General features: G+C 53.8%; 123 protein-coding genes and 1 pseudogene. 92 read left to right on the top strand and 32 right to left on the bottom strand.

Annotation, left to right across the window (positions count from 1 at the left end; all coding sequences use genetic code 11):
* Positions 1–260: 260 nt before the first annotated feature.
* Together GEAM_RS17130 and greB are read right to left on the bottom strand one after the other, a co-directional pair.
* A complete protein-coding gene (locus GEAM_RS17130; protein ID WP_034793849.1) occupies positions 261–2,606 on the bottom strand; it encodes a Tex family protein in 2,346 nt (781 codons plus the stop codon).
* A 113-nt stretch (positions 2,607–2,719) separates the two neighbouring features.
* On the bottom strand, positions 2,720–3,208 hold the full coding sequence (gene greB, locus GEAM_RS17125; RefSeq protein ID WP_034793848.1) for a transcription elongation factor GreB: 489 nt from the start codon (positions 3,206–3,208) through the stop codon (positions 2,720–2,722).
* Positions 3,209–3,492: 284 nt separating this feature from the next.
* On the opposite strand from greB, the gene ompR reads away from it, so the two are divergent.
* Together ompR and envZ are read left to right on the top strand one after the other, a co-directional pair.
* On the top strand, positions 3,493–4,212 hold the full coding sequence (gene ompR, locus GEAM_RS17120) for an osmolarity response regulator transcription factor OmpR (protein ID WP_009635740.1): 720 nt from the start codon (positions 3,493–3,495) through the stop codon (positions 4,210–4,212).
* Positions 4,209–5,570: a two-component system sensor histidine kinase EnvZ gene (gene envZ, locus GEAM_RS17115; RefSeq protein WP_034793847.1), complete on the top strand. Its 1,362-nt coding sequence runs from the start codon at positions 4,209–4,211 to the stop codon at positions 5,568–5,570. The genes ompR and envZ overlap by 4 nt, the downstream gene beginning before the upstream one ends.
* Positions 5,571–6,221: 651 nt before the next feature.
* Here the strand turns inward: envZ and pckA are convergent.
* The 5 genes from pckA to GEAM_RS17090 form a co-directional block, all read right to left on the bottom strand.
* Positions 6,222–7,841 (bottom strand): phosphoenolpyruvate carboxykinase (ATP), encoded by a 1,620-nt coding sequence (gene pckA / locus GEAM_RS17110; RefSeq protein ID WP_034793846.1) that lies wholly within the window; start codon positions 7,839–7,841, stop codon positions 6,222–6,224.
* A gap of 246 nt (positions 7,842–8,087) precedes the next feature.
* On the bottom strand, positions 8,088–8,969 hold the full coding sequence (gene hslO / locus GEAM_RS17105; RefSeq protein ID WP_034793845.1) for an Hsp33 family molecular chaperone HslO: 882 nt from the start codon (positions 8,967–8,969) through the stop codon (positions 8,088–8,090).
* 30 nt (positions 8,970–8,999) lie between these two features.
* Positions 9,000–9,404, bottom strand: coding sequence for a ribosome-associated heat shock protein Hsp15 (hslR, locus tag GEAM_RS17100; RefSeq protein ID WP_034793844.1), 405 nt, complete (start codon positions 9,402–9,404; stop codon positions 9,000–9,002).
* Positions 9,405–9,428: 24 nt separating this feature from the next.
* Positions 9,429–10,118 carry a GMP/IMP nucleotidase gene (gene yrfG / locus GEAM_RS17095; protein WP_034793842.1) on the bottom strand — a complete coding sequence of 230 codons (690 nt, stop codon included), beginning with the start codon at positions 10,116–10,118 and terminating at the stop codon, positions 9,429–9,431.
* 157 nt (positions 10,119–10,275) lie between these two features.
* Positions 10,276–12,423 carry an IgaA/UmoB family intracellular growth attenuator gene (locus tag GEAM_RS17090; RefSeq protein ID WP_072009919.1) on the bottom strand — a complete coding sequence of 716 codons (2,148 nt, stop codon included), beginning with the start codon at positions 12,421–12,423 and terminating at the stop codon, positions 10,276–10,278.
* Between the two features lie 474 nt (positions 12,424–12,897).
* Between GEAM_RS17090 and nudE the strand changes: the two genes are divergently transcribed.
* Positions 12,898–13,455: an ADP compounds hydrolase NudE gene (nudE, locus tag GEAM_RS17085; protein WP_034793839.1), complete on the top strand. Its 558-nt coding sequence runs from the start codon at positions 12,898–12,900 to the stop codon at positions 13,453–13,455.
* 100 nt (positions 13,456–13,555) lie between these two features.
* On the opposite strand, the gene mrcA is transcribed toward nudE, so the two are convergent.
* Complete coding sequence (gene mrcA / locus GEAM_RS17080) at positions 13,556–16,111, bottom strand: peptidoglycan glycosyltransferase/peptidoglycan DD-transpeptidase MrcA (RefSeq protein WP_034793836.1); 2,556 nt, start codon at positions 16,109–16,111, stop codon at positions 13,556–13,558.
* Positions 16,112–16,232: 121 nt separating this feature from the next.
* On the opposite strand from mrcA, the gene pilM reads away from it, so the two are divergent.
* The 11 genes and pseudogenes from pilM (at position 16,233) to trpS (ending at position 26,367) form a co-directional block, all read left to right on the top strand.
* A complete protein-coding gene (gene pilM / locus GEAM_RS17075; RefSeq protein ID WP_034793833.1) occupies positions 16,233–17,081 on the top strand; it encodes a pilus assembly protein PilM in 849 nt (282 codons plus the stop codon).
* Positions 17,081–17,626 (top strand): PilN domain-containing protein, encoded by a 546-nt coding sequence (locus tag GEAM_RS17070; protein WP_034793830.1) that lies wholly within the window; start codon positions 17,081–17,083, stop codon positions 17,624–17,626. Before pilM ends, GEAM_RS17070 begins: the two co-directional genes overlap by 1 nt.
* A gap of 15 nt (positions 17,627–17,641) precedes the next feature.
* A complete protein-coding gene (locus GEAM_RS17065) occupies positions 17,642–18,511 on the top strand; it encodes a hypothetical protein (RefSeq protein WP_034793828.1) in 870 nt (289 codons plus the stop codon).
* 37 nt (positions 18,512–18,548) lie between these two features.
* Positions 18,549–19,820: a DNA uptake porin HofQ gene (gene hofQ, locus GEAM_RS17060; protein WP_034793825.1), complete on the top strand. Its 1,272-nt coding sequence runs from the start codon at positions 18,549–18,551 to the stop codon at positions 19,818–19,820.
* A gap of 344 nt (positions 19,821–20,164) precedes the next feature.
* Entirely contained in the window at positions 20,165–20,686 is a 522-nt protein-coding gene (gene aroK, locus GEAM_RS17055; protein WP_034793822.1) for a shikimate kinase AroK, read from the top strand.
* Positions 20,687–20,743: 57 nt separating this feature from the next.
* On the top strand, positions 20,744–21,826 hold the full coding sequence (gene aroB, locus GEAM_RS17050; RefSeq protein ID WP_034793819.1) for a 3-dehydroquinate synthase: 1,083 nt from the start codon (positions 20,744–20,746) through the stop codon (positions 21,824–21,826).
* A 141-nt stretch (positions 21,827–21,967) separates the two neighbouring features.
* A complete protein-coding gene (locus tag GEAM_RS17045) occupies positions 21,968–23,008 on the top strand; it encodes an SPOR domain-containing protein (RefSeq protein WP_034793816.1) in 1,041 nt (346 codons plus the stop codon).
* 80 nt (positions 23,009–23,088) lie between these two features.
* Positions 23,089–23,901, top strand: coding sequence for an adenine-specific DNA-methyltransferase (gene dam, locus GEAM_RS17040; protein WP_034793813.1), 813 nt, complete (start codon positions 23,089–23,091; stop codon positions 23,899–23,901).
* Positions 23,902–23,962: 61 nt separating this feature from the next.
* Positions 23,963–24,652, top strand: coding sequence for a ribulose-phosphate 3-epimerase (gene rpe, locus GEAM_RS17035; RefSeq protein ID WP_034793810.1), 690 nt, complete (start codon positions 23,963–23,965; stop codon positions 24,650–24,652).
* Positions 24,645–25,357: pseudogene (locus GEAM_RS17030) on the top strand (phosphoglycolate phosphatase). Before rpe ends, GEAM_RS17030 begins: the two are co-directional and overlap by 8 nt.
* A 2-nt stretch (positions 25,358–25,359) precedes the next feature.
* Positions 25,360–26,367 (top strand): tryptophan--tRNA ligase, encoded by a 1,008-nt coding sequence (gene trpS / locus GEAM_RS17025; RefSeq protein ID WP_034793805.1) that lies wholly within the window; start codon positions 25,360–25,362, stop codon positions 26,365–26,367.
* 82 nt (positions 26,368–26,449) lie between these two features.
* On the opposite strand, the gene cysG is transcribed toward trpS, so the two are convergent.
* Genes cysG through nirB form a run of 3 tightly spaced genes read right to left on the bottom strand, consistent with a single transcriptional unit; the run spans position 26,450 to position 30,722 of the window.
* Entirely contained in the window at positions 26,450–27,832 is a 1,383-nt protein-coding gene (cysG, locus tag GEAM_RS17020) for a siroheme synthase CysG (RefSeq protein ID WP_034793804.1), read from the bottom strand.
* 14 nt (positions 27,833–27,846) lie between these two features.
* Positions 27,847–28,173 (bottom strand): nitrite reductase small subunit NirD, encoded by a 327-nt coding sequence (gene nirD / locus GEAM_RS17015; RefSeq protein ID WP_034793802.1) that lies wholly within the window; start codon positions 28,171–28,173, stop codon positions 27,847–27,849.
* The gene (gene nirB / locus GEAM_RS17010; RefSeq protein ID WP_034793800.1) at positions 28,170–30,722 is read right to left on the bottom strand and encodes a nitrite reductase large subunit NirB; all 2,553 of its coding nucleotides are present in this window, start codon (positions 30,720–30,722) and stop codon (positions 28,170–28,172) included. The genes nirD and nirB overlap by 4 nt, the downstream gene beginning before the upstream one ends.
* 278 nt (positions 30,723–31,000) lie before the next feature.
* Here nirB and GEAM_RS17005 point away from each other — a divergent pair, with 278 nt between their 5' ends.
* Positions 31,001–32,284 carry a cytosine deaminase gene (locus GEAM_RS17005; RefSeq protein ID WP_034793798.1) on the top strand — a complete coding sequence of 428 codons (1,284 nt, stop codon included), beginning with the start codon at positions 31,001–31,003 and terminating at the stop codon, positions 32,282–32,284.
* Here the strand turns inward: GEAM_RS17005 and GEAM_RS17000 are convergent.
* The 3 genes from GEAM_RS17000 to GEAM_RS16990 are packed head-to-tail and all read right to left on the bottom strand — an operon-like array spanning position 32,281 to position 34,947.
* Positions 32,281–33,291, bottom strand: a complete 1,011-nt coding sequence (locus GEAM_RS17000; RefSeq protein WP_034793793.1) for a LacI family DNA-binding transcriptional regulator — start codon at positions 33,289–33,291, stop codon at positions 32,281–32,283. The genes GEAM_RS17005 and GEAM_RS17000 overlap by 4 nt on opposite strands.
* A gap of 38 nt (positions 33,292–33,329) precedes the next feature.
* Positions 33,330–34,637: a 6-phospho-beta-glucosidase gene (locus GEAM_RS16995; protein WP_034793792.1), complete on the bottom strand. Its 1,308-nt coding sequence runs from the start codon at positions 34,635–34,637 to the stop codon at positions 33,330–33,332.
* Positions 34,624–34,947 carry a PTS sugar transporter subunit IIB gene (locus GEAM_RS16990; RefSeq protein ID WP_034793790.1) on the bottom strand — a complete coding sequence of 108 codons (324 nt, stop codon included), beginning with the start codon at positions 34,945–34,947 and terminating at the stop codon, positions 34,624–34,626. Before GEAM_RS16990 ends, GEAM_RS16995 begins: the two co-directional genes overlap by 14 nt.
* Before the next feature lie 333 nt (positions 34,948–35,280).
* On the opposite strand from GEAM_RS16990, the gene ppiA reads away from it, so the two are divergent.
* The 10 genes from ppiA (at position 35,281) to argD (ending at position 45,327) form a co-directional block, all read left to right on the top strand.
* Positions 35,281–35,850 carry a peptidylprolyl isomerase A gene (gene ppiA / locus GEAM_RS16985; RefSeq protein WP_034793783.1) on the top strand — a complete coding sequence of 190 codons (570 nt, stop codon included), beginning with the start codon at positions 35,281–35,283 and terminating at the stop codon, positions 35,848–35,850.
* 141 nt (positions 35,851–35,991) lie between these two features.
* A complete protein-coding gene (locus GEAM_RS16980) occupies positions 35,992–37,515 on the top strand; it encodes a helicase HerA-like domain-containing protein (protein WP_034793781.1) in 1,524 nt (507 codons plus the stop codon).
* Between the two features lie 134 nt (positions 37,516–37,649).
* Positions 37,650–37,820 (top strand): YhfG family protein, encoded by a 171-nt coding sequence (locus GEAM_RS22840; RefSeq protein ID WP_072009918.1) that lies wholly within the window; start codon positions 37,650–37,652, stop codon positions 37,818–37,820.
* Entirely contained in the window at positions 37,810–38,415 is a 606-nt protein-coding gene (locus tag GEAM_RS16975; RefSeq protein WP_034793779.1) for a putative adenosine monophosphate-protein transferase Fic, read from the top strand. The genes GEAM_RS22840 and GEAM_RS16975 overlap by 11 nt, the downstream gene beginning before the upstream one ends.
* Positions 38,416–38,748: 333 nt before the next feature.
* The gene (locus GEAM_RS23170; protein WP_128124388.1) at positions 38,749–38,982 is read left to right on the top strand and encodes a hypothetical protein; all 234 of its coding nucleotides are present in this window, start codon (positions 38,749–38,751) and stop codon (positions 38,980–38,982) included.
* Between the two features lie 402 nt (positions 38,983–39,384).
* On the top strand, positions 39,385–39,618 hold the full coding sequence (locus tag GEAM_RS16970; protein WP_034793778.1) for a hypothetical protein: 234 nt from the start codon (positions 39,385–39,387) through the stop codon (positions 39,616–39,618).
* A 160-nt stretch (positions 39,619–39,778) separates the two neighbouring features.
* Positions 39,779–41,074 (top strand): HlyD family secretion protein, encoded by a 1,296-nt coding sequence (locus tag GEAM_RS16965; RefSeq protein WP_034793776.1) that lies wholly within the window; start codon positions 39,779–39,781, stop codon positions 41,072–41,074.
* On the top strand, positions 41,064–43,181 hold the full coding sequence (locus GEAM_RS16960) for a peptidase domain-containing ABC transporter (protein ID WP_034793774.1): 2,118 nt from the start codon (positions 41,064–41,066) through the stop codon (positions 43,179–43,181). Before GEAM_RS16965 ends, GEAM_RS16960 begins: the two co-directional genes overlap by 11 nt.
* Before the next feature lie 175 nt (positions 43,182–43,356).
* Entirely contained in the window at positions 43,357–43,932 is a 576-nt protein-coding gene (locus tag GEAM_RS16955) for an aminodeoxychorismate synthase component II (RefSeq protein ID WP_034793773.1), read from the top strand.
* Between the two features lie 177 nt (positions 43,933–44,109).
* A complete protein-coding gene (argD, locus tag GEAM_RS16950; RefSeq protein ID WP_034793772.1) occupies positions 44,110–45,327 on the top strand; it encodes a bifunctional acetylornithine/succinyldiaminopimelate transaminase in 1,218 nt (405 codons plus the stop codon).
* Between the two features lie 634 nt (positions 45,328–45,961).
* Here the strand turns inward: argD and GEAM_RS16945 are convergent.
* On the bottom strand, positions 45,962–48,040 hold the full coding sequence (locus GEAM_RS16945) for a YccS/YhfK family putative transporter (RefSeq protein WP_034794117.1): 2,079 nt from the start codon (positions 48,038–48,040) through the stop codon (positions 45,962–45,964).
* Between the two features lie 97 nt (positions 48,041–48,137).
* On the bottom strand, positions 48,138–48,770 hold the full coding sequence (gene crp / locus GEAM_RS16940) for a cAMP-activated global transcriptional regulator CRP (protein WP_034793770.1): 633 nt from the start codon (positions 48,768–48,770) through the stop codon (positions 48,138–48,140).
* 364 nt (positions 48,771–49,134) lie between these two features.
* On the opposite strand from crp, the gene GEAM_RS16935 reads away from it, so the two are divergent.
* A complete protein-coding gene (locus GEAM_RS16935; RefSeq protein ID WP_034793766.1) occupies positions 49,135–49,542 on the top strand; it encodes an OsmC family protein in 408 nt (135 codons plus the stop codon).
* A gap of 3 nt (positions 49,543–49,545) precedes the next feature.
* Here the strand turns inward: GEAM_RS16935 and GEAM_RS16930 are convergent, their stop codons facing one another.
* Entirely contained in the window at positions 49,546–50,451 is a 906-nt protein-coding gene (locus GEAM_RS16930) for a LysR substrate-binding domain-containing protein (protein WP_034793763.1), read from the bottom strand.
* Between the two features lie 192 nt (positions 50,452–50,643).
* Here GEAM_RS16930 and GEAM_RS16925 point away from each other — a divergent pair, with 192 nt between their 5' ends.
* Both GEAM_RS16925 and GEAM_RS16920 read left to right on the top strand, forming a co-directional pair.
* Positions 50,644–51,840, top strand: a complete 1,197-nt coding sequence (locus tag GEAM_RS16925; RefSeq protein WP_034793760.1) for an MFS transporter — start codon at positions 50,644–50,646, stop codon at positions 51,838–51,840.
* Positions 51,841–51,861: 21 nt separating this feature from the next.
* Entirely contained in the window at positions 51,862–53,049 is a 1,188-nt protein-coding gene (locus GEAM_RS16920) for an amidohydrolase (protein WP_324254572.1), read from the top strand.
* Positions 53,050–53,055: 6 nt separating this feature from the next.
* Here GEAM_RS16920 and GEAM_RS16915 read toward each other — a convergent pair whose 3' ends face one another.
* Positions 53,056–53,925, bottom strand: a complete 870-nt coding sequence (locus GEAM_RS16915) for a phosphoribulokinase (protein WP_034793756.1) — start codon at positions 53,923–53,925, stop codon at positions 53,056–53,058.
* A 292-nt stretch (positions 53,926–54,217) separates the two neighbouring features.
* On the opposite strand from GEAM_RS16915, the gene GEAM_RS16910 reads away from it, so the two are divergent.
* A complete protein-coding gene (locus GEAM_RS16910; protein ID WP_034793754.1) occupies positions 54,218–55,036 on the top strand; it encodes a creatininase family protein in 819 nt (272 codons plus the stop codon).
* Between the two features lie 27 nt (positions 55,037–55,063).
* Here the strand turns inward: GEAM_RS16910 and GEAM_RS16905 are convergent, their stop codons facing one another.
* The gene (locus GEAM_RS16905) at positions 55,064–55,963 is read right to left on the bottom strand and encodes a LysR family transcriptional regulator (RefSeq protein WP_034793752.1); all 900 of its coding nucleotides are present in this window, start codon (positions 55,961–55,963) and stop codon (positions 55,064–55,066) included.
* Positions 55,964–56,083: 120 nt separating this feature from the next.
* Between GEAM_RS16905 and GEAM_RS16900 the strand changes: the two genes are divergently transcribed.
* From GEAM_RS16900 to GEAM_RS16870, 7 genes are read left to right on the top strand one after another with little or no spacing between them, the layout of a single operon-like run.
* Positions 56,084–57,106 (top strand): BMP family protein, encoded by a 1,023-nt coding sequence (locus GEAM_RS16900; RefSeq protein ID WP_034793750.1) that lies wholly within the window; start codon positions 56,084–56,086, stop codon positions 57,104–57,106.
* A 17-nt stretch (positions 57,107–57,123) separates the two neighbouring features.
* Positions 57,124–58,692, top strand: coding sequence for an ABC transporter ATP-binding protein (locus GEAM_RS16895; protein WP_034793748.1), 1,569 nt, complete (start codon positions 57,124–57,126; stop codon positions 58,690–58,692).
* Positions 58,689–59,807: an ABC transporter permease gene (locus tag GEAM_RS16890; protein WP_034793746.1), complete on the top strand. Its 1,119-nt coding sequence runs from the start codon at positions 58,689–58,691 to the stop codon at positions 59,805–59,807. Before GEAM_RS16895 ends, GEAM_RS16890 begins: the two co-directional genes overlap by 4 nt.
* Positions 59,804–60,742, top strand: coding sequence for an ABC transporter permease (locus GEAM_RS16885; RefSeq protein ID WP_034793744.1), 939 nt, complete (start codon positions 59,804–59,806; stop codon positions 60,740–60,742). The genes GEAM_RS16890 and GEAM_RS16885 overlap by 4 nt, the downstream gene beginning before the upstream one ends.
* A gap of 5 nt (positions 60,743–60,747) precedes the next feature.
* Positions 60,748–61,191, top strand: coding sequence for a cupin domain-containing protein (locus tag GEAM_RS16880; RefSeq protein ID WP_172468433.1), 444 nt, complete (start codon positions 60,748–60,750; stop codon positions 61,189–61,191).
* Positions 61,188–61,970, top strand: a complete 783-nt coding sequence (locus GEAM_RS16875; RefSeq protein WP_034793741.1) for a cysteine hydrolase family protein — start codon at positions 61,188–61,190, stop codon at positions 61,968–61,970. Before GEAM_RS16880 ends, GEAM_RS16875 begins: the two co-directional genes overlap by 4 nt.
* Before the next feature lie 15 nt (positions 61,971–61,985).
* Positions 61,986–63,377, top strand: a complete 1,392-nt coding sequence (locus GEAM_RS16870; protein WP_034793739.1) for an amidohydrolase family protein — start codon at positions 61,986–61,988, stop codon at positions 63,375–63,377.
* Between the two features lie 5 nt (positions 63,378–63,382).
* Here the strand turns inward: GEAM_RS16870 and GEAM_RS16865 are convergent, their stop codons facing one another.
* A complete protein-coding gene (locus GEAM_RS16865) occupies positions 63,383–63,631 on the bottom strand; it encodes a YheU family protein (protein ID WP_034793736.1) in 249 nt (82 codons plus the stop codon).
* Positions 63,632–63,648: 17 nt separating this feature from the next.
* Positions 63,649–64,656, bottom strand: coding sequence for a hydrolase (locus tag GEAM_RS16860; RefSeq protein WP_034793733.1), 1,008 nt, complete (start codon positions 64,654–64,656; stop codon positions 63,649–63,651).
* Between the two features lie 101 nt (positions 64,657–64,757).
* Between GEAM_RS16860 and GEAM_RS16855 the strand changes: the two genes are divergently transcribed.
* Positions 64,758–65,360, top strand: a complete 603-nt coding sequence (locus tag GEAM_RS16855; protein ID WP_034793729.1) for a LysE family translocator — start codon at positions 64,758–64,760, stop codon at positions 65,358–65,360.
* A gap of 51 nt (positions 65,361–65,411) precedes the next feature.
* On the opposite strand, the gene GEAM_RS16850 is transcribed toward GEAM_RS16855, so the two are convergent.
* Positions 65,412–66,650: a 5-bromo-4-chloroindolyl phosphate hydrolysis family protein gene (locus GEAM_RS16850; protein WP_034793727.1), complete on the bottom strand. Its 1,239-nt coding sequence runs from the start codon at positions 66,648–66,650 to the stop codon at positions 65,412–65,414.
* Between the two features lie 2 nt (positions 66,651–66,652).
* On the bottom strand, positions 66,653–67,813 hold the full coding sequence (locus GEAM_RS16845; protein ID WP_034793725.1) for a toxic anion resistance protein: 1,161 nt from the start codon (positions 67,811–67,813) through the stop codon (positions 66,653–66,655).
* Between the two features lie 271 nt (positions 67,814–68,084).
* On the opposite strand from GEAM_RS16845, the gene tauA reads away from it, so the two are divergent.
* Genes tauA through tauD form a run of 4 tightly spaced genes read left to right on the top strand, consistent with a single transcriptional unit; the run spans position 68,085 to position 71,545 of the window.
* Positions 68,085–69,086, top strand: coding sequence for a taurine ABC transporter substrate-binding protein (gene tauA / locus GEAM_RS16840; protein WP_034793724.1), 1,002 nt, complete (start codon positions 68,085–68,087; stop codon positions 69,084–69,086).
* A gap of 10 nt (positions 69,087–69,096) precedes the next feature.
* Positions 69,097–69,864, top strand: coding sequence for a taurine ABC transporter ATP-binding subunit (gene tauB / locus GEAM_RS16835; protein ID WP_034793723.1), 768 nt, complete (start codon positions 69,097–69,099; stop codon positions 69,862–69,864).
* Entirely contained in the window at positions 69,861–70,700 is an 840-nt protein-coding gene (tauC, locus tag GEAM_RS16830) for a taurine ABC transporter permease TauC (RefSeq protein WP_034793722.1), read from the top strand. Before tauB ends, tauC begins: the two co-directional genes overlap by 4 nt.
* Positions 70,697–71,545 carry a taurine dioxygenase gene (gene tauD / locus GEAM_RS16825; protein WP_034793720.1) on the top strand — a complete coding sequence of 283 codons (849 nt, stop codon included), beginning with the start codon at positions 70,697–70,699 and terminating at the stop codon, positions 71,543–71,545. The genes tauC and tauD overlap by 4 nt, the downstream gene beginning before the upstream one ends.
* Before the next feature lie 167 nt (positions 71,546–71,712).
* Here the strand turns inward: tauD and GEAM_RS16820 are convergent, their stop codons facing one another.
* Positions 71,713–73,632, bottom strand: a complete 1,920-nt coding sequence (locus GEAM_RS16820) for an ABC transporter ATP-binding protein (RefSeq protein WP_034793717.1) — start codon at positions 73,630–73,632, stop codon at positions 71,713–71,715.
* A 131-nt stretch (positions 73,633–73,763) separates the two neighbouring features.
* Here GEAM_RS16820 and kefG point away from each other — a divergent pair, with 131 nt between their 5' ends.
* From kefG to slyD, 4 genes are all read left to right on the top strand, one after another.
* On the top strand, positions 73,764–74,318 hold the full coding sequence (gene kefG / locus GEAM_RS16815) for a glutathione-regulated potassium-efflux system ancillary protein KefG (protein ID WP_034793715.1): 555 nt from the start codon (positions 73,764–73,766) through the stop codon (positions 74,316–74,318).
* Positions 74,318–76,126 carry a glutathione-regulated potassium-efflux system protein KefB gene (kefB, locus tag GEAM_RS16810; RefSeq protein ID WP_034793713.1) on the top strand — a complete coding sequence of 603 codons (1,809 nt, stop codon included), beginning with the start codon at positions 74,318–74,320 and terminating at the stop codon, positions 76,124–76,126. The genes kefG and kefB overlap by 1 nt, the downstream gene beginning before the upstream one ends.
* A 113-nt stretch (positions 76,127–76,239) precedes the next feature.
* Entirely contained in the window at positions 76,240–76,443 is a 204-nt protein-coding gene (locus tag GEAM_RS16805; protein WP_034793711.1) for a YheV family putative zinc ribbon protein, read from the top strand.
* Positions 76,444–76,562: 119 nt separating this feature from the next.
* Positions 76,563–77,168: a peptidylprolyl isomerase gene (gene slyD, locus GEAM_RS16800; RefSeq protein ID WP_034793709.1), complete on the top strand. Its 606-nt coding sequence runs from the start codon at positions 76,563–76,565 to the stop codon at positions 77,166–77,168.
* A 74-nt stretch (positions 77,169–77,242) separates the two neighbouring features.
* Here slyD and GEAM_RS16795 read toward each other — a convergent pair whose 3' ends face one another.
* Positions 77,243–77,461, bottom strand: a complete 219-nt coding sequence (locus GEAM_RS16795; RefSeq protein WP_034793707.1) for a protein SlyX — start codon at positions 77,459–77,461, stop codon at positions 77,243–77,245.
* 244 nt (positions 77,462–77,705) lie between these two features.
* Between GEAM_RS16795 and fkpA the strand changes: the two genes are divergently transcribed.
* The 11 genes from fkpA to bfr all read left to right on the top strand — a co-directional run bounded on the left by fkpA (position 77,706) and on the right by bfr (position 86,067).
* Positions 77,706–78,563 (top strand): FKBP-type peptidyl-prolyl cis-trans isomerase, encoded by an 858-nt coding sequence (gene fkpA / locus GEAM_RS16790; protein ID WP_034793706.1) that lies wholly within the window; start codon positions 77,706–77,708, stop codon positions 78,561–78,563.
* 275 nt (positions 78,564–78,838) lie between these two features.
* Entirely contained in the window at positions 78,839–79,561 is a 723-nt protein-coding gene (locus GEAM_RS16785; protein ID WP_034793705.1) for a helix-turn-helix transcriptional regulator, read from the top strand.
* 2 nt (positions 79,562–79,563) lie between these two features.
* Positions 79,564–79,950 (top strand): sulfurtransferase complex subunit TusD, encoded by a 387-nt coding sequence (tusD, locus tag GEAM_RS16780; RefSeq protein WP_072009924.1) that lies wholly within the window; start codon positions 79,564–79,566, stop codon positions 79,948–79,950.
* 20 nt (positions 79,951–79,970) lie between these two features.
* Positions 79,971–80,330 carry a sulfurtransferase complex subunit TusC gene (gene tusC / locus GEAM_RS16775; protein ID WP_034793703.1) on the top strand — a complete coding sequence of 120 codons (360 nt, stop codon included), beginning with the start codon at positions 79,971–79,973 and terminating at the stop codon, positions 80,328–80,330.
* Between the two features lie 13 nt (positions 80,331–80,343).
* Positions 80,344–80,631 carry a sulfurtransferase complex subunit TusB gene (gene tusB / locus GEAM_RS16770; RefSeq protein ID WP_034793701.1) on the top strand — a complete coding sequence of 96 codons (288 nt, stop codon included), beginning with the start codon at positions 80,344–80,346 and terminating at the stop codon, positions 80,629–80,631.
* 143 nt (positions 80,632–80,774) lie between these two features.
* Entirely contained in the window at positions 80,775–81,149 is a 375-nt protein-coding gene (gene rpsL / locus GEAM_RS16765) for a 30S ribosomal protein S12 (RefSeq protein WP_013573668.1), read from the top strand.
* A 96-nt stretch (positions 81,150–81,245) separates the two neighbouring features.
* Entirely contained in the window at positions 81,246–81,716 is a 471-nt protein-coding gene (rpsG, locus tag GEAM_RS16760; protein WP_005969574.1) for a 30S ribosomal protein S7, read from the top strand.
* Positions 81,717–81,812: 96 nt separating this feature from the next.
* Complete coding sequence (fusA, locus tag GEAM_RS16755; protein WP_034793696.1) at positions 81,813–83,927, top strand: elongation factor G; 2,115 nt, start codon at positions 81,813–81,815, stop codon at positions 83,925–83,927.
* Between the two features lie 71 nt (positions 83,928–83,998).
* Entirely contained in the window at positions 83,999–85,183 is a 1,185-nt protein-coding gene (gene tuf / locus GEAM_RS16750) for an elongation factor Tu (protein WP_034793695.1), read from the top strand.
* Positions 85,184–85,305: 122 nt separating this feature from the next.
* On the top strand, positions 85,306–85,500 hold the full coding sequence (bfd, locus tag GEAM_RS22835) for a bacterioferritin-associated ferredoxin (protein WP_072009917.1): 195 nt from the start codon (positions 85,306–85,308) through the stop codon (positions 85,498–85,500).
* Positions 85,501–85,584: 84 nt separating this feature from the next.
* The gene (gene bfr, locus GEAM_RS16745) at positions 85,585–86,067 is read left to right on the top strand and encodes a bacterioferritin (protein ID WP_034793694.1); all 483 of its coding nucleotides are present in this window, start codon (positions 85,585–85,587) and stop codon (positions 86,065–86,067) included.
* A 9-nt stretch (positions 86,068–86,076) separates the two neighbouring features.
* Here bfr and GEAM_RS16740 read toward each other — a convergent pair whose 3' ends face one another.
* Positions 86,077–86,907 (bottom strand): prepilin peptidase, encoded by an 831-nt coding sequence (locus GEAM_RS16740; protein WP_034793693.1) that lies wholly within the window; start codon positions 86,905–86,907, stop codon positions 86,077–86,079.
* A gap of 394 nt (positions 86,908–87,301) precedes the next feature.
* Between GEAM_RS16740 and rpsJ the strand changes: the two genes are divergently transcribed.
* From rpsJ to GEAM_RS16585, 31 genes are all read left to right on the top strand, one after another.
* The gene (rpsJ, locus tag GEAM_RS16735; RefSeq protein ID WP_009639175.1) at positions 87,302–87,613 is read left to right on the top strand and encodes a 30S ribosomal protein S10; all 312 of its coding nucleotides are present in this window, start codon (positions 87,302–87,304) and stop codon (positions 87,611–87,613) included.
* 33 nt (positions 87,614–87,646) lie between these two features.
* Positions 87,647–88,276 carry a 50S ribosomal protein L3 gene (gene rplC / locus GEAM_RS16730; protein WP_013573687.1) on the top strand — a complete coding sequence of 210 codons (630 nt, stop codon included), beginning with the start codon at positions 87,647–87,649 and terminating at the stop codon, positions 88,274–88,276.
* A 16-nt stretch (positions 88,277–88,292) separates the two neighbouring features.
* A complete protein-coding gene (gene rplD / locus GEAM_RS16725) occupies positions 88,293–88,898 on the top strand; it encodes a 50S ribosomal protein L4 (RefSeq protein WP_034793692.1) in 606 nt (201 codons plus the stop codon).
* Positions 88,895–89,197, top strand: coding sequence for a 50S ribosomal protein L23 (rplW, locus tag GEAM_RS16720; protein ID WP_034793691.1), 303 nt, complete (start codon positions 88,895–88,897; stop codon positions 89,195–89,197). Before rplD ends, rplW begins: the two co-directional genes overlap by 4 nt.
* Positions 89,198–89,215: 18 nt before the next feature.
* A complete protein-coding gene (gene rplB, locus GEAM_RS16715; protein WP_034793690.1) occupies positions 89,216–90,040 on the top strand; it encodes a 50S ribosomal protein L2 in 825 nt (274 codons plus the stop codon).
* A gap of 14 nt (positions 90,041–90,054) precedes the next feature.
* Positions 90,055–90,333, top strand: a complete 279-nt coding sequence (gene rpsS, locus GEAM_RS16710; protein ID WP_004929772.1) for a 30S ribosomal protein S19 — start codon at positions 90,055–90,057, stop codon at positions 90,331–90,333.
* Between the two features lie 14 nt (positions 90,334–90,347).
* On the top strand, positions 90,348–90,680 hold the full coding sequence (rplV, locus tag GEAM_RS16705) for a 50S ribosomal protein L22 (protein ID WP_004391423.1): 333 nt from the start codon (positions 90,348–90,350) through the stop codon (positions 90,678–90,680).
* Positions 90,681–90,697: 17 nt separating this feature from the next.
* Complete coding sequence (gene rpsC / locus GEAM_RS16700; RefSeq protein ID WP_004929766.1) at positions 90,698–91,396, top strand: 30S ribosomal protein S3; 699 nt, start codon at positions 90,698–90,700, stop codon at positions 91,394–91,396.
* Positions 91,397–91,408: 12 nt separating this feature from the next.
* The gene (gene rplP, locus GEAM_RS16695) at positions 91,409–91,819 is read left to right on the top strand and encodes a 50S ribosomal protein L16 (RefSeq protein WP_009639183.1); all 411 of its coding nucleotides are present in this window, start codon (positions 91,409–91,411) and stop codon (positions 91,817–91,819) included.
* The gene (rpmC, locus tag GEAM_RS16690; RefSeq protein WP_013573692.1) at positions 91,819–92,010 is read left to right on the top strand and encodes a 50S ribosomal protein L29; all 192 of its coding nucleotides are present in this window, start codon (positions 91,819–91,821) and stop codon (positions 92,008–92,010) included. Before rplP ends, rpmC begins: the two co-directional genes overlap by 1 nt.
* The gene (gene rpsQ / locus GEAM_RS16685) at positions 92,010–92,264 is read left to right on the top strand and encodes a 30S ribosomal protein S17 (RefSeq protein ID WP_009639185.1); all 255 of its coding nucleotides are present in this window, start codon (positions 92,010–92,012) and stop codon (positions 92,262–92,264) included. The genes rpmC and rpsQ overlap by 1 nt, the downstream gene beginning before the upstream one ends.
* A gap of 169 nt (positions 92,265–92,433) precedes the next feature.
* Entirely contained in the window at positions 92,434–92,805 is a 372-nt protein-coding gene (rplN, locus tag GEAM_RS16680) for a 50S ribosomal protein L14 (RefSeq protein ID WP_008457164.1), read from the top strand.
* A 10-nt stretch (positions 92,806–92,815) separates the two neighbouring features.
* Positions 92,816–93,130 (top strand): 50S ribosomal protein L24, encoded by a 315-nt coding sequence (gene rplX / locus GEAM_RS16675; RefSeq protein WP_034793679.1) that lies wholly within the window; start codon positions 92,816–92,818, stop codon positions 93,128–93,130.
* Positions 93,131–93,144: 14 nt separating this feature from the next.
* Positions 93,145–93,684: a 50S ribosomal protein L5 gene (gene rplE / locus GEAM_RS16670; RefSeq protein WP_034793676.1), complete on the top strand. Its 540-nt coding sequence runs from the start codon at positions 93,145–93,147 to the stop codon at positions 93,682–93,684.
* Positions 93,685–93,697: 13 nt separating this feature from the next.
* A complete protein-coding gene (gene rpsN / locus GEAM_RS16665) occupies positions 93,698–94,003 on the top strand; it encodes a 30S ribosomal protein S14 (RefSeq protein WP_013573696.1) in 306 nt (101 codons plus the stop codon).
* Positions 94,004–94,036: 33 nt separating this feature from the next.
* Complete coding sequence (rpsH, locus tag GEAM_RS16660; RefSeq protein WP_013573697.1) at positions 94,037–94,429, top strand: 30S ribosomal protein S8; 393 nt, start codon at positions 94,037–94,039, stop codon at positions 94,427–94,429.
* A gap of 13 nt (positions 94,430–94,442) precedes the next feature.
* Positions 94,443–94,976 (top strand): 50S ribosomal protein L6, encoded by a 534-nt coding sequence (rplF, locus tag GEAM_RS16655; RefSeq protein ID WP_034793673.1) that lies wholly within the window; start codon positions 94,443–94,445, stop codon positions 94,974–94,976.
* Between the two features lie 9 nt (positions 94,977–94,985).
* Positions 94,986–95,339 (top strand): 50S ribosomal protein L18, encoded by a 354-nt coding sequence (rplR, locus tag GEAM_RS16650; RefSeq protein WP_034793671.1) that lies wholly within the window; start codon positions 94,986–94,988, stop codon positions 95,337–95,339.
* A gap of 14 nt (positions 95,340–95,353) precedes the next feature.
* A complete protein-coding gene (gene rpsE, locus GEAM_RS16645) occupies positions 95,354–95,854 on the top strand; it encodes a 30S ribosomal protein S5 (RefSeq protein ID WP_013573700.1) in 501 nt (166 codons plus the stop codon).
* Between the two features lie 6 nt (positions 95,855–95,860).
* Positions 95,861–96,040 carry a 50S ribosomal protein L30 gene (gene rpmD / locus GEAM_RS16640; RefSeq protein ID WP_013573701.1) on the top strand — a complete coding sequence of 60 codons (180 nt, stop codon included), beginning with the start codon at positions 95,861–95,863 and terminating at the stop codon, positions 96,038–96,040.
* Positions 96,041–96,043: 3 nt separating this feature from the next.
* Positions 96,044–96,478: a 50S ribosomal protein L15 gene (gene rplO, locus GEAM_RS16635; RefSeq protein ID WP_034793669.1), complete on the top strand. Its 435-nt coding sequence runs from the start codon at positions 96,044–96,046 to the stop codon at positions 96,476–96,478.
* Positions 96,479–96,485: 7 nt separating this feature from the next.
* Positions 96,486–97,817 (top strand): preprotein translocase subunit SecY, encoded by a 1,332-nt coding sequence (gene secY, locus GEAM_RS16630; protein ID WP_034793668.1) that lies wholly within the window; start codon positions 96,486–96,488, stop codon positions 97,815–97,817.
* A gap of 33 nt (positions 97,818–97,850) precedes the next feature.
* On the top strand, positions 97,851–97,967 hold the full coding sequence (gene rpmJ, locus GEAM_RS16625; RefSeq protein ID WP_012768118.1) for a 50S ribosomal protein L36: 117 nt from the start codon (positions 97,851–97,853) through the stop codon (positions 97,965–97,967).
* Between the two features lie 148 nt (positions 97,968–98,115).
* Entirely contained in the window at positions 98,116–98,472 is a 357-nt protein-coding gene (gene rpsM / locus GEAM_RS16620; protein ID WP_034793665.1) for a 30S ribosomal protein S13, read from the top strand.
* Positions 98,473–98,489: 17 nt separating this feature from the next.
* Positions 98,490–98,879 (top strand): 30S ribosomal protein S11, encoded by a 390-nt coding sequence (gene rpsK, locus GEAM_RS16615; RefSeq protein ID WP_004929731.1) that lies wholly within the window; start codon positions 98,490–98,492, stop codon positions 98,877–98,879.
* A gap of 30 nt (positions 98,880–98,909) precedes the next feature.
* A complete protein-coding gene (gene rpsD, locus GEAM_RS16610) occupies positions 98,910–99,530 on the top strand; it encodes a 30S ribosomal protein S4 (RefSeq protein WP_034793662.1) in 621 nt (206 codons plus the stop codon).
* 25 nt (positions 99,531–99,555) lie between these two features.
* Positions 99,556–100,545 (top strand): DNA-directed RNA polymerase subunit alpha, encoded by a 990-nt coding sequence (locus GEAM_RS16605; protein WP_002919219.1) that lies wholly within the window; start codon positions 99,556–99,558, stop codon positions 100,543–100,545.
* Positions 100,546–100,585: 40 nt separating this feature from the next.
* The gene (gene rplQ / locus GEAM_RS16600) at positions 100,586–100,975 is read left to right on the top strand and encodes a 50S ribosomal protein L17 (protein WP_034793661.1); all 390 of its coding nucleotides are present in this window, start codon (positions 100,586–100,588) and stop codon (positions 100,973–100,975) included.
* A 181-nt stretch (positions 100,976–101,156) separates the two neighbouring features.
* On the top strand, positions 101,157–101,525 hold the full coding sequence (locus GEAM_RS16595; RefSeq protein ID WP_034793660.1) for a DnaJ family domain-containing protein: 369 nt from the start codon (positions 101,157–101,159) through the stop codon (positions 101,523–101,525).
* Position 101,526: 1 nt separating this feature from the next.
* Positions 101,527–101,943: a Zn(2+)-responsive transcriptional regulator gene (gene zntR, locus GEAM_RS16590; RefSeq protein WP_034793659.1), complete on the top strand. Its 417-nt coding sequence runs from the start codon at positions 101,527–101,529 to the stop codon at positions 101,941–101,943.
* A 54-nt stretch (positions 101,944–101,997) separates the two neighbouring features.
* Positions 101,998–102,198: an alternative ribosome-rescue factor A gene (locus GEAM_RS16585; RefSeq protein ID WP_034793658.1), complete on the top strand. Its 201-nt coding sequence runs from the start codon at positions 101,998–102,000 to the stop codon at positions 102,196–102,198.
* Positions 102,199–102,249: 51 nt separating this feature from the next.
* On the opposite strand, the gene mscL is transcribed toward GEAM_RS16585, so the two are convergent.
* The 5 genes from mscL to def form a co-directional block, all read right to left on the bottom strand.
* Positions 102,250–102,666, bottom strand: coding sequence for a large-conductance mechanosensitive channel protein MscL (gene mscL / locus GEAM_RS16580; RefSeq protein ID WP_034793655.1), 417 nt, complete (start codon positions 102,664–102,666; stop codon positions 102,250–102,252).
* Positions 102,667–102,792: 126 nt separating this feature from the next.
* On the bottom strand, positions 102,793–104,169 hold the full coding sequence (trkA, locus tag GEAM_RS16575; protein ID WP_034793653.1) for a Trk system potassium transporter TrkA: 1,377 nt from the start codon (positions 104,167–104,169) through the stop codon (positions 102,793–102,795).
* 24 nt (positions 104,170–104,193) lie between these two features.
* Complete coding sequence (gene rsmB, locus GEAM_RS16570; RefSeq protein WP_034793650.1) at positions 104,194–105,489, bottom strand: 16S rRNA (cytosine(967)-C(5))-methyltransferase RsmB; 1,296 nt, start codon at positions 105,487–105,489, stop codon at positions 104,194–104,196.
* Between the two features lie 74 nt (positions 105,490–105,563).
* Positions 105,564–106,499, bottom strand: a complete 936-nt coding sequence (gene fmt, locus GEAM_RS16565; protein WP_034793648.1) for a methionyl-tRNA formyltransferase — start codon at positions 106,497–106,499, stop codon at positions 105,564–105,566.
* Between the two features lie 25 nt (positions 106,500–106,524).
* The gene (gene def / locus GEAM_RS16560) at positions 106,525–107,037 is read right to left on the bottom strand and encodes a peptide deformylase (RefSeq protein ID WP_034793647.1); all 513 of its coding nucleotides are present in this window, start codon (positions 107,035–107,037) and stop codon (positions 106,525–106,527) included.
* A 130-nt stretch (positions 107,038–107,167) separates the two neighbouring features.
* Between def and dprA the strand changes: the two genes are divergently transcribed.
* From dprA to aroE, 5 genes are read left to right on the top strand one after another with little or no spacing between them, the layout of a single operon-like run.
* The gene (dprA, locus tag GEAM_RS16555; protein WP_034794113.1) at positions 107,168–108,337 is read left to right on the top strand and encodes a DNA-protecting protein DprA; all 1,170 of its coding nucleotides are present in this window, start codon (positions 107,168–107,170) and stop codon (positions 108,335–108,337) included.
* Entirely contained in the window at positions 108,309–108,782 is a 474-nt protein-coding gene (locus GEAM_RS16550; protein ID WP_034793645.1) for a DUF494 family protein, read from the top strand. Before dprA ends, GEAM_RS16550 begins: the two co-directional genes overlap by 29 nt.
* 23 nt (positions 108,783–108,805) lie before the next feature.
* On the top strand, positions 108,806–109,366 hold the full coding sequence (locus tag GEAM_RS22830) for a DNA topoisomerase family protein (RefSeq protein ID WP_072009916.1): 561 nt from the start codon (positions 108,806–108,808) through the stop codon (positions 109,364–109,366).
* Complete coding sequence (gene tsaC, locus GEAM_RS16540; protein WP_034793641.1) at positions 109,359–109,928, top strand: L-threonylcarbamoyladenylate synthase type 1 TsaC; 570 nt, start codon at positions 109,359–109,361, stop codon at positions 109,926–109,928. Before GEAM_RS22830 ends, tsaC begins: the two co-directional genes overlap by 8 nt.
* A gap of 11 nt (positions 109,929–109,939) precedes the next feature.
* Complete coding sequence (aroE, locus tag GEAM_RS16535) at positions 109,940–110,758, top strand: shikimate dehydrogenase (protein ID WP_034793639.1); 819 nt, start codon at positions 109,940–109,942, stop codon at positions 110,756–110,758.
* 60 nt (positions 110,759–110,818) lie between these two features.
* Here the strand turns inward: aroE and GEAM_RS16530 are convergent, their stop codons facing one another.
* Complete coding sequence (locus GEAM_RS16530; RefSeq protein ID WP_034793636.1) at positions 110,819–111,385, bottom strand: gamma carbonic anhydrase family protein; 567 nt, start codon at positions 111,383–111,385, stop codon at positions 110,819–110,821.
* Positions 111,386–111,607 lie beyond the last annotated feature (222 nt).

Below are 111,607 nucleotides of genomic sequence, written 5' to 3'. Positions count from 1 at the left end.
TCTCGCCAATCAAATGACTTAAGAAGTAAAAATGCGAATAGTTATCATAATTAGTACGCGCCAAGAGAGTTAAAAAAGGGATATTCCCTAAAAGACTCCCTTCGCGATGGGGCTATCCTATGCCTGTGCTGGAGCGGATTTATTGATTTAACTCAGTGATTACGTGATTAGTAATCATTCAATAAGTAGGGGTATTGGCGGGAGTAATAAAAAAGCCGCTGAAATTCAGCGGCTTTGAGCAAGGGCGGGAATTGTCGCTTTTAGTGCTTTTTACCAAAGGCGGCGGCGAGAGCATCGCCCATCGCGCTGTTGCCCGCAGGTGTAGAAGCCGCGCGTCCGGCCGGTTTGTTCGCTGGACCGCGCTTTTGTGCGTCGCGGCCATTGCCAGCGGCAGGTGCCGCTGAACCGCCACCGCGACGGGCCGAGGTTTCGCCCGGCTGCTCGTCCAGACGCATGGTCAGCGCGATGCGCTTACGCTGCAAGTCCACTTCCATCACTTTCACTTTGACGATATCGCCCGCTTTGACCACGGTGTGCGGGTCATCGACAAACTTATTTGCCAGTGAAGAGATGTGTACCAGACCGTCCTGATGGACGCCGATATCCACGAATGCGCCGAAGTTGGTCACATTAGTCACTGAGCCTTCCAGCACCATGCCCGGCAGCAGGTCATTCATGGTTTCAACGCCGTCAGCAAAGGTCGCGGTTTTGAACTCAGGACGCGGATCGTGCCCCGGTTTTTCCAGCTCTTTGATGATGTCGGTCACCGTAGGCACGCCGAACTGCTCGTCGGTGAACTCGCTGGCTTTCAGGCCGCGCAGGGCGTTGGAGTCGCCCATCAGCTCTTTCAGCGCCAGATTGGTCGCCGCCAGAATGCGCTGCACCACCGGGTAGGTTTCCGGGTGAACGGTTGAGGCATCCAGCGGGTTGTCGCCGTGGTTAATACGCAGGAAGCCTGCACACTGTTCAAAGGCTTTCGGCCCCAGACGGCTCACTTTCAGCAGCTGTTCACGGTTGCGGAACTGGCCGTTTTCGTCGCGCCAGCTAACAATATTCTGCGCCATCATGCGCGTCAGGCCCGCAACGCGAGTCAACAACGGCACTGAGGCAGTATTGAGGTCAACGCCCACGGCGTTCACGCAGTCTTCCACCACCGCATCCAGCTTTTTCGCCAACTGGGTCTGGCTGACGTCATGCTGATACTGGCCGACACCGATGGATTTCGGATCGATTTTCACCAGCTCGGCCAGCGGGTCTTGCAGGCGACGAGCGATAGACACCGCGCCACGAATGGAGACGTCGAGGTCCGGGAACTCTTGCGCCGCCAACTCGGAGGCTGAGTAGACCGACGCACCGGCCTCGCTGACAATCACTTTCTGCGCTTTTACTTCCGGGAACTGTTTTTGCAGGTCGAGGAAGAAACGCTCGGTTTCGCGAGAAGCCGTGCCGTTGCCGATAGCCACCAGTTCAACATTGTGTTTGATACACAGTGCCGCAACCTGCTGGGCCGCTTTCGCCGCCTGACCGGTGTGTGGGTAGACGGTATCGGTGCCGACCAGCTTGCCGGTGTTATCCACCACCGCCACTTTAACGCCAGTGCGCAGACCGGGGTCGAGGCCCATGGTGGCGCGCATCCCGGCCGGAGCGGCCATCAGCAGGTCGTGCATGTTGCGGGCGAAGACGTTAATCGCTTCGTCTTCAGCGCGCTCGCGCACCGTGCCCATCAGCTCGGTTTCAAGGTGCAGCAGCACTTTGATGCGCCATGTCCAGTTGACCACCGCGCGACGCCAAACGTCGGCTGGCGCATTGTTCAGGCGCAGCCCGAGGTGCTCAATGATCAGCTGCTCGGCATAGCTCTCTTTCGGCGCTTCGTCATGCTGCGGGTCGGCATTCAGCGCCAGTTGCAGCACGCCTTCGTTGCGGCCGCGGAACATTGCCAACGCGCGGTGAGAAGGGACTTTGGAAATCGGTTCGTGATGGTCGAAGTAGTCGCTAAATTTCGCGCCTTCCTGCTCTTTGCCTTCCACCATGCGTGAGACTAAGTGGGCGTTCTTCCACAGGTAGTCGCGGACTTTGGCCAGCAGGCTGGCATCTTCGGCGAAACGCTCCATTAAGATGTAGCGCGCACCATCAAGGGCGGCTTTGGTGTCGGCGACGCCTTTGTCTGCATCAACGAATTTGGCTGCGGTGGCGTCCGGCTCGTTTTGCGGCTCATTCCACAGCAGGTCGGCCAGCGGCTCAAGGCCCGCTTCAATGGCGATTTGCCCACGAGTGCGGCGCTTAGGTTTATACGGCAGGTATAAATCTTCCAGCTCGGTTTTGCTCAGCGTGGTGTTAATCGCTTTGGCGAGGTCGTCGCTCAGTTTGCCCTGATCCTCAATGGATTTGAGAATGGTTTGGCGGCGATCTTCAAGTTCACGCAGATAGCCCAGACGGCTGTCCAACTGACGCAGTTGGGTATCATCCAACCCACCGGTGACTTCCTTACGATACCGCGCAATAAATGGCACGGTATTACCTTCATCCAGCAGACGCACCACGGAAGCAACCTGCTCCGGGCGAACCTGCAATTCAGTTGCGATAATGCGGCTCAGTTGATCATTCATAGGCTTTTCATTGGTTGAGTGACATAAAAACTGGGGGACAGTTATACGTTTTGAGGGTGAAAAATGCCAGTTATCTGGCCCTTCTCACCGGCGTTTTGAGAGTCATGGAAGGTTTACGAATTCGGCGCTTCTTCATCATAGTTGATTTCATTCACATACCACATGGCTTCGCCGACTGGGGTTTGCACCACCGCGCTGTCGCCCACCTCTTTCTTTAGCAGGGCGCGGGCCATCGGTGAGTCGATGGAAATGTAATCTTTGCGGCCAAAAATTTCGTCATAGCCGACGATGCGAAAACGCTTGGTGTCGCCGTCGTCGTTTTCAATATCAACCCAGGCACCAAAGAACACTTTGCCCTTTTGCTGCGGCGAGTAATCGACAATGCGCAACTGCTCAAGGCATTTGGTCAGATAGCGAACCCGTCGGTCAATCTCGCGCAGGCGCTTCTTATTATATTGGTAGTCGGCGTTTTCACTACGGTCGCCAAGGCTGGCAGCCCACGTGACTTTCTTGGTCACTTCAGGCCGCTCTTCGCGCCAGAGGAAGTCCAGCTCTTGCTTAAGTTTGTTATAACCTTCGCGGGTAATCAGTTTGGTTTTCATATTCTGTTCACGAGTGAGTCTGTGCGCCAAAGGGGAATATTTTCATAGCCGGGTTGCAGGCTCAAGATTGCTAGAGCAAATTAGCCGTAAAGAGGTAAAGTGGCAATCATGCTGATTTATGTTAACGAGGGCGTGAGTTGCCGCTGAAAATTGTTGATAAATTAGGAAAAGCATAATCTTTGTAACAATTTCGACTAGAATATATACCATTAATAGCTGTCTGTTTTAGCACGAATTTCTAACAATACAGACTTCGGGTATTCATGCCTTTGGGAGTAATAAAAATGCAAGAGAATCATAAGATTCTGGTTGTTGATGACGATATGCGCCTGCGGGCTCTTTTAGAACGTTACCTGACCGAGCAAGGTTTTCAGGTACGTAGCGTAGCGAACGCCGAACAGATGGATCGCTTGCTGACTCGTGAATCATTCCACCTGATGGTGCTGGATTTAATGCTTCCGGGCGAAGACGGCCTGTCCATTTGCCGCCGCCTGCGCAGCCAAAGTAACCCGATGCCAATCATTATGGTTACCGCCAAAGGCGAAGAAGTTGACCGTATCGTTGGTCTGGAAATCGGCGCCGACGACTATATTCCTAAGCCATTTAACCCGCGTGAACTGCTGGCCCGTATCCGCGCCGTGCTGCGCCGTCAGGCTAACGAACTGCCGGGCGCGCCTTCTCAAGAAGAAGCGGTTATTTCCTTCGGTAAGTTCAAACTGAACCTCGGCACCCGCGAGATGTTCCGTGAAGATGAGCCTATGCCATTGACCAGCGGCGAGTTTGCCGTGTTGAAAGCCTTGGTAAGCCACCCGCGTGAGCCGTTATCTCGCGACAAGTTGATGAACTTGGCCCGTGGCCGCGAATACAGCGCCATGGAACGTTCAATTGACGTACAAATTTCCCGCCTGCGCCGCATGGTGGAAGAAGATCCGGCACACCCACGTTACATCCAAACCGTTTGGGGCTTGGGTTACGTCTTTGTACCGGACGGCAGTAAGGCATGAGACGAATACGCTTTTCACCGCGTAGCTCGTTTGCCCGAACCCTGCTGTTGATCGTCACCTTGCTGTTCGTCAGCTTGGTGACGACCTATTTGGTCGTGCTGAATTTCGCCATTCTGCCGAGTCTGCAACAGTTCAATAAGGTCTTGGCTTACGAAGTGCGTATGCTAATGACCGATCAGTTGCAGCTGGAAGATGGCACGCTGCTGGCCGTTCCTCCTGCATTCCGCCGCGAAATCTACCGCGAGCTGGGGATCTCTCTGTACACCAATTCGGCCGCCGAAGAGAGCGGGCTGCGTTGGGCGCAACATTACGAATTCCTCAGTCAGCAAATGGCGCAGCAACTCGGTGGCCCTACCGATGTTCGCGTCGAAGTTAACAAGAATACCCCGGTCGTGTGGCTGAAAACCTGGTTGTCTCCTGACATCTGGGTGCGCGTGCCCTTGACTGAAATTCATCAGGGCGACTTCTCCCCGCTGTTCCGCTACACCTTGGCGATTATGCTGTTAGCCATAGGCGGCGCGTGGCTGTTTATCCGTATTCAAAACCGACCCTTGGTGGAACTTGAACACGCCGCGTTGCAGGTGGGTAAGGGGATAATCCCGGCCCCGTTGCGCGAATACGGTGCGTCTGAGGTGCGTTCGGTGACCCGCGCGTTCAACCAGATGGCCGCAGGCGTGAAGCAGCTTGCCGACGACCGAACCTTGCTGATGGCTGGTGTCAGCCACGACCTGCGCACGCCGTTAACCCGTATTCGCTTAGCGACGGAGATGATGAGCGACGGCGATGGCTATCTCGCGGAGTCCATCAACAAGGACATCGAAGAGTGCAACGCCATCATCGAGCAGTTCATCGATTATCTGCGTACCGGGCAGGAGTTGCAGACTGAAGAGTGCGATCTCAACTCGATTCTCGGCGAAGTGATTGCCGCAGAAAGTGGATATGAGCGTGAGATCGATAGCGATTTAGTCACCGGCGAAGTGCTGGTCAATGTGCATCCGCTGTCTATCAAACGCGCCGTGGTGAATATGGTGGTGAACGCCGCCCGCTACGGCAACGGTTGGATAAAAGTCAGCAGTGGCAAGGAGTTGCAGCGCGGTTGGTTCCAAGTTGAAGACGACGGCCCCGGCATTGAGCCAAGCCAGCTGAAGCATCTGTTCCAGCCATTCGTTCGCGGCGACAGCGCCCGCACCACCAGTGGCACTGGCTTAGGTTTAGCGATTGTGCAGCGCATCATCGATGCCCACGCCGGTTCGCTAGATATCGGCCGCAGCCCGCGTGGTGGGCTTCGCATCCGAGCGTATCTTCCCCTGCCGGTTGAGAAGGCTGTAGCGACAGCCCTTCCGCAGAAGACGGTTTAATGTAAGGGGCGTGTGTCCCCTGTAAATCCAGCCTTAAGTTCAAATTCAAAACCGTGGGCGTCGGCCCACACCGACCAAGGGAGGCGTAAACGCGCCTCCCTTGGAACCCTGCGTTTTTTATTGCTGTGAGATCGAGGCTTCGCAGGGTTGGAATGGACGTGTTTCAGCGGATATCGTGATCGTCGCGAAGTGCCGCCGCTTAGGCGGTTCCCTCCCTGCGGGATTCCAACCCGCGTAAAAAGACACGCGGTTTTCCACCTCTTGCTCGGCGTCACTTCTGAACGCGACCTACTGGCATTTACACCGAACCTTTTCATTCAATTCGCAAAACAAACCTAAACCTACTGAAAAGGGACGATTGAAAAGCCTCAGAGCCGCGCTCAAAAATGGCGCCGAATGAATGGTTCGAGACCAAAGGCTCGAAGCCTGAAATTCGGGAACCGCCTAAGCGGCGACATTTTGCGGTGGATAACTGAAGTACCTGAAACACGTCCGCCCAACGAGCGGAGCGCGCAGTGAAGAGCCGGGGAGTCTTGAGGGGCGCGGCGATAGGCGCCCCTCAAGGCCAGTTTGCGTGGCAACGCAAGGTTTTAACGGTGTGGGCCGGCGCCCACGGTCTTGAGGTTGACCTTCAAAATTTGCTAAAGCTTTTTAAAGCTTTGGCCCCGCCGCCACTAACCGCGCTCCCGCCTCTGTATCCGTGTACTTATCAAAGTTAGTCACGAACTGCTGTGCGAGGTCATGGGCTTTCTCCTGCCACTGCTCGACTGAACCGTAGGTGTTACGTGGGTCGAGGATGTGGGTGTCTACGCCCGGCAGTGCGGTTGGCACGGCGAGGTTGAAGACTGGCAGGGTGAAGGTCTCGGCGTCATCGATGGTGCCGTTCAGGATGGCGTCGATGATGGCGCGGGTGTTCTGGATAGAAATACGTTTACCCGTGCCGTTCCAGCCGGTATTCACCAGATAAGCCTGTGCGCCTGCGGCCTGCATGCGTTTCACCAGCACTTCGGCGTACTGCGTTGGGTGCAGCATCAAGAAGGCTGCGCCGAAACAGGCGGAGAAGGTTGGCGTTGGCTCGGTGACGCCGCGCTCTGTCCCTGCCAACTTGGCGGTGAAGCCAGAGAGGAAGTGATATTGCGTCTGATCGGCTGTCAGGCGTGAAACCGGCGGTAGAACGCCGAACGCGTCTGCGGTGAGGAAAATCACCTTGGTCGCGTGGCCCGCTTTTGACACTGGCTTGACGATGTTCTGGATGTGGTAAATCGGGTAGGAGACACGTGTGTTCTCGGTTTTCGAGTTATCGTCGAAATCGATTTTACCTGCGGCATCCACCGCCACGTTTTCCAGCAGGGCGTCACGAACGATCGCGCCATAAATGTCTGGCTCGGCTTCTTTGCTCAGCTTGATGGTTTTGGCGTAGCAGCCGCCTTCAAAGTTAAACACGCCGTCGTCATCCCAGCCGTGCTCATCATCGCCAATCAGCTGGCGTTTCGGGTCGGTAGACAGGGTGGTTTTGCCGGTGCCGGACAGGCCGAAGAACACCGCCACGTCACCTTTCTCGCCCACGTTGGCGGAGCAGTGCATGGAAGCAATACCTTGCAGCGGCAGCAGGTAGTTCATCACCGAGAACATGCCTTTCTTCATCTCGCCGCCGTACCACGTGCCGCCAATCAGCTGAATACGCTCGGTCAGGTTAAACGCGACAAAGTTCTCAGAGTTCAAACCTTGCTGCTGCCAGTTCGGATTGGTGCATTTCGCGCCGTTCATCACGATGAAATCCGGCTCAAAATTTTCCAGCTCGGCGTCCGTTGGGCGGATGAACATGTTTTTCACGAAATGCGCCTGCCAGGCCACTTCGGTAATAAAGCGGACTTTCAGACGTGAATCAGCGTTCGCGCCACAGAAGGCGTCGATGATGAACAGGCGCTTCGAAGAGAGCTGCTGAGTTACCAGCGCCTTCAGCTCGCTCCACACTTCTTGGCTGAGCGGCTTATTGTCATTCTTGCCTTTGCCCTGATCGGCCCACCAGACGGTGTTGCGGGTGGTGTCATCGCGCACAATGTACTTATCTTTTGGCGAACGACCGGTAAAGATACCGGTATCAACATTCACCGCGCCCAGCTCAGTGACTTGACCACGCTCAAAACCTTGCAGACCGGGTGCTGTCTCTTCTTTGAAGAGCAGATCGTAATCCGGGTTATAAACAATTTCACGCGTATCGTTGATACCGTAGGTGGCCAGTTTTTCTTTGCTGAGATGGTGGGTCGGCATGTCCCTGCTCCTAGATCGGATAGTCAAATCTGAACGGCTTGTGGCCGTCGTGTAAAATGAAATGCACTGCAATTGTAAAGATTTATGGCTTTTTATCTGCGGTTTTCTTCAAAGAATGGCATCTATGGCGGGTTTTTTGGCGGTTCTGAGAGACAGTGCACGAAGACGGTGTAACGAAAGTAAAGTAATTGAATTAAGCCGGAGCAATGTCAGACATTGCTCCGTTTTTGATGGTGTTTATGGCGTTTAGTGAACGGCGCTGTCGTCCGGCAGGCTGCCGCTGGCTTTATAGGTAGCCAGATCCATCGCGTCGAAGGCGTAATCGCTGCCGCAATAGTCACAGTGCATTTCGATTTTGCCATCTTCTTCCAGCATCTCGAGCACTTCTTCGCCCGGCAGGGTCATCAGGGCATCTGCACAACGCTCGCGAGAGCAGGTGCAGCGGAAGCAGACGTCTTGAGGCTCGTAGACCGTTACTTCTTCCTGATGATACAGGCGATACAGTACTTCAGTGGCTGGCAGGGTGAACAGCTCTTCCGCTTTGATGGTAGTGGTCAGCTGTGACAAGTGGCTGAACTCTTCCGGGTCAGTCTCTTGCGCAGGCAGCACTTGCAGCAGCAGGCCGCCCGCTGCGGCTTTACCCTCGGACTCGCCGGTACGGATAAAGATACGCGTTGGCAGCTGCTCTGAACGCAGGAAGTAGTTTTCCAGACATTCCGCCAGCGTTTCGCCTTCTAAATCAACCACGCCCTGATAGCGCTCACCTTCCGTTGGGGAGATGGTGATCACCATGTAGCCGTTGCCAATCATCTGCTTGAGCGAGCTGTCGGCGGCGATGTCGCCTTGCAGACGGGCCACGCCGCGCATCTCTTGCTTGTTGTTGCCGTTGATAACCGCCAGCTTCAGTGGGCCATCGCCCTGAAGCTGTACGGTGATGTCGCCATCAAACTTCAGCGTGGCGGTCAGCAGGCTGGTCGCAACCAGCATCTCACCCAGCAAAGTACGAACTTCTGCCGGATAATCGTGGCCAGCGACGATTTGCTCAAACGTCTCGCTGAGGGAAACCAGTTCACCGCGCACAGCGTGGTTTGTGAACAGGTAGCGGTGTAATTGGTCGTGATTGGACATGCTGTTCTCTCTACTTAAGCGACTTTCCGTTTATTCGGCATCGCCATATTTAAATTTAATCAGGTTGCGGCGCTCCTTCTTATCAGGACGCCGGTCAGGGTGTGGCATAGCATTCATTTTACGCGCCTGAGAAATTTTCTCTCGGCTGGTGATGCTCAGTTCGGTTTCCTGATACAGCTTCTGCGCCTCTTCGGCGCTACGACGCTGGGTCGTCAGGTCCAGAACCACTACGGTTTTTTCATCATTTCCCTGACGCAGTTTGATTTCGGCATTCACTTCAACCAGCTTACTCGGCTTGCCGCGCTGGCCGTTGTAATGCACTTTGCCGCCATCAATCATTTCACGCGCTAAGGCTCGTGTTTTGTAAAAACGCGCCGCCCACAGCCACTTATCGAGGCGAACCGCGTTGTCATCTTCTGGCGTTTTGCCTTTCATCTCTCTCCCCCAAATCGGCGACCCTTAGGCTCCCCGGCCTGTCACAGGCTGAATGGATGGCAGCAGGCTCAGGTAATCAGTTATGGAAGGATGGGCCTCAAACGCTTTGTTCGCCAGCGTAGAGTCGGGATTTTCTATACCCAGACAATAGCGGATACCAAAGGTTTTTGCCGCATTGAGGATGGGTTCTCCATCATCCACAAACAGGGTGCGCTGTGGGTCAAAACCGGTTTTCTGCTGCACCGCCTGCCACAAACGCTGATCTTCCTTTGGATAACCAAATGTGTGGGTGGAAAGTAATAAATCAAGGTGCTGGTCTAAACCGGTGTGCTGGCACTTGACCTCAAGGCTGTGCGGATGGGCATTGGTCAGCAAAATTGTCTGGCGGCCGCTGTCTCGCACATGCTGCAAGAAGGGCAGAGTGTCGTCGCGCAGACGCGCCCTGTGGCCAACGTCGGTGGTCATCTGGTAAATATCCAGATCCAGCTTGTTGCTCCAATAGTCAAAGCAGTACCAATTCATGGTGTGCTGCACCGCGAGGTACTCGGCATGAATATATTGCCGCGCTTCCTCGAAACTCAGTCTGCGCTGCTGGCTTAGCGCCTGCGGGACGTCGTGAAGCCAAAACTGACTGTCGAAGGCGAGATCCAACAACGTGCCGTCCATATCCAGCAGCAGGGTATCAATGTTATTCCAGTCAAACTCCGGTGGCATACAGGCTCCATATCTCCACGTTGAACGGCTTAAATACCGTTGCTGGGAGTGAAAGGTCATCAAGGGCAGAGGAAAGCGGCAGGGTAGCACATCTCACCTTCACGCCGCAGAGGTCCGGCGCGAAGGAGGTCAGGTATTTGAGTGTAACCCGAAAAGATTAATTCGATCCGTGAGGCGCAGGGTTCACGATGGTTGGGTTGAAGCAGTGATTGTAGTAGTGCTGGATGTCATTCATGCGATGTTTGTCTTTCAACATGCGTTTCGCCAGCAGCACGGCGTTCACTACCAAACAAACCACTAACAGAATCAACAACAAGCTGGTGCCGAGATAGCGCCACAGGGTGGAGATATCCGGCTCGCTGTGCAACGAAATATGGCGCGTGCCGTTGGCGTCAACGTTGATGCTGGTTATCACCCCTTGCGCGGTGAATGGCGTGTGCAGCAGCATGGAAGAGAGATTCTGCAACTGCTTCCACTGGTTCAGCGGGTTGTAAGCATAGAGTGAAACCGGCGGGGCAGGTTGGTCGACCAACTGCTTGCCTTCATCGTTGCTTATCAAGAAGCCGCCCGGCGGTGGGCTATTGAGCGCCTGTGCCGCACGGCGCGTTTCTAGCGCGAAGAATGAAGATGTGGCGGTATTCACCAGCTCGCTCAGTGACTGAGCACTGACCGGGCGCAGCAGCACGTTCATGCCTTTCAGGGTGCCGGATTTGGCACGCTTCACCAGCGTAGCCCAGTTGTCGGCGTTACCCAGATTGACCAACGCGTTCTTCAGTCGCACGCAGTCATCGCTGTTGCTACACAATGCCTGAGTTTTCAAGACGATATCAGAGAAGTCGTCCAGCAGGATCATGCCCGATTTTTCAATCGCGGTGGCAAGCTGCGGGTTAATGTTCTGCTCGGTGCCATTGTCATTGGGATGCAACTGGGTGTTCACCGAGGTAAGCAGCGCGGTGGCGGCGTCGATGGATTCTGACTCCGGCATTGGCAGCGGCGCGGCTTCGTTCCAGTAAATCCCCGAGCAGTCGAACGGCATAAAGCTGGTCGGCGCGGCGCGGGCGCTTTCTGGCGGCACATAGCACATGCCGGTGCCCTGAACTTTCAGCGTATCTCCCACGCGCAGCGGCGTTTTTTCCAGCGCTTGTACACTGTTGACCTGGGTGCTTTGCGCGCCTTGCAGCCACGCGACGCTGAGTTTCAGCGGCAGCCCGAGTGGCACATAAATCAGTAAAATCAGCAGCAGAACCAAGGCGCTGGCAGCCAGCACCAGATTCTTACCCCACTGTTGCAGCGGGAAATTCTTCACTTCGTCATGCAGAGACAAATAGCTGCCCTGACGCACCACTTGGCTGTTCATATAGACTTCAACGTCGGTCGCCTGACCCAAGTCGCGGCTAATGAACGGCTGCCAGTGTGGCGGATAAATCAGGTCTACCGCGCCCAATGAAATGTTGCTGATATCGCCTTGTTTCGACTCGCCGAACAGGCCCCAGCGCTTAGGCTGGCCGCGCAGACAGTGGATCTCTTTGCGATGCTTGCCCAGACGTTCCGCCAGATAGCGCCAGCTCACCCAGCCCGCCAGAATCACCGCCAGAGCCAGCGTCCACGGCAGCAGCACCGCCGGGCCAACCAAGGTAATAAGCAGCAACAACAGCACCGCCGCGATAGCAATAGCTTCGCGCACGCCGTTGGAACGAGTCAGTGCGTGCTCTTCACGAGTCTCATGGCGAACCTTCACCAGTTGAATGTGTTCACTCTCTTCATGGCGAATCGAGGCATTCTGCGGTGGGGTCGGGATAACGGAAGGGGCAGGGGTGGAGCGTTCGTAAATATGGTTGACCAGCGAATGGCCGTTTAGCGAGATAACCAGCGGGACGGTCTGGGTTTTGATCAGCTCAACGTGGTTCTCTTGCGCAATATACTGTTCCCAGAAGGGTGGCAGATGAACTTCGGTCGTTTCGAGGAAATATCGCCATTTATTCGGATCTTCGCTGGCGACGCCGTAGCGGGTGATCGCGCGGGTGACCGAATAAACGTTTTCGCTTTTAGCGGTCAGCGTCAATTTATCTCGCAATACCATTAAGTTACTGCGATGGGTAATCGGCGTTTGACTTAATTTTTCGTGTTGACGCAAATATTGCTCGACGGCATCTCTTTCATGCTGCGTAAGCTTGCGTTGATTGGGCTTATTGAAATGCACGGTTGAAGACGCAGTATTGCGGCGTCGGACGATAAACCAGAAGAATACGCCTGCGGCAATTGCGGTGATACACAATAAGAATAGTGTCACGATTACTGTGCTCATCCGATCCCCTGATTAAGATGATTTGTATCAACACGCTGTGAATTCATAAGTGCAAATAGTCTATCAAAACAAAGATTTAACAAAGTAATCCATCAGCACGATTTAAGCTGTGCTGGGAAATTGAATGTCATGAGGTGTTTTTAGCGGCTCTCTTTTGCGAGCCGGTTGTGGCGTAAACCGCCTACTTATCACGTAAAAACAGCCACTTTGGATCATACCAATATTCTTAACCAAGCGGGTATCGGTATAATCCTATTTTTATGCGTCGCGCTTTTTGTTAATGGGTGTTTATATAAATTGAGACGCAGATCGCCAACTTATTTCTACGAAATTGTTCAGCTTTGTTGAGGTTACCGAATTTATGTCGCACAAATATTGCGATGAAGGTTCGCATTAACGCACAATGCCATCAAGTGACAATGAACTGAAACCCATTGCGACACCGTGTCAGGTGAACAATAAATTGGGGAAACCATGGATAAGCACCTGCAAAAACCTGAGATTCTGAAAGTTGAGACTGTGGCCAGCTCTCGCTTATTTACCATCGAATCCGTCGATCTCACCTTCAGTAATGGCGTGCAGCGCGTGTACGAACGTATGCGTCCCTCTAATCGTGAAGCCGTGATGATTGTGCCGGTTATCGGCGATGATCTGCTGCTGATTCACGAGTACGCCGTGGGTATCGACAGCTATGAGCTGGGTTTTCCAAAAGGACTGATTGATCCGGGCGAAACGGTATTTGAAGCTGCCAACCGCGAGTTGATGGAAGAGGTGGGCTACGGGGCTCATCAGCTGGAGTTCCTCACCAAGCTGACCATGGCGCCGTCCTATTTCTCCAGCCGGATGAATATCGTGATTGCCAAAGGGCTGTATCCGCAAAGTCTGGAAGGCGATGAGCCCGAGCCTTTGCCGCAGACTCGCTGGCCGATTTCCCGCATGCTGGAACTGCTGAAAGAGCCTGACTTCAATGAAGCGCGTAATGTCAGCGCGCTGTTCCTCGCGCATGATTTCCTGACGCGTAACGCTATCTAAGCCGCTGCTTTTACTCAGCCGCTTTCTCCCAGCAGCAAATATAAAAAAAAGCCGGTCATGCATGATGCAGACCGGCTTTTTTGTTTCAGGCGTTAGGCCATTAGAACAGCTCGTGTTCCTGACCGTTGTCCATGATCGTGGTCCCAACCTCATGCACGGCGTGCTCGGTCGGCTGAGTGCCGTCGATAAAGTACTCAGGACGGCTGCCACCGCCGCCATCAGACAGTTTACCCGTCTGCTTGTCGATGGTGACGGTCACGATGCCCGGAGGAGGTGTCTGCTTCTGCACAGGAACGCCTTCCAGCACGGCCTTCATATAGTCATCCCACGCCGGTTGAGCACTCTTCGCGCCGCCTTCGGCACCGGAGATCTGGTCTGGAATTGCGCCAGAAGCCGTGGTGCGGCCGAGGTCGCGACGGTGGTCATCGAAACCAATCCACACTGAGGTCACGACATCCGGGCCATAGCCAGAGAACCAAGCATCTTTCGAGCTGTTGGTTGTACCGGTTTTACCACCAATATCGTTACGCTTCAGGTCACGACCCGCGCGCCAGCCGGTACCCATCCAACCTGGTTCACCAAAGATGTTGGTGTTCAGCGCATCGCTGATCAGGAAGGAGAGCGGGGTACTGATCACGTGCGGCGCATACTGGTCTTCACCCGTCGGCTGCTGGCCTTCCGGGACTTGCTCCAGTTTTGGCATCGGCACGCTGTTGTTGTTATTGCCTTCGCTGGAAACCGCCACGTTCTCGACGTTGTCGTCAGACAGCACGGCTGATTTCTGCGTGTCGCCGTAAATCACCGGAATATTACAGGTGCGGCAGGCAATTTTAGGTTTCGCTTCAAACTGGACCTGACCTGACTCATCAACGATTTTGGTGATGAAGTATGGGTCAACCAGATAACCGCCGTTGGTCAGTGCGGCATAGCCACGAACGACCTGCAACGGAGTGAAAGAGGCAGAACCCAACGCCAGTGACTCGGAGTGAACAATGTTGGCCGCAGGGAAACCGAAGCGCAGCAGGTATTCCGCCGCGTAGTCCACGCCCATCGCACGCATCGCACGCACCATGACCACGTTCTTAGACTCGCCCAGCCCCTGACGCAGGCGGATTGGGCCAGCATAGGTTGGAGGGGAGTTCTTCGGACGCCAATCTTGACCAGCACCGGCATCCCAACGGGTAATTGGCATGTCGTTCAGAATGGTTGCCAGCGTCAAACCTTTGTCCATCGCGGCGGTATACAGGAATGGCTTGATGTTCGAACCTAACTGACGCAGAGCCTGTGTCGCACGGTTGAACTTGCTCTGGTTAAAGTCAAAACCGCCGACCAGCGCTTCTACAGCACCGGTATTCGGGTTGAGGGAAACCAGCGCCGAGTTGACATCAGGCACCTGCGCCAACCACCAAACGTCACCGACTTTACGCACCCAGATCTGCTGACCCGGCTGCACCACGTCAGAGACTTTCTTCGGCGTCGGGCCTTGGCTGTTGTCGGTACGATAAGGTCGCGCCCAGCGCATGCCGCTAAACGGCAGAGAAATCACCGCGCGGTTGGACATGGTCGCCGTAGCTTGTTCGCCGTCAACCTGCGTCACCACGGCTGGGAACAGCGGGCCGTAAACTGGCAGGGTTTTCAGCGACTGAACGATTTTCTGCTCATCCCACGGCGTTTCACCCACTTTCCACAACTGGTTCGATGGGCCGCGATAGCCGTGGCGCATGTCGTAGTTCAGCACGTTGGTACGCACGGCGTCTTGTGCTGCCAACTGGGTTTTCTTGGTGATGGTGGTGTAGACCATGTAGCCGTCGTTATAGGCGTTGTCGCCATAACGTTTGACCATTTCCTGACGAACCATCTCGGTCAGGTAAGGTGCTGAAAACTCAATGTGCGGCGCGTGGTAATTGGCAATCAATGGCTCAGCGCGCGCTTGGTCATATTGGGCCTGAGTGATGTATTTCTCATCCAGCATACGGGCCAGAACGGTATTGCGACGGGCCAATGAGCGATCGTGCGAATAGAGCGGGTTGAAGGTTGACGGCGCTTTCGGCAGACCGGCAATCACCGCCATCTCGCCCAGCGTCAACTGGCTCACGTCTTTGCCGAAATAGACCTGTGCCGCAGCCCCCACGCCGTAAGCGCGATAGCCCAGATAGATCTTGTTCAAATAAAGCTCAAGGATCTCATCCTTGTTCATCATTTGTTCAATGCGGATAGCCAGAAACGCCTCTTTGATTTTACGGGTCAAGGTGCGTTCAGGGCTTAAGAAGAAGTTACGCGCCAGCTGCTGAGTAATGGTACTCGCACCTTGGGACGCATGGCCGGAGACTAAGGCCACGGAAGCCGCACGGAAAATACCGATTGGGTCAACGCCATGGTGCTCGTAGAAACGGCTGTCTTCCGTAGCAATAAAGGCATGCACCAGCTCCGGTGGGATCTGGCCAAGTTTCAGCGGAATACGACGTTTTTCACCGTACTGAGCGATCAAATCGCCTTCAGCACTATAAACCTGCATAGGTGTTTGCAAGCGCACGTCTTTGAGCGTGGCGACATCAGGGAGCTGTGGCTCGATATATTTGTACAAGCCAAATATCGAGGCTGCTCCCAGCAAAATGCAACACACTGCAAGAATCAAAAAATACTTTACGAACTTCACCTGAGATTTCCCATTTAGTGGCAATTGGGCAGTTTATAAACAACCGCGCGGTAGTATAAAGGCAAGCCTACGACATGGATACGTTCTTTTATGAACTTGACGATATGGAGATCAGACGCAAATGCGATCACAAGCATGGCAGGTGGGCCTGGATATTCAAGCTGGTTTTGCCCGAGCGATCGCCGTCCAACGGCGACATTACGGTTGGCAACTGAGGCAGTGGTGGGAGCATCCTCTGCCCCCGCTTTCTTTACGCGGGGGGATTTTACATGAGACCACGGCGCTTTCAGCTATTTTATCGAATTGGCGGCGCACCCTTCCTGTAAAAATTTCGTTGCGAATTTGTCTTCCTGCTCATCGGGTTATGCAGCACAGCCTGCCGCTTCCTGATGCCCGGCTGTCTGGCGCGGCCCGCAGCGCTTTTATCTTGGCCAGCGGTGCCAAGCACTTTCCACTCAGCGTCGAACAACTGGTGATGGACTACCGCGCCGCGCCGATGGACGCGCAAAACATCATTGTCACGGCGGCTCGCCGCGAAGAGATGCAGCAGTGGCAGCGTTTTCTGGCTGAATCTCATCTCGTGCCAGAAGTGGTCGAGCTTGCCCCCTGTGCGTTGCAACTGGCGGCAAGCTGCGCGGGGGAAAGCGCGGATAAACTGCTGCTGCACCGGCTTGATGAAGGCTGGCTGTGGGTTTCGCCGCACGGGCTGCCGTTTCAATTTGGCGTGTTTGATGCGCAGGAAGTCAAAGACATCAGCCAGCTCGCCAGTCTGGCAAAAGAACAGTACCGCGCGGCAAAGCTCTGCGACGAAGAGATGCTGTTCAGCAGCTCGCGGGTAGAAGAGTTACCTTTGGGCGTCGGCGCGTGGTCGCCGTTTCGCGCATTAACCCAGCTCTCCCCGCCGCTGCCAGCCAACCCTGCGGCCTTCGCGCTGGCAATGGGCTTAGCCCTGAGAGCGAGGGATAGCTGATGTTGCAGGTGAATTTACTGCCGTGGCGCGCCCAGCAAAGGCAGCAGCGTAAACGCCTTTGGCTGTGCCTCACGGCGCTGCCGCTGATGCTCATTCTGCTGGCGGCCTTGGCGTGGTGGTGGCTTATCCAGCGCGATGTGGCGGAGCAGACAAGAGCCGCGCAGCACTGGGCTGAGTGGCAAACCCGTTTAGAGGCGCAGCTTAAGAAAGTTGATCAAGCCCGGCAGCAATTAGCGTCGCTACAGTTGGCCGCCAGCCAGCGCCAGCAGCGCTATGAGCAGAGTGGGGCTTATCTGCAACTGCTTGGTTTGCTGTCGCAGAAAATCCCTGACGGCCTGTGGCTCACTCAGCTAACCGAAGGGGCCAGCGGCGTGCTCAGGCTGCAAGGCGAATCGACGGTTTACCACGCCGTGATGGCTTTCTCTCAGGCATTACAGCAGGAGCTGCTTCTCGCCGAGGTCCGGCTGCTGGATATCCAACGCCAGCCCAATCACAACCTGCACTTCTTGATGCAGCTGCGCCTCGCGGTTTCGCAACGCGACTAAATAAAGGAGAGGGCGATGAACCAAGCCTTACTCAGTGCCTTTGACCACGCGCTGGAGCAGCCCGTCTGGAACCGAATCTTGATGCTGCTCCTGCTCGGCGGTGCGTGCTGTGGGCTGCTCTACTTTTTCCTGCTCAGCGCCGCTTTGCAGCAGCGGCAAGAGGCGCGTCAGCAAAGTGCCGATTTGCAGCAGGGCGTTTTACAGCAGCAGAAAACCTTGCTGACCCAGCCCGCGCTGGCGGTGCTTTTGCAGCAACAACGGTCGCTACTTGCTAGCAGCGAGCAGCAGCCAGTGGCTCTGCTTGAGCAGATAGCCGCGCCGCTGCGCGAGTCGAAAAGCACCTTAGTTCAGTGGCAGCCCGCCGAGCGTGGCGTCTCATCTTTGCCGGATGAACCGAGCGCGGAGCAGGGCAGTTTGTCGGTGAAGGCCAGCTTCGAGGCATTAATGGAATTGATGCGCCAGTTGGCAGACAGCCCCAACGCGCCAAGTTGGCATCAGTTGAGCCTGCGGGCAGTGGGCGGGCAATTGGAGGCTCGCTTCGATTTAACCGCCGAAAGGCTCAGGCCCAAGCTGCTCGCGGAGCATAAGAAAAGTGAAAGCGGAGTTCGGGACCCTTTCGCTCCGACTCAATCCGCTTCCTGCCCGGACCCTATTCATAGCTTTAAAGGCGTGCTGCTGGGTGGAATTATAGGCAGCGGCGACCAGCGGAAAAGTTGGCTAATGTGGCCGGGCGCGGGCTGGCAACAGGCTTCCTCCGGATGGCGCGACGCTGCTACTGGCTGGCGGGTCGACGCCGTCACGTCTCGCGAGGTGCTGTTTGACTTAGACCAGCCGCCCTGTGCTGCTCAACAATTTACGCTTCAGTTAGGTCGCCAACACCAATAAGGCGGCTGCGGATTTTATGCCAAGGAAAGGAATAATAATGAATCGAGTAAAAGGCGCGGTTGGCGGGATATTCCTCTGCTTCGCACTACTAATCAGTGTGCCGGGCCGGGCGACTGCCAGCATGCCGATAACGCTGGAATTTCAAAACGCGCCGCTGACCCTGATATTGCAAGCGCTGGCGGACCACCAACAGATGAATTTGGTCACCGCGCCGGGCGTGCAGGGCAATTTGAGCGTCAGGCTGTCCGACGTGCCTTGGCAGCAGGCGCTGGATATCATCCTGCAAATGGGCAATGTCACCAGCTACCGGCAGGGGAACGTGCTGATGGTTTCACCGGCGGCCGACCCCGCCCAGCTTCGACTCAAGAAAGAGCAAGAGAGCCAAGACGAACTGCGGCAAAGGCCGCTAACCAGCATGACGCTTGCGCTGCATAATGCCGACGCCACTGAGACGGCGGCGAGCCTCAATGGGCAGAAAGGCTCACTATTGACGGAAAGAGGGCTGGCGTCAGCGGACATCCGCACCAATACGATTTTGGTTCGTGACACCCAGCAAGCGCTGGACGCCGTCGCGCCTTGGGTCAAGGAGATGGATTTGCCTTTGCAGCAGGTGCAACTGGCGGCGCACATTGTCACCATGAACAGCGAAAGCCTGCGCGAACTCGGCGTGCGCTGGGGGTTCAGCGGCGACCATGCCGTCACCAAGTCGGTCAGGATGAATAACTTTACTATGGGCCTGCCGGTGGATAACCCGGCTTTCACTGCCGGGTTTAATCTGGCGCACATCAGCGGTCGCATTCTGGATTTAGAACTGACCGCGCTGGAGCAGGAGAATCAGGTGGAAATTATCGCCAGCCCGCGCCTGCTTACCGCCCACATGCAAACGGCCAGCATCAAGCAGGGCAGCGAGATCCCTTATCAAGTCTCCAGCGGCGGCCGTGGGCGCACTTCTATTGAGTTCAAAGAGGCCGTGTTGGGCATGGAAGTGACGCCAAAGATCCAGCGCAACGGCAATATCACGCTAACCTTACATATCAGCCAAAACATGCCGGGCAAAACCGTGAAACAGTCGGAGGGCGAGGCGCTGGCGATTGATAAACAAGAGATCAAAACTCAGGTGACGGTTAAAGATGGCGAAACCGTGGTGCTGGGCGGCATATTTCAAAGACACCATCAGAACACGCAAAGCAAAGTCCCCTTGCTGGGGGATATCCCGCTGGTCGGTTCTTTATTTAAACATCAGGCAAAAAACCAGAAACGACGCGAACTGGTGATTTTTATTACTCCCACCTTAATTAACAGCCAATAGGTGCCAGCGGGGGTAACAAAAACAGCGAAATAGTGTTGAGCTGATAGAACTTTTTGCGTCCCGAAAGGCTTCTGAGTTTGACGCTGACATCGATTTAGCTTACAAGGGTTACCGAATTGAGCACCGTGATTTTTAATGACTGCTGACACGCCGATAAAAAACGTACGGTTTCCCTCCCGCGGCGCGCGATGCGATTTATTCGGTTGCCAAACTACCAAGAGTGTTGAGATAATTTTTGTCTGATCTCGCACTATCGCTCATGAGGTTTCAGTTTAGGTCCCGCCGCTAATTTGATTGGCGGGGCGGGTTATCATCAACGAATTGTCTTAGTAATACCGAAAAACATGGCAGAGAAACGCAATATCTTTCTGGTTGGGCCTATGGGTGCCGGCAAAAGCACTATTGGTCGACAGTTAGCTCAGCAACTCAATATGGAGTTTTTCGACTCCGATCACGAAATTGAGCGACGTACCGGAGCTGATGTAGGCTGGGTATTTGATTTAGAAGGCGAAGACGGATTCCGCGACCGCGAAGAAAAAGTGATCAACGAACTCACAGAAAAGCAAGGCATCGTTCTGGCGACCGGTGGGGGTTCTGTTAAATCACGCGAAACCCGCAACCGTTTATCAGCGCGTGGCGTTGTCGTCTATCTTGAAACTACCATCGAAAAACAGTTGGCGCGTACACAACGCGACAAAAAACGTCCATTGTTACAGGTGAGTTCACCTCCACGCGAAGTGCTTGAAGCACTGGCGAAAGAACGTAACCCACTGTATGAAGAAATTGCGGATGTGACTATCCGTACTGATGATCAAAGCGCCAAAGTCGTTGCTAACCAAATCATTAACATGTTGGAAAGCAATTAATTTTTGGCATTCTGTTGTTGCCTGAAGGTGTAAGTTAAGAAGGTCACTGAGCGCGAAATGGAGAGGATTACCGTAACCTTAGGGGAGCGTAGCTACCCAATTACGATTGCTGCCGGATTGTTCCACGATCCGGCTTCTTTTATGCCTGTTAAGGCAGGTGATCAGGTCATGCTGGTAACAAACCAGACTCTGGCACCTCTCTATCTGGACTCTGTTCGTTCAGTGCTGGAGCAGGCAGGCGTTCGTGTTGATCAGGTGATACTGCCTGATGGTGAACAATACAAATCCCTGTCTGTTCTTAATGATGTTTTCTCAGCCCTGCTGGAAAAACCTCATGGTCGCGACACCACGCTAATCGCCCTCGGTGGCGGCGTTGTGGGCGACTTGACCGGCTTTGCTGCCGCCAGTTATCAGCGTGGGGTACGCTTTATTCAGGTGCCTACCACGTTGTTATCTCAGGTCGATTCTTCCGTTGGTGGCAAAACTGCCGTCAACCATCCGCTTGGCAAAAACATGATCGGCGCGTTCTATCAACCCGCTTCGGTTGTGGTCGATCTCGACTGCCTGCGCACCCTGCCTGCCCGTGAGATGTCCTCCGGTCTGGCTGAGGTCATAAAATACGGCATTATTCTTGATGCCGACTTCTTCGATTGGCTTGAAGACAATATGGATGCCCTGTTAGCGCTGGATATGAACGCGCTGGCTTACTGCATCCGTCGTTGCTGCGAGATAAAAGCTGACGTGGTTGCCGCCGATGAGCGCGAAAGTGGTATGCGCGCTTTGCTCAATCTTGGCCATACTTATGGGCATGCTATTGAAGCAGAAATGGGTTACGGCAACTGGTTGCACGGTGAAGCCGTTGCAGCTGGCATGGTCATGGCTTGTTATACCGCGCATCGTTTAGGCCAATTTACTCTGGCTGATATTGCCCGAGTGAAAAATCTGCTAGTGCGCGCCGGACTGCCGGTGACCGGTCCTCAGGAGATGCCAGCTGAAGCCTATTTGCCGCACATGATGCGTGACAAGAAAGTCTTGGCCGGCGAACTGCGTCTGGTGTTACCGAAAGCGATTGGTCAGTCTGAAGTTCGCTCCGGTGTATCTCATGAAATGGTGCTGGCATCGATTGAGGATTGTCGGTAACGCCTCTGCCTGTGTGCTGCGTGTCACAGGCTTGCGCCTACCCTTTACCCCTTTGCCAGCAAAGCGTTATATTTATCAGTCAGGATAGTTGCTCCGCATAAGGCCGCATTTGCTGGTCTTTAGCCGGGTTGGAGGTTTTAGATGGATGATTTAACACCGGAAGACGATCTCAAGCCAGACACTAGCGATCGCCGCCCAACGCGCTCACGCAAACCGCCTTCTTCTGGACCTAAACTTGCCGTATCGCGCCAGCATGTGATGATTGGCGTCGGTATTCTGGTTCTGCTGTTACTGATTGTCGGCATTGGTTCAGCCCTCAAAGCCCCAACCAAGCACGAAGCTTCTCAAGTCAATAATGGGCCGAAAGACATTAACTTGTCGGGTTCAGGCAATGACGCAGCGGCACCGGCTCAGCCAACTGAGCAAGCTCAACAGAACGCGGCCGCGCCGAGCGGTGACGCTCAGCCGAAAAGCATCGGTCTGCCACCTATTTCCTCTACGCCAACTGACGCTCAGCCACAGCCCGACAACGGCCAGGCCAAAGAGCGTGTTGATTTGCCGGGCGACATGTCTGACGCGCTCTCTTCTCAGCAAGGTCAGGTTAACTCTGCCGCGCAGGATGGCATTAATGCGGGAGCACAGTCGCTGACTTCATTGCCGACCGCGCCAGCCACCGTTGATGGTGCTGCCAAAGGCACTGCGCCAGTCGCGCCGCGTAACACACAGCAGCAGACGACGCACAAAGCCGCGCAGCCAAAAGCCACGCACACTGCGCCAGCCCACGCCAATAAGCCTGCGGCTAGCAAGCCAGCGGCAACTAAACCGGCAGCGACAGCGTCTCATCCGGCGAAAGAAACGACTAAACCTGTTGCCACGGCGAGTGCGCCAGCGACGGGTAGCGGCGGCGCGATTAAATCCGCACCGGGCAGCCATTTTACGTTGCAGCTGAGCGGGGCTTCACAGTCCAACTCCCTGAACGCCTTCGCTAAGCAGCAGGGCCTGAAAAACTATCTGGTTTATCAGACTTCGCGTGATGGCAAACCTTGGTATGTTCTGGTGAGCGGCAACTATGCTTCTTCCGCTGAGGCTAAGAGCGCAATTTCTCGTTTGCCAGCTGAAGTTCAAGCCAAAAAACCGTGGGTTAAGCCTGTACATCAAGTACAGCAAGACCTGAAAAAATGAATCTGATCTCAACGCGATTTGCTGTCTAAAAACAGGGTACAATCCGCGGCTGTGAATTGTATAAGTAGCTAACTGACGGCATGAAGAAAAACCGCGCTTTTTTGAAATGGGCTGGTGGCAAATACCCGCTGGTCGATGACATCAAACGTCATCTTCCAGCAGGTGATTGTTTAATAGAGCCTTTTGTTGGTGCGGGGTCGGTGTTTCTTAACACCGACTATAAATCGTACATTCTGGCCGACATCAACAGCGACCTGATCAACCTCTACAACATTGTTAAAACGCGCACCGCAGAATTCGTGCGCGATGCTCGCGTGCTGTTCTCTCCTGAATTCAACCAATCAGAACGTTTCTACGCCTTGAGAGAAGAATTCAACCTGACGAGTGATATCTACCGCCGCTCGGTGTTGTTCCTGTATCTCAACCGCCATTGTTACAACGGGCTGTGTCGCTATAATCTTAGCGGTGCGTTCAATGTGCCTTTCGGCCGCTACAAGAAACCCTATTTTCCGGAAGCGGAACTCTACTGGTTTGCTGAAAAAGCACAGAATGCACAGTTTGTATGTGAGCATTACCAGCAAACTCTGCTGAAGGCAGTGCCGGGCGCGGTGGTCTATTGTGACCCTCCGTACGCGCCATTATCGGCTACGGCGAATTTTACGGCTTACCATACCAACAGCTTCAGCATGGCAGATCAGCAGAATCTGGCCCGTCTGGCGTTACAGTTATCCTCTGAGCGTGACGTGCCGGTGCTGATTTCCAACCATGAAACGCCGCTCACGCTGGAGTGGTACGCCGGAGCGAAGCTACATCGGGTCTCTGCCCGCCGGACTATCAGCAGCAATGTCTCGCAGCGCAGTAAAGTGAATGAACTGTTAGCGCTTTATCGCTGATCTTTCTCGTTGATATCACACCGATTATTTCTGTAACCCTATGAGTAGTTTGGAGAAGCGGATGAAAAAGTTTTTGATTGCCCCGTCTATTCTTTCGGCTGACTTTGCGCGTTTAGGCGAAGACACGGTGAAAGCACTGGAAGCTGGCGGTGACGTCGTACACTTCGACGTCATGGATAACCATTACGTGCCTAACCTGACCATCGGGCCTTTGGTCTGCCAGTCGCTGCATAATTACCTACAGAAATCCGGCATCAACGCGCCAATCGATGTCCACCTGATGGTTAAGCCGGTTGATCGCCTGATCCCGGACTTCGCCGCAGCCGGTGCCACTTACATCTCTTTCCACCCGGAAGCGTCTGAGCACCTTGACCGCACCATTCAGCTGATCAAAGAGCACGGCTGTAAAGCCGGTCTGGTGTTCAACCCGGCCACCTCGTTGAGCTACCTCGATTACGTGATGGACAAGCTCGACGTGATCCTGCTGATGTCAGTCAACCCGGGCTTCGGCGGCCAGTCGTTTATTCCGGGCACCCTCGACAAGCTGCGTCAGGTACGCAAATTGATCGACGACAGCGGTTATGACATCCGTTTGGAAATTGACGGTGGCGTGAAAGCTGAAAACATTGGTGAGATTGCCGCAGCGGGCGCTGACATGTTTGTCGCCGGTTCTGCCATCTTCAACCAGCCTGACTACCGCACGGTCATTGACCATATGCGCAGCGAACTGGCGAAGGTTTCCCATGACTGATTCTCTGCCAGCGGGCGTTATGTCACTGAAAGGCGCTGCTTTTGATCTCGACGGCACCTTGGTGGACAGCGCGCCGGGTCTGGCGGACGCGGTCGATATGGCTCTGAAAGATATGGGCTTACCGGCCGCAGGCGTTGAGCGTATCAGCACTTGGATTGGCAACGGCGCTGATGTCATGGTGGAACGCGCCGTGCGTTGGGCTGAGGGAGATATGTCTCCGGCCGCTCTTCAGCAGGTACGAGATAAATTCGACCACTACTACGCCGACACCGCCGCCGGGGGCAGCCGCCTCTATCCACAGGTTAAAGAGACACTGGCCGCCTTGCACGCGCAGGGCCTGCCGCTGGGTCTTATTACCAACAAGCCGACGCCGTTTGTCGCGCCACTGCTGGCATCGCTGGGCATCGAAAGCTATTTTTCGGTGGTGATTGGCGGTGATGATGTTGTACAAAAGAAACCGCACCCCGCGCCGATTTACCTGATGCTCGCGCAGCTTGGTTTACGCGCCAGCGAACTGGTTTTTGTCGGGGATTCGCGTAATGATATTCAGGCGGCTCAGGCTGCCGGTTGCCGCTGCGTTGGTTTAACGTACGGCTACAACTACGGTGAAAGCATCGCGCTGAGCAAGCCCGACAGCGTGTTGGACCATTTCGCCGACCTCTTGCCCACTTTTGGGCTTTTATCTTAAAAGATCAGGAAGCATAAAAATGAGTAAACCCATCGTATTTAGTGGTGCACAGCCCTCAGGTGAACTGACCATTGGCAACTACATGGGTGCGCTGCGTCAGTGGGTTAAGTTGCAGGACGATTACGAGTGCATTTACTGCATCGTCGACCTGCATGCGATCACCGTGCGTCAAGACCCTGCGCAGCTGCGCAAGGCGACGCTCGACACGTTAGCGCTGTACTTGGCCTGCGGCATTGACCCGCAAAAAAGTACCATTTTTGTGCAATCCCACGTTCCTGAACACACGCAGCTGAGTTGGGCACTGAACGGCTATACCTACTTCGGTGAGCTGGGCCGTATGACCCAGTTTAAAGACAAATCAACGCGTTATGAAAACAGCGGTATCAGCGTTGGTCTGTTTAACTACCCGGTATTGATGGCTGCCGATATCCTGCTGTACCAGACCAATCAGGTACCCGTAGGCGAAGACCAGAAGCAGCATTTGGAACTGAGCCGCGATATCGCCAACCGTTTCAATGCGCTGTATGGCGACGTGTTCACTATTCCAGAGCCATTCATTCCTAAGTCCGGCGCGCGCGTGATGTCTCTGCAAGAGCCGACCAAGAAGATGTCCAAGTCTGACGATAACCGTAATAACGTTATCGGCCTGCTGGAAGATCCGAAGGCAGTGGCGAAGAAAATCAAACGTGCAATGACTGACTCCGAAGAGCCGCCTGTCGTGCGTTATGACTTAGTCAACAAGCCGGGTGTCTCTAACTTGCTGGATATCTTGTCTGGCGTGACCGGCAAAAGCATCCCTGAGCTGGAAGCTGAGTTCGACGGCCAGATGTATGGTCATCTGAAAGGTGCAGTAGCGGATGCTGTCTCAGGCATGCTGACCGAGCTGCAAGAGCGTTATCACCGTTTCCGCAATGACGAAGCTTTGTTGCAGCAGATCATGCGTGATGGCGCAGAGAAAGCTCGCGTTCGCGCAAGTGCCACGCTGGCTAAAGTTTACGAATCTATCGGACTGGTTGCCGCGCCGTAAGCTTCAAGCTTGAGCAATAAAAAACCACGCCTCGGCGTGGTTTTTTTATGTCAGTCAATCTGCCGCAACTTGGTCTAAATAGTTAACTGGCAGTCTCGCTGGCAAACCAATTCAATTGCTTACGCAAACTGACCACTGAGCCAACGATAATTAAACTTGGACTTTCCACTTGCTTGGCAAGCTGGCTGAGGGAGGACAATTCCCCTGTGATCACCCGTTGGCGCTGGGTGGTGCCATTTTCTACCAGTGCAACTGGCGTGGTTGCCGCGAGGCCGTTTTTCAGCAGGTTGGCCTGAATATCTGCCGCCTGCGTCAGCCCCATATAGAACACCAGTGTCTGCTTGCCCTGCGCCAGACAGGCCCAGTCGAGCTTGCCATCCTGCTTGGCGTGGCCGGTTATCAGCCGAACGCTCTGCGCGTGGTCGCGGTGAGTCAGCGGAATGCCACTGTAGGCCGAACAGCCGGAGGCCGCCGTAATGCCCGGCACCACGGAGAAGGCAATGCCTTCCGCTTTCAGCGCTTCCAGCTCTTCGCCGCCGCGCCCGAAGATAAACGGGTCACCGCCTTTCAGCCGCACCACGCGTTTACCCAGCTTGGCCTGTTCGAGCAAAATATCGTTGATTCTCTCTTGCGGCACGCAGTGGTGCCCGGCGCGTTTGCCGACAAAAATCCGCTCGGCGTCGCGGCGAACCAGGTTCAGCACGGCGTCAGACACCAGACGGTCATACACCACCACGTCGGCCAGCTGCATCTGTTGCAGGCCTTTTAGTGTCAGTAATCCGGCGTCTCCCGGCCCTGCGCCCACCAGCACCACTTCGCCATGATGCTCCACCGGCTGGCTAAATAGCTCTTCTATGTAGGCGTTGCTCTGCTGGGTGTCATTGTTGGCCAGCGACTGCGCCAAACGATGATGATTAAACAGCTTTTCCCACCAGCGGCGGCGTTGCGACATATCCTGAAAATGGGTTTTCACTCGCTGGCGCAACTGCCCGGCTGTGTCGGCCAGTTTGCCGAGATGCTGAGGAAGAATCGCCTCCAGCCGTTCGCGCAGCAGGCGGGCCAGCACCGGAGCATTGCCGCCGGAGGAGACGGCGATCATCAGCGGAGAACGGTCGATAATCGACGGCATGATGAAGCTGGCGCTTTCCGGCGCGTCCACCACGTTACAGAACACCCGGCGCTGCTCGGCGGCTTGGCTGACTTGCTGATTCACCACGTCGGAATCCGTTGCGGCGATCACCAGCCACTTTTCATCCACCAGCAGCGGCGAGAACTCTCCGCGCAGCAGGCGCACTTTCCCTTCGGCTTCCCAGACCTCGAACTGCGCGCTGAAGCTGGTGGCATTCACCAGCAAATCAGCTCCGGCGTCGAGCAGCAGCCGTGCCTTGCGCTCCGCGACTTCTCCCGCCCCGACCAGCAGACAGGCTTTGTTGTGTAACTGGCAAAACAGCGGGAAATAGTCCATCGCGCGCGGCGCTCCTAAAGATTAATTTGCACGTTGCCGTCGCGGACTCGCGTCGGGTAGGCGGTGATCGAGTGACTCTCATCTTCCATGCACAGTCCGTCCGTCAGGCGGAAATGCTGCTTTTTCAGCGGGCTGGCGACCCACAGCTCGCCCTGATGCTCGGCGATAATGCCGCGCGACAATACGCTGGCTTGGGCGAAAGGGTCAATATTCGATAAAGCAAAAACGTGTTCATCAGCACGCGGGCGGAACAGCGCCACTTGCTGCTCGCCGGCCAGCGCGCAGACGCCGCAGCCCGGCAGAATTTGTTCAATAGAACAGAGGGTTAGCCACTGGCTCATAATACTTCCTCCCCGGCATCAATTAGGTTAACGGGAATACGTTCTTCAGGCCGCGCTGGGCGGTGTTGCTGGCGCTCGCCGACGAACTGCACGTTCGGGTCACGCTGGGCGCTGTTGATGAAGTGGGTGAAGCGGGTTTGCGCCGCCGTGTCGTTCAGCGTTTCCTGCCATTCGCAGACCGTCGACTCGCGCAGGCGAGCGAGTTCCGCTTCCAGCTGCTCATTCAGGCCGAGTTTGTCGTCAATGATCACTTTGCGCAGGTAATCAATGCCGCCTTCGAGGCTATCCAGCCAGACCGAGGTGCGTTGCAGCTTATCGGCGGTGCGGATGTAGAACATCATGAAGCGGTCGAGGTATTTCAGCAGTTGGTCATTGTCCAAATCGGCTGCCAGCAAATCGCCGTGGCGCGGCTTCATGCCGCCGTTGCCGCAGACATACAGGTTCCAGCCGTTTTCGGTGGCGATGATCCCCACGTCTTTGCCCTGAGCTTCTGAACATTCACGGGTACAGCCCGAGACGCCGAATTTCATTTTGTGCGGGGTGCGGATGCCCTTGTAGCGGTTTTCCAGACTGATGCCGAAGCCCAAGCTGTCGCCGACACCAAAGCGGCACCAAGTGCTGCCTACGCAGGTTTTCGCCATGCGCAGTGCCTTGGCGTACGCCTGACCTGTTTCGAATCCGGCATTAATCAGCTTCTGCCAAATAGCCGGTAAATCGTCTTTCTGTGCGCCGAACATGCCGATGCGCTGTGAGCCGGTGATTTTGGTATAGAGGTTATATTCCGCCGCGATCTCGCCAATGGCTTGCAGACCCTGCGGGGTGATTTCGCCGCCCGGTGAGCGTGGGATCACTGAGTAAGTGCCGTCTTTCTGCATGTTGGCGAGGAACACGTCGTTGGTGTCCTGAAGAGGCGCGTGCTGCGGTTTGAGCACGTAATCATTCCAGCAGGAGGCCAGCAGCGAGCCGACGGTCGGCTTACAGACTTCGCAGCCGTAGCCCTGACCATATTTCGCCAGCAGCTGCTCGAAGGACTTAATGCCTTCGACGCGGATCAGATGGTAAAGCTCTTGGCGCGAGTAGGCGAAGTGCTCGCAAAGGTGATGATTCACCTCGATGCCTTGCTTGCTCAGTTCGGCATTCAGCACTTGGGTCACCAGCGGGATACAGCCGCCGCAGCCGGTACCGGCTTTGGTGGCGGACTTCAGCGCCGCGACCGTGTGGCAGCCGCCCTGAACTGCTTTGATGATGTCGCCCTTGGTCACGTCGAAGCAGGAGCAGATTTGCGCGTTTTCCGGCAGGGCGTCGGTGCCAATCACCGCGCCGCCGCTGCCCGCGTAGGCTGGCAGGATCAGCGCGTCCGGGTTTTCCGGCAGTGGAATGCTGTTGAGCACCAATTGCAGCAAATTGCCGTAATCGCTGGTGTCGCCGACCAACACCGCGCCGAGCAGGGTTTTGTTGTCTTCGCTGACCACCAGACGTTTGTATAAAGCTTTGCTTTCATCGAGATAGACATAGCTGCGCGCGCCTTCGGTGCGGGCATGGGCATCGCCGATACCCGCCACGTCAACGCCCAGCAGTTTGAGCTTGGCGCTCATGTCCGCGCCGGTAAATTGGTTTTCGCGGCCCAGCAGATGATCGGCGGTGACCTGAGCCATTTTATAGCCCGGCGCGACTAAGCCGAAGGTGCGCTGGTTCCACGAGGCGCATTCGCCGATGGCGTAGACATCCGCGTCGCTGGTCTGGCACTGGTCGTTGATCACGATGCCGCCGCGCGGCGCAATCTCTAAATCACACTGGCGCGCCAGCTTGTCCTGTGGTCGGATGCCGGTGGAGAAGACGATGAAATCCACTTCCAGCGAGCTGCCGTCGGCGAAAGCCATGGTTTTGCGGGCAAACTGGCCGCCTTGGGAGATCTCTTTGGTGTTCTTCGCGGTATGAACCTGAACGCCCATGCTTTCGATTTTCTGCCGCAGCTGGTTGCCGCCCATCACGTCGAGCTGCTCGGCCATCAGGCCGGGGGCGAATTCAATCACGTGGGTTTCGACGCCCAGATTTTTCAGCGCGCCTGCGGCTTCCAGCCCCAACAGGCCGCCGCCGACTACCGCGCCGCGCTTGCTGCGACGTGCGCAGGCTTCAATGGCGTGCAGGTCTTCAATGGTGCGATAGACGAAGCAGTCTTGGCCGTCAGACCCGGCAATCGGCGGCACCCACGGGTAGGAGCCGGTGGCGATCACCAGTTTGTCGTAATAGAGGGTGCGGCCGCTGCTGGAGTGAATCACCTTCTCGGCGCGGTTGAGCGTGATGGCGCGCTCGCCGACCAGCACCTTAACGCCGTGCTTCTCGTAGAAGCCTTCGCGCACCAGAGATAACTCTTCGGCGGTGTGGTGGGAAAAATAGGAGGAAAGATGAACGCGGTCATAGGCGACGCGCGGCTCTTCACAAAATACCGTGATATCGAACTGGCCCGGCTCGGCTTTATCCAGTAAATCTTCAATAAAGCGATGGCCGACCATGCCGTTACCAATAATCGCCAGTCTGACTTTGCTCATGTTTGCCTCGAAATTGATTTCTATAGGCTCAACATAACGCGCGTGAAGTCGGGCACCTTGACGCAAATCAAGCCGCCTCTAATATACTCCCTAGGTGGTATTTGACTGATTTATATTGGTTTTTATGTAAGTGGACGATTTTAAATAACTTTGTTGCCAGCGAGGCGCAGGGGCGCATGTTGGGTGAAAAACGTGCGCTGACTCAAGTAATAGGATTCCCAACGGGCGGGTTTGGGCTATTGTTGGCAAAGAACATCAAAATCTCAGCGAGGTAACCGGTGACTCAGACCAGTTTGCAAACTATCAAAAACGTTCGACTGCCTTACGCCGACGGGCTGTGGCAGATTCAAATCGAAGGCGGGCGCATTCGCCAAATCACCAGTCAGCCGCAGGGGAATGGGCAGACCGAGGGCGTGCTGGATGCGCAGGGCGGGCTGGCGATCCCGCCGTTTGTCGAGCCGCATATTCATCTCGATACCACCCAGACTGCCGGGCAACCTGCGTGGAACCAGTCTGGCACCCTGTTCGAAGGCATTGAACGCTGGGCCGAGCGCAAGGCGCAGTTGACCCACGAAGACGTCAAGGCGCGGGCGTGGCAGACCCTCAAGTGGCAGATTGCCAACGGCATTCAGCACGTGCGAACTCACGTGGATGTCTCTGACCCGACGCTGACCGCGCTGAAAGCCATGTTGGAAGTAAAGGCCGAGGTCGCGCCTTGGGTCGACGTGCAAATCGTCGCTTTCCCGCAGGAAGGCATCATGTCCTATCCCAATGGCGAAGCCTTGCTGGAAGAGGCATTGAAGTTGGGAGCCGACGTGGTGGGAGCCATTCCGCATTTCGAATTTACTCGCGAATATGGCGTGGAGTCGCTGCACAAGACCTTCGCGCTGGCGCAAAAGTACCACAAGCTTATCGATGTACACTGCGATGAAATCGACGACGAACAGTCGCGCTTTGTGGAAACCGTCGCGGCACTCGCCCTGCGCGAAAATATGGGCGCGCGCGTTACTGCCAGCCACACCACGGCGATGCACTCTTACAACGGGGCTTACACCTCGCGGCTGTTCCGCCTGCTGAAGATGTCCGGCATTAACTTTGTCGCCAACCCGCTGGTGAATATTCATCTGCAAGGTCGCTTTGACACTTACCCGAAACGTCGCGGCGTGACGCGGGTGAAGGAGATGCTCGACGCCGGAATTAACGTCTGTTTCGGCCATGATGACGTGTTTGACCCGTGGTATCCGCTGGGCACCGCCAACATGCTGCAAGTGCTGCACATGGGGCTGCATGTCTGCCAGCTGATGGGTTACCAGCAGATTGACGACGGCCTGAAGTTAATCACCACTTACAGCGCCAAAACCCTGAATCTTCAAGGCTATAACTTGAAAAGCGGCAATGAAGCCAATCTGGTGATCCTCCCGGCTGAGAGCGGATTCGACGCCGTGCGCCGCCAAACGCCGGTGCGCTATTCCATCCGCCGTGGGGTGGTGATTGCCGAGACGCAGCCCGCGCAGACGGTGATCCATTTGCAGAAAACCGAGTCGGTTAACTTCAACAGTTAGACGGCCTGCGCGTCAGTGCGCGGTGGCGCGATAGAGTCGCGGCTGACGATTTTCGGTGGGAACTGCTGGTGGAGGATATCGCCCTCGAGCGACAGCTCATCCAGCAGTAGCCGCGTGGCGAACTGCGCCATATCGGTGATAGGGAAATGCACGCTGGTCAGCGCCGGGCGGACAAACTCGGCGCGTTCGCCGCTGTCATAGCAAATCAGCGAAATGTCTTCCGGCACCCGCAGGCGGTGTTCGCTGATCGCCAGCAGGGCGCCAATCGCCATATCCTCGTTGCAGCAGTAAATCGCCGTCGGCTTCACCGGCTGGCGTAATAAGGTGTCAGTGTGGCGGAAGCCGCTGTCCAGCTTGTAATCCCCCTCTAGCGTCGCCAACGGCGCAATTCCTGCCTGCTGCATGGCGTCGGCGAAGCCTTGCCAGCGCAGTTTGGCGGAGTGGCGTTGCAGCGGCCCGCTGATGCAGGCTATCTGCCGGTGACCGGCGTCGAGCAGCATTTGGGTAGCAATACGGCTGGCGAGGGCGTGGTCGAAACTGATGCAGCGAGATTCCAGTCCGGGGACCAGACGGTCAAGCAGCACGAAAGGATTGTTGTCATGAGCCAGCTGTTTCAGGCGTTCATCGCTGATGTGGCGCACGTGCAGGATCAGGCCGTCACAGCGCAAGCCGAACAGCCGCGCAATGGCCTGCTGTTCGTTCTCCTCGCTGTCACGCCCTTGAGTGACGACTAACTGCTTGCCCTGCGACTCGGCTTCGGTTTGCACCACGTCCATCAGCGCGCCAAAAAACGCGCCGCGATAAGAGGTGGTGACTAACCCCAGCGTGTGGCTTTGGCTCGACGCCAGCGCACGGGCCGCCGGATGCGGGCTGTAGCCCAACATCGCGATGGCCCGAACCACGATTTCACGCGTGGCCGCTTTTACCTTTTGGTCGCCATTCACCACACGAGAAACGGTGGCCCTGGATACTCCGGCATAGGCTGCGACGTCTTCCAATGTCACCATACTGGCTCCTGTAGCCCCGCCAGTCAGGGGCAGGGAAATTATCTAAATTGAGGTAAATACGGCGCGTTGAGCTGTAAAACCTCATCGAAGAGTTGTTGTGCCAGCACGGCGTCGCCGACCAATGGGTTGGTCATCAGCGCCAGCAGGCCGCTTTGTCTGTCGCCGTGCACCGCGCAGTCAATAGTCAGGCGCTCAAAGGTCTTCACCTGATCCGCCAGCGTATGCAGCACCGGCGCTAAGCGCCCGAACACCAGTGGCGTCGCGCCGTGGGCGTCGATAATACAGTTGGTTTCTACCACGGCGTCATCCGGTAAGCCATGAATAGCGCCGTGATTTGATGTATTTACCACCATTTGCGTGCCGAGATTATTATGGATTGAGCGAATCAGTTCCAGTGCCACTTCTGAATAGAAGGAGCCGCCGCGGAAACTCAGCTGCTCAGGCTTGGTATTCAGGTTCGGATCGGCATACAGCGCGAACAGCTCTTTCTCCACCTGCATCACTTTTTCGGCACGGGTTCCGCCGTCCGCGGCCTGTTTAATCTCATCTTCCAGCATGGCGCGAGGCAGATAGAAATAGCGGTGATACGGGCAAGGGATCACTCTCAGCGCGCGCAGCAGCTCGGGCTTCCACGGCTGATCCTTGATGTTGTTCATGGTCAGCGTCGCGCCGTCGCACAGCAAGTCCAGCGTCTTTTGCGTCACGTCTTTGCCCTTTTCCAGCACGCGATGCACCCACACCATGTGGTTCAGCCCGGCGAATTGCAGATGAATGTCTTCATCTTTCGCGCCAAGCATTTTAGAGATCATGTGATGCATGGTGATGGGCACGTTGCACAGGCCGATGATTTTGGCCTTGCTGTGGCGGGCCACGGCTTCGGTGACGATACCGGCCGGGTTGGTGAAGTTGATGATGAAGGCGTCCGGCGCTAATTCTTCAACTTTTCGAGCAATTTCCAGCAGCACCGGGATGGTACGCAGTGCTTTGGCAAAGCCGCCCACGCCGGTGGTTTCCTGCCCAATCAGGCCATACTTCAAGCCGAGGCGCTCGTCGGCGGCGCGGGCAGGGAGCTGGCCGACGCGCAGCTGGGTGAGAACGAATTTGGCGTCGCGAATGGCGTCATCTAGCGCGAAATGCACGCTGACTTTGACGTGCTCCAGCCCGGCTTTCGCCAGCATCCGGCGAGTCAGTTCAGAGATAATAGTGACTTTTTCGCGGCCCGCTTCAACATCCACTAAGGCCAGCTCGGTGACCGGCAGCTCGTTAAAGCGCAGGATCAAGCCTTCGACCAGCTCCGGCGTATAGCTGCTGCCACCGCCAACGATGGTGATTTTAAACTGACTCATGGGCACCTCCGATAAGCTCCAGCGCCGTAGTCAGCACTTTGTCGCCGCGCATGGTGCCGTAATCCATCATGTCTATCACGGCGACTTTCTTGCCGAGTGGGGCGGCAAGGTCAGTCAGGCGGGCTAATTCATAGCGCACTTGCGGGCCGAGCAGCACGACGTCGGCTTCGCCAATAATCTGTTCGAACTCGGCCACCGGCACGGCGCGTACGTCGACGTCCAACTCGCGGGTTTTCGCCTCACTCAGCATTCGCTGAACCAACATACTGGTCGACATTCCTGCGGCACAGCAAAGGACAATTTTTTTCATGTTCGACTCCTGCCTTTTTGAAAGTGTGATTCAGTGATATGTGATTTAAAATGAAGAATGAGAGCGCTCTCATTTTTTATATCTTAGCCGGATAGCGTTGTCAAAAAACCACCAATGTCACAAAGCGAGAGATAGCCGACAAAACTTTTTTTTACTTGGCAGGTCATAGCTATACGTAAATAAAAGTAAAGCTCTGGCACTGTAGGTATAGGCTCTTTAGAATCAATGGGTTTATCCCGTTAGATTTCGAGCTGAAGCCGCGCGGGCTGCCGCCTAGCTGCATCTTGAAATCTATCGGGTACAGTTGTTTGTATTTTGGATAAAGGAACCGTCATGTTTAAACGTACTTTAGTGACCGTCACTGCGCTGCTCTCTCTCACCGCGCTGTCACCTGCCGCACTCGCTGCCGCACAACAACACGTACTGCTGACGACCTCCGCAGGTAATATCGAAGTCGAACTCGACAGTGCTAAAGCACCGGTTTCTGTGAAGAATTTCGTCGATTACGCGCAAAGTGGTTATTACAACAACACCATTTTCCATCGCGTCATTCCGGGCTTCATGATTCAGGGTGGGGGTTTCACCACTGACATGCAGCAGAAGCAGACCAAAGCGCCAATCAAAAACGAAGCTGACAATGGCTTGCGTAACCTGCGCGGCACCATCGCCATGGCCCGTACTTCTGAGAAAGACAGCGCGACCAGCCAGTTCTTCTTCAACGTGGCCGACAACGCCTTCCTCGACCACGGCCAGCGTGACTTCGGTTATGCGGTATTTGGTAAAGTTATCAAAGGGATGGACGTCGTAGATAAAATCGCTCAGGTTAAAACCGATAACGTAGGTCCATACCAGAACGTGCCAACCACGCCAGTGGTTATCCTTTCTGCCAAAGTGCTGCCATAATTTACGCCAGCACCAAGCATGCGAAAGCCTCCCACGCGGAGGCTTTTTTTATGCCAAAAATTCAGATTCCTTGACGCTTATTCATCTGACTTATAGGTTTTAATCAGTGCCTGAATCCAACACTGTTCAAAGGATAATGAAATGAGTGAATCCCGCCTGATCGCGGTTGCCATGCAGGATGGCAAACCCGCGCAGAATTTGACGCTGCTGCCTGCGCTGGCTAACCGCCACGGTTTAATCACCGGCGCCACCGGCACGGGTAAAACCGTGACCCTTCAACGCATGGCCGAGCAATTTTCGCGTATCGGCGTGCCGGTATTTTTGGCCGATGTAAAAGGTGATTTGTCAGGGATTGGCGCACCGGGCGTGGTATCCGACAAACTGAACGCAAGGCTTCAGGGCATTGGGATCACCGACTGGCAGCCGCAGGCTTGCACCATTATTCCATGGGATATTTTTGCCGAGAAAGGCCATCCAATTCGCGCCACGGTGTCAGATCTCGGCCCGCTGCTGCTGGCTCGCCTGCTGGATCTGAACGAAGTACAAACCGGCGTGCTGAATCTGGTGTTTAAGATTGCCGACGACAGCGGCATGCTGCTGCTCGACATGAAAGACCTGCGCGCGATGGTGCAAGTGGTCGGCGACAACGCCAAGCAGTTCCAGACCCAGTACGGCAATATTTCGTCGGCCTCCATTGGCGCAATTCAGCGCGGGCTGCTGACGCTGGAAGGACAGGGCGCCAACCAGTTCTTCGGCGAACCTATGTTAGATATCAAGGATTTGATGAAAACTGACGCCAACGGGCAGGGCATCATTAACCTGCTGGCGGCGGATAAACTAATCAACCAGCCGAAACTGTACGCCGTGTTTTTACTGTGGCTGTTGGCGGAGCTGTTCGAGCATCTGCCAGAAGTGGGCGACCCCGAGCAGCCAAAACTGGTGTTCTTCTTCGACGAAGCGCACCTGCTGTTCACCGATGCTCCCGCCGCGCTGCTGACCAAGATTGAGCAAGTGGTTCGCCTGATTCGCTCGAAGGGCGTGGGTATCTACTTCGTCACCCAGAACCCGCTGGATATTCCCGACAGCGTGCTTGGCCAGCTGGGTAATCGCGTACAGCATGCTCTGCGCGCCTTCACGCCGCGAGACCAAAAAGCGGTGAAAGCGGCGGCGCAGACTTTGCGTGCTAACCCGAAATTTGATGCCGAAACGGCGATTTCCGAGCTGGGCGTAGGCGAAGCGCTGGTCTCTTTCCTCGATGAGAAGGGACGCCCGAACGTGGTCGAGCGGGCAATGGTTATCGCGCCAGAATCCAAAATGGGCATGCTCGGCGATGAAGGGATGAACAGCGCGCTGAACAAATCGCCGCTTTATGGCCGTTATGAAGATGCCATTGACCGCGAGTCGGCGTATGAAAAAATTCAGGCGCAGGGCTTTGGTACCGTGGCGCAGCCTGACAACACGGCGGCGCAAAAGCCCGCTGCAACACAGGCTGACGGAGGCGGCTTAATGGGCAGCTTGAATGAGATCCTCTTCGGCTCGACCGGCCCACGCGGTGGCAAAAGAGACGGCGTGGTGCAGGTGGCGGCGAAAAGCATGGCCCGAGACTTAGGCCGACAGATTCTGCGCGGCGTGCTCGGCTCGATTATGGGCGGGCGCAAGAAGTAGCGCAAAGTAAGCCATATCCCACCGTTTTCTAAGAATGCCCTGCAAATGCCGGGCATTTTTTTGGCCCTCACTTTCCCTGACTATACTTACCTCAGAAATACGCTAGCGAGCGTACCCACGCTAAGGAGTCTGAGATGAGTACCAAGCTGACCGCGAAACAGAAAGAGAAGTTGTTCAAAGAGCGCCAAAATCGCAATTTCCAAGCCAGTTCACTGCTGGATGGCTTGCACATCGAGCTTGTGACCCTGAGTCCGGAGCAGGTAACCCAGCGACTGGCTGACCTAAGGGGGCACTATGAACGATAAGCTGAGCACGGGCGTCGATCCCTATCTCTACCCCGGCATCAATGTGCTGGAAAACAAACTGGGTATTCACGAGGCAAATCGATTAGCACAGGCTGAAATGGCCTTTACCGCGTTGCGAGCCGCCACTATCTCCCTTGGGCAACCCGAGATGGGCCTGCCACACCTTTGCGCTATTCACCAGACGCTGTTTCAGGATATCTATCCGTGGGCTGGGAAATTCCGCGAAATGGATATCTATAAAGAAGACACGCCATTCTGCCACTTCCCCTATATCGAGAAAGAGGGCAATAACCTGATGCAGGAGCTGGAAGATGATGGCTATTTGGTTGATCTTCCCCACGATCAGTTCTGCAAGAAATTGGCCCATTACTACACGGGGATCAATTTGCTGCATCCGTTCCGCGACGGCAATGGCCGGGCGCAGCGCATCTTCTTCGAGCAACTGATTATTCACGCTGGCTATGACGTTGAGTGGAAGGGTATCGAGCGTGACAATTGGTTGGATGCCAATAAAAAAGCCGTATTTGGTGATGAAAAGCCATTAACAGCAATATTCAAACACGCTGTGCATGAAATAGAGAACAATAAGCCGTAATTGCTGTAATTCAACCCGGCCTCCGTTTCAGGGCCGGGAAGAGACTTAATCGTAAGGCAACAAATTGTTAATATAATTATTAAATCTAATGGGTTTCTTAGGTAATTATAAGATGAGATGAGCTTTTCTTTAAATCAGTTTACTCATGAAAAGCTGTTCTGCTAGTCTCTTTCCGGTGGGAAATGTTCCACTATTATTACTACTTTGTGCAGAGTATGTGTATGGCTGGTAAATAAAGAATACAGTCAGGGATAATCACTATTATGCACTCAGGATGGCAATTTATATAAAAAATCGATTAATGTTTTTTTCGATAAATAATATGGATATTAAATGAAAGAATTATCAGTTGTAGAAATGAATGCAGTTTCAGGTGCTGGCTGGGGACCTTGGGCTGGAGCCGGAGTAGGTTTCGTCTCAGGGATTTTGACTTTGTCTTTAATCGCTAAAGTAACCAACCAGATGCCTGAGAACAGAACACATTCACAGTACCAAAATGATTTAGGCACTCTTGCTGCTTCTACAGTTTTAGGTGCAATTTCTGGCGCCATTGCTGAAGCACGTTAATAGTGTAGAAAGCATAAACGTTTATTACTCATGGCGATTGCTCTTAGTTAATAGCGATTTTTAATGAGGTTAAACGAACCAATGCCGTGGGAAACTTACCCACGGTATTATTAGAGAGGATTAACAAGGCAAGCATTTTCAGAGTTTCTTTGTTTTTTTCTACTGAAGTATTTATCTACATTATCAGTGGCGTGCGGAGTCAATTATAAATATAAAAACTCTCTTGCCCATATTATTGAAAGCGAGATGCATAACTACAACAGGCCATTAAGATTCTAGAAAATAATCATTTTGGAATTGCTAATTTACACTAAACGGGAGGTGTCTATTATAGCCCTCGCTGTTAAGTATGGAGACCAAGGCTTTTGGTCTGTTTAAATTAAAATTTAATAAGGAAGTTATATGAAAGAGCTATCTGTTGTAGAAATGAATGCAGTGTCTGGTGCTGGTTGGGGTCCATTTGCTGGCCTTGGAATTGGTGCTGTGGCGGGTTTCTTGTCTGTGCTCCTCACTAACAAACTAACAAACGAAACGCATGCAAATAGAACTCAAGAGCAGGGAAAAACTAATGCAGGGATTATTGCTACCTCTGCTCTGTTAGGCGCGCTTTCAGGTGCTGTTGCAGAAGCACGTTAATAGTAGTGAGTAAAGTCGATTATCTTTGTGGTTCATATTAAAACAATGGTTATCAACCGCAAGGATAGTCGAATTAACACCGTGGTGGTATCACCACGGTGTTATGTTTTATTGCGGGATTATACATGGAAGTATTTTATCGTTAACATTAAGGGACACAATGAACAGGAAAGGGATTTTCCGTAAAGAGGCCTTGGAAAATAAGAAGCAGCAATGGGAGGGTAAAGCCTTGTTACTTGCTGGAGTTTCCCCTTGGTTAATTAGCCTGATCTCATTGGCATTTATTATTTTCATTTGCGGCTTTCTCTACTTTTGTGATTATTCGCGACGCATTGATGTCAGTGGTGAAGTGATCACACTACCCCATTCAGTCAATATTTATGCGCCACAACAGGGTTATATCACCAAGACCTATGTCAAGGTGGGAGATGAAATCAAAAAGGGCGAGCCAATCTATGCCATTGATCTCTCACACACTACCTCATCAGGCAATGTTAGCGCCGAGACGAAAATTGCGCTCGAAAAGCAAGTTATCAATCTTGAAGCCATTACCCAACATTTAAAACAGAATAGACATGTGACGGCTAAAAATTTAAGGAGTCAGTTGAGGAAATATACTGAGTCAAACAAAGAAACCCGAAAATTAGTAGAAAGCTCACGTCAGGGCGTTGAGAGCATGCGTAAGGGGTTGAAAAACTATGAAGAATATTTGACTCGGGGATTAATTAATAAAGATCAACTGACTAACCAACGTAGCCTTTTCTATCAGCAACAAAGTAGCTACCAAAATCTAAACAGTCAGGCCATTCAAGAAGAGCTGCAAGTCGCCAAAATAGAAAGCGATCTGCTAACGCAAATTGCGGAAATTGATAATCAGATTTCTCAGAACGAATATCAATTAAACGATCTGCGCAGAAGGATGATTGAATCCGATGCCGGAGAAACTGTCATTGTCAGTGCTAAATCGGACGGCGTGGTCGAGTCACTCAGCGTCACCAGCGGCCAGATGGTTAGCTCCGGGCATAGTCTGGCGCAAATCTTGCCGGTCAAAGATATTAAATATTATCTGCTGCTTTGGCTGCCGAGCAGCAGCCTGCCTTATATCAAAACGGGCGATGCCATTAATATTCGCTATGACGCATTTCCGTCGGAAAAATTCGGCCAATTCCCCGGCACCATTGATCTTATCTCTAAATTGCCTGCCTCTAAACAAGAGCTGGGGCAATACAGCATGGCGTTGACCGACCCGCGCGGCGAGCTGACGGATAATTATTATAAAGTTTTGGTTTCTATTAACCGAACGGACTTTAGCGATAAAGGCAAGATGATGTATTTATCCCACGGTTTAAAAGCCAGAGCCATAGTTTTCCTTGAAAAACGGCCTTTATATCAATGGATGTTTACTCCTTTCTATAATATTAAAGACAGCGTAACTGGCCCAGTCGATGAAAAATAACGCATTTGATTACATTGTCCAAAAAATGAATTTTGGATTTAAAAGAAAAGTTCCGCATATTCTGCAAACTGAAATGTCGGAATGCGGACTGGCCTGTCTGGCGATGGTTTGTGGCTATTATGGCCTGAATATCGACATGTTTAATTTCCGCCAGAAATTTTCAGTCTCCAGCCACGGCGCAACATTAAATGCCATTGTCCAGTCGGCCACGGCGGTGAATTTAAAAAGCCGTTCTCTGGCGCTCGACATGGATGAAATTAAGCAGCTGAAGCTGCCCTGCATATTGCACTGGGATATGAACCACTTTGTGGTGCTAGTGAAAGTAAAACGCTCCGGCTATGTGATTCACGACCCAGCATTCGGTAAGCGAATTATTTCTCATCAGGACATGTCCAAGCACTTTACCGGCGTGGCCTTGGAGCTGTGGCCGGACAGCAAGTTTCAGAAAGAGACGCTGAAGACGCGCGTCAAGCTGATGGGCTTAGCCAAAAGCGTGGTGGGCTTAAAGGGCGCGCTGACCAAAATATTCTTCCTCTCGATTGTGATTGAAGCCATCAACCTGCTGACGCCGGTGGGTACCCAGCTGGTAACCGACCACGTGATTCAGGCCAAAGATCTCAGCCTGCTTTCTGTTATCTGTATCGGCCTGTTGACGGCGATAATTTTTAGCGCCTTTGTCAGCATGCTGCGTGGCTGGGTATCACTGGTGATCGACTCACTGATTGATATCCAATGGAAAAACTCCTTTTTTGACCACCTGATCCGCCTGCCTCTCTCCTTCTTTGAGAAGCGCCATCTTGGCGATATTCAGTCGCGTTTTAGCTCGCTGGACACCATCCGCAGCACCTTTACCAATAGCGTTATTGGTGGGGTGATCGACGGCATCATGACCCTCGGCCTGATTGGCATGATGGTGGCTTACGGCGGCTGGCTGTGCTGGGTGGTGGTCGGCTTTACTGCGCTATATGCCATTATGCGTCTGGCGACTTACGATTTTTACCGCCGCCTGTCGGAGGAGAAGATTGTCAAAGACGCCAAGGCGGGCTCGCACTTTATGGAAACCTTGTACGGGGTCGCCACCATCAAGGCCTTGGGTCTGAACCACAAACGCTCGCGCTTTTGGCTGAATTTGAATATTGATGCCACCAATACCGGCATCCGCCTCAACCGTTTTACTATGCTGTTTAGCGGCGTTAACACCTTTATTACCGCCATTGATCAGGTGGCCATTCTCTGGCTCGGCGCGGTTATGGTGGTCGATAACGCTATGACGCTGGGGATGTTTATGGCGTTCAATGCCTATCGCGGGCAGTTTTCCGGGCGCGCTTCCAACCTGATCGACCTGTTCCTGCAACTGCGCATGCTGTCGCTGCACAATGATAGGATCTCGGACATTGTATTTACCGAAGCTGAACCCGAAGCTCCGGCGCGTCAGGTTTTCCCGCCAAACAAGCCTATCTCTTTTGAAATTAAAGGGTTAAGTTTTCAATATGACCCGTTGTCGCGGCCAATCTTCAGCGATTTGAGTTTTAACATCACGCCGGGAGACAGCGTTGCCATTGTCGGCCCGTCCGGGGTGGGGAAAACCACGCTGCTGAAGGTGATGACCGGGCTGCTGGCGCCGACTCAGGGGACGGTGCTGGCGGATGGGCTGGATATTAATAAGATTGGGGTGAACAACTACCGCGAAAGCATCTCCTGCGTGTTACAGGAAGATAAGCTGTTTTCCGGTTCCATTGCCGACAATATCGTCAGTTTTGATGTGGAACCGGATCGCGAACTGATGCTGGCCTGCGCCGTTTACTGCAATATTCATAATGAAATTATGCAGATGTCCATGGGCTATGAGACGTTGATTGGCGAGCTAGGCAGCGGGCTGTCCGGCGGGCAGAAGCAGAGGCTATTGATTGCCCGCGCCTTGTATCGCAAGCCGAATATCATTTTTATGGATGAAGCCACCAGCCATCTGGATTTGGATAATGAAGAGGTGATCAACAAGTCGATTTCCCAGTTGCAGATCACCCGCATCATCGTGGCGCACCGGCCTTCGACCATTGCTTCCGCCAATCGGGTTATCACCTTGGGAGAGGCAGTCGCCGCGCCTTAATCGAATAAACTGACGCGAAGCGGCCTGGCTGGTTTCACAATACCTTCTGCTTGTGCAAGAATGCCCGCACTTGTTTAGGTGAGAGCCAGGTCGAAAATGAATTGCGTTAATTGTTGTGGATATCCGAAGGCGGCTAAAGCTGATTCTTTTTGCCAATCAGTAGGATACCTGTGACATGCTGCTGCTTATCGACAACTACGACTCCTTTACCTACAACCTGTATCAATATTTTTGCGAGCTGGGTGCCGACGTTTTAGTGAAACGTAACGATCAACTCAGCCTTGCCGACATTGAGCAGCTGGCTCCTTCCCATCTGGTTATCTCGCCCGGCCCTTGCACGCCGGACGACGCGGGTATCTCGCTCGCCGCCATCACTCATTTTGCCGATAAGCTGCCGATCCTTGGCGTCTGCCTTGGGCATCAGGCCATGGCGCAGGCTTTTGGCGGGCAGGTGGTGCGCGCGCGGCAGGCGGTGCATGGCAAAACCTCGCCGATTCGCCATAACGGCGAAAGCGTTTTCCGTGGTTTGAACAACCCACTCACCGTCACCCGCTATCACTCGCTGATTGTTACTCGTGAAAGCCTGCCGGACTGTTTTACTCTGACGGCGTGGACCGAGCGCGACGGCCAGCCCGATGAGATCATGGGCATCGCCCATAAGCAGCTCCCGCTGCACGGGGTACAGTTCCACCCGGAGAGTATCCTCAGCGAGCAGGGCCACCAGCTGTTGGATAATTTTCTTAAGATTTAATAGCTTAACTTCCCCCAGATAATTTCTTATCCGCCAGAGCAGATTTCCGTTTGCTTGTGGGTGATTTATTATGCATATTTTATGACTATATTTTCACATCCCGCGCGGCTGTGAATCTCTTTGCATCATGCTGATACGCAACAAGTGATATCGGGCAACGTCTTGAAGGGGATGTAAATAATGGCGGAAAAATCAGCGGTAACGCGTCAAGATCACGATCGGACTATTTTGCCGGTTTATGCACCAGCGCAGTTCATCCCGGTGAAGGGGAAAGGCAGCCGCGTTTGGGATCAGCAGGGTAACGAGTATGTTGATTTTGCGGCGGGTATTGCAGTCACCGCGCTGGGGCACTGTCACCCGGCGTTAGTGAAAGCGTTGCACGAGCAGGGCGAAACCCTGTGGCATCTGAGTAACGTTTTCACCAATGAACCCGCATTGCGACTGGCGCAGAAGCTGATCGACGCGACTTTTGCCGATCGCGTATTTTTCGCCAACTCCGGTGCCGAAGCTAACGAAGCCGCCTTTAAGTTGGCTCGCTATTACGCCGCCCATCGCCACAGCCCTTATAAAAGCAAGATCATTGCCTTCCACAACGCTTTCCACGGCCGCACCTTCTTCACCGTGACGGTCGGCGGTCAGCCGAAATACTCCGACGGTTTCGGCCCAAAACCTGCCGACATCGTCCACGTGCCGTTTAACGATCTCGACGCTGTGAAAGCCGTGATTGACGACCACACCTGCGCCATCGTGGTCGAGCCGGTGCAGGGCGAGGGCGGCGTTACCCCTGCCACACAAGAGTTTATGCAAGGTTTGCGCGAGCTGTGCGATAAGCATCAGGCCCTGTTGGTGCTCGATGAAGTTCAAAGCGGCATGGGGCGTTCCGGCAAACTCTTCAGCTATATGCATTACGGCGTGAAGCCGGACATTATCACCACCGCAAAAGCGCTGGGCGGCGGTTTCCCGGTGAGCGCGATGCTGGCAACTGAAGAAGTGGCGTCAGTCATGGAGCCGGGAAAACACGGTTCCACCTACGGCGGCAACCCACTGGCCTGCGCCGTGGCCGGTGCTGCGCTGGATATCATCAACACCCCCGAAGTGCTGTCCGGCGTGACCGAGCGCCGTGAGAAATTCATTCAGGCGCTGGAAGCGATTAATGAAGAGTTCGGCCTGTTCAAAGCAGTGCGCGGGCAAGGCCTGTTGATTGGTGCCGAGCTTGCCGACACCTATAAAAACCGCGCCGGTGATTTCCTCAAAGCCGCCGCCGAATCTGGTTTAATGATACTGGTCGCCGGCCCGAACGTGATCCGTTTCGCGCCATCGCTGGTAATTGAGTTTGCTGATATCAGCGAAGGGATGGAGCGCTTTAAGCAGGCCATTAGGAAGGTGGTGGCGTAAGCGAGCCGGACGCTTTTAAGGTCAAGACCGTGGGCTCGCCGCCCACACTGGCCCAAAGGGTTTTAAACGAAACCCTTTGGAATCCTGCGTTTTCGCTGCTGTAAGACCGAGGCTGCGCAGGGTTGGAATGGACCTGTTTCAGGCACCTTTGTGACAGCCGCGAAGAGCCGCCGCTTAGGCGGTTCCCTCGCTGCGGGATTACAACCCGCGTAAAAAGCCACGCGGTTTTCCACCTCTTGCTCGGCGTCACTCCTGAACGCGGCCTACTGGTTTCTCAACCGTGCCGTTTCAGTGGAGTGCTATTCTGCTCCCCTAAATAGGGGATGGAGCAAGTTCAAACGGACCAAAAACTATATGAAACGGCACGGTGTAAATGCCAGTAAGTCGCGTTCAGAAGTGACGCCGAGGGAGTGGTTCGAGACCTATGGCTCGAAACCCGAACTGAGGGAGCCGCCTAAGCGGCGGCACTTCGCGACGATCACTGCGGCTGCTGAAACACGTCCATTCCAACCCTGCGCAGCCTCGATCACACAACGATAAAAAGCGCGGGAGTCCAGAGGGCGCGCGCTTACGCGCCTTCTGGGCCAGTTTGCGTGGCAACGCAAGGTTTTGGCGGCAACGCAATGTTTCGACTTTAAAGGCGTGCTTTGACGCGCCTCGTCAACCAAACCCCATGATGAGGCCGCTGTTTCCACGCCAGTGACGAAATCGTGTGCATCACGCTGAGGTGGGACAGCACGCGGCGCAGGTGGCGTTCCATCTCGGTGATTGGCATGTCGGGGTGCAATTCTGGCGTGGCGAACAGGCTGTTTTCGCTGCTGGGGCCGTCGTAGGTCAGGCGCTGCTGGCAGCTTTGCAGGGCGATTTCACAACGCTGGACATAATCCATCGCCAGCTGTGGAGTCAGCATATAGTGCTCGCGGGCCAGAATGGTCATGGCGTTGATGTGTTCCACCACAAACTGGCTGTGAGTCACCCACAGGCGCATATCGGCCAGATAGCGCGAGTTAAAGCCCGGTTCCTGCATGGCCTGATTCAATGAGGTAAACAGCGCGTTGTGCGCCTGATTGACCTTCATGCGTGCATAAGCCAGTTTCTCTGGATCAGGGTCTTCCTCGAGCAGCAGGCGGATGGCGGTTTGGTCGCTCTCCAACGCCTGATAGGCATTTTGCCGCAACAGTCCGCTCTGCCACTGCGGCCACAGCCACAGGGTGCCGCCGAAGGCCAGCGCGCAGCCAATCAGGGTGTCGATAAGCCTTGGGACGAGGAAGTGCGCGCCGTTCATCGCCAGCAGTTGCAGGGTATACACCGCCGTCACCGTGATACCAATGGTCGCCAGCCCGTAGTTTTTACGCAGCACGGTGTATGACACCACGGTGATCACCAGCATGCTCAGCAGGGTGACGCTTTCGGGAAGTTGCAACTGCAACAGCCCTGAAGCAACTAACAAGCCCACCAAGGTGCCAAGCGCACGGTGCTGGATCCGCACCCGCGTGGCGTTGTAGCCGTTTTGGCTGACTAGCATCACCGTCATCAATATCCAATAGGGCTTCGGCAAATTGAAAAACAGCCCGAGGCTACTGCCGATAGCCAACATCACGCCGAGGCGGGCGGCATTGCGCAGCGCGGCGGATTTAAAAGAGAGATAACTTTTCAGTGCAGGCCAGAACGGCAGGCGGTTTTGTGTCTGCATTAAGTCACGGCGGTAGAGCGGGCGCTGGTTGCGCAGCAGGCGAGCAATGCGGCTGAAGTGGTAATAGCAGAACTGGCCGACCGGGTTATCGCGGTAGCGCGAGGCAATTTTCTCCAGCGCCGCGAGTTCATTGGTCATGCTGAAACGGTCTGAGCGGCGGTGATAGAGAATGTCATCGGCGATCACACGCAGGCGGGCGGCGATCACCTGCGCATTGCGGCGAATAACTGCCTCGGCATGGCTCTCTTCCACCAGCTTCTGCACTTCTTCCGGTAGATGCAGGCTGACGGCGATGTGCTCCTGTAAATCTAACGCCACCTGAAAACGCTGGAACAGCCGCTTGTGCTGATGATGCCCCTGCTGCGGCAGCATGTGCAATTGCTGGTAGAGCAGGGCTATCAGGTCGATCACCTGCTGCTGGCGTTTCAGCAGCGGCGGCAGCGCGCTTTCCGGATCGGTGTGTTGCGTGAGCAGGCTGTATTTGGCTTCGAAATAGTCGGCCAACTGCATATAAAGCTGGCTGAGGGTTTCGCGCATCGGCTGCTCTTCCGACAACCTAAACCACACCCAGTTAAACAGGCCGTACCACGCGGTACCGACGATATACAGCAGCGGCGCGTGCCAGATGGGCACCAGCCCGGCCATGCTCAGGGTGAAAATGGTGGCAACCAGTGCACCCGGCAGCAAACGCGCGTGCAGTGGGCCAATCTCGCCGGTCACGCCAATAATCAGCGCCAGCGATAACATGATAAGGGGCAGGGGAATGTGCCAGTCGACCAGCATCAGTTGCAGCATCACGCTGCCGAATGCAAACAGGGAGCCGCCGACAATCAGGCGTTTGAAAAAGCGTTTGTGCGGAGTATCAAGGCCGGAGATGTTGCAGCAGGCGGGCACCAGCGAGAACAGCAGGCCCATTTGCAACTGGCCGAACATCCAGCCGATAGCGACCGGGATCGCCAGCACCAGCGTTTGGCGTAGCGCGTAATTGACCTCGGGATGATAGAAAAACCGACGCCACAATCTCATGCGTTGCTGTTTAACACGCGCTATCAATCAGTGTCCCCATGCTCCAATAAAAACGGCGCGACAGTTGCCTGCCGCGCCGTTTCTCAGGGAATTAACGTGTGCCGTAAACGACAATCGTTTTACCGTGAGCGGAGATCAGGCTCTGATCTTCCAGCATTTTTAGAATTCGACCAACGGTTTCGCGGGAGCAACCCACGATCTGGCCAATTTCCTGACGAGTGATTTTGATCTGCATCCCGTCTGGGTGAGTCATCGCGTCCGGTTGTTTTGCCAGGTTCAGCAAGGTCTGCGCGATACGGCCGGTAACGTCGAGGAAGGCCAGGTTACCGACTTTCTCAGAGGTTACTTGCAGGCGTGTCGCCATCTGAGCGGATAAGCGCATCAGAATGTCCGGATTAACCTGAATCAACTGGCGGAATTTTTTATAGGAAATTTCAGCCACTTCGCAGGCAGTTTTTGCACGAACCCAAGCACTACGTTCCTGACCTTCTTCGAAGAGTCCCAACTCGCCGATGAAGTCACCTTGGTTAAGGTAGGAAAGTATCATCTCTTTGCCTTCTTCATCTTTAATCAGGACGGCAACCGACCCTTTCACGATGTAGTAAAGCGTTTCGGCTTTTTCACCTTGGTGAATCAGCGTACTTTTAGAAGGATACTTATGTATATGACAGTGAGACAGGAACCATTCGAGAGTAGGGTCTGTTTGTGGCTTGCCGAGAACCATTTGCTATTATCCTCTGTTGTTATCGCTGCCCAAAATCACAGGGCTCAGAGTTCCCTGTACGGCGTCTTTAAATACGCGCCCTTTTAGCATATGAACTGTCCAGCAATGCTGCAAGCGGGAGTCGGAGTGAAACAAGAATCTGAATATTTCTGTTAACACCGTGGCTTCAGAGTGAAAACCACAAACCCATCACCGCAATTTACTGAAACAGTGTGTAACGGCTTTGTTTGTAGCACAGGTTTGCGCGGGTGTCTTCTGTTGTCTCGCTTCAGCATGATGGCGATCGGGTTACGTTGCCGGTTTTTTTCTAAAAGAGTAGTCTGAGGGAAAATTCTGCTTCATAAACGCATCAGGAGTAAGGCACATGCAGGCACGGGTAAAATGGGTTGAAGGGCTGACATTTTTGGGTGAATCCGCCTCTGGACATCAGGTTCTGATGGACGGCAATGCGGGCGACAAGGCCCCAAGCCCGATGGAAATGTTGCTGATGTCTGCGGGAGGTTGCAGCGCCATCGACGTGGTGTCGATTCTGCAAAAAGGTCGCAATGACGTGCACAATTGCGAAGTGAAACTGACCTCAGAACGCCGCGAAGAAGCACCGCGCCTGTTCACGCGCATCAACCTGCATTTCATTGTCAGCGGCAAAGATTTGACCGACAAAGTGGTCGAGCGCGCCGTGGCGCTGTCCGCTGAAAAATACTGTTCTGTTTCATTGATGCTGGGCAAAGCCGCCACCATCACCCACAGCTTTGAAATCGTCGAAGCAGAGTAACCTCTACCAAGGGTACTGCTGACACTTCAGCCGCAATAACTCTAAGAATCGCCGCGCCGCAAAGGTTAGCGGCGATTTTTGCGAGTAGAACACGCAGAACTCCGCCTCCGGCAGGCTATCAATGTCGAGCAAACAGAGTTTGTCTTCCAAGTGGAAAGGGGCGTACATCGCGCGCGCCACAATGGTCAGATAATCCGACTGCAACACCATATTTAGCCCGCAAACCACCGAATCCGTGCGCAATGGCGGCGGACCGGCCTGATAAAACGCCGCCATGGTCAGCTGTAGCTGGCGGTAATAACCCATATCCGTTTCCGGCAGGACCCAGCGCGCCTCTTGCAGCTCCTCCAAAGTTTTTGCCTGTGCCAGCGGATGCCCACGCCGCGCCAGCACCCCAAAGGGCGCGCGGAACAGCGGCTCGCGAATCAAATCCTCCAGCGGCAATCCCGGCCCGGCGCTGCCCACGGCAAAGTCCAGACGCCCCTCGCGCAGGGCGGGAAGCAGCATGGAAAGCTGCCCCTCTTTCACCATCAGCTTGGTCTGCGGGAACTGCTCGGTAAAGGCGTCGGCCAGAGGAGGGAAGACGGTCAGGGCCAGCAGCGACGAGCAGCCCATCGACACCGAGCCTTGCGAAAAGTGATTCATCTGCTGAATCTCGGCCGCGGCTCGCTCCAGCTCCTCAAGAATAAACTGCATGCGCTGGGCAAAGGCGCGGCCCGTTTCGGTCAGCGCCATCCCCTGATGGCCGCGCACGATAAGCTGGGTGTCCAGCACTTGCTCCAGCTCGCGCAAAGCGCGGCTTACCGCAGGCTGGGATTGATTCATCGCCCGCGCCGCGCCGCGAATACTGCCGCTGCGGATCACCTGCTGGAAGGTTCTCAACTGCTGTAATTTTGGTAGATATTTCATCCCCACGCCCCTATGCCGAAAAAGCATCATGCTGCTGAAAATTGCATCTTATGGCACAAGAATAAAGCTGATAGGTTCTGGAAGAAGCGTCTAACACACTGTTATTTATTCAAAAAGTGACGCGCGTCGCATTTCTGAGCCTCCCCCTCTCGTGATAAGTGCTTCATGGGTATAACAAAAAGGATATCAGCTGTGAAAAATCGTTCTTTAATGATTTTCTTGCTGTTTATAGGTTACGTGTTGGTTTATATCGACAAAACCGTCATTGGCTTTGCGTTGCTGCCAATTGAAAAGGAATTCAATCTCAAGCCGGAACAACTGGGCTACATCACCGGCATTTTCTTTCTGGCTTACTCACTGTTTCAAATCCCCGCTGGCTGGCTCAATGACCGTATCGGCTTTAAAAAAGTGCTGATCCTGTCCCTGTTTATGCTCGGAGGCTTCGCGCTGTGCTTCGGCCTGCTTGGGTTTGGCCTTGGCCTGCTGATTTGCTTCCGCTTTCTGGCGGGCGTTGGTCATTCGGGTTACCCAACTTCATGCGCCAAAGCCGTGGTGGCGAATTTCCCACTGGAGCAGCGCACCTTTGCGCAGTCCATCCTGCTCTCTTCTGCCGGACTGGCGATGACCGCCGGGCCGCTGGTTGCAGTCTACAGTCTCGACTCACTGGGCTGGCGCGGCTCGTTTTCCGTGTTAGGTCTGCTGGCCTTCGCAATTGCTATCTGTATCGTGATTTTCGTGCCGAAGGCAGATCAGGCGGCCACTCCGCTACGAAATAAGACGCAGGGCGGTTACCGCGCTTTGCTCAAAAATCCCATCGTGGTGCTGCTGTTCATCTCCATCTTCTGCATCAACATTCCCTCTTATGGCCTGATGGCGTGGCTGCCGAAATATCTGGTGCAGCATCGCGGCATGTCGCTGGAAACCTCAAGTCTGGTGGTCGCCACCGGCGGGCTGGGCATCTGGATCTCCTCGCTGGCCACCGGCTGGCTGGTGGGGCGCTACATGCAGGGCAAGGAGCCAAAAGTGGTTTTTTGTAGCTCGATGCTCAGCGCGCTGTGCATCTGGCTGGTGTACACCACCTCGTCGGCGATGACCGCCGGGCTGTTTTTATTCCTCGGCTACATCTTCCTGATGGCGTCGTTTGTCACCGTGTTTACGCTGCCGATGAAGCGCCTGCCGACGGACATCATGGGCGCCGCCATGGGCATCATCAACACCGGCGGCACCTTGGGCGGCTTCGTCGCCCCGATAGTCATGGGTTACCTGATAACTGTCACCCAAAGCTACCTTGCTCCCTTTATTTTTCTCTCCGTGGCGATGGTCGTCGCGGGCGTGGCGATCCTACCGCTCGCCAAGGCTGCACGGCCTTTGGTGGGCGATGTGGTTTAACGATAATGATTAAGGAAAGAGATGATGACGCTCTGTTTTGAAAGCTTGCTGCAAGACGTAAAACCTAAAGTTATCGCCTGGCGCAGGCATATCCATGCCCATCCTGAGCTGTCGTTTCAGGAGCAGGCCACGGCGGATTACATCGCCAATGAGCTGGCGACCTTCGAGCATCTTGAGCTGAGAAGGCTGACGCCAAACAGCGTGGTGGCGGAGCTGCGTGGGGCGCATCCCGGCCCGACCTATGCCCTGCGTGCCGACATCGACGCCTTGCCGATTCAAGAGGAAACCGACGAGCCGTTCTGCTCCACCGTGCCGGGCGTGATGCACGCCTGCGGCCACGACGCCCACTCGGCGATGCTGCTGGGCGCGGCGTGGGTGCTGAGCCAGTGCCAGTCCGAGCTGCACGGCTCGGTGCGATTCATCTTCCAGCATGCCGAAGAGTTACCGCCGGGCGGCGCGCAGGAGCTGGTAAATTTGGGCGTGTTGGACGGCGTGAGTCAGATTTTCGGCCTGCACGTCATGCCCAACTACCCGACGGGGGAGGTCGGCCTGAAAGAGGGCGTGTTCTGCGCCTCCAGCGACAACTTCGACATTGTTATCCACGGCAAGGGCGGCCACGGCTCGATGCCGCAGCTGTGCATTGATCCGGTAGTGATTGGCGCGGAAATGGTGATGGCGCTGCAAACGCTGGTGTCGCGCAGGCTGGATCCGCTGCGCGTGCCGGTGCTGACGGTGGCGACTTTTCAAGGTGGCGAAAGCTACAACGTGATCCCCGAGCGGGCGCGGCTAGCCGGAACATTGCGCACCCACGACAGCGGCGTGCGCCAGCAAGTCCCGGCTTTGATGGAGCAGACCATAGCAGGCATCGCCTCGTCCTATGGCGCGAAGCACGAAATTCGCTGGACGCCGGGCTATGTCAACGGCGATAACCACCCGGACGCCTGCGCGGTGGCGCGGCAGGTGATTGCCAACACGCTGGGCCAAGAGGCACTAAGAGAGATTGAGCATCCGCTGTTTGGTGGTGAAGATTTCTCTTCTTATCAGCAGGTTGTGCCGGGCTGCTTCCTGTTTATCGGCAGTGGCAATGAGGCAATCGGGGCGACGTACAATGTACATCACCCGCGATTTAAGCTGGATGAAGAGGTGCTACAGATTGGCGTCAAACTGCACGTGGGCTTTATCCGCCATCTGCTGATCAATCAGGACTAAGCCCGGCTACTCGATTTTCTTACCTTCCATCAGGCGCTGCACCAGCGGCGCCATGATTAACTCCATCGCCAGCCCCATCTTGCCGCCCGGCACCACCAACGTATTAATGTGCGAAATGAATGAGCCTTGCAGCATCGCCAGCAGGTAAGGGAAATCAATGTCGTCCAGCCCGCGGAAGTGGATCACCACGAAGCTCTCATCCAGCGACGGAATGGCCTTCGCCGCGAATGGGTTGGAGGTGTCCACCGTCGGCACGCGCTGGAAGTTAATGTGGGTGCGGGAGAACTGCGGCGTGATGTAGTTAATGTAGTCATCCATCGAGCGCACCACCGAGTCCATGACTGCTTCGCGCGAATGACCGCGTTCGCCGGTGTCGCGCACCAGTTTCTGTATCCACTCGAGGTTAACAATCGGCACTACGCCAACCAGCAAATCAACCTGCGCCGCCACGTCGATTTTGTCGGCGACGACGCCACCGTGCAGCCCTTCGTAGAACAGCACGTCGGTCGGTTCGGCCAGCGCCTGCCACGGCGTGAAGGTGCCCGGCACCTGATTGTAAGGAACGGCTTCGTCATAAGTATGCAAATACTTGCGCGAGCGCCCGCTGCCTGAGCGGCCATATTCAATAAAGCTCTGCTCGAGCAGGGCGAAGTCATTGGCCTCTGGTCCGAAGTAGCTGATGTGGCGGCCCTGATCGCGCGCCTTACGAATGGCGGCGTCCATCTCTGGGCGGGTGAAACGGTGAAAACTGTCGCCTTCCAGCTCGGCAGAACGCAGGCCAAGCTGTTGGAAAATCTTGCGAAACGCCAAACTGGTGGTGGTGGTTCCTGCACCGCTGGAGCCGGTCACGGCAATAACTGGGTGTTTAGCTGACATGTGCGCTTTTCTCCGTAAAGGTGATGCTGGCAGACGTGCGTCGGTCTATTCTCAGATGCAAACCTTGCGTCAACGCTGCGCATAATTAATCCCATTGTTACCATGTTTATGCGTTTAGCGACAAGTTTCACGCAGACAATCTTTGATCAAACGGCGGCTGCCCAAAAGGTGGCGCTTTCTCGCCCAGTGATGCCCTAAACGCAACGCAATGGCACTTTTTTGATGCTTTAATCTCAACTGCTTTGCTCTAGACTGAACTGATAATTTGCCGCTTTTTCGGAGTGCATTCCCTATGAACATGCCGTCATCCCGCTGGTGGTGGGACCTGTCCACGCTGGAGTTCAGCCAGCTTGATATGCAAAATCTGGTGGCTATCCTGCCGATTGGCGCGGTCGAGCAGCACGGGCCGCATCTGCCGGTACGGGTCGATGCCGCGATCAATGCCGGAATTGTCTCTCGCGCGGTTGAGCTGCTGCCCGCCGACCTGCCGGTGCTGGTGCTGCCCGCGCTGCCAATTGGCAAATCCGACGAGCATCTTGAATACCCCGGCACCTTAAGCCTGCCTTACGAGGTTCTGGGTAAAGTATGGTTTGAAGTGGCAAAAAGCGCATGGCGCGCCGGGGTGCGAAAGCTGATTTTTTGGAATTCCCACGGCGGCCAGCCCCAACTGATGGAGATTGTCTGCCGCCAACTGCGCATTGAGCTAGGGATGTTCGCGGTCGGCGCCAGCTGGTTCGCCACCATCGACAGTTCTGACTTATACAGCCCCGGCGAGCGCGCCTTCGGCATTCACGGCGGCGAGTCAGAAACCAGCGTCATGCTGCACCTGCACCCCGACTTAGTGGCAATGGACAAAGCCGAAAACTTTACCTCGGCGGCCGAAGCGCTGGCGGCGCAGGGCGGTATTCTGACCCCTGAAGGCGGTGTCAGCTTTGGCTGGCAGGCGCAGGATTTACACCCGGCAGGGGTCACCGGCAATGCCGCAGCCGCCGACGCCCAACGCGGCGAAGTTGAAGTAGAACGCGCCGCGCAGGCCTTGGTGCGACTGGCGCAAGAGGTGTATGACTATCCACTCAGCGCCATGACGCAGGCGACGCGCTTCAAGCCATAACCCTTCTCTTTTTGATGACGCAGCCCGTCAGGCGGTTTGCGTCATCATGCCTTTCACCGTTTCCGCCAGCACGCTGCCAATGGCGCTGGTGCCGCGATCGTGACCTATCAGCATCAACTTCTGCGTCTGCTGGCCTAGCTCACGCACCGGAATATACATCAGCCGCCCGGCGCGCAGGTCAAACTCAATATCAAAAGGCGTGAGGAAGGTCAGCCCTTGGTCTTCCATGGCGGCGTGTCGCATCACTTCTATCGAATTGGTTTCAATCACCGGGTGCGCCGTCACCAGCGCCTTGGCGAACACGTCATTCAGGTAAGGGCGGATCACGGTAGTTTTGTCTGCAATAACAATAGGATAGGCAATGCAGTCGCTGATACGCAAACTGGTTTTATCCGCCAGCGGATGGCCCGGCGCGACCACTGCGCCCAGTCTGCCGACGGCGCTGGAGAGCACTCGCAGCGTCGGCGGCAGCACGAAATCAAAGCCTAAGCCGAGATCGGCCTCGCCCGATTCCACCGCTGACATAATGTCATCGCCGCTGGTCAGTTGGCGCAGGGTAAGCTTCACCCGTGGGTTGGCGCGGCGAAACTCGCTGGCCATGCGCGGGATAAGGTTGGCCGCCAGCCCGCTCATCATCGCCACCGTCACCTCGCCACGGCGTAACCCCTTCAGCTCCTCGATTTTCACCTGCGCCCACTCCAGCTCTTTAAAGGTCTGGCGAACGTGATGGATCAGCACCTCTCCGGCGGCGGTCAACACCATTTTGCGCGGCAGGCGCTGGAACAGCGGGGTGCCCAGCTCATCTTCCAACGCCAGTATCTGGCGGTTAATTGCCGACGCCGAAATATGCAAACGGGCCGCCGCTTTGCGAATAGAACCGGCGCGCGCCACCTGATCGAGATACATCAACAGCCGGTGCTGCAACATAAGAACTTCTCCGTCGAAGAGCGTTGCTTTAAAGGCATCGCAGAGTGCGAAAAACTGTGCTTTTAAGGTAACGAATTAAGCGGCATAAATGAAGGACTGTTATCGGGGGGAGTAAAGGCTATGTCTGGTTTATCGCGCCGTAATTTTGCCAAAGCGCTGGCAAGCATGATGTTGATTCCGTTGGCTGCACCACTGATGTCCCGCAAGGCGTTTGCTGCGGGTGAAACCATAAAAGTTGCTCTGTTATTACCAGGTTCCGTGGCCGACGGCGGCTGGAGTCAGCTGGCTTATCAGGGGTTGCAGAACCTGAAAGCGCAGGGATTCAACGTCGCCAGCAGCGAAAGCGTGCCGCAGGCGCAGATGGAGCAAGTGATCCGAGGTTATGCCGATGACGGCTACAACCTGATCATCGGCCACAGCTTCGAATATGGCTCGGCGTTCAATGAAATTGCGCCGGAATACCCGGACACCTACTTCTTCGCCACCACCTTTAAGCCGTCAGAAAAAGCGCCGAACAACGTCGAATTCGTTGATCTGGCCTACTTCAACGCGGCTTATGGTGCCGGGGCGCTGGCGGCGCTGATTTCCGAAAAAGGCAAAGCCGTGGGCTATGTCGGTGGTGGGGATAACCCAACCCAGCAGGGCATGATGCGCGCCTTTATTGCCGGAGCAGAGAAAACCCGTCCGGGGATCAAAGGCTTGGGCATCGTTACCGGCGATTACGACAACGCCGCCAAGGGCCGCGAAGCTGCCAGCACCATGATTGGCAACGGCGCAGACGTCATTTGGCACAGCGCGGATGTCACCGGCTTAGGTGCGATTCAGGGCGCGGCGGCGGCCAAGGTGAAAGCCATCGGCTGCTATTCGGACCAGAAAAGCATCGCGCCCGATTTCGTCGCCACCAGCTTTGAAACCAACCTGCCGTGGGTGGTTGAACAAGTGGCACACAGCGTGCGTGACAAGAAATTTCTTGGCGGGCAGGAGTGGAAACCAAAAGTCTCTGACGCCTGGCTGCCGCTGTACGGCAGTGACAAGTACAACAGCAAGTTAATTAGCGCGGCGGCCTGGGCGAAGTTTCAGGACATCTGGGCACAGCTCGCCAGCGGCAGTATTGATGTTGCCAGTTTGATTAAAGCGAAATAAAAGCCTGAGGAAGTTGCATGACGTTATCCACCTCCGTTACTGACGCGGTCGTCGAACTGCGCGGTATCTGTAAACAGTTCGGCAAGGTTCGGGCCAACGATAAGGTCGATATGACCATTGCGGCCGGTGAAATTGTCGCCCTGCTCGGGGAAAACGGCGCAGGCAAAAGTACGTTGATGCAAATTTTGTACGGCTTATATCAGGCCGACACCGGGGATATTTTTGTAGAAGGCAGTCGGGTCAGCATTAAGGACCCCGGCGACGCGATTCGGCTGGGCATCGGCATGGTTCACCAAGAATTCATGCTGGTTCAGCCGATGAGCGTGGTCGAAAACGTGATTTTAGGGTTGAAAGAGACGCGCAGCGGCTATCTGGACCTGCACGCCGCCGCCAAGCGTCTGCAACAGATTTCGGACAAACATGGGCTGGCGGTTGACCCGTGGGCCAAGATCCAACACTTGCCGATTGACGTTCAGCAGCGGGTGGAAATCCTCAAGCTGCTCTACCGCGATGCCAAAGTGCTCATTCTCGACGAACCTACCGCGGTGCTGACGCCGCGCGAAAAAGAGGGGCTGTTTGCCACGCTCGACTCGCTGCGTGCCGAAGGGCGCTCGGTGGTGATCGTCACCCATAAACTGTATGAAATCATGGCGGTGGCCGACCGTGTCTGCGTAATGCGCAGCGGGAAAATGGTTGAAAGCGTCGCCGTCACACAGACCTCAGAAACCGATTTAGCCCGCCGCATGGTGGGGCGCGACGTGCTGCTGCGGGTGGAAAAGCCCCAGCAGACGCCGGGCGAAGAGGTGCTGCATATCGACAACATCGCCATGCGCGACGAAGCCGGAAATCAGAAAATTTGGCGCGTGGCGCTGAAAGTCCGCGCCGGGGAGATCCTTGGCATCGCCGGGGTTGACGGCAACGGGCAGTCAGAACTGGCCGACGCTCTGCTCAACCTGCGGCCCATCGAGGCCGGGCGCATTGTGCTGGGCGGCGTCGATATCTCCGACTTCACACCGGCCCAGCGGCGCGGCGCGGGTATCGGCTTTATTCCCGCAGACCGCCGTGGCGTTGGCTCGGTCACATCCATGTCGATCAGTGATAACGCCATTCTCGGCGCGCCCCGGCAACATGCGCGGGCGCGCGGCTGGCTGTTCAGCAAAAAATCCATCGCCGCCAAGGCGCAGGAGATTGTGAATCACTTTCGCGTAGTGACGCCGGATCTCGATTTTGAAGCCGGAAAGCTCTCCGGTGGCAACCTGCAAAAACTGATTTTAGGCCGTGAAGTGTTGCGTCGCCCACGGCTGCTGGTGGTTGAGCAGCCGACGCGCGGGCTGGACGTTGGCGCAGTGGAAGCGGTGTGGCAAGGCTTGCTGGAAGCACGCCAGCAGGGCTGTGCGATTGTGATGATCTCCGCTGAACTGGAAGAAATTATGAATTTATCCGACCGCATCGCGGTGATGTACGCCGGGCAAATCGCCGGAGTGCTGGACGCCGCCGAGGCGACCACTGAACAAATTGGCGAGCTGATGGCCGGTGGCAAGCTTACAAATCTCAAGCCGGGCAGCAGCCTGAAGGAGGCATCATGAAAGCGTTGTTAGCGCGCCGCCACGCGCCGGTGGATTCCACTCTCTCGCTGGTGTTGACCACGGCGCTGGCGCTGGTGGCCGCTTTCGTGCTGGCAGGTTTGCTGTTTATTCCCTTTGGTGCCAGCCCGCTGACCGCCTTTGGTTCGCTGTTTGCCGAAGCGTTTGGCTCGCTGCGCGGCTTTAGCCAGACGCTGGTACAGGCTACGCCGCTGATTTTGATTGCTCAGGCCACCATCGTGATTTGGCGCGGCGGGCTGGGCTATATCGGTTTTGAAGGCTGCTTCTTGGTGGGGGCGGCGGCGGCCTCTTATGTCGCGCTGGGCGGCACGCCGCAGGGGCTCTCTTTTATGCTTCCTGCGTGGGCCTTCTGGCCGGTGGTGATTGTCGCGGCCTTCGCGGCCGGGGCGATTTGGGCGGGCATCGTCGGCATTATGCGCGTGCGCTTCGGCGGCAATGACGTGCTTATCTCCCTGATGGCTAACTACGTGGCCGCCTTCCTGATCCAATACTTAGTCTCTGGCCCGATGCGTGCGCCAGGGGATCTGCCTCAGACGCCGCGTCTGCCGGTGGAAAGCTGGCTGCCGATGATTTTACCCGGCGTGCGGGCACATATGGGCTTGCTGATTGCGCTGGTCTGCTCGGTGTTGGTGTGGGTGCTGATCCGCGCCACGCCAGTCGGCTACGAAATGATTGTCAGCGGCCTGAACCCGAAAGCCGCGCGCTACGGCGGCATTAATGTGGTGCGCCGCCAGATGCTGGCGGTGTTCCTCGGCGGCGGCATGGCCGCGCTGGCCGGGCTGTGCGCGGTGCTCGGCGTGCAGCATCGCCTGATGGACGGATTAGCAGGCGGCGTCGGCTTTGTCGGCGTGGTCGTGGCCCTGCTGGCGCGGCTCAATCCGCTGGTGGTGATCCCGACGGCCATTTTATACGGCGGGTTGGAAGTCGGTGGTAGCGCGATGCAGCGCCAGAGCGGCCTGCCGACCTCGGTAATTTTCATTCTGGAAAGCCTAGTGGTGCTGTTGATCCTCGCCGGAGACATTCTGCGCTATTACCGAATTAACTGGCCGGGGCGGGCAGAAGCCTCGCTGGCCGCCGCCGCGGAGAACAAATCATGAATCTGTGGGCGCATCTGGATACTGCATTTTTCATTACGTGGTTAGCCGCCGCGGTTCGCCTCGCCGGGCCGGTTTTGCTGGCTTCGCTGGGGGAAATTTACGCCGAACGCTCCGGAGTGCTGAATATCGGCATTGAAGGCACGGTGCTGATGGGCGCGCTGTCGAGCTATCTGGTGGCGGTGTGGTCTGGTTCCACCGTGCTCGGTTTCTTCGCCGGGGGCGTGGGGGGCCTAATCGTCGGGCTGTTTCTGGCATTCCTCTACCTGCGGGCGCTCGCCAGTCAGGTGGTGGTCGGCATCGTGTTCAACATTCTGGCGGCGGGCATTGCCACTTATGTCTACAGTCTGGTGATTGGCAATGCCACTTCGCCGACTATCGACATGTTCAACGCCTTGCCGATCCCCGGCCTGTCGCAGCTGCCGGTGGTGGGGAAAATCTTCTTTAACCAGCCTTGGCCGCTCTACCTGACGCTGATTCTGGTAGCCGTGGCGCAGATTGGTCTGTTCCACACTCGCTTTGGTCTGACGCTGCGCGCCGTCGGGGAAAACCCGCGCGCCGCCCACGCCGCCGGGCTGAATGTCCAGCGGGTCAGAACCTACGGCGTGATGCTCTCCTGCCTTGGCGCAGGGCTGGCGGGAGGCTATCTGGTCACCGCGCAGATTGGCCTGTTTCGCGACAACATTGTCAGCGGGCAGGGATTTATCGCGCTGGCGATTGTGATTTTCGGCCGCTGGAGCCCGGTTAAAGCCCTGCTGGCGGCCTTTATTTTCGGCGCTGCCGACGCGCTGCAACTCTCTTTGCAGCTGTTCGACAACGCGCTTCCGGCGCAGGTGCTGCTGGCCCTGCCTTACTTACTCACCATTCTGGCGATGTCCGGCATCGTCGGCAAAACCGTTCAGCCGGGCGCACTGACCCAGCCCTATCGCAAGGAGTAGTCACTATGTTGCACAGTTTCCGTGGTACCAACGTGAAGTCCGCACAGGCTTTTCGTATCAGCCCGAAAGATACCAACTACTTCGCCATCCTGTTCGACCATGAGCAGGATCAGATTGAAAACATTTTCGTGATTGAGATTTTTAAAGTCGGTGGCGCGACGCCGCCAAACGAGCACGCCACCGCGCACGAGTTTTTCTACGTGCTGCACGGCGAAGGTATTGCGCGCTGCGACGGCAAAGAGATGGCGCTGAAGAAGGGCGACGCGCTGCTGCTCGCGCCGGGCAATGAGCATCTTATTCAAAATACCGGCACCTCGAAGCTCTATACCCTGACGGTGATGACTCCGAACGAAGGTTTTGCCGAGCTGATCCGCGGCGGCGAGCCGATCGAGCTGGACGAAGAAGACCTGCGCGTTCTGAGCGGGGCGGCGGGGAGCGAGGCGGCATGAGTTCACGGCAGTCTGATTTAATTCCGCTCGGAGCCAGCCCGCGCAACCAGTGGCACGTCTCGGCGCAGCAGGTGGATTTAGTACGCGACGCCGTGCCGCCGCAGGCCATCACGGTGACCGACGGCGATCGTCGCATTCGGTTCGACGTGCAGCGTACCGCGCTGATTGTGATTGATATGCAGAATGACTTTTGCCATCCCGACGGCTGGCTTGGGCATATCGGCGTTGACGTTACCCCCGCGCGCGGCCCGATTGCGCCTTTGCAGCGCCTGCTGCCGGTGGCGCGCCAGTCGGATATTCCGGTGATTTGGCTTAACTGGGGCAACCGCGCCGACAAGCTGAACCTCAGCCCGGCCGTGCTGCACGTCTACAAGCCGACGGGAGAAGGCGTGGGGCTGGGCGATCCGCTGCCGGTTTCCGGTGCGCCGGTGCTGCAACACGCCAGCTGGGCCGCCGCCGTGGTGGACGAGCTGCCCAAGCAGGCCGGGGATATCAGCGTGGATAAATATCGCATGTCCGGCTTCAAAGACACCGAGCTGGACAGCATTCTGCGCAATCTCAACGTCACTACGCTGCTGTTCGCCGGGGTGAATGCCGACCAGTGCGTGCTCTGCACCTTGCAAGACGCCAACTTCCAAGGCTACGACTGCCTGCTGTTGGAAGACTGCTGCGCCACCACGTCGCCGCAATATTGCCTCGACGCCACCTTGTACAACGTTCGCCAATGCTTTGGTTTTGTTACCGATTCTGACCAGCTGCTCACCCAGCTTTCGGCTTAATCGGCAGGAGAGTAAATGTCTTATATTTTGGCCGATGGCTGGCTGGTCACCATGAACCCGCAGCGCGATGTGTTGGAGCAGGCCAGCCTGTTGATTGAAGGTGACAGAATTCGGGCGATCGGCACGCGCCAGCAGCTGGTCGCCAGCCACCCTGAGTCTGAAGTGCTGGACTGCCGCGACGCCATCATCATTCCCGGCATGGTCAACACCCACACTCATCTGTTCCAGACTCTGTTGAAGGGGCTGGGCGATGATATGGTGCTGAAAAAGTGGTTCACCTGCATGACCGGGCCGAGCGCGGTGGAGCTGACTGAAGAGGACGTGTTCGCCGCCGCCATGCACGGCTGCGTGGAGTCGCTGCGTTCCGGCGTCACCTCACTGGTGGATTTCATGTATGCCCATCCGCGCCCCGGCCTGACCGCCAAAGTGGTGGAAGCCTTTGAACTGACAGGCATTCGTGGTCGCGTTTGTCGCGGTTTTATCACCGCAGGGGCCGAGCACGGCATTCCGACCGAGTTAATCGAAACTCCCGAGGCGGCGCTGGCCGACGCCCGCCAGCTGATTTATCACTACAACCGCGATGGCGGCAGGGTGAAGGTCGGCATTGCGCCAAGCATGATTTGGGCGCTGGACGAAAAAGTGCTGCGCGGCACCCGCGAGCTGGCGAATGAAACCGGCGCGCTGATCACCACTCACGTGGCGGAAACCGATTTTGAGATTGCCCAGTCGCAGCTGCGTTTCCAAAGCACGGATACCGAATTTCTTAGCGACATCGGCTTCCTCGGCCCCGACGTGCTGGCGGTCCACTGCGTCCAGTGCAGCAGTCGCGACATCCGCACGCTGAAGCATTATGACGTGCGGGTTTCGCACAACCCTTGCAGTAACATGTACTTAGCCTCCGGCGTCGCGCCGATTCCCGAGATGCTGGCGGCAGGTTTGACAGTTGGCTTAGGCTCCGACGGCCCGGCCAGCAGCAACAACCACAGCCTGTTTCAGGCGATGAAAATGGCGGCGTTGGTGCAAAAAGGCGTGCATCGCGACCCGACCATCATGACCGCCGAAAAAGTGCTGGAGATGGCGACCATAGACGGCGCGCGGGCGATTGGTCTTGAGCATGAAATCGGCTCGCTGGAAGTCGGCAAAAAGGCGGATGTGGTGGTGATTGGCACTAACCACCCGGCGATGACGCCGGTGCATCATCCGGTTTCCGCGCTGGTTTACTCGGCGCTGGGGCACGAAGTCACCGACGTGTTTGTCGATGGCCAGCCGGTATTGCGTAACGGCCAGCTGACGCGGGTTAATGAGCGGGAAGTGATGGTGCGCTCGCAGCAGGCGGCTAACAGCCTTGCCGCGAGGGCGGGGAGTGACAAATTTAAACGCCGTCCGTGGCGCTCAAGCAGTTTCTGACTTTGCTAGTTCCATTCATCCTGACGCTCTTCATCCCCCGCGCGGAATTGGCCGCGCGGCATGATGTTCAGCGTTTCGTGCAGTTCTGACCATACCAGCACAATCTCGCCGCTTTTTAGCTGGCGGCGCACGTCTTCGACTTTCTGCTCCAGCGTGCGCTCTTGCTCGCCGTAGTCGGTGCCTTCACGCAGTACAAAGGCTTCAATCACGTTGGTGAGGATCTCTGCGTCCAGTTCTTTCCACGGAATAATCACGGGTTACTTTCCTAAAGCTACTTGCCGATAAACAGGGAGGACTTTGCATCAAAGTCAGTTAAATAGGGGGCGATCCACTCGGGAATGCGCTGCTCCAGCCACATTTGCGGGTTGCGCAGGCTGCCGGAAACAAAGCCGACGTGGCCACCATGCTCGGTCAGTTGATACTCGACGCCCGGCGGCAGGTCGGCCAGTGGCGGGATCACCTCCGGCGTCATAAAGGGGTCGTCTTTGGCATGAATGATCAGCAGCGGCGTGCGCACTTGCGACAGCAACGGCATGCCGCTGCAACGGCGATAATAGTCCAGCGCGTCGGCGAAGCCGTGGGCCTTGGAGGTAATGGCGTCGTCGAATTCGCGCAGGCGCTTGATGGATTTCAGCTGTTGCAGCGTGACCGGCAGGGTACCGGGATACTTCGCCAGTTTGCGCGAAGCATTCAGTTTCAGCTGCTCCAGCAGATAGCGCTGGTAAAAGCGCGATGCGCCGCGCTCCAGCCTTTCCGCGCAGGGTTCCAGCATCAGCGGAGCCGACACTACCACGGCGGCTTTTAGCTGGCAGCGCGCCCCTTCTTCGCCGAGATAGCAGGCCAGCATATTGCCGCCGAGCGACACGCCCACCGCGCCGGTTGGCACATCGCCGTAGGTTTCACGTAGCCAGTTGAGGAAGAAGCGCGCGTCCTCGGTTTCGCCTGAATGGTAGATGCGCAGCTGCTTGTTCGGCTCGCCGCTGCACCCGCGAAAATGCATCACCACGCCCAGCCAGCCCTGCTCGCGCCACGCGTGCAGCAGCCCGTGGGCATAAGGACTGTAGAAGTTACCTTCCAACCCGTGGAACAGCACCATGCGCGGCTTATCTTTGGCCAGCGCCGGGTCTTCACTCCAGGCTAAATCGATGAAATCGCCGTCCGGCGTGTCCAGCCGCTGCCAGTGTGGTTCAAGCTGCACGCGGCGTCGAACCAACCGGGGCAGGATGGTTTGCAGGTGCGGATTAGCGGCCCCACGAATGGGCTGGAACGATTCATACATAAGATATAATGTTTTTTGATAAGTAATGATTGTGCGAGCTAAATCACACTGATAGCTTTTAATCCTATCGCATATTCTTCAGGGTGGAGTACCCAAACTTAATGGAACCTAGTTTATTCTTTTCAATGCTTGGCTTTTTGTGGGTTGCTGCTATTACACCCGGTCCGAACAATATGTTGTTGACCACCTCTGGCGCTAATTTCGGTTTCTTCCGCTCAGTTTGGCTGTTAATCGGCATCATGCTTGGCATGCAAAGCGTGGTGCTGCTGGTGGCATTTGGCGTCGGCAGCCTGATTATGGTTTACCCCGCGCTGCACCTGTTCCTGAAAATCGCCGGTAGCCTCTATTTGCTCTGGCTGGCGTGGAAAATCGCGACTTCAGCTTATGAAAGATTAGAAGTGGGTGCCGCGCCGCCGAAGCCGCTCTACTGGTATCAGGGCTGGCTGCTGCAATTTCTCAACCCAAAAGCGTGGCTGATGGGGCTGGGCGCGGTCGCCAGTTTCAGTCTGGCTGGCGCGCAGTATAATCACTCAATCGCGGCCATCAGCGTCGGGATTTTCATCGTGAATCTGGTGTCAGGCGTTATCTGGCTGGGATTCGGCACCGTGATTGGCCGTCTGCTCAGCACCCGCCGAGCTTGGTACACCTTCAACATCGCCATGGGCCTGCTCACCGCCGCCTGCGTACTGTTGATTTGGCATTAAGATCCTTGTCAATTGCCCCTCCTGGCTGAAGAGGAGGGGCAACCTAATGCATTACTTGAAGCCGTCGGTTTTCAGCAGGCTATCAAGCATCTCCATTTCCACATTGAATTTGAGCTGATTATTTTCCTGCAATTGCTCATATTGCTGGGCGAAAGCGGAGCGCAGTCCTTCCAAGGCGTGGAAGCATTTATCCATCGCTTGCTTACTGCTGCTGGACAGGCTCTCGAGGGCCGCCAGCTTTTCAACTTGCTCAACCACGCTTTCCAGCGCGGGCATATAGCGGCTTAAGAACGCGTTGCCCGGCTTCACGTCTTCGGGATCTTCCTCCATGCTGGTCAAAATCATCCGAGCGTTTTTGATGATGCCTTGTAGCTCCGTCTGCATGGCAGCGGGCAGCGTCTTTTTCTCCAGCATCAATAAGAGTCCGGCATAGTCATCTTTGGCCGGGCGGAAGACCTTCTTCACCGGCGCGGTTTTCGCCACGAGGATAGTGTTCGGGGATTCATCCTCTACAGCATCGCGCGGTGGGCGGTAAGAACTAACGATCTTGGGTTCAGGCTTGGGAACAGGTTTTGGCTCGTCGGGTTCATCGCGCGGTGGGCGGTAAGAACTAACGATCTTGGGTTCAGGCTTGGGCGCAGGTTGCGGCTCGTCAGGTTCATCGCGCGGTGGGCGGAAGGACGAGACGATGTTTTCATCCTCGCTTTTTTGCTGCTTTATCTGTTGATTATGTAGATATTCTTTATAGCTCACTTCTGACGTATGAGTGGCGGCGGGTTCAGCTTTGATTGGCGTGATTGAGTGCGCTGAACTCACGATCATCTTGCGAGCTATCACTACGATAACCAGAAAAACGACGTAGAACGGATAGGCGGCTAATAAATTATCGAAGATTGCGGCATAAGATATGAGGGGTATGCCCCAGAGCAGGGCTTTCCACAATAGGTTGGCGCGAAATTGAGTCAGTAAACTGAGTAACAATGCGGCCGTTGCCATCCAGAAAGGGAGCACTAAGCTATTGCCCAAAATAGCCCAAGCGACGCCGACTGGGATACTCCAATAAAAACTTTGTCGGTCAGTTAAGAAATTATGGAGCAGCATATAGCTAGGGAGCAGGACTAGCCATAGGACGCCGCCTTGTTCATCTTTGGGGATTAGAAGGTATTCGTCAGAGCTGGAAACGAAGCCAATGCAACCGAAAAGAATAACGATGTAAGTGAAAATCCTGAAACCACGAGAGTCGCGATAAAACTCACTAAAAGAATCCGTATGGTAGTCAATCTCTCTCATTGTTAACCAACCACCTTCGCTTGCGCATTTTGCCCTGCGGCAATCGACGCCAGTTTCGTGCGCAGCTCTTGCTCCATACCACCCAGCTCTTTCTCCACTTCAGCCCGGCGTTGGCGCGCATTGCTGGCGATAGACAGCGTCTCTTCCAGCGTGTTCAGCAGGCGGTTTTGCACATCGCGCAGCGTATCGATATCAATAATCGAGCGTTCTACCTCGGTGGCTGTTTCGATGCTGCCCAGTTCTAGCATTTCGGCATTGCGGCGCAGCATTTCATTGGTGGTGTCCGCCACGTCTTTTTGCAGCTTGGCGGCCTGACGCTGTGAGTTGAGGCTCAGGGCGAGGACGATTTGGCTTTTCCAGATAGGAATAGTGGTCAGGATGCTGCTTTGAATTTTTTCGGCCAGAGACTGGCTATTGTTTTGCATCAGGCGAATTTGCGGCGCAGTTTGAATCGCAAAGGTGCGCGAGAGCAGGAGATCATGCAGACGACGCTCGAAACGCTGGATGCCATTGACCAAATCGCGAACTAACTGCGCATCCATCGCATCGCCAGACTGCTCGGCCTTAGCCTGCGCCTGGGGTAAATCGGTGGCTTGAATCTGCTCAATCTTCTTTTTGCCGGCGATGATGTGCAGGCTGATTTGTTTGAAATATTCGCTGTTGCGAATAAACAGCTGTTCCAGCGTGGCGATGTTACGCAGCAGCTCAACAATAGTGTCCTGCAACTTATTGGAGATGGTGTCCACTTGCTGGGCCAGCGTCTGATATTCCATCAGCGTGCGCTCAAGCTTGCTGAACATTTTGCCAATCAATGGCAGGGATTCGAGCAGGCCCTTTTTCTGCTCAAAAACCGTCAAATCGATGCTTTTCACTTTACTCAGCATTGTGGTGAGCTGCTGACCAATCTCGCCTGCGTCTTTGGCGCGCACTTCTTGCATCATAGATTCGCTAAAGCGCGACATTGCGTTCATGGTCTTCGCGCCATAGGCAATTGAGAGCACCGGATCGGTGATATCGATTTGCGCCACGATCTCGTCCAGCTGTTGCTGGTCTTGCGCACTGAGAGCCTTGGTTGGCTCGCCGCTGGTGGTGGAAAGGTCGGTGGCGAGTTCGGTCGAAAGCGTGGCTTCCGGCTGTATAGGTGTTGGTGTGGTTTCCGTCACTGCATGATCCTTTTCATAGAGGATGAAGCCGCGAAAGCAGCTCAATTCATAAATTTGGCTAATAATAGCGTGATTTTAACCCGCACGATCTATGACTACCAGCAACAAACCTTCATACATTTTTATTCTTTGAATTGGCTTTATATTCCATAAAGTAATTAAAGATAATTTCTAATTACTTTCTATCCTTTTGCGGCTCCGCTAAAACTGTCTGACAAACCGCCAAAACGGTCTGATAACCCCCTTTAAATCCTGTGCGGAGCAATTTCTTATGGCGAGCAAAACCTTTGGTTCTTTCAAGTTACACGGCGTGGCGCTGGCTTTGAGTCTTGCGGCTTTTGGCGCACAGGCGGCGGATGTCACCGTGGCCTACCAAACCTCGGCGGAACCGGCGAAAGTCGCGCAGGCGGAAAACAGTTTTGGCAAAGAGTCCGGCGCGCAGGTTGACTGGCGCAAGTTCGACAGCGGCTCAAGCGTGCTGCGTGCGTTGGCGTCCGGGGATGTGCAGATTGGCAATATCGGCTCCAGCCCGTTGGCGGTGGCCGCCAGCCAGAAGCTGCCTATTGAAGTGTTTTTGATCGCCTCTGAGCTGGGTAGCTCGGAAGCGCTGGTGGTTAAGAAAGAGATTAAAGACCCGAAAGACTTGGTTGGCAAGCGCATTGCGGTGCCTTTCATCTCCACCACCCATTACAGCCTGCTGTCGGCGCTCAAGCATTGGGACATCGACCCGAAACAGGTCACCATCGTGAATCTTCAGCCACCGGCCATTGCCGCAGCTTGGGCTCGTGGTGACATTGACGGCGCTTATGTTTGGGCTCCGGCGGTCAATGAGCTGGAGAAAACCGGCAAGGTGCTGACGGACTCCTCGCAGGTCGGCAAATGGGGTTCGCCAACTCTCGACGTGTGGGTGGTGCGCAAGGACTTCGCCAAAGCGCATCCTGAGATTGTGACCGCGTTTGCCCGCAGTGCGTTGAAAGCGCAGGGAGATTACCTGCAACAGCCAGAGAAGTGGCTACAGGACAAAGGCAATCTTGACGCCCTGTCGCGCCTGAGTGGCGTTCCGGCCGAGCAAGTGCCTGATTTAGTGAAAGGTAACCGTTATTTGCCAGTGGACGAGCAGGTCACCCAGCTTGGTCAGCCGGTGGATAAAGCCATCAAAGACACCGCCGCCTTCCTCAAAGAGCAGGGCAAAGTGCAGCAGGTGGACGACGATTACAGCGATTACGTGACTAACCAGTTCGTCAAAGCCGTTCAGGCTAGTCCGAAATCCTGAGGAGAACGCCATGCTTAACGTCTCGCACCTTTCGGCACAATATCAGGGCCGCCCGGCCCTGAAAGATATCTCTTTGCAGATTGCCAGCGGCGAACTGGTGGTGGTGCTCGGCCCGTCGGGCTGCGGCAAAACCACCTTACTCAACCTGATTGCCGGATTTTTGCCTGCGTCGAGCGGCTCTATCACTCTCGACGGCGTGCCGGTCAGCGGGCCGGGTGCCGATCGCGGCGTGGTGTTCCAGCATGAGGGATTACTGCCGTGGCGCGACGTGGTGAGCAACGTGGAGTTCGGCCTGCAATTGGCGGGCATCAACAAGAGCCAGCGCCGGGAAACCGCGCTGCGCATGCTCAATAAAGTCGGGCTGAAAGGCTACGAGCAGCACTTCATCTGGCAGCTTTCCGGCGGGATGCGTCAGCGAGTGGGCATTGCTCGCGCGCTGGCCGCCGATCCGCGCCTGCTGCTGTTGGATGAGCCTTTCGGCGCGCTCGACGCCTTTACTCGCGAACAGATGCAGGAGCTGCTGCTGACCATTTGGCGCGACACCGGCAAACAAATTTTGCTTATTACTCATGATATTGAAGAGGCGGTGTTCCTCGCCAGCGAGCTGTTGCTGCTCTCGCCGGGGCCGGGACAGGTGGTAGAACGCCTGAAGCTCGACTTCGGCCAGCGTTTTGCTAACGGCGAGCCGTGCCGCGCCATTAAGTCCGACCCGCAGTTTATCGCTCAACGTGAATACGTGCTGAGTAAGGTCTTCCAGCAACGCGAGGTGGTGATATGAGTCTGGATTCTGCTCTCAACAATCAAACCACCGTGGCCGCCACTCGGCGCTCATGGTGGGCGCGCATTCCGCGCAACGTGCGGCTGAGCATCGCCACGCTGCTGGTGCTCTTGGTGGTGTGGTGGGCGGTGACAGCGCTGAAACTCATCAGCCCGCTGTTTCTCCCCGCGCCGCAGCAGGTGCTGCATCAGCTGTATGTCATCGCCAGCCCGCAAGGCTTTATGGACGCCACGCTGTGGCAGCATCTGGCAGCCAGCCTGACGCGCATTTTGATTGCGCTGCTGGCGGCGGTGGTGATTGGCGTGCCGGTGGGCATTGCCATGGGGCTGAATGACACGGTGCGCGGCATTCTGGATCCGCTGATTGAGCTGTATCGCCCGGTGCCGCCGCTGGCCTATCTGCCGCTGATGGTGATCTGGTTTGGTATCGGCGAAACCTCGAAAATTCTGCTGATCTATCTGGCGATTTTCGCCCCGGTGGCGCTCTCCGCCGTGGCGGGCGTGCGCAGCGTTTCTCAGGTGCGAGTCCGCGCCGCGCAGGCTCTCGGCGCCAGTAAGTTACAGGTGTTGCGCTATGTGGTGTTGCCAAGCGCACTGCCGGAAATTCTGACCGGCATTCGGATTGGCCTCGGCGTCGGCTGGTCCACGCTGGTGGCCGCCGAGCTGATTGCCGCCACGCGCGGTCTGGGCTTTATGGTGCAGTCCGCCGGTGAATTTTTGGCGACTGATGTGGTTATTGCGGGCATCAGCGTGATCGCGCTGATCGCCTTTAGTCTTGAAATCGGCCTGCGCGCCTTGCAGCGCAAACTAACCCCGTGGCATGGAGAACAACAATGAACGAACGTTTGATTATCACGCCGTTAGGCCCGTATATCGGCGCGCAGGTTGAGAATATCGACCTGACTCGCCCCCTGTCTGACGCGCAGTTTGAGCAGTTCTACCACGCTTTGCTCAAGCATCAGGTGCTGTTTGCCCGCAATCAGCCTATTACTCCGGCGCAGCAGCGAGCGCTGGCCGCGCGGTTCGGCGATTTGCACATTCACCCGGTTTACCCGCACGCGCCGGATGTCGAAGAGATCATCGTGCTCGACACCCACGACGATAACCCGCCGGACAATGACAACTGGCACACCGACGTCACCTTTATTGAAACGCCTCCGGCAATTGCGGTGTTGGCGTCAAAACACCTGCCGACCACCGGCGGCGACACGCTGTGGGCCAGTGGCATTGCGGCTTATGAGGCGCTATCCGAGCCTTTCCGCCAGTTACTGACAGGCTTACAGGCCGAGCATGACTTCACCAAGTCATTCCAAGAATTCAAATATCGCAAGACGCCGGAAGAGCACCAGCAGTGGCAGAAAGCCAAAGAGAAGAACCCGCCGTTGCTGCATCCGGTGATTCGCACCCATCCGGTGAGCGGCAAGCAGGCGCTGTTCGTGAACGAAGGTTTTACCACCCGAATTGTCGGTCTGAGCGAGAAGGAGAGTGCGGCGATCCTGAATTTCCTGTTTAACCACGTGACCAAACCGGAGTTTCAGGTGCGCTGGCGCTGGCAGCAGGATGATATCGCGATCTGGGATAACCGCGTGACGCAGCATTATGCGAATGCAGATTATCTGCCGCAGCGGCGGATTATGCATCGGGCGACGGTGTTAGGTGATAAGCCTTTTTATAAGGGGTGAGGTTTAAACCCACTCCTCATCCCAGCCTTCTCCTCATGAGAGGAGAAGGAGCGTCGGCCGCAGTGGTTCTGATTTTTATCCTTCGCTTTCAGGATGTGGAGTGTTTTTGATTTTATCCCTCCCCTTTCAGGAGGGGAGGCTAGGTGGGGTGTGGGGTTGAAGTCAAATCAACTCTCTACATCAAACGCTTTCGACATCTCTTCGAGCTGCTCTTGGGCGTCGAGCCAGGTCATTTCGGTCTCTTCCAGCGCGCCTTTGGTTTTGGTTTGCTGTTGCAGACACTCGGTGAGCTCGGCTTTGCGGCTGATGTCGTAAATGGCGGAATCGGCGAGCTTCTCTTCAATAGCCGCCAGTTCGCTACTCAGCTTTTCCATCTGCGTTTCCAACTTGGTTATCTGCTTGCGCAGCGGCTGAGTCTGGTTGCGGAAATCTGCTTCGCGGCGCTTCTGGTCTTTACGCGACTGCGCGCTGTTCACGCCGCCGTCTTTGGCCGGAGCTTCTTGCTGGCTCTCCTGACGCTGAATCTCAACCAGCCACTGCTGGTAATCTTCCAAATCGCCGTCGAACTGCTCGACTTTGCCGCCGTGCACCAGATAGAGGTCGTCGGTGGTGGAGCGCAGTAAGTGACGGTCGTGCGACACCACCACCATTGCGCCTTCGAAATCGATCAATGCTTCGGTCAGCGCCTGACGCATGTCGAGATCCAAGTGGTTGGTCGGTTCATCGAGCAGCAGCAGGTTAGGGCGCTGCCAGACAATCAGGGCCAGCACTAAACGCGCTTTTTCGCCACCGGAGAAACGGCCGGTCGGGTCCGTCACTTTATCGCCGTGGAAGCCAAAACCGCCGAGATAGTCGCGCAGTTGCTGCTCGGTCTCTTTGTTTGCCAGACGCACTAAGTGCTGCAACGGCGAGTCTTCGGCGCGCAGGAACTCCAGCTGATGCTGGGCGAAGTAGCCAAGCTTGACCCCTTTGGACAGGCCAATATCTCCCTGCAAGGGCGCCATGGTTCCCGCTAACAGTTTGATCAGCGTAGATTTACCCGCGCCGTTTCTACCCAGCAGGCCGATGCGCGAACCCGGCACCAGATTGAGCTTGATGGAGTCCAGAATGGTGGTGTCGCCATAGCCCGCGCTGACTTTTTCCATGCGCAGCAGCGGGTCCGGCAAACTTTCTGGCGAACGGAAGCTAAAATGAAAAGGATTATCCACGTGCGCCGGGGCGATCAGCTCCATGCGTTCCAGCATCTTGATTCGGCTCTGCGCCTGCTTGGCCTTGGTGGCCTGTGCGCGGAAACGGTCAATATAGCTCTGCAAGTGGGCGACTTTCTCTTGCTGGCTCTCAAACAGCGACTGCTGCTGCGCCAGTTTAGTGGCCCGTTGGCGCTCGAAAGAGGAGTAGTTGCCGGTGTATTCGTTCAGCGTTTGCTGCTCGATATGCAGGATTTTATCGACAATCGGGTCGAGGAAGTCGCGGTCATGGGAAATTAGCACCAGCGTGCCGGTGTAGCTTTTCAGCCACTTTTCAAGCCAGATCACGGCGTCTAAATCAAGGTGGTTGGTTGGTTCGTCGAGCAGCAGTAAGTCTGAGCGACAAATCAGCGCCTGCGCCAGGTTAAGGCGCATACGCCAGCCGCCCGAGAAGGATTTCACCGGCTGCTGCAATTGGCTTTGGCTAAAGCCCAGCCCGCTGAGCAGGCTGGCGGCGCGCGCCGGAATGGTCCACGCCTGAATGGCGTCGAGCTTGCCGTGGGCGTGAGCGATGGCGTTGCCGTCGTCGCGCTCGTTGGCGGCGTGCAATTCGGATTCTAACTGACGAAACTCGCGGTCGCCGTCGATAACATACTCTATGGCTGGCACGTCAAGCGCGGGCGTTTCCTGATTAACCCAGGCCAAAGCCCAGTTATTCGGGAAAGTCATGTTGCCAGCATCGGCGCTCATTTCGTTTTTCAACAGTGAGATAAGTGTCGATTTACCACAGCCGTTTTTGCCGACCAGACCGACTTTTTGGCCGGGATTAATGGTCGCTGATGCGTTATCTAGCAGGACGTTAGTGCCGCGTCGGATTTGTAATGAGGAGAAAACAATCATAAAGCGCCGTGTTGAGAGTATGTTAAATTGTCACGATCATAAGTTAAACAAGACGTATTGCGTCCTATTTTTAGTCTTTGCGAAGCATGGTAACGGAAAAACCGCACCCTGACGACGCTTTGGAGGTATTGATGTCGCAGCCACCAAAGGTTTTGCTGCTGTATGCCCACCCGGAATCGCCCGATTCGGTCGCCAACTGCGTTTTGTTGCAACAAGCGCAGCAATTAGAGCATGTCACCGTTCACGATTTGTACGCCCACTACCCCGATTTTTTCATCGATATTCACCGCGAACAACAGCTGTTACGCGATCATAAAGTGATTGTTTTTCAACATCCTCTTTATACCTATAGCTGCCCAGCGCTGCTAAAAGAGTGGATGGATCGCGTCTTGGCTCGCGGCTTTGCCAGCGGCGCAGGCGGCAACGCGCTGCGGGGAAAGTATTGGCGCTCGGTGGTCACCACCGGCGAGCCGGAGGGTGCCTATAAGGCGGGCGGCTATAACCGCTACCCGATGTCGGACATTATGCGTCCCTTCGAGCTGACCTCGGCGATGTGCCATATGCACTGGATGACGCCGATTATCATCTATTGGGCCCGCCGCCAGAAACCTGATGTTTTACATAGCCATGCGCAGGCTTACGGCGATTGGTTAAGGTCTCCACTGCCACACGGAGGCAATCAATAATGGACGGTTCGAATCTTCCGGCGGCGATTTTGCTGTTTCTGTTCGCTGCCGTGGTTGCTGTACCCATTGCCCAGAAATTGGGCATTGGCGCGGTGCTCGGCTACCTGCTGGCTGGGATTGCCATCGGCCCGTGGGGGCTAGGTTTTATTCGCGACGTGGATGAAATTCTGCACTTCTCCGAGCTTGGGGTGGTGTTCCTGATGTTTATCATCGGGCTGGAGCTGAACCCCGGCAAGCTGTGGGAGCTGCGCAGGCAGATCTTCGGCGTGGGGGCGGGGCAGGTGATCTTGACCGCCGCGGTGCTGGGCGGGCTGCTCTATCTGACCGACTTCGCATGGCAAGCGGCGCTGATTGGCGGTATTGGTCTAGCGATGTCTTCCACCGCCATGGCCCTGCAATTGATGCGCGACAAGAGCATGACTCGCAACGAAGGCGGGCAGCTCGGCTTCGCGGTTTTACTGTTTCAGGATATCGCGGTTATCCCCGCGCTGGCGCTGATCCCTCTGCTGGCCGGTGGCCCGGAAGGCACCAATAACTGGGGTATGATTGGCCTGAAGGTGCTGGCGTTTGCCGGCATGCTGATTGGCGGGCGTTTCCTGCTGCGACCGATTTTCCGCCTGATTGTGGCCTCTGGCGTGCGCGAAGTATTCACCGCCGCCGCGCTGCTGTTGGTGCTCGGCTCGGCGCTGTTTATGGATTCACTCGGCTTCTCCATGGCCCTCGGGACCTTTATCGCCGGGGTGCTGTTGGCGGAAAGTGAGTATCAGCACGAACTGGAAATCGCTATCGAGCCGTTTAAGGGTTTACTGCTCGGGCTGTTCTTTATCTCGGTCGGCATGGCGCTCAACCTTGGCGTGCTTTACACCCACGTGCTGGAAGTGCTGATTGGCGTGGTGGTGCTGGTGTCGATCAAAGGCACGGTGCTGTATACGCTGGCGCGGGTGTTTGGCATTCGCACCTCGGTCAGGCTGCAATTCTCGGCGGTGCTCAGTCAGGGCGGAGAGTTCGCCTTCGTGCTGTTCTCGGCCGCTGGTGCGCAGAAGGTCATCTCTTCCTCGCAGCTCTCCCTGCTGTTGGTGGTGGTGACGCTGTCGATGATGACCACGCCGCTGCTGATGCAGGCGGTGGATAAGATTCTGGTGCGCCGCTACAACGATAATGAAGAGAGCGACGAGAAGCACTTCGTGCAGGATGACCAGCCGCAGGTGATTATCGTCGGCTTCGGGCGTTTTGGTCAGGTAATTGGCCGCCTGCTGATGGCCAACAAGAAGCGCATTACCGTGCTGGAGCGAGATATCAGCGCCGTCGGCCTGATGCGCACCTATGGGTATAAGGTCTATTACGGCGATGCCACCGAGCTAGAATTGCTCAGAGCCTCCGGCGCGGAGAAGGCCAAATCTATCGTTATTACCTGTAATGAGCCGGAAGATACGATGGAAATCGTGCATCTGTGCCAGCAGCATTTCCCGCACCTGAATATTCTGGCGCGTGCTCGCGGACGTGTTGAGGCCCACGAGCTATTGCAGGCGGGCGTGACTCACTTCTCGCGTGAAACTTTCTCTAGTGCGCTGGAGTTAGGCAAGAAGACGCTGGTGACGCTGGGGATGCATCCGCACAGCGCCTATCGCGCGCAGCAGCACTTTCGCCGACTGGATATGCGCATGTTGCGCGAGCTGGTGCCGCAAAACCGTGGCGACGTGGCGCAGATTTCCCGTGTGAAAGAGGCACGACGCGAGCTGGAAGATATCTTCCAAAGCGAAATGCACAACGAGCGCCGCCAGCTGGATGGCTGGGACGACGACGAATAAGCCGGGTTTATGGTATTTGGGAAGTCCGGCGGATAAATTTTTTTTTGCAAAACGTTTCACCTGCCCCCATGTATAAAGCAGGCGCAAGACGCGACATTTTTGGAGAGTAAGTCATGGCTACAACCCGTAAACGTTTCATCGCTGGCGCCGTTTGCCCGCAATGTAAGGCGCTGGATACCCTCGCTTTATGGATTGAAGATCAGGTTGAGGTGGTCGAGTGCATCAAGTGCGGTTTGCATAAACGCCAGACCGATGAGCAGGTAGATAAAACCTTGCGCCGCGACGAACAAGTTATCGGTATTTTTGATCCGAAGTAGCGTTAATAGTCGCGTTTTTTGTATGCTATCAGGTACAGAGGCGCGGATTTCCGTTACACTCTTCGCCAAATTTATTCGGCACTGTTGTTGTCATTCAGTTTCCAACGGTAGGAGTTATCATGAAAGTAGCAAAAGACCTGGTCGTCAGCGTGGCATATCAGGTACGTACAGAAGACGGTGTGTTGGTTGATGAATCACCGGTGAGCGCACCGTTGGATTATCTGCACGGTCATGGTTCCCTGATCTCCGGTCTGGAAACCGCGCTGGATGGTCATGCAGTCGGTGACAAATTCGACGTGCACGTTGGCGCCAACGACGCTTACGGCAACTACGACGAAAACCTGGTACAACGCGTTCCTAAAGACGTGTTCATGGGTGTTGAAGAGCTGGAAGTGGGTATGCGTTTCCTGGCTGACACCGATCAGGGTCCAGTTCCGGTCGAAATCACTGAAGTTGACGGCGACCACGTCGTTGTTGACGGTAACCACATGCTGGCGGGTCAGAACCTGAACTTCCACGTAGAAGTGGTAGCAATTCGCGAAGCTACGGCTGAAGAGCTAGCTCACGGCCACGTTCACGGCGAGCACGGTCATGACCATGGTCACGACCACGACCATGACCACGGCGGTTGCTGCGGCGGCCACGGTCACAGCCATGATCACGATCACGGCCATGACCACGGCAGCAAAGGCGGTTGCGGTAACGGCGGATGTGGTTGCCACTAAGGCACACTGAGTCTTTAAAGCGAAAAAGGCACCCAATGGGTGCCTTTTTTGTTGCTGCGGCGTGAGTCTGTGGCTTAGTAATGCGGCGGCGGCGTCTCTTCCGACTGATCGGCGATTTGCGACGGCTGCGACGCGCGCAGTTTATCGGTCAATAAGCGCAGGTGGTCATGCAGCCGACTCATTTCTAACTGGTGTGATGTGACGATGTGATTGAGTTCATCAATGGTCACTTCCTGAAATGCCAGACGGCTTTCTAGCATCTCTAAACGTTTCTCGATGGCGCTCTGGTCCATGGGTTTCACCTCTTATGCTGCAATGGACGGATTCTACCTGCAAATGCGGGGAATTACCTGACGGGCTGTCTGAGAGTTTTCGTATTTTAAGGAAATTAAGAAACTTATTGTCGCAAAAAGGTTCTGAATAATACGCTATTGGTTAGTATAGAGATTGTCTTGTTCGAACATGGACAGTTATAGTAACCGCCGTACTTTCGTTATTGTTACCTGAGGCTACGTGCTTCAGGTCTTGGAGAAATGGATGAAATCACTGTTTAAAGTAACACTGTTAGCGACCACCATGGCACTGGCACTGAATGCGACGCAGGCCATGGCAGATGATGCAGCAAAAGCTGCTCCAGCTCCTGCCGCTGCACCAGCCGCCGCCGCACCGGCAGCGACTGATACAACTAAGTTTAAAAGTGATGATGAGCAGGCTGCTTACGCGCTGGGTGCTTCACTTGGCCGCTACATGGACAATTCTCTGAAAGAACAAGAGAAATTGGGCATCAAACTGGACAAAGACCAGTTGATCGCTGGTGTACAAGACGCGTTTGCGAACAAGAGCAAACTGTCTGACGCCGACATCGAAAAAACGCTGCAAACTTTCGAAGGCCGCGTGAAGGCTTCTGCTCAAGCTAAAGTTGAACAAGACGCTAAAGCTAACGCAGAGAAAGGCGACAAATTCCGTGCTGACTTCGCCAAAACTAAAGGCGTGAAGAAAACTGAATCTGGCCTGCTGTATCAGGTAGAAAAACCAGGTACTGGCGAAGTGCCGAAAGACAGCGACACCGTGGTTGTTAACTACAAAGGTACTCTGACCGACGGTACTGAGTTCGACAACTCTTACACTCGTGGCGAGCCACTGTCCTTCCGTCTTGACGGCGTGATCCCAGGCTGGACCGAAGGTCTGAAGCACGTTAAGAAAGGCGGTAAAATCAAGCTGGTCATTCCACCAGACTTGGCTTACGGCAAAACTGGCGTCCCTGGCATCCCAGCTAACTCTACTCTGGTCTTCGACGTAGAACTGCTGGACGTTAAAGCCGCGCCTAAAGCTGACCCGAAAGCGGCTGAACAGCCAGCTGACGATGCAGCCGCAGCAGCCCCTAAAGCAAACTAATCTGTTTTAGCTGCTCTGAGAAAACCGTCGCTATACGCGGCGGTTTTTTTTGCCTAAAAGATTAATTCTGGCTGTGACCCTCATTTTACTGCGGTTACTCTATGATGATCACTTGACGCGTTTGCCTGTCGAGCATAACGTCACTATTCCATGTGATCTCAAGGGTGTCTGTCTGCCTGCCTGTTTACAGCAGTGGAGGGCAGTGAAGGCCCCGAATATTGATTGATGCGTATTGCTGGTCTCAAGCGAGCGCAATGTAGAGGGTGGTAGCTTCGATGTCTAATTCGCTTATATCTGGCGAAACCGGCGAACTGGATTTGCTGGACCAACGTCCTTTCACTCAGACCGACCACGAAATTCTCACCTCCTATGAGGCGGTAGTCGATGGTTTGGCGATGCTTATCGGCGAGCACTGTGAAATTGTTCTGCATTCTCTAGAAGACTTGAAATGCTCGGCGATTAGAATTGCCAATGGTGAACATACCGGGCGTAAAATCGGCTCGCCGATTACCGACTTGGCGCTGCGCATGCTGCACGATATGACAGGTGCCGACAGCAATGTGTCGAAGGCCTATTTCACTCGCGCCAAAAGCGGCGTGTTGATGAAGTCGGTGACTATCGCCATTCGCAACCGCGAACAGCGAGTGATTGGCCTGCTGTGTATCAACATGAACCTCGACGTGCCTTTCTCGCAAATCATGCAGACCTTTATGCCGCCAGAAACGCAGGAAGTGGCCCCTTCGGTGAACTTCGCCTCGTCAGTTGATGACTTGGTGGCGCAGACGCTGGAATTCACCATTGAAGAGGTGAATGCTGACCGCAATGTGTCGAATAACGCCAAGAATCGTCAGGTGGTTCTGAATCTTTACGAGAAAGGCATTTTTGATATCAAAGATGCGATTAATCAGGTGGCAGATCGCCTGAACATCTCCAAGCACACGGTTTATCTCTATATCCGCCAGTTTAAGAGCGGCGATCTGGTGGGGAACGAACGTTGAAACTGCGTTATTGCCTGCTGGTGACCGGCCCTGCTTATGGCACGCAACAAGCCAGCGCGGCCTATCAATTTGCTCTGGCGCTGTTAGCCGCCGGGCATCAGTTAGACAGCATCTTTTTCTATCGCGAAGGCGTTTTGAATGGCAACCAGCTTTCAGCGCCGGCTTCTGACGAGTTCGATTTAGTGCGCGCTTGGCAGCGATTAGCCGTCGACAACCAAGTGGCGCTGAATGTCTGCGTAGCCGCGGCGCTGCGCCGTGGCGTGATTGATGGCGATGAAGCCCGTAATCAGGGCGGTGAGTTTGCTAACCTGCAATCAGGTTTTGCCTTGACCGGGCTGGGAAGTTTGGCCGAAGCGTCGCTGACCTGCGACCGGCTAGTGCAGTTTTAAATACAAGGTGTGAATCCAAAATGAAAAAAGTCGCCTTTATTTTTACGCATGGGCCACACGGCAGTTCAGCGGGCAGGGAAGGGCTTGATGCCTTGCTCGCCACCTCAGCATTAACTGAAGACATTGGCGTGTTCTTTGTCGGCGATGGCGTATTTCAGCTGTTACCCAACCAACAGCCAGAAAAAATTCTTTCGCGTAATTATATCGTAACTTACGGCGTTTTATCCTTATACGATATTGACCAGTGTTTCATCTGCGCGGAGTCATTGGCGTCGCGCGGATTGTCGAGTGTGAACAACTGGGTGCTGGATGTTGAGACGCTGGCCGCGGAAGAATTACGCGCTAAGTTAGCGGAATACGATGTCGTGATGACATTTTAAGGCAGGATGAAACATGCTTTTTACCTTAGCAAATTCCCCCCAAGCTTGTGATTTCCCCACACTTGTTAGTCTGATTGGCTCACAAGACGCCTTACTGCTGATGCAAGACGGCGTGCTGGCGGCCTTGAAAGACAGCGCGGCGCACCAATATCTAGCTACAGCAGAACATTCGGTTTATGCCTTATGTGAAGATCTCGCCGCCAGAGGATTGGTTGGTCAAATTTCACACAATATTACGCTGATCGACTATACTGGTTTCGTTGCGCTGACTGAAAAGCACCCCCAGCAAATCGCATGGTGATTATCTCCAACGCTGTATATTTCTTGACACCTTTGTAGGTCAGCCCTAAAATTCTGCGTCCCCATATTAGCTCATGCTGTATATGGGGTGATTTAACACGCGTTTACAAAGTAGTTTATGAACCAAAATCCAGGAGCTTTTTAATGGCAACAATTAATCAGCTGGTACGCAAACCACGCTCTACGAAGGTTGCTAAAAGCAACGTTCCAGCGCTGGAAGCTTGCCCGCAGAAACGTGGCGTATGTACTCGTGTATATACCACCACTCCTAAGAAACCAAACTCCGCACTGCGTAAAGTATGCCGTGTGCGTTTGACTAACGGTTTTGAAGTTACCTCCTACATCGGCGGTGAAGGTCACAACCTGCAGGAACACTCCGTGATCCTGATCCGTGGCGGTCGTGTAAAAGACTTGCCAGGTGTGCGTTATCACACCGTCCGTGGCGCGCTGGACTGTTCAGGCGTTAAGGATCGTAAGCAATCTCGTTCTAAATACGGCGTCAAGAAGCCGAAGTCTTAATGGTTCTCCGTTAAGTAAGGCCAAACATTTTTACATTAATGTCAAAATAAACTCTTTGAGTTTTGGACAATCCTGAATTAACAACGGAGTATTTCCATGCCACGTCGTCGCGTCATTGGTCAACGTAAAATCCTGCCAGATCCTAAGTTCGGGTCCGAACTGCTGGCTAAATTCGTAAACATTCTGATGGTAGATGGTAAAAAATCTACTGCAGAAGCAATCGTCTACACTGCTCTTGAGACCCTGGCTCAACGTAGCGGTAAAGGCCACCTGGAAGCTTTCGAAGTCGCTCTGGACAACGTTCGTCCGACTGTCGAAGTTAAGTCCCGCCGCGTAGGTGGTTCTACTTATCAGGTTCCAGTTGAAGTACGTCCGGTTCGTCGTAATGCCCTGGCAATGCGTTGGATCGTTGAAGCTGCTCGTAAACGCGGTGATAAATCCATGGCTCTTCGCCTGGCGAACGAACTTTCTGACGCAGCAGAGAACAAAGGTACTGCTGTTAAGAAACGTGAAGACGTTCACCGTATGGCTGAAGCCAACAAGGCGTTCGCCCACTACCGCTGGTAATCACTTCGCAGTAGTTATGCTAACCAAGCGGGCGCTTCAAGAAGCCAACCCGCTTGGGTTAACTGAACTTGAACGTCCTAGTTATAGAGGAATCAAATGGCTCGTAAAACACCCATTGAGCGCTACCGTAACATTGGTATCAGTGCTCACATCGACGCCGGTAAAACGACCACTACCGAACGTGTTCTGTTCTACACCGGTGTAAACCACAAAATCGGTGAAGTTCATGATGGCGCAGCTACCATGGACTGGATGGAGCAAGAACAGGAACGTGGTATTACCATCACGTCCGCTGCTACCACCTGTTACTGGGCTGGTATGGCTAAGCAGTTCGAACCACACCACATCAACATCATCGACACCCCAGGGCACGTTGACTTCACCATCGAAGTTGAACGTTCCATGCGTGTTCTTGATGGCGCGGTAATGGTTTACTGTGCTGTTGGTGGTGTTCAGCCACAGTCTGAGACCGTATGGCGTCAGGCAAACAAATATAAAGTTCCTCGTATCGCGTTCGTTAACAAAATGGACCGTATGGGTGCTAACTTCCTGAAAGTTGTTGATCAGATTGAAAAACGTCTGGGCGCAACTCCGGTGCCTCTGCAACTGGCAATCGGCGCGGAAGAGAAATTCACCGGTGTTGTTGACCTGGTGAAGATGAAAGCTATCAACTGGAACGAAGCTGATCAGGGCGTGACCTTCGAATACGAAGAGATCCCAGCTGACATGCAAGAACTGGCTGAAGAATGGCATCAGAAACTGGTTGAGTCCGCTGCTGAAGGCTCTGATGAGCTGATGGAGAAATTCTTTGGTGGCGAAGAGCTGACCGAAGAAGAGATCAAAACTTCTCTGCGTAAGCGCGTTCTGAACAACGAAATCATCCTGGTTACCTGTGGTTCTGCGTTTAAAAACAAAGGTGTACAGGCAATGCTGGATGCTGTTGTTGAGTATCTGCCAGCACCAACTGACGTTGAAGCTATCAACGGTATGTTGGATGACGGTAAAGACACTCCAGCAGTTCGTCACTCTGATGATGCTGAGCCGTTCTCTGCACTGGCGTTCAAAATCGCAACTGACCCATTCGTGGGTAACTTGACGTTCTTCCGTGTTTACTCCGGTCTCGTCAACTCAGGTGACACTGTATTTAACCCAGTGAAATCTCAGCGCGAACGTCTGGGCCGTATCGTTCAGATGCACGCTAACAAGCGTGAAGAAATCAAAGAAGTACGTGCAGGCGACATCGCTGCGGCAATCGGTCTGAAAGACGTAACTACCGGTGACACTCTGTGTGATCCAGAAAATGTGATCATCCTGGAGCGTATGGAGTTCCCTGAGCCGGTTATCTCCGTTGCGGTAGAACCAAAAACCAAAGCTGACCAAGAAAAAATGGGTCTGGCTCTGGGCCGTCTGGCGAAAGAAGACCCATCATTCCGCGTATGGACTGACGAAGAATCTGGTCAGACTATCATCGCAGGTATGGGTGAGCTTCACCTGGACATCCTGGTTGACCGTATGCGTCGCGAATTTAACGTTGAAGCGAACGTCGGTAAGCCACAAGTAGCTTACCGTGAAGCGATTCGCGGCAAAGTTACCGACATCGAAGGTAAACACGCCAAGCAGTCTGGTGGTCGTGGTCAGTACGGTCACGTTGTGATCGATATGTATCCGTTGGAGCCAGGCTCAAATCCGAAAGGTTACGAGTTCGTCAACGAGATCAAAGGTGGTGTAATTCCAACTGAATTCATCTCTGCGATCGACAAAGGCTTCCAAGAGCAGCTGAAGTCTGGTCCACTGGCGGGTTACCCGGTAGTAGATCTGGGCGTGCGTCTGCACTTCGGTTCATACCATGACGTTGACTCCTCTGAGCTGGCGTTTAAACTGGCCGCTTCTATCGCCTTCAAAGATGGCTTTAAGAAAGCGAAACCAGTTCTGCTTGAGCCGATCATGAAGGTTGAAGTAGAAACTCCGGAAGAGAACACTGGTGATGTCATCGGTGACCTTAGCCGTCGTCGTGGTCAACTGAAAGGTCAGGAATCCAACGCTACTGGCGTTCAGATTCACGCTGAAGTTCCGTTGTCCGAGATGTTCGGATACGCAACTCAACTGCGTTCTCTGACCAAAGGCCGTGCTTCTTACTCCATGGAGTTCCTGAAGTACGATGATGCGCCGAACAACGTCGCTCAGGCCGTTATTGAAGCTCGTGGCAAATAAGCCACTGGTTTAAACACAATGATCCAGTGCTCTCTCTATGAAGGGGGAGCACAAGAGTAAGGAATATAGCCGTGTCTAAAGAAAAATTTGAACGTACAAAACCGCACGTTAACGTTGGTACTATCGGCCACGTTGACCACGGTAAAACTACCCTGACTGCTGCAATCACCACCGTTCTGGCTAAAACCTACGGCGGTTCTGCTCGTGCATTCGACCAGATCGATAACGCACCAGAAGAAAAAGCTCGTGGTATCACCATCAACACTTCTCACGTTGAATATGACACCCCAAGCCGTCACTACGCGCACGTAGACTGCCCAGGACACGCCGACTATGTGAAAAACATGATCACCGGTGCTGCTCAGATGGACGGCGCGATCCTGGTTGTTGCTGCAACTGATGGCCCTATGCCACAGACTCGTGAGCACATCCTGTTGGGTCGCCAGGTTGGCGTTCCATTCATGATCGTATTCATGAACAAATGCGACATGGTTGATGACGAAGAGCTGCTGGAACTGGTAGAAATGGAAGTTCGCGAACTTCTGTCTGCTTACGATTTCCCAGGCGACGACATCCCAGTTGTTAAAGGTTCAGCGCTGAAAGCACTGGAAGGCGAAGCAGAGTGGGAAGCTAAGATCATCGAGCTGGCTGGCCACCTGGATAGCTACATCCCAGAACCAGAGCGTGCGATTGACAAGCCATTCCTGCTGCCAATCGAAGACGTATTCTCCATCTCCGGTCGTGGTACCGTTGTTACCGGTCGTGTAGAGCGCGGTATCATCAAAGTTGGCGAAGAAGTTGAAATCGTTGGTATCAAGGACACTGTTAAGTCTACTTGTACTGGCGTTGAAATGTTCCGCAAACTGCTGGACGAAGGCCGTGCCGGTGAGAACGTTGGTGTTCTGCTGCGTGGTATCAAGCGTGAAGACATCGAACGTGGTCAGGTTCTGGCTAAACCAGGTTCAATCAAACCACACACCAAATTTGACTCAGAAGTTTATATCCTGAGCAAAGATGAAGGCGGCCGTCATACTCCGTTCTTCAAAGGCTACCGTCCACAGTTCTACTTCCGTACAACTGACGTGACCGGTACCATCGAACTGCCAGAAGGCGTAGAGATGGTAATGCCAGGTGACAACATCAACATGGTAGTTACCCTGATCCACCCAATCGCGATGGATGACGGTCTGCGTTTCGCAATCCGTGAAGGTGGCCGTACCGTTGGTGCAGGCGTTGTTGCTAAAGTTCTCGCTTAATCGCTGATAACTTCTGCAATATAAAAGAGGGTGCTTCGGCACCCTTTTTTTATACCTGAGCGTTGCAATAGTAACGATTCTCATTTACAGTTAGTTCAGGTTTTGTTCGATGTGTGGTTTCTATGTACGTGTGTTTATGTAATAGCGTTAGTGATAAAACAATCCGTCAGGCAGTTCGTCGCTATCAGCCTCAAACGTTTCAACAGCTCAGAAATTTTGTTCCGGTAGGTACGCAGTGCGGTAAATGTATCCGTGTCGCGCGCCAGATAATGGAAGACGAATTGCAGCAGATACCACAGTTCGACAATATCGCTTAAAAATACCTCGCCAAAAGTAAGCCTTTTCTTTGACTTACTCTGAACCGGATCTACGCTTTAGATACCGGAACGGAGGAGTTACCTATGAAAGGCGATAAAAAAGTCATTGCACACCTCAATAAACTTCTTGGAAATGAACTGGTTGCGATTAACCAGTATTTTTTGCACGCCCGATTGTTCAAAAACTGGGGTCTGATGCGACTCAATGGCATCGAATACCATGAGTCAATTGATGAGATGAAGCATGCGGACCTCTATATTGAGCGCATTCTCTTCTTGGAAGGCATTCCCAACCTGCAAGATCTCGGCAAACTCAATATCGGGGAAGATGTTGAAGAGATGCTGAAATCAGATTTACTGTTGGAACTCGACGGAGCCAAAGACCTGCGTGAGGCAATTGCCTATGCAGATTCAGTCCATGACTACGTTAGCCGTGATTTGATGATCAACATCCTCGCTGATGAAGAGCACCACATTGACTGGATCGAAACCGAGCTCGAACTCATCGGCCGCGTCGGCATTCAGAATTACATTCAGTCCCAGCTCAAAGAAGAATCCCAGAAATAGCCATGCGTCTCATTGAAACATCAGCCAGACAGATTCGCTCTGCTGGCTGACATATACCAGCAACCCGGCAGAAGCTAAACTCGGTCCAAACGGAATTTGCTTGGTCATTTGGTTTCTCCCTTTACTCACCAGCGCAAATATCATTCCCGTAAGTGCGGCCAATATGCACAGGCGCGGCAACATCTGCCAGCCAACCCAGGCGCCCAACGCCGCAAGCAACTTGAAGTCGCCATATCCCATTCCTTCCTTGCCCGTGATCGCCTTCACCGCCCAATATAAAAGCCACAAAGCAAGATACCCGGCAGCTGCGCCATAGACCGCATCTTGCAGCGGTACCTTTCCCGAAACTGAATGAACCAGCAATCCTATCCAGAGCAATGGCAACGTCAGGCTATCTGGCAGCAAGTAGGTTGCAAGGTCAATCAGGCTCAACGCCAGCAGGAACCAAAACAGTATCAGCGTGGCGAATAGAGTCGCTGGGTCGGGGAGCATCAAAGCAAGCGCCAGAAAGCCAGCTGCGCAAAACCCCTCAGTCAACGGGTAAGAAGGGGAGATCGCACCATGGCAGTAATGGCACCTACCTTGCAAAATCACCCAACTCAGCAATGGGATGTTTTGCCAATACCGCAACGCATGTTTGCAGGCAGGGCAGTGGGAAGCGGGGAAGCAAAGATTAAACGTGTCTTTGCTCTTTCCTTCCGCTCGGCCAATAGCCATCGGGAGCCGGTAAACCACCACATTAAGAAAGCTGCCGGCGAGAAGGCCGAGCAAGGTGATGCAGCTGTGGTAAGGCCATCCCTGAGAGAGTGCTGCACGACTCAATAACTGCCATTCATCCATTTTGACTTCTTCCATGAAGTGTATTGAAGCCCAATTATTGGCTAATTCTTCAGCGCAAGGTATCAGCAGAGAGGGGAGGGGACGAGAGATTTTTGCCTTTGAACGGACTTAAAATGCCGTTCTGCGATCTGTGCTGGAAAGTGATGAGTGCAAAATAAAAGCATTTTGTTTGCCGTATTGGTTGCTTCCTATCGCTATTTACGTATAATGCGCGGGCTTACCTAATCTTGGTAAGTCTAATTCGATAAGGATTAGTTGATTAGCAATGCTGTACCGCTAATCAAACAATACTCCCGATATGGGGGTTATATGAAGAACGATTACACTCTCCCATCAATCGAAATGGGTTTGAGGAGTAATTATTTACGTTTAAAATAATTGGAGCTCTGGTCTCATGCAGAACCAAAGAATCCGTATCCGCCTGAAAGCGTTTGATCATCGTTTGATCGATCAATCAACTGCGGAAATCGTTGAGACTGCGAAGCGCACTGGTGCGCAAGTTCGTGGTCCAATCCCGCTGCCGACCCGCAAAGAGCGCTTTACCATTCTGATTTCTCCGCACGTCAATAAAGATGCGCGCGATCAGTATGAGATTCGCACTCACAAGCGTCTGGTTGACATCGTTGAGCCAACCGAGAAAACCGTTGATGCTCTGATGCGTCTGGATCTGGCTGCTGGTGTAGACGTGCAGATCAGCCTGGGTTAATCAGGGTCATTGAGCGATTGAGAGGTTGAAACAATGATTGGTTTAGTCGGTAAAAAAGTGGGTATGACACGTATCTTCACTGAAGATGGTGTTTCTATCCCAGTAACCGTTATCGAAATTGAAGCAAACCGCGTTACTCAGGTCAAAGACCTGGACAACGACGGTTACCGTGCTGTGCAAGTTACTACTGGTAGCAAAAAAGCTAACCGTGTAACTAAACCAGAAGCGGGTCACTTCGCTAAAGCTGGCGTAGAAGCTGGCCGCGGTCTGTGGGAATTCCGCCTTGCAGAAGGTGAAGAATTTACTGCAGGTCAGAACATTAGCGTTGAAATTTTCGCAGACGTTAAGAAAGTAGATGTTACCGGTACTTCTAAAGGTAAAGGTTTTGCTGGCACAGTTAAGCGCTGGAATTTCCGTACCCAAGACGCTACCCACGGTAACTCCTTGTCTCACCGTGTTCCGGGTTCTATCGGTCAGAACCAGACTCCGGGCAAAGTGTTCAAAGGCAAGAAAATGGCAGGCCAACTGGGTAACGAGCGTGTAACCGTTCAAAGCCTGGACGTAGTACGTGTTGACGCTGAGCGCAACCTGCTGCTGGTCAAGGGTGCTGTTCCGGGTGCTACCGGTGGCAACCTGATCGTTAAACCTGCTGTTAAGGCTTAACGTCGAGGAGATAGGAATGGAATTAGTAGTGAAAGACGCGCAAAGCGCGCTGACTGTTTCCGAAACTACCTTCGGGCGTGATTTCAATGAAGCGCTGGTACACCAGGTCGTTGTTGCGTATGCAGCAGGTGCCCGTCAAGGTACTCGCGCTCAGAAGACCCGTGCTGAAGTAACTGGTTCCGGTAAAAAACCTTGGCGTCAGAAAGGTACTGGCCGTGCGCGTTCAGGTTCTGTAAAGAGCCCGATCTGGCGTTCCGGTGGTGTAACCTTCGCTGCAAAGCCACAGGACCACAGTCAAAAAGTAAATAAAAAGATGTACCGCGGCGCGCTGAAAAGCATTCTGTCCGAACTGGTACGTCAAGATCGCTTGATCGTAGTCGAGCAGTTCTCTGTAGAAGCGCCTAAAACTAAGCTGCTGGCACAGAAACTGAAAGACATGGCTCTGGAAGACGTGCTGATTGTAACTGGCGAAGTCGACGAGAACCTGTTCCTGGCCGCACGCAACCTGTACAAGGTTGATGTACGTGATGTTGCAGGTATCGATCCAGTAAGCCTGATCGCCTTCGACAAAGTCGTTATGACTTCTGACGCGGTGAAGCAAGTTGAGGAGATGCTGGCATGATTCGTGAAGAACGTCTGCTGAAAGTGCTGCGCGCGCCGCACGTTTCTGAAAAAGCTTCTACTGCGATGGAAAAGAACAACACCATCGTTCTCAAAGTTGCCAAAGACGCGACTAAAGCAGAAATCAAAGCTGCGGTTAAGAAACTGTTTGAAGTCGAAGTCGAAGACGTTAACACCCTGCTTGTTAAAGGCAAAGTGAAGCGTCACGGTCAGCGTGTTGGTCGTCGTAGCGACTGGAAAAAAGCTTACGTTACCCTGAAAGAAGGCCAGAATCTGGACTTCATCAGCGGCGCAGAGTAAGTCGGAGGAGTTTGAACAATGGCAATTGTTAAATGTAAACCTACATCTCCGGGCCGCCGCCATGTTGTTAAAGTGGTTAACCAGGAGTTGCACAAGGGTAAACCTTATGCCCCGCTGCTTGAAAAACTGAGCAAAAGCGGTGGTCGTAACAACAATGGCCGTATCACCACCCGTCATATCGGTGGTGGCCACAAGCAGCATTATCGTCTGGTTGACTTCAAACGCAACAAAGACGGTATCGCAGCAGTGGTTGAGCGTCTGGAGTACGATCCGAACCGTTCAGCGAATATCGCTCTGGTTCTGTACAAAGACGGCGAACGCCGTTATATCCTGGCGCCGAAAGGCCTGAAAGTGGGTGACCAGATCCAATCTGGTGTTGATGCAGCAATTAAGACAGGTAACGCCCTGCCTATGCGCAACATCCCAGTAGGTTCAACGGTTCACAACGTAGAAATGAAACCAGGTAAGGGTGGCCAAATGGCTCGTTCTGCTGGTGCCTACGTTCAGATCGTTGCACGTGACGGTTCCTACGTAACTCTGCGTCTGCGCTCTGGCGAAATGCGTAAAGTTCAAGTTGATTGCCGCGCCACCTTAGGTGAAGTCGGTAACGCTGAACATATGCTTCGCGTTCTGGGTAAAGCAGGTGCTGCACGTTGGCGTGGTATTCGTCCTACCGTTCGCGGTACTGCGATGAACCCAGTCGATCACCCACACGGTGGTGGTGAAGGTCGTAACTTTGGTAAGCACCCGGTAACCCCGTGGGGCGTTCAGACCAAAGGTAAGAAGACCCGTAGCAACAAGCGTACTGATAAATTCATTGTACGTCGCCGTAGCAAAAAATAATTAGAGGATAAGCCATGCCACGTTCTCTCAAGAAAGGTCCTTTTATTGACCTGCACTTGCTGAAGAAGGTAGAGAAAGCGGTGGAAAGCGGTGACAAGAAGCCTTTGCGCACTTGGTCCCGTCGTTCAACGATCTTTCCTAACATGATCGGTTTGACCATCGCTGTCCATAATGGTCGTCAGCACGTACCAGTATTTGTTTCCGACGAAATGGTCGGTCACAAACTGGGTGAATTCGCGCCGACTCGTACTTATCGCGGCCATGCGGCTGATAAAAAAGCTAAAAAGCGCTAAGGTAGGAGGAAGAGATGGAAACTATCGCTAAACATCGCCACGCTCGTTCTTCTGCTCAGAAGGTTCGCCTTGTTGCTGACCTGATCCGCGGTAAGAAAGTGTCGCAAGCTCTGGAAACTTTGGCCTACACCAACAAGAAAGCTGCTGGTTTGGTTAAGAAGGTACTAGAGTCTGCCATTGCTAACGCAGAACACAACGATGGCGCTGACATCGATGATCTGAAAGTCACGAAGATTTTCGTAGACGAAGGCCCAAGCATGAAGCGCATTATGCCGCGTGCTAAAGGTCGTGCAGATCGCATTCTGAAGCGCACCAGCCACATTACTGTGGTTGTGTCCGATCGCTGAGACTCTGGAGACTAGCAATGGGTCAGAAAGTACATCCTAATGGTATTCGACTAGGTATTGTCAAACCTTGGAACTCTACTTGGTATGCAAATACCAAAGAATTCGCTGACAACCTGGACAGCGACTTTAAAGTTCGCCAGTTCTTGACTAAAGAATTGTCGAAAGCTTCCGTTTCTCGCATCGTTATCGAGCGTCCAGCGAAGAGCATCCGTGTAACTATTCACACCGCTCGTCCTGGCATCGTTATCGGCAAGAAAGGTGAAGATGTCGAAAAACTGCGTAAGGTCGTAGCGGATATCGCTGGCGTTCCTGCGCAAATTAACATCGCCGAAGTCCGCAAGCCGGAACTTGACGCTAAATTGGTTGCTGACAGCATCACTTCACAGCTGGAACGTCGCGTTATGTTCCGTCGTGCTATGAAGCGTGCTGTACAGAACGCAATGCGTCTTGGCGCTAAAGGTATCAAAGTTGAAGTAAGCGGCCGTCTTGGCGGTGCTGAAATCGCGCGTACCGAATGGTACCGTGAAGGTCGTGTTCCGTTGCACACTCTGCGTGCGGATATCGATTACAACACATCTGAAGCGCACACCACTTATGGTGTAATCGGCGTTAAGGTATGGATCTTCAAAGGTGAGATCCTGGGTGGTATGGCTGCAGTTGAACAACCGGAACCGGCTGCTCAACCTAAAAAGCAGCAGCGTAAAGGCCGCAAGTAAGGAGAGTCGCTGATGTTACAACCAAAGCGTACAAAATTCCGTAAGGTGCATAAAGGCCGCAACCGTGGTCTTGCGCAAGGTACGGATGTGAGCTTCGGCACTTACGGTCTGAAAGCTGTTGGCCGTGGTCGTCTGACTGCTCGTCAAATTGAAGCAGCACGTCGTGCGATGACCCGTGCAGTTAAGCGTCAAGGTAAGATCTGGATCCGTGTATTCCCGGACAAACCGATCACCGAGAAGCCACTGGAAGTTCGTATGGGTAAAGGTAAAGGTAACGTGGAGTATTGGGTTGCCTTGATCCAGCCTGGTAAAGTCCTGTACGAAATGGACGGTGTGCCTGAAGAGCTGGCTCGTGAAGCCTTCCAGCTGGCAGCAGCCAAACTGCCTATCAAAACCACCTTTGTAACTAAGACGGTGATGTAATGAAAGCACAAGAGCTGCGCGAAAAAAGCGTGGAAGAGCTGAACACTGAGCTTCTTAACCTTTTGCGTGAGCAGTTTAACCTGCGCATGCAAACGGCAAGTGGCCAGTTGCAGCAAACACACCTGTTGAAACAAGTGCGTCGTGATGTTGCACGTGTGAAGACTTTACTGACTGAAAAGGCGGGTGCGTAATGAGTGACAAGATCCGTACTCTGCAAGGTCGTGTTATCAGTGACAAAATGGAGAAATCCATCGTTGTTGCGATTGAACGTTTCGTGAAACACCCAATCTACGGTAAATTCATCAAGCGTACGACTAAGCTGCACGTACATGACGAGAACAACGAATGCGGTATCGGCGACGTCGTTGAAATTAGCGAATGCCGTCCGCTGTCTAAGACTAAGTCTTGGACACTGGTTCGCGTTGTAGAGAAAGCGATTCTGTAATAGACTCGTCGTCTCAAAAATAGATAAACGGCTCATAACTGTGGGCCGTTTATTTTTTCTACCCATAATCTGGAACCGGTGTTATAATGCCGCGCCCTCATTTATGGGGATTTCTTAACGACCTATTCCTGGGTCCTAAAGTTGTAGTTGACATTAGCGGAGCACTAACATGATCCAAGAACAGACTATGCTGACCGTGGCCGACAACTCCGGTGCACGTCGCGTAATGTGTATCAAGGTTCTAGGTGGCTCGCACCGTCGCTACGCAGGCGTCGGCGACATCATCAAAATTACCATCAAGGAAGCAATTCCTCGCGGTAAGGTGAAGAAAGGCGATGTGCTGAAGGCGGTAGTGGTGCGCACCAAGAAGGGTGTTCGTCGCCCGGACGGTTCTGTCATTCGCTTCGATGGTAATGCATGCGTTATTTTAAACAATAACAGCGAGCAGCCAATCGGCACGCGTATTTTTGGGCCGGTAACTCGTGAACTGCGTAATGAGAAGTTCATGAAAATTATCTCTCTGGCACCAGAAGTACTCTAAGGAGCGAACCATGGCAGCGAAAATCCGTCGTGATGACGAAGTTATCCTGCTTACCGGCAAAGATAAAGGTAAGCGCGGTAAAGTAAAAAATGTCCTGTCTTCTGGTAAGGTCATTGTTGAAGGTATCAACCTGGTTAAGAAACATCAGAAGCCTGTCCCGGCTCTGAACCAACCAGGCGGCATCGTTGAAAAAGAAGCTGCAATTCAGGTTTCTAACGTTGCTATCTTCAACGCGGCAACCGGTAAGGCTGACCGTGTAGGCTTTAGATTCGAAGACGGCAAAAAAGTCCGTTTCTTCAAGTCTAACAGCGAAACTATCAAGTAATTTGGAGTAGTACGATGGCGAAACTGCATGATTACTACAAAGACGATGTCGTAAAAAAACTCATGACTGAGTTTGGTTACAATTCTGTCATGCAAGTCCCTCGGGTCGAGAAGATCACCCTGAACATGGGTGTAGGTGAAGCGATCGCTGACAAGAAACTGCTGGATAACGCAGCAGCTGACCTGGCAGCAATCTCCGGTCAAAAACCGTTGATCACCAAAGCACGCAAATCAGTTGCAGGCTTCAAAATCCGTCAGGGCTATCCGATCGGCTGTAAAGTAACTCTGCGTGGCGAACGCATGTGGGAGTTCTTTGAGCGTCTGGTCTCTATTGCTGTTCCACGTATTCGTGACTTCCGCGGCTTGTCTGCTAAGTCTTTCGATGGTCGTGGTAACTACAGCATGGGCGTGCGTGAACAGATCATCTTCCCGGAAATCGATTATGATAAAGTCGATCGCGTTCGTGGTTTAGATATTACTATCACCACTACTGCGAAATCCGATGATGAAGGCCGCGCTCTGCTGGCTGCCTTTAACTTCCCGTTCCGCAAGTAAGGCAGGGTTACTAATGGCTAAGCAATCCATGAAAGCACGCGAAGTCGTTCGCGTGAAACTGGCTGACAAGTACCGCGCTAAACGCGAGGAATTGAAAGCTATTATCTCTGGTGTGAACTCTTCCGACGAAGATCGTTGGGATGCGGTTCTTAAGCTGCAGTCTCTGCCGCGTGATTCCAGCCCGTCTCGTCAGCGTAACCGCTGCCGTCAAACTGGTCGTCCGCATGCTTTCCTGCGGAAGTTCGGGTTGAGCCGTATTAAGGTCCGTGAAGCCGCTATGCGCGGTGAAATTCCGGGTCTTAAAAAGGCTAGCTGGTAATTTTCACCAATTGAATCACGGGAGTAAAGACAGATGAGCATGCAAGATCCGATCGCGGATATGCTGACCCGTATCCGTAACGGTCAAGCCGCGAACAAAGTTGCGGTCACCATGCCTTCCTCCAAGCTGAAAGTGGCAATTGCCAACGTGCTGAAGGAAGAAGGTTATATTGAAGAATTTAAAATCGAAGGCGACGCCAAACCTGAACTGGAATTAGTACTGAAGTACTTCCAGGGCAAGGCAGTGGTAGAAAGCATTCAACGTATCAGCCGTCCAGGTCTGCGCATCTATAAGAAAAAAGATGAGCTGCCAAAAGTAATGGCCGGTATGGGTATCGCTGTTATTTCTACCTCTAAAGGTGTTATGACTGATCGTGCAGCTCGCCAGGCTGGTCTTGGTGGCGAGATTATCTGCTACGTAGCTTAATCGGGAGGAAAGAATGTCTCGTGTTGCAAAAGCACCCGTCGTCATTCCTGCCGGCGTAGAGGTAAAACTCAACGGTCAGGTTATTACGATTAAGGGTAAAAACGGCGAGCTGTCACGTACTATCCATGACGCCGTTGTAGTAAAACAGGAAGAAAACACCATCACTTTCACCCCGCGTGAAGGTTTTGTTGACGGTTGGGCCCAAGCGGGTACTACTCGTGCACTGTTGAACGCAATGGTTGTTGGTGTTACCGATGGCTTCACTAAAAAGCTTCAATTGGTTGGCGTTGGTTATCGTGCTGCCGTTAAAGGCAATGTGGTGAATTTAGCTTTAGGCTTCTCTCACCCAGTAGATCACCAGCTGCCGGAAGGCATCACTGCTGAATGTCCGACCCAAACTGAAATCGTGCTGAAAGGCGCTGATAAACAAGTTATCGGTCAGGTTGCAGCGGATTTACGTGCCTACCGTCGTCCTGAGCCTTATAAAGGCAAGGGTGTCCGTTACGCCGACGAAGTCGTGCGTACCAAAGAGGCTAAGAAGAAGTAAGGTAACACTATGGATAAGAAATCTGCTCGTATCCGTCGTGCGACCCGCGCACGCCGCAAGCTCAAAGAATTGGGTGCGACACGTCTGGTGGTACATCGTACCCCGCGTCATATTTACGCACAGGTTATCGCACCAAACGGTTCTGAAGTATTAGTTGCTGCATCTACTGTAGAAAAAACTATTACTGAGCAACTGAAGTATACCGGCAACAAAGATGCTGCCACTGCTGTAGGTAAAGCTATCGCAGAACGCGCATTGGAAAAAGGGATCACGAAAGTATCCTTTGACCGTTCCGGTTTCCAATATCATGGTCGAGTCCAGGCACTGGCAGATGCTGCCCGTGAAGCTGGCCTTCAGTTCTAAGGAAGAGGTTTAAGATGGCTCACATCGAAAAACAAGCTGGCGAACTGCAGGAAAAGCTGATCGCGGTAAACCGCGTATCTAAAACCGTAAAAGGTGGCCGTATCTTCAGCTTTACCGCACTGACAGTAGTTGGTGATGGTAACGGTCGCGTTGGTTTTGGCTACGGCAAAGCACGCGAAGTTCCGGCAGCGATCCAGAAAGCGATGGAAAAAGCCCGTCGCAACATGATGAATGTCGCGCTGAACAGCGGCACCCTGCAGCATCCTGTTAAAGGTGCTCATACGGGTTCCCGTGTGTTCATGCAGCCGGCTTCCGAAGGTACCGGTATTATCGCCGGTGGTGCAATGCGTGCCGTCCTGGAAGTCGCTGGGGTGCATAACGTATTGGCTAAAGCTTATGGTTCTACAAACCCGATCAACGTGGTTCGTGCAACTATCGACGCTCTGGCAAATATGAAATCCCCACAAATGGTCGCTGCCAAGCGTGGTAAATCCGTTGAAGAAATTCTGGGGTAATTAACCATGGCAAAGACTATTAAAGTAACACAAACTCGCAGCTCTATTGGCCGCTTGCCGAAACACAAGGCAACGCTGTTAGGCTTAGGTCTGCGTCGTATTGGTCATACTGTAGAGCGTGAGGATACTCCTGCTGTACGCGGTATGATCAACCTGGTTTCCTACATGGTTAAGGTTGAGGAGTAAGAGATGCGTTTAAATACTCTGTCTCCGGCTGAAGGTGCCAAACAAGCGCCGAAGCGTGTAGGTCGTGGTATTGGTTCTGGCCTGGGTAAAACCGGCGGTCGTGGTCACAAAGGTCAGAACTCACGTTCTGGTGGTGGCGTACGTCGTGGTTTTGAAGGTGGTCAGATGCCTTTATACCGTCGTTTGCCGAAATTCGGCTTCACCTCTCGTAAAGCAATGATCACGGCAGAAGTTCGTCTGTCTGAACTTGCTCTTGTAGAAGGCGACGTAATCGACCTGAGCACGCTGAAAGCCGCTAACGTAGTTGGTATCCAGATCGAGTTCGCGAAAGTTATTCTTTCTGGCGAAGTTGGTCGTGCGGTAACTCTGCGTGGTTTGCGTGTCACCAAAGGCGCTCGTGCTGCTATCGAAGCTGCTGGCGGTAAAATTGAGGAATAAGTAGCAGATGGCTAAGCAACCGGGGTTAGATTTCCAAAGTGCCAAGGGTGGACTAGGCGAACTGAAGCGCAGACTTTTGTTTGTTATCGGTGCGTTGATCGTTTTCCGTATCGGCTCTTTTATTCCGATCCCTGGTATTGATGCCACTGTACTTGCCAAATTGCTCGAGCAGCAAAGAGGCACCATCATTGAAATGTTTAACATGTTCTCTGGTGGTGCTCTCAGCCGTGCTTCTATCTTTGCATTGGGTATCATGCCGTACATTTCGGCATCGATTATTATCCAGCTGCTGACGGTGGTTCATCCAGCGTTAGCAGAGATTAAGAAAGAAGGGGAGGCTGGCCGTCGTAAGATTAGCCAGTACACTCGCTACGGTACGCTGGTATTAGCTGTGTTCCAGTCAATCGGTATTGCTACCGGTTTACCGAACATGCCTGGTATGCAAGGCCTGGTGTTAAACCCAGGCTTTGCCTTCTACTTTACAGCGGTTGTGAGCTTGGTCACCGGGACAATGTTCCTGATGTGGTTAGGCGAGCAGATTACTGAACGCGGTATCGGTAACGGTATCTCAATCATAATTTTCGCAGGTATCGTAGCAGGTCTGCCACCGGCAGTAGCTCATACTATCGAACAAGCTCGGCAAGGCGACCTGCACTTCCTCCTGTTGCTGTTGGTTGCAGTTTTAGTGTTTGCAGTGACTTTCTTTGTTGTGTTTGTAGAGCGTGGCCAACGTCGTATCGTCGTTAACTATGCTAAACGTCAACAAGGTCGTCGTGTTTATGCAGCACAGAGCACGCACTTACCGTTGAAAGTGAATATGGCCGGGGTTATCCCAGCGATCTTCGCTTCCAGCATTATTCTGTTCCCTGCCACGATTGCATCATGGTTTGGGGGCGGGACTGGTTGGAACTGGCTGACTACGATTTCGCTGTATTTGCAGCCTGGGCAACCGCTTTATGTGTTACTCTATGCGACTGCAATCATCTTCTTCTGTTTCTTTTATACTGCGTTGGTTTTCAACCCACGCGAGACAGCAGATAACCTGAAGAAGTCCGGTGCATTTGTACCAGGAATTCGTCCGGGAGAGCAAACGGCGAAGTACATCGATAAAGTAATGACTCGTTTAACCTTAATCGGTGCGATGTATATTACTTTCATCTGCCTTATCCCGGAGTTCATGCGTGACGCAATGAAAGTGCCATTCTACTTTGGTGGTACCTCACTACTAATCGTAGTTGTCGTCATTATGGACTTTATGGCTCAAGTGCAAACTCTGATGATGTCAAGTCAGTACGAGTCTGCATTGAAGAAAGCAAACCTGAAAGGCTATAACCGCTAATCTGGTGCGTTTGCGAAGTTACGGAGAGTAAAAATGAAAGTTCGTGCTTCCGTCAAGAAATTATGTCGTAACTGCAAAATCGTTAAGCGTAACGGTATCGTTCGCGTAATCTGCAGCGCCGAGCCGAAGCATAAACAGCGTCAAGGCTGATTATCTCGCATATTTTTCTTGCAAAGTTGGGTTGAGCTGGCTAGATTAGCCAGCCAATCTTTTGTATGTAAGCTGCAACACTATTTGAGTATCCTGAAAACGGGCTTTTCAGAATGGTGTTGCCGTATATAAATAGTAGGAGTGCATAGTGGCCCGTATAGCAGGCATTAACATTCCTGATCAAAAACATACCGTGATCGCATTAACTTCGATCTACGGCATCGGTAAAACCCGTTCACAGGCTATCTGTGCAGCGTCGGGTATTGCTGAAAATGTTAAGATCAGTGAGCTGTCTGAAGAGCAAATCGAAAAGCTGCGTGACGAAGTTGCCAAGTTCATTGTTGAAGGTGATCTGCGTCGTGAAGTCACCCTGAGCATCAAGCGTCTTATGGACCTTGGGACTTATCGTGGTTTGCGTCATCGTCGTGGTCTTCCAGTGCGCGGTCAGCGTACTAAGACTAACGCACGTACCCGTAAGGGTCCGCGTAAACCGATCAAGAAATAATCGGGGTGATTGAATAAATGGCAAAGGCACCTGTTCGTACACGTAAACGTGTAAGAAAACAAGTCTCTGACGGCGTGGCTCATATCCATGCTTCTTTCAACAACACCATTGTAACCATTACCGATCGTCAGGGTAATGCTTTGGGTTGGGCAACAGCTGGTGGTTCCGGTTTCCGTGGTTCTCGTAAATCCACTCCGTTCGCAGCTCAGGTTGCAGCAGAGCGCTGCGCTGACGCAGTGAAAGAATACGGTATCAAGAATCTGGAAGTTATGGTTAAAGGACCTGGTCCTGGTCGTGAGTCTACTATCCGCGCATTAAACGCGGCTGGTTTCCGCATCACTAATATTACTGATGTGACTCCTATCCCTCATAACGGTTGTCGTCCGCCGAAAAAGCGTCGCGTATAACGCTGCTTTTAGGATTGTTGGAGAGAGAAAATGGCAAGATATTTGGGTCCTAAGCTCAAGCTTAGCCGTCGTGAGGGCACAGATTTATTCCTTAAATCTGGCGTTCGAGCGATCGATACCAAGTGTAAAATTGAACAAGCTCCTGGTCAGCATGGTGCGCGTAAACCGCGTCTGTCTGACTATGGTGTGCAGTTGCGTGAAAAGCAAAAAGTTCGCCGTATCTATGGCATCTTAGAGCGTCAATTCCGTAACTATTATAAAGAAGCTGCTCGCCTTAAAGGCAACACCGGTGAAAACCTGTTGCAACTACTTGAAGGGCGTTTGGACAACGTTGTTTATCGTATGGGCTTCGGCGCTACTCGTGCGGAATCGCGCCAGTTAGTTAGCCACAAAGCTATTATGGTAAACGGTCGCGTTGTTAACATCGCTTCTTATCAGGTATCTCCGAATGACGTTGTCAGCATCCGTGAGAAAGCTAAAAAGCAATCTCGCGTTAAGGCCGCTTTGGAGTTGGCTGAACAGCGTGAAAAGCCGACTTGGCTTGAAGTTGATGCTGCGAAGATGGAAGGTGTGTTCAAGCGTAAGCCTGAGCGTACTGATCTGTCTGCTGACATTAACGAACACCTGATCGTCGAGCTTTACTCTAAGTAAAGCTTAGTACCAAAGAGAGGACACAATGCAGGGTTCTGTGACAGAGTTTCTAAAACCGCGCCTGGTAGATATCGAGCAAGTCAGTTCGACGCACGCCAAGGTGACCCTTGAGCCTTTAGAACGTGGCTTTGGCCATACTTTAGGCAACGCACTGCGCCGTATTCTGCTTTCATCCATGCCGGGTTGCGCGGTGACCGAGGTTGAGATTGATGGTGTACTGCATGAGTACAGCACCAAAGAAGGCGTACAGGAAGATATCCTGGAGATCCTGCTCAACCTGAAAGGGCTGGCGGTGAGAGTTCAAGGGAAAGATGAAGTTATTCTTACCCTGAATAAGTCTGGCATTGGCCCTGTGACTGCAGCCGACATTACCCATGATGGTGATGTCGAAATCGTCAAGCCGCAACACGTTATCTGCCACCTGACCGATGAGAACGCAGCTATTAGCATGCGTATCAAAGTTCAGCGCGGTCGTGGTTATGTGCCGGCGTCTGCCCGAATTCATTCGGAAGAAGATGAGCGCCCAATTGGCCGTCTGTTAGTAGATGCATGCTACAGCCCTGTAGAGCGTATTGCCTACAATGTTGAAGCAGCGCGTGTAGAACAGCGCACCGATTTGGACAAGCTGGTTATCGAAATGGAAACCAACGGTACGATCGATCCTGAAGAGGCGATCCGTCGTGCGGCAACCATTCTTGCTGAACAACTTGAAGCTTTCGTTGATTTACGTGATGTACGTCAGCCGGAAGTTAAAGAAGAGAAGCCAGAATTCGATCCAATCTTGTTGCGCCCTGTTGACGATCTGGAATTGACTGTCCGCTCTGCTAACTGCCTCAAAGCAGAAGCAATCCACTACATCGGTGATCTGGTACAGCGCACTGAGGTTGAGCTACTTAAAACGCCTAACCTTGGTAAAAAATCTCTTACTGAGATTAAAGATGTGCTTGCTTCCCGTGGTTTGTCTCTGGGCATGCGCCTAGAAAACTGGCCACCAGCAAGCATCGCTGACGAGTAACCGGATCACAGGTTAAGGTTTTACTGAGAAGGATAAGGTCATGCGCCATCGTAAGAGTGGTCGTCAACTGAACCGTAACAGCAGCCACAGACAGGCTATGTTCCGTAACATGGCCGGCTCTTTGGTTCGTCATGAAATCATCAAGACGACCCTGCCGAAAGCGAAAGAGCTGCGTCGCGTTGTTGAGCCGCTGATTACTCTTGCCAAGACCGACAACGTTGCAAATCGTCGTCTGGCATTCGCCCGTACTCGTGATAACGAGATCGTGGCAAAACTGTTTAATGAACTGGGCCCGCGTTTCGCGAGCCGTGCCGGTGGTTACACTCGTATTCTTAAGTGTGGCTTCCGTGCAGGCGACAATGCGCCGATGGCATACATCGAGCTCGTTGATCGTGCAGAGTCACAAGCAGAAGTAGCAACTGCTGAATAATCTGTAGATGCATGAAAAAACCGGGCTTGCCCGGTTTTTTTACGCCTGTCGTTAACTCGTAGTTCCCCAGCCTTTTCCCTGCTACATTTCCATCAGCGCCAGAAAGCATCTTTTCTCTAACTTTTTCCTATTCAGCCGTTATCTTTTTCTAATACGCACTATTTTGCTTACTGGAGAGCTTATGTTTCTTGGTGATGCCATGGCCGAGCAAAAAATTGCCGAAGCTATTAAGAAAGGTGAATTGGACAATCTGCCAGGCGCCGGTAGTCCACTGCTTCTTGACGACGACAGCGACGTGCCTGCCGAGCTGAGAATGGCCTATCGAATCCTCAAGAACTCTGGCTTTTTACCGCCCGAGTTACAGGATAGAAAAGAGGCCCTTGAGCTGAACCAGCTGTTGCAAACGTTGACTGCGGATGATGCCAGGTTTACTGAGTTAGAGAAGAGAGTAAAATTACTTGAGCTGAGGTTGCAGCAGGCAGGTCAGAATACCGACTTCTTACGCGGCGATTATCAAAACCCGCTGCTTGAAAGATTGCGAGGTAAGTAGCATGTATAAGATAGGCGAGCTTGCGAAGCTGGCAGACGTGAGTACCGACACGGTTCGCTACTACGAGAAACAGGGGATGATGGAATGCGGCGAAAGAAGTGATTCTGGCTATCGCCAATATAACAATCGAGATTTGCAGCGTCTGCGCTTCATTCGCTATGCAAAAACCACGGGCTTTACGCTGGAAGCTATCAAAGAGCTGCTTTCTTTGAGAATCGATCCGGCGCATCATACCTGTCAGGAATCCAAGTCCATCGTGGATAGTAGACTGGCGGAAGTAGAAGCCAAGCTGAGTGAATTAGAGCGAATGAAAGATTCCCTGACGCGCCTAAGCAAAGCGTGCTGTGGTTCTTCGCATTCCAGCGCAAGTTGCTCTATTCTTGAGGCGCTCGAGGCTGGTGCTGTTAAAGAAAAATAAGCTCGGTGTCTCGGTTTGAAGAAGCGAAACAATAAAGTTAATTAAGAGGTCAACATGAGTAGCTACAAGCATCAAAAAGGTGTCATTCAGGACAACGCGATTCAGGCTCTGTTGCATGATCCACTGTTCAGACAGCGAGTAGAAAAGAATCTCAAAGGCAAAGGCAGTTATCGTAGAAAAGAGAAGAACGGCAAGAAGGGTTATCAGGAGGGCAGTGCTAAGCACTTATTCGGGTTCTTAGCACTGTCCTTCTAGTATAAAAAAAGCCATCAGATGATGGCTTTTTCATGGGTAAACGAACTGCTTTTACAATCTTGGCGTTTGCTGTTGTTTAAGCAAATCGCGGATTTCTGTCAGCAAGGTTTCTTCTGCTGTTGGTTTTGGTGGCTCAGCTGGAGCAGCTTCTTCTTTACGACGCATCTTGTTCATCAATTTGACGGCACAGAAGATGGCCAAAGCAACAATCACAAAGTCAAAAATGTTCTGAATAAACACACCATACTTCATGACAACCGCAGGCACTGTGCCCTGAGCTTCGCGTATAACCCATTCGAACTGCTTGAAATCCACCCCGCCGATTAACAAGCCCAGTGGTGGCATAATAATATCTGCGACCAGCGAAGACACAATTTTGCCGAATGCTGCACCGATGATCACACCGACTGCAAGATCGACAACATTGCCACGCATGGCAAACTCACGAAACTCTTTCATAAAACTCATAAAACATCCCCTTGGCAAATCGATACTTTGTGTCAAACAAAGTAAAGACCATTTGTTGCGTCCGCGCTACAAAAGTTGAAGAATTGATTCCAATTCATTGATAAATATTCAAACACCCGCGTCATTTTATAAGAAAAATGGACTCGGCTGGAACAATCTCTCGACGTCGCGCACGAATTTCTTATCAGTGATGAACATGATCACGTGGTCACCCTGCTGAATGCGGCTCGCTCCGTTGGCGATAATCACTTCATTACCCCTGACGATAGCGCCGATGGTGGTACCCGGCGGCAGCTTAATCTGTTCGACGGTTCTGCCGACGACGCGCGAAGTGCTCTCATCCCCGTGAGCAATAGCCTCGATGGCTTCCGCCACGCCACGGCGAAGAGAGGAGACGCTGACAATATCCGCTTTACGCACGTGACCCAGCAGCGCTGAAATGGTCGCTTGCTGCGGGGAAATGGCGATATCAATAACGCTGCCCTGCACCAAGTCGACATAAGCCCCGCGCTGGATAAGCACCATGGCTTTTTTGGCACCCATGCGCTTGGCCAGCATGGCCGACATGATGTTGGCTTCATCATCATTGGTAATAGCGATAAACACGTCGACCTGCTCGATATGCTCTTCGGCGAGCAGCTCTTGGTCAGAGGCGTCGCCGTAGAACACGATGGTGTCTTGCAAGATCTCGGCAAGTTCAGCGGCCCTTTGCTGATTACGTTCGATAAGTTTTACGCTGTAATTCTTCTCTAAACGCTGAGCCAGACCTGCACCAACATTCCCGCCGCCGACAATCATGATGCGTTTATAAGGCTTTTCCAAACGTTGAAGCTCGCTCATCACGGCGCGAATGTGCTGCGAGGCCGCAACGAAGAAGACTTCATCGCCGGCTTCAATAATGGTCGAGCCTTGTGGGCGAATAGGCCGATCTTGGCGGAAGATAGCCGCCACGCGAGTCTCAATGTGCGGCATATGCTCGCGCATGGATGACAGGGCGCTGCCGACCAATGGGCCGCCGTAATAGGCTTTGACCGCCGCGATGCTGACTTTACCTTCGGCAAAGTTGACCACTTGCAGAGCGCCCGGATACTCAATCAGCTTGTAGATGTAATCGATAACCAGCTGCTCGGGCGAGATCAGGTGATCAATTGGCACGGCTTCCGGCTTGAAGAGCTTTTCTGATTCACGGATATATTCAGAAGAACGAATACGCGCGATACGGTTGGGCGTGTTGAAAAGCGAGTAGGCAATCTGGCACGCCACCATGTTAGTTTCGTCAGAATTGGTCACCGCAACCAGCATATCGGCATCTTCTGCACCGGCTTCGCGCAGCACTCTTGGGTGCGAGCCATATCCCTGAACCACCCGCAGGTCGAACTTATCCTGAAGCTGGCGCAAACGTGACATGTTGGTGTCAACGACGGTGATGTCGTTGTTTTCACCCACCAAGTTCTCAGCCAGTGTCCCGCCAACCTGCCCGGCACCAAGAATAATAATTTTCATAAGAGGCTCATTCTCGCTTAGGAATTACTTCGCTGACTTAATCAGTTTAGCGTAATAGAAGCCGTCGCCATCTTCAGCGTGAGGCAAGTTCTGTCTGCCCGGATTTTCCAGACTGCCAGTCTCAACCAGCTGCGCTTCCGGGTGGTCGTGCAGGAATGCTTTTATCTGCTGGCTGTTCTCTTCTGGCAAAATCGAGCATGTCGCATAGACCATCACGCCATTCGGCTTCAAGCGTGGCCAAATAGCGTCGAGAATTTCGCGCTGCAAGCCTGCCAGCTCGGCAATATCACTGTCGCGGCGCAGCCACTTGATGTCTGGATGGCGGCGGATCACGCCAGTTGCAGAGCAAGGCGCATCGAGCAAAATCTTGTCGAACTGACGATCGCCAGCCCAAGACTGCGGCTCGCGACCATCGCCTTGTTTAACTTCGGCATGCAATTTCAGCCGTTGCAGGTTTTCATTTACGCGGACCAGCCGTTGTTTATCCACATCCACCGCAAGCACGTGGGCCTTTGGCGCGGCTTCCAGAATATGAGTGGTTTTCCCGCCCGGCGCGCAGCACAGGTCGAGGATCATCTCGCCATCTTGTGGATCAAGAAGATCAACACTGCCTTGGGCTGAGGCATCTTGCACCGTCACCCAACCCTCGGCAAAACCGGGTAATTCGGACACGGCTGAAGGCGTTAGCAATCGCAGGGCATCGGCATATTCAGGGTGAGGAGCAGCATCGATGCCGGCGGCTTGCAGCAGAGCCAGATATTCATCGCGCGAATGATGGATGCGATTTACGCGTAACCACATTGGCGGACGCTGGTTATTGGCTTCAATGATGGCTTCCCACTGCTCTGGGTAAGCCTTCTTAATGCGATTGAGCAGCCAGCTAGGGTGCAGGTAGCGACTGTCCGTATTCTCCATTCGCTGAATCAAATCTTCCTGCTGGCGCTGGAATTGGCGCAATACGCCATTAATCAGACCTTTCAGCTGCGGGCGTTTCAGCGCCACGGCACCTTCAACGGTTTCAGCTAATGCTGCGTGAGCGGGAATACGCGTGTGGACCAACTGATAGATGCCCACCATCAGCAGATAATGCAAAGTACGCTGCTTACCTGTGAGGGGTTTAGCCATCAGCTGCTGCAAACACCATTCGAGCTGTGGCAGAACGCGCAGCGTCCCGAAGCACAACTCTTGCAGTAAACCGCGATCCTTCTCGGAAATATTCTTTTGTAACCCTGGTAAAACGGTAGAAAGAGACTGGCCTTGATCAAGAACCTGGCTGATGGCTTTTGCAGCGATGCTGCGGAGATTATAGGTTGTTTTCATAGTCAGAAAGGCTGCAAAGGTCAGCTTATTAGAAGGAAATGACCCGGCGGGTGGCCGGGTACGATTGGCAATGATTAGGCGAGAATATTGCCTTCAATAAACCATTCGCGGCGTGAATTAAGGATGTCTTGGACTGACATCGCTTTCTTGCCCGCCGGCTGTAATTGCAAGATATTCAAAATACCGTCAGAAGTAGCGACCTGTATCCCGGCTTTTCCAGCCGCGATTATTGTGCCCGGTTGGGCTGAGGTCTGCTGATCCAGAGCCTCGGCTTGCCACACTTTTACCGGCTGCTCATCAATGACGAAATAGCTCATTGGCCACGGATTGAAAGCGCGAATGCAGCGCTCAAGCTGTTTGGCAGAGAGCGACCAGTCTAAACGCGCCTCTTCCTTACTCAGCTTTTCGGCATACGTCACCAGAGCTTCATCCTGAACTTCCGGACGCGCCGTGCCTTCTGCTAACTGCTGTAATGTTGCCAGCATGCCGGTCGGGCCAAGCTCTGCCAGTTTGTTATACAGCGTGGCGCTAGTATCCTGCGGCTCAATATCGCATTCGATCTTGTGCAGCATGTTGCCGGTATCCAGACCAACGTCCATTTGCATGATGGTGATGCCCGTTTGGCTATCGCCTGCCCACAAAGAACGCTGAATCGGCGCGGCACCACGCCAGCGCGGCAGCAGTGAGCCATGGACATTGATGCAGCCCAGTTTTGGCATATCTAACACGGCCTGTGGCAGGATAAGCCCATAAGCCACCACCACCATGACATCCGCGTTAAGTTCAGCGACCAGCTGCTGGCTCTCTGCCGGGCGTAATGACTTAGGTTGGAATACAGGAATGCCGTGCTCGAGAGCCAAGGTTTTCACCGGGCTAGGCGTCAGCTTGTTGCCACGGCCAGCAGGGCGGTCTGGCTGAGTAAAGACCCCAACCACCTCATGTTCAGATGTTAAAAGCGCGTCAAGATGACGCGCTGCAAAGTCAGGTGTTCCTGCAAATATAATGCGCAAAGCTCATTCCTGTTATCGACGAAAATCAGTCAGCGCGAGCGTTCAGCTTGGCCATTTTTTCCATCTTCTGGCGGATACGCTGGCGTTTCAGTGGAGACAAGTAATCCACGAAAAGCTTACCGACTAAGTGATCCATTTCATGCTGGATACAGATAGCCAGCAGGTCATCGGCCTCAAGCTCAAAGGATTTGCCATCGCGGTCGAGTGCGCGGATTTTCACTTTCTCAGCACGCGGAATCAAAGCGCGCTGGTCAGGGATCGACAGACAACCTTCCTCGATACCCGTTTCGCCGCTCTGTTCCAGCAGCTCAGGGTTAATCAGCACCAAACGCTCATCGCGGTTCTCAGAGACATCGATAACGATAATACGCTGGTGGATGTCTACCTGAGTTGCGGCCAAACCGATGCCTTCCTCGGCATACATGGTTTCGAACATATCATCCACGATTTGCTGGATTTCGGCGTTAACTTCTTTGACCGGCTTTGCAGTAATGCGAAGACGCTCGTCTGGGAAATGTAAGATGTTTAATACGGACATAAATTTTTTGGATCTTCATTCAAATGATTGACGATATATAGACTCTATTCTAGACATTTCCCGCCCTGATTGACAGCATCCTCTAGCAATTGGAGCAGTAGCCAGCTGGACTTTGTTAAGGAGGATGCGAGTGATACTTAGGGAAATGTGGTTACGTTTGTCAGCGATAAAGCGGCTAAATGCGGCCTCGCTATGCCAGATCGTGGAAGCTTTTATCGGCGGCGGTAAGTGCGACGCTAAATTGCTCAGCTCCTGCGGCCTGAGTGAAGAGCAAATCCAGAGTTTCTTCAATATTGAATCTCAACGCATTTTTACGGCTCTAAATTGGTTAGAAGCTGAGTCGCATCACCTGATCACGCTGCAAGATGCGCATTATCCCTCGATGCTCAAACATATCTCCTCGGCTCCGCCGGTGCTGTTTGTGAAAGGCCAGCTCCCCGTATTGGCGACGCCGCAATTAGCCATGGTCGGCAGTCGCCACTACAGCGATTACGGCGAGCAGTGGGCGCAGTACTTTGCGGCTGGGCTAGTGAGCAGTGGTTTTACAATTACCAGCGGGCTAGCCCTAGGGATTGATGGCATTAGTCATCGCGCCGCGTTGGAGGCAGGAGGAAATACCATTGCGGTGTTGGGAAGCGGGTTGATGAAGATACACCCGCGCAGTCACCTTGGGCTTGCCGATCGCATTCTGGAAAGCGGAGGTGCCTTGGTGTCGGAGCTTTGGCCTGATACTCCGGCGATGCCAGCCAATTTTCCTCGCCGAAATCGAATTATCAGCGGCATGAGCGCGGGCGTGCTGGTGGTCGAAGCCTCTTTACGCAGCGGCTCTCTCATCACGGCGCGTTATGCGTTGGAGCAAGACCGAGACGTCTTTGCCTTGCCCGGCCCGCTAGAGAATGCCACCAGTGTGGGGACTCACTGGCTTATCAAGCAGGGGGCTTATCTGGTGACTGAACCCAATGACATTGCCGAGCAAATCGGTAGCGGGCTGACATGGCTGCCCGCCGCAATTCATGGTTCAACGCCACAAACTGCTTCCAGCGGCGCTCAATCATCAACAAAAGAGATTATTTATGCTCAAGACAACGAAGTTGAATTGCCATTTGCTGATGTGTTGGCTAACGTAGAATATGAGGTGACACCTGTTGACGTCGTCGCCGAACGTGCCGGCCAACCTGTGCCAGACGTGGTAGGTAAACTACTCGAACTGGAGTTAGCAGGATGGATCGCAGCTGTACCCGGCGGCTATGTCCGAATTAGGAGGGCAGGCCATGTTCGACGTACTAATGTACTTATTTGAAACTTACATTCATAACGAAGCGGAGATGAGTGTCGACCAGGATAGGTTAACCGCCGATTTGGCTGAAGCAGGCTTCCATCGGACCGATATCCACAATGCTTTAAATTGGCTTGAAAAGCTCGCCGAGCTGCAAGAAGGTGAAACCCCATCGCACTTACTGGATGCAGACCCCTTTGCATTACGTGTTTATACCAATGAGGAGGCGGGGCGTCTTGATGTCGACTGCCGTGGTTTCTTGTTATTCCTCGAACAGATAAAAGTATTGAATTTCGATACCAGAGAAATGGTTATCGATCGTGTCATGGCTCTCGACACCGAAGAATTTGATCTCGAAGATCTCAAATGGGTCGTATTAATGGTGCTTTTCAATATCCCTGGATATGAAAATGCCTATGAGCAAATGGAAGAGTTACTATTTGAAGTTAATGATGGTTATCTGCATTAGAGATAACGGATAAAGCGTAGCGTATGACAAAAGCAGCACTTTTTGCTGAAAAGCAAAATGAAACATGTCCAGAATGTGGGGCTGTATTGGTGATCCGCAGCGGTCGTCACGGCCCCTTTCTTAGTTGTTCAACATACCCCTCCTGTGAGTATATCCGTCCTTTAAAAAGCCAGGCAGACGGGCATGTTGTTAAAGTCCTTGAGGGGCAATCTTGCCCGAAATGCCAATCCACCATGGTATTGCGTCAGGGGCGTTATGGCATGTTCATTGGGTGCAGCAACTACCCCGAATGTGACCATATTGAGACTATCGATAAACCTGAAGAAACCAGCCTGTCCTGCCCGCAATGCAAACAGGGCCACCTTCTTCAACGTAAATCCCGCTTTGGCAAAGCCTTTCACGCCTGCGACCGTTACCCGGATTGCCAGTTTGTGATAAACAATAAGCCCGTCGCCGGGCAATGCAGTTACTGCCAGTACCCGTTGTTAATGGAAAAGAAAACGGCTCAGGGAGTGAAGCTCTTTTGTGCCAGCAAGTCATGTGGCAAGGCTGTAAACGACATAAACAAAGATCAAGATGAATAACGATAAAGAAATCAATTTCACAGAAGTCCTGAACGCGCTGAACCAGCAGCAAGTGATTGCTTACCCGACTGAGGCCGTTTTTGGCTTGGGCTGCGATCCCGATAGCGAGCTTGCAGTAGAAGAGTTGCTCCGCCTTAAACATCGTCCGCGTGAGAAAGGGCTGATCCTCATCGCCGATAACTATCAGCAGCTTCTTCCTTATATAGATGACAGCGCCCTGACTGATGAGCAGCGCGCAACCATCTTCTCCCAGTGGCCCGGCCCTGTGACTTGGGTGATGCCCGCCAAGGCGACCACCCCTTCGTGGCTGACCGGCCAGTTCTCCACACTTGCCGTACGCGTCACCGACCATCCTTTGGTCAAAGAACTGTGCAGCCGGTTTGGTAAGCCTCTGGTGTCGACCAGTGCGAATCTAAGCGGCCTTGAGCCTTGTCGCTTTGCCGAAGAAGTTAAACAACAGTTTGGCGACGAATTCCCAGTGTTGGAAGGTAATGTCGGCGGACGCCAAAATCCTTCAGAAATCAAAGATGCGCTGACTGGCCATCTTTTCCGTCAAGGTTAAGGAATCTTTCGATGCCCTCTTTCGCCGTGTTTGGCAATCCAATAGCGCACAGCAAATCCCCAAGAATTCATGCTCTTTTCGCCGAGCAAACTGGCATTGAGCATACTTACGGCACCGTGCTGGCGCCTAGTGACGAGTTCGCCGAGTATCTTGACGCTTTCTTTGCCGAGGGGGCGAAAGGAGCGAATATCACCACGCCTTTCAAAGAGCAGGCTTTTGCGAAAGCAGATGAACTGACCGAAAGGGCTTCGATGGCCGGAGCGGTAAATACCCTCAAGAAGCTTGATGATGGGCGACTGCTGGGGGACAACACCGACGGCATCGGCATGCTCAGCGATCTTATTCGATTGGGCATGTTGCATGAAAACGATCGCGTCCTGCTGGTGGGCGCGGGCGGCGCGGCGCGCGGCGTAATTCTTCCGCTGCTTTCCCATCATTGCCAAGTGACACTGGTCAACCGTACCTTTAGCCGCGCCGAGCATCTTAGCGAGCTATTCAAAGGGAAGGGGGAGATCCGCGCTTTGCCGATGGACGGCCTGAATAATGAGAAGTTTGATCTCATCATCAATGCCACAGCCTCGGGCATACACGGCGAGATCCCTGACTTGCCTTCTTCTTTATTGGCGGCAAATACTCGTATCTACGACATGTATTACCAACTCGGCCCGACACCTTTCATTGCGTGGGCGCAACAACATGGCGTTCAAAGCTGTTCGGATGGCTTGGGAATGCTGGTGGGCCAAGCAGCTCATGCATTCCATCTCTGGCATGGCGTTATGCCGGAGATAGAACCTGTCCTCAAGCAGCTCAAACAGGATTTAGTGGGCTGAGTAGATGCCAAAACGCCTGATTCGCATTAACGCGTTCAGGCGTTTCTTCTTATATAAAGTTTATTTCGGGAAGAGCTGCTTTTGATCAGCATCGTTCAGATAAAGATCTTTCCACTTCACATAGTTGTTTGATGAGTAAAGTAACCCTTCGAGTTCCTCGGCGCTAAGCTCCCTGATCTTCTTCACCGGGCTGCCTAAATAGAGATAACCACTTTCCAGCCTTTTGCTCGGAGGCACCAAACTGCCCGCGCCGATCATGACGTCGTCTTCAACTACCACGCCATCCAGCAAAATCGATCCCATACCGACCAAAACGCGATCGCCAATCTTGCAGCCATGCAGCATAGCCTTGTGACCTACGGTGACATCTTCCCCAATAATCAGCGGGAAGCCTTCGGGATTATGCTGGGAGCGATGGGTGACGTGCAAAACACTGCCGTCCTGAACATTGGTTCTGCGGCCGATCACGACTTTATTTACGTCACCCCGGATAGCCACTAATGGCCAGATGCTAACGTCGTCAGCCAGATCAACTTCACCAATGACAACGCTCGAAGGATCAATCATCACGCGATCCCCCGTGGTGGGCGCCGCACCCTGATAGGTGCGCAATGGATAGTGAGACATGAATTACTCCGTTTGAAAGAGATTTAACCTTTGGGAATATAGCCCGTGAAGAAGGGATCACAAACTTACAGTGGATAAGATCGAAGAGAAAATCAGCTTATCGAGCAAGATCACAACGAAAGGGTGGAAAAGTACGCAGTTGATCATTTTATTCGAAAAAACGCTTGTGGAAAAAACAGGGATCCCTATAATGCCGCTCCATCGACAGGGAACAACGTGAAC

This window comes from Ewingella americana ATCC 33852 (genome assembly GCF_000735345.1).
Lineage (GTDB): Bacteria > Pseudomonadota > Gammaproteobacteria > Enterobacterales > Enterobacteriaceae > Ewingella > Ewingella americana.
Note: the sequence above shows the minus strand (reverse complement) of the source record. Positions and strands in the feature narration are given on the sequence as shown.

Bases quoted from the DNA above. Each gene is read 5' to 3' on its own strand.
- secY (WP_034793668.1), top strand. From the start codon at position 96,486: ATGGCTAAGCAACCGGGGTTAGATTTCCAAAGTGCCAAGGGTGGACTA.
- GEAM_RS16820 (WP_034793717.1), bottom strand. From the start codon at position 73,632: ATGATTGTTTTCTCCTCATTACAAATCCGACGCGGCACTAACGTCCTG.
- rplO (WP_034793669.1), top strand. From the start codon at position 96,044: ATGCGTTTAAATACTCTGTCTCCGGCTGAAGGTGCCAAACAAGCGCCG.
- GEAM_RS16935 (WP_034793766.1), top strand. From the start codon at position 49,135: ATGCAGGCACGGGTAAAATGGGTTGAAGGGCTGACATTTTTGGGTGAA.
- GEAM_RS16585 (WP_034793658.1), top strand. From the start codon at position 101,998: ATGAGTAGCTACAAGCATCAAAAAGGTGTCATTCAGGACAACGCGATT.
- rpsJ (WP_009639175.1), top strand. From the start codon at position 87,302: ATGCAGAACCAAAGAATCCGTATCCGCCTGAAAGCGTTTGATCATCGT.
- zntR (WP_034793659.1), top strand. From the start codon at position 101,527: ATGTATAAGATAGGCGAGCTTGCGAAGCTGGCAGACGTGAGTACCGAC.
- pckA (WP_034793846.1), bottom strand. From the start codon at position 7,841: ATGCCGACCCACCATCTCAGCAAAGAAAAACTGGCCACCTACGGTATC.
- GEAM_RS16870 (WP_034793739.1), top strand. From the start codon at position 61,986: ATGTCTTATATTTTGGCCGATGGCTGGCTGGTCACCATGAACCCGCAG.
- nirD (WP_034793802.1), bottom strand. From the start codon at position 28,173: ATGAGCCAGTGGCTAACCCTCTGTTCTATTGAACAAATTCTGCCGGGC.
- rpsL (WP_013573668.1), top strand. From the start codon at position 80,775: ATGGCAACAATTAATCAGCTGGTACGCAAACCACGCTCTACGAAGGTT.
- GEAM_RS16930 (WP_034793763.1), bottom strand. From the start codon at position 50,451: ATGAAATATCTACCAAAATTACAGCAGTTGAGAACCTTCCAGCAGGTG.
- GEAM_RS22840 (WP_072009918.1), top strand. From the start codon at position 37,650: ATGAGTACCAAGCTGACCGCGAAACAGAAAGAGAAGTTGTTCAAAGAG.
- rplC (WP_013573687.1), top strand. From the start codon at position 87,647: ATGATTGGTTTAGTCGGTAAAAAAGTGGGTATGACACGTATCTTCACT.
- GEAM_RS16915 (WP_034793756.1), bottom strand. From the start codon at position 53,925: ATGTCAGCTAAACACCCAGTTATTGCCGTGACCGGCTCCAGCGGTGCA.
- GEAM_RS16550 (WP_034793645.1), top strand. From the start codon at position 108,309: ATGTTCGACGTACTAATGTACTTATTTGAAACTTACATTCATAACGAA.
- bfr (WP_034793694.1), top strand. From the start codon at position 85,585: ATGAAAGGCGATAAAAAAGTCATTGCACACCTCAATAAACTTCTTGGA.
- rpsG (WP_005969574.1), top strand. From the start codon at position 81,246: ATGCCACGTCGTCGCGTCATTGGTCAACGTAAAATCCTGCCAGATCCT.
- tauC (WP_034793722.1), top strand. From the start codon at position 69,861: ATGAGTCTGGATTCTGCTCTCAACAATCAAACCACCGTGGCCGCCACT.
- aroE (WP_034793639.1), top strand. From the start codon at position 109,940: ATGCCCTCTTTCGCCGTGTTTGGCAATCCAATAGCGCACAGCAAATCC.
- rpmJ (WP_012768118.1), top strand. From the start codon at position 97,851: ATGAAAGTTCGTGCTTCCGTCAAGAAATTATGTCGTAACTGCAAAATC.
- GEAM_RS22830 (WP_072009916.1), top strand. From the start codon at position 108,806: ATGACAAAAGCAGCACTTTTTGCTGAAAAGCAAAATGAAACATGTCCA.
- GEAM_RS16885 (WP_034793744.1), top strand. From the start codon at position 59,804: ATGAATCTGTGGGCGCATCTGGATACTGCATTTTTCATTACGTGGTTA.
- GEAM_RS16860 (WP_034793733.1), bottom strand. From the start codon at position 64,656: ATGTATGAATCGTTCCAGCCCATTCGTGGGGCCGCTAATCCGCACCTG.
- tauA (WP_034793724.1), top strand. From the start codon at position 68,085: ATGGCGAGCAAAACCTTTGGTTCTTTCAAGTTACACGGCGTGGCGCTG.
- GEAM_RS17090 (WP_072009919.1), bottom strand. From the start codon at position 12,423: ATGAGCACAGTAATCGTGACACTATTCTTATTGTGTATCACCGCAATT.
- GEAM_RS16850 (WP_034793727.1), bottom strand. From the start codon at position 66,650: ATGAGAGAGATTGACTACCATACGGATTCTTTTAGTGAGTTTTATCGC.
- rpe (WP_034793810.1), top strand. From the start codon at position 23,963: ATGAAAAAGTTTTTGATTGCCCCGTCTATTCTTTCGGCTGACTTTGCG.
- rpmC (WP_013573692.1), top strand. From the start codon at position 91,819: ATGAAAGCACAAGAGCTGCGCGAAAAAAGCGTGGAAGAGCTGAACACT.
- trkA (WP_034793653.1), bottom strand. From the start codon at position 104,169: ATGAAAATTATTATTCTTGGTGCCGGGCAGGTTGGCGGGACACTGGCT.
- rpsH (WP_013573697.1), top strand. From the start codon at position 94,037: ATGAGCATGCAAGATCCGATCGCGGATATGCTGACCCGTATCCGTAAC.
- dam (WP_034793813.1), top strand. From the start codon at position 23,089: ATGAAGAAAAACCGCGCTTTTTTGAAATGGGCTGGTGGCAAATACCCG.
- GEAM_RS16875 (WP_034793741.1), top strand. From the start codon at position 61,188: ATGAGTTCACGGCAGTCTGATTTAATTCCGCTCGGAGCCAGCCCGCGC.
- bfd (WP_072009917.1), top strand. From the start codon at position 85,306: ATGTACGTGTGTTTATGTAATAGCGTTAGTGATAAAACAATCCGTCAG.
- GEAM_RS16890 (WP_034793746.1), top strand. From the start codon at position 58,689: ATGAAAGCGTTGTTAGCGCGCCGCCACGCGCCGGTGGATTCCACTCTC.
- GEAM_RS16975 (WP_034793779.1), top strand. From the start codon at position 37,810: ATGAACGATAAGCTGAGCACGGGCGTCGATCCCTATCTCTACCCCGGC.
- GEAM_RS16955 (WP_034793773.1), top strand. From the start codon at position 43,357: ATGCTGCTGCTTATCGACAACTACGACTCCTTTACCTACAACCTGTAT.
- GEAM_RS16880 (WP_172468433.1), top strand. From the start codon at position 60,748: ATGTTGCACAGTTTCCGTGGTACCAACGTGAAGTCCGCACAGGCTTTT.
- GEAM_RS17045 (WP_034793816.1), top strand. From the start codon at position 21,968: ATGGATGATTTAACACCGGAAGACGATCTCAAGCCAGACACTAGCGAT.
- GEAM_RS16900 (WP_034793750.1), top strand. From the start codon at position 56,084: ATGTCTGGTTTATCGCGCCGTAATTTTGCCAAAGCGCTGGCAAGCATG.
- slyD (WP_034793709.1), top strand. From the start codon at position 76,563: ATGAAAGTAGCAAAAGACCTGGTCGTCAGCGTGGCATATCAGGTACGT.
- yrfG (WP_034793842.1), bottom strand. From the start codon at position 10,118: ATGCCACCGGAGTTTGACTGGAATAACATTGATACCCTGCTGCTGGAT.
- GEAM_RS16895 (WP_034793748.1), top strand. From the start codon at position 57,124: ATGACGTTATCCACCTCCGTTACTGACGCGGTCGTCGAACTGCGCGGT.
- rplR (WP_034793671.1), top strand. From the start codon at position 94,986: ATGGATAAGAAATCTGCTCGTATCCGTCGTGCGACCCGCGCACGCCGC.
- rpmD (WP_013573701.1), top strand. From the start codon at position 95,861: ATGGCAAAGACTATTAAAGTAACACAAACTCGCAGCTCTATTGGCCGC.
- rpsE (WP_013573700.1), top strand. From the start codon at position 95,354: ATGGCTCACATCGAAAAACAAGCTGGCGAACTGCAGGAAAAGCTGATC.
- rplB (WP_034793690.1), top strand. From the start codon at position 89,216: ATGGCAATTGTTAAATGTAAACCTACATCTCCGGGCCGCCGCCATGTT.
- rplF (WP_034793673.1), top strand. From the start codon at position 94,443: ATGTCTCGTGTTGCAAAAGCACCCGTCGTCATTCCTGCCGGCGTAGAG.
- fusA (WP_034793696.1), top strand. From the start codon at position 81,813: ATGGCTCGTAAAACACCCATTGAGCGCTACCGTAACATTGGTATCAGT.
- nudE (WP_034793839.1), top strand. From the start codon at position 12,898: ATGGATAAGCACCTGCAAAAACCTGAGATTCTGAAAGTTGAGACTGTG.
- GEAM_RS16595 (WP_034793660.1), top strand. From the start codon at position 101,157: ATGTTTCTTGGTGATGCCATGGCCGAGCAAAAAATTGCCGAAGCTATT.
- hslR (WP_034793844.1), bottom strand. From the start codon at position 9,404: ATGAAAGGCAAAACGCCAGAAGATGACAACGCGGTTCGCCTCGATAAG.
- rplV (WP_004391423.1), top strand. From the start codon at position 90,348: ATGGAAACTATCGCTAAACATCGCCACGCTCGTTCTTCTGCTCAGAAG.
- tusB (WP_034793701.1), top strand. From the start codon at position 80,344: ATGCTTTTTACCTTAGCAAATTCCCCCCAAGCTTGTGATTTCCCCACA.
- GEAM_RS16910 (WP_034793754.1), top strand. From the start codon at position 54,218: ATGAACATGCCGTCATCCCGCTGGTGGTGGGACCTGTCCACGCTGGAG.
- rsmB (WP_034793650.1), bottom strand. From the start codon at position 105,489: ATGAAAACAACCTATAATCTCCGCAGCATCGCTGCAAAAGCCATCAGC.
- ppiA (WP_034793783.1), top strand. From the start codon at position 35,281: ATGTTTAAACGTACTTTAGTGACCGTCACTGCGCTGCTCTCTCTCACC.
- rplE (WP_034793676.1), top strand. From the start codon at position 93,145: ATGGCGAAACTGCATGATTACTACAAAGACGATGTCGTAAAAAAACTC.
- ompR (WP_009635740.1), top strand. From the start codon at position 3,493: ATGCAAGAGAATCATAAGATTCTGGTTGTTGATGACGATATGCGCCTG.
- rplP (WP_009639183.1), top strand. From the start codon at position 91,409: ATGTTACAACCAAAGCGTACAAAATTCCGTAAGGTGCATAAAGGCCGC.
- def (WP_034793647.1), bottom strand. From the start codon at position 107,037: ATGTCCGTATTAAACATCTTACATTTCCCAGACGAGCGTCTTCGCATT.
- tauD (WP_034793720.1), top strand. From the start codon at position 70,697: ATGAACGAACGTTTGATTATCACGCCGTTAGGCCCGTATATCGGCGCG.
- GEAM_RS16855 (WP_034793729.1), top strand. From the start codon at position 64,758: ATGGAACCTAGTTTATTCTTTTCAATGCTTGGCTTTTTGTGGGTTGCT.
- GEAM_RS16740 (WP_034793693.1), bottom strand. From the start codon at position 86,907: ATGGATGAATGGCAGTTATTGAGTCGTGCAGCACTCTCTCAGGGATGG.
- tusC (WP_034793703.1), top strand. From the start codon at position 79,971: ATGAAAAAAGTCGCCTTTATTTTTACGCATGGGCCACACGGCAGTTCA.
- tsaC (WP_034793641.1), top strand. From the start codon at position 109,359: ATGAATAACGATAAAGAAATCAATTTCACAGAAGTCCTGAACGCGCTG.
- GEAM_RS16785 (WP_034793705.1), top strand. From the start codon at position 78,839: ATGTCTAATTCGCTTATATCTGGCGAAACCGGCGAACTGGATTTGCTG.
- mscL (WP_034793655.1), bottom strand. From the start codon at position 102,666: ATGAGTTTTATGAAAGAGTTTCGTGAGTTTGCCATGCGTGGCAATGTT.
- kefG (WP_034793715.1), top strand. From the start codon at position 73,764: ATGTCGCAGCCACCAAAGGTTTTGCTGCTGTATGCCCACCCGGAATCG.
- rplW (WP_034793691.1), top strand. From the start codon at position 88,895: ATGATTCGTGAAGAACGTCTGCTGAAAGTGCTGCGCGCGCCGCACGTT.
- GEAM_RS16965 (WP_034793776.1), top strand. From the start codon at position 39,779: ATGAACAGGAAAGGGATTTTCCGTAAAGAGGCCTTGGAAAATAAGAAG.
- greB (WP_034793848.1), bottom strand. From the start codon at position 3,208: ATGAAAACCAAACTGATTACCCGCGAAGGTTATAACAAACTTAAGCAA.
- tauB (WP_034793723.1), top strand. From the start codon at position 69,097: ATGCTTAACGTCTCGCACCTTTCGGCACAATATCAGGGCCGCCCGGCC.
- GEAM_RS17070 (WP_034793830.1), top strand. From the start codon at position 17,081: ATGTTGCAGGTGAATTTACTGCCGTGGCGCGCCCAGCAAAGGCAGCAG.
- envZ (WP_034793847.1), top strand. From the start codon at position 4,209: ATGAGACGAATACGCTTTTCACCGCGTAGCTCGTTTGCCCGAACCCTG.
- rpsC (WP_004929766.1), top strand. From the start codon at position 90,698: ATGGGTCAGAAAGTACATCCTAATGGTATTCGACTAGGTATTGTCAAA.
- GEAM_RS16920 (WP_324254572.1), top strand. From the start codon at position 51,862: ATGATGACGCTCTGTTTTGAAAGCTTGCTGCAAGACGTAAAACCTAAA.
- GEAM_RS16995 (WP_034793792.1), bottom strand. From the start codon at position 34,637: ATGAGTCAGTTTAAAATCACCATCGTTGGCGGTGGCAGCAGCTATACG.
- GEAM_RS16990 (WP_034793790.1), bottom strand. From the start codon at position 34,947: ATGAAAAAAATTGTCCTTTGCTGTGCCGCAGGAATGTCGACCAGTATG.
- GEAM_RS16980 (WP_034793781.1), top strand. From the start codon at position 35,992: ATGAGTGAATCCCGCCTGATCGCGGTTGCCATGCAGGATGGCAAACCC.
- GEAM_RS17130 (WP_034793849.1), bottom strand. From the start codon at position 2,606: ATGAATGATCAACTGAGCCGCATTATCGCAACTGAATTGCAGGTTCGC.
- rpsS (WP_004929772.1), top strand. From the start codon at position 90,055: ATGCCACGTTCTCTCAAGAAAGGTCCTTTTATTGACCTGCACTTGCTG.
- GEAM_RS23170 (WP_128124388.1), top strand. From the start codon at position 38,749: ATGAAAGAATTATCAGTTGTAGAAATGAATGCAGTTTCAGGTGCTGGC.
- pilM (WP_034793833.1), top strand. From the start codon at position 16,233: ATGCGATCACAAGCATGGCAGGTGGGCCTGGATATTCAAGCTGGTTTT.
- hofQ (WP_034793825.1), top strand. From the start codon at position 18,549: ATGAATCGAGTAAAAGGCGCGGTTGGCGGGATATTCCTCTGCTTCGCA.
- rpsQ (WP_009639185.1), top strand. From the start codon at position 92,010: ATGAGTGACAAGATCCGTACTCTGCAAGGTCGTGTTATCAGTGACAAA.
- rplD (WP_034793692.1), top strand. From the start codon at position 88,293: ATGGAATTAGTAGTGAAAGACGCGCAAAGCGCGCTGACTGTTTCCGAA.
- fkpA (WP_034793706.1), top strand. From the start codon at position 77,706: ATGAAATCACTGTTTAAAGTAACACTGTTAGCGACCACCATGGCACTG.
- aroK (WP_034793822.1), top strand. From the start codon at position 20,165: ATGGCAGAGAAACGCAATATCTTTCTGGTTGGGCCTATGGGTGCCGGC.
- cysG (WP_034793804.1), bottom strand. From the start codon at position 27,832: ATGGACTATTTCCCGCTGTTTTGCCAGTTACACAACAAAGCCTGTCTG.
- GEAM_RS16530 (WP_034793636.1), bottom strand. From the start codon at position 111,385: ATGTCTCACTATCCATTGCGCACCTATCAGGGTGCGGCGCCCACCACG.
- GEAM_RS17065 (WP_034793828.1), top strand. From the start codon at position 17,642: ATGAACCAAGCCTTACTCAGTGCCTTTGACCACGCGCTGGAGCAGCCC.
- rpsD (WP_034793662.1), top strand. From the start codon at position 98,910: ATGGCAAGATATTTGGGTCCTAAGCTCAAGCTTAGCCGTCGTGAGGGC.
- GEAM_RS16970 (WP_034793778.1), top strand. From the start codon at position 39,385: ATGAAAGAGCTATCTGTTGTAGAAATGAATGCAGTGTCTGGTGCTGGT.
- GEAM_RS16795 (WP_034793707.1), bottom strand. From the start codon at position 77,461: ATGGACCAGAGCGCCATCGAGAAACGTTTAGAGATGCTAGAAAGCCGT.
- hslO (WP_034793845.1), bottom strand. From the start codon at position 8,969: ATGTCCAATCACGACCAATTACACCGCTACCTGTTCACAAACCACGCT.
- rplN (WP_008457164.1), top strand. From the start codon at position 92,434: ATGATCCAAGAACAGACTATGCTGACCGTGGCCGACAACTCCGGTGCA.
- GEAM_RS16605 (WP_002919219.1), top strand. From the start codon at position 99,556: ATGCAGGGTTCTGTGACAGAGTTTCTAAAACCGCGCCTGGTAGATATC.
- GEAM_RS16905 (WP_034793752.1), bottom strand. From the start codon at position 55,963: ATGTTGCAGCACCGGCTGTTGATGTATCTCGATCAGGTGGCGCGCGCC.
- GEAM_RS16805 (WP_034793711.1), top strand. From the start codon at position 76,240: ATGGCTACAACCCGTAAACGTTTCATCGCTGGCGCCGTTTGCCCGCAA.
- rpsK (WP_004929731.1), top strand. From the start codon at position 98,490: ATGGCAAAGGCACCTGTTCGTACACGTAAACGTGTAAGAAAACAAGTC.
- crp (WP_034793770.1), bottom strand. From the start codon at position 48,770: ATGGTTCTCGGCAAGCCACAAACAGACCCTACTCTCGAATGGTTCCTG.
- rplQ (WP_034793661.1), top strand. From the start codon at position 100,586: ATGCGCCATCGTAAGAGTGGTCGTCAACTGAACCGTAACAGCAGCCAC.
- GEAM_RS17000 (WP_034793793.1), bottom strand. From the start codon at position 33,291: ATGGTGACATTGGAAGACGTCGCAGCCTATGCCGGAGTATCCAGGGCC.
- rpsN (WP_013573696.1), top strand. From the start codon at position 93,698: ATGGCTAAGCAATCCATGAAAGCACGCGAAGTCGTTCGCGTGAAACTG.
- nirB (WP_034793800.1), bottom strand. From the start codon at position 30,722: ATGAGCAAAGTCAGACTGGCGATTATTGGTAACGGCATGGTCGGCCAT.
- GEAM_RS16960 (WP_034793774.1), top strand. From the start codon at position 41,064: ATGAAAAATAACGCATTTGATTACATTGTCCAAAAAATGAATTTTGGA.
- rplX (WP_034793679.1), top strand. From the start codon at position 92,816: ATGGCAGCGAAAATCCGTCGTGATGACGAAGTTATCCTGCTTACCGGC.
- kefB (WP_034793713.1), top strand. From the start codon at position 74,318: ATGGACGGTTCGAATCTTCCGGCGGCGATTTTGCTGTTTCTGTTCGCT.
- aroB (WP_034793819.1), top strand. From the start codon at position 20,744: ATGGAGAGGATTACCGTAACCTTAGGGGAGCGTAGCTACCCAATTACG.
- trpS (WP_034793805.1), top strand. From the start codon at position 25,360: ATGAGTAAACCCATCGTATTTAGTGGTGCACAGCCCTCAGGTGAACTG.